Here is a 113422-nt window from a genome sequence, read left to right on the forward strand (position 1 = left end):
GGAGGATGTTCCGGTCGACCGCCGGCATCCGGTCCAGCGTCCAGCCGACCGAGTGCGTCTCCAGCAGGTCGTCGATCTGCTCAGCGTGCTTCGCGACTCCCTCGACCAGCGCCACGGTGAACTCGTTCACCGGCGGGTCGTTGTCGGCCACCCGGTCGGCCAGGGTGCCACCGACCGGCAGCCCCCTGACCTCCGACTCGAACAACACGTCGAGCGCGCGCTTGCGCGCCTTGCTCCGGGCAGACATCTGCTGTTGTCCTGTCTTTTCCTAGTACTGCGCGGTCAGGAGGTGACGCGGCCGAGGTAGTCCCCGGTCCGGGTGTCCACCTTGACCTTCTCGCCGGTCGTCAGGAACAGCGGCACCTGGATGTCGTACCCGGTCTCCAGGCGGGCCGGCTTGGTGCCGCCGCTGGACCGGTCGCCCTGCAGGCCCGGCTCGGTGTACTCGACGACGAGCTCGACCGAGGCCGGCAGCTCGACGTACAGCGGCAGGTCGTCGTGGACCGCGACGATCGCGTCCTGGTTCTCCAGCAGGAAGTGCGAGGCGTCGCCGACGACCTCGGGCTGGATCTGGAGCTGGTCATAGGTCGACTTGTCCATGAAGACGTAGGCCGTACCGTCGTTGTACAGGTAGGTCATGTCACGCTTGTCGACCGTGGCGATCTCGACCTTCACGTCGGCGTTGAAGGTCTTGTCCACCACCTTGCCGGACAGCACGTTCTTCAGCTTGGTCCGGACGACGGCGCCGCCCTTGCCCGGCTTGTGATGCTGGAACCACACGACGGACCAGAGCTGGCCGTCCAGGTCGAGCACCATGCCGTTCTTGAGGTCGTTCGTCGTTGCCACGCGGGTATACCCTTCGGGATCGATCAGCGGTAACACGTGATTGTAGCGGTCACTGTCGTTTCCTCCGATTCCCGCATCGGCCCAGGAGCCCGGCCCTAGACCTCGGTGGCCTTAGGCTGGACATCCAGATCGCCCACCGAGGTGCCAGGAGGCCGGCGATGACGCAGTTCGTGATCTTCGTCGTGGTGATGATCGTGGTCAGCCTGATCACCAAGGCCAGGCAGCAGTCCACCCGCCGCGACGGCAAGCCGAACCCGCGGATGCAGGCGCTGATCGAGAAGATCCAGGCCCAGCAGGGCGGCAACCAGCCGGTCCAGTTCCAGGGCCAGTTCACCCAGGCCGCCGGCCAGGGCGGGCCCCCGGCGGTCCCCTACCAACCGGCCCCGTACAACTACCAGCCGCAATACAACCCGCAGTACAGCCAACCGCAGTACAGCCAACCGCAGTACAACCAGCCGCCGGCGCATCGGCCGCAGCAGAACAACCTGCCGACGCCGACCCCGGACCTGGACGCCAAGGTGCGCGAGCTGATGAACGCGAACAACGAGGTCGCCGCGATCCGGCTGCTCGGCGAGCAGCGGGAGCTGGGGATCCTCGAAGCGCAGGCGTACGCCCGCGGTCTGATGCCGTCGAAGGCGCCACAGGCCGGCGCTCCCGAGCAGTCCGACGACGCGGTCGAGTCCGGCGAGGACGACGAGCGGTACGTCGGTTCGGCCGCCTTCGCGGAGTCGATCTTCAACCTCGACGACCGCGAGGAGAACGTCTGGGCCAGTGGCTGGGTGGACACGCCCGAGCCGGACGACCGGTCCGACATCGACGAACTCTGGCAGACGGTCAGCAACCCGCCGCGGCCTGGGACTACTCCGCCCACGTCACAGTGATGTAGCTGTCTCTCCGGACGATGTGGAAGCCCGCCGGGAGCTCATCGGCCCGCGCATGAACCTGGAACGACGGCCCGGGCCCGTTCCGGTGCCGCGCATCCCACGTCCGCAGTTGGTCGAGCATGCGGTCGATCAGCTCAGGTGCTCTCGGTCCGTGCCCGGCGCACCCCAGTTCGACATATGACCCGTCCGACGCGGGCCGCGTCGACAGGTAGGCCAGACTGTCCGCGGTCGCGACCGCTGCGACCCACGACCACTCCCCGCTCGACATCACGCAGTACCCGGGCAAGGTCCCGGCCAGCCACAGGTAGAGGTCGAGCAACGGTTCCTCGCGATCCACCTGCACTCCGGACCACATCTGCAGTCGCGGCAACGCCAGTACGTCGGCCCGCGGGTGCGGCTCGCCCGCCTGGTCCTCGTCGAACGTCAACTCCAGCTCGCCGAGCGGGACAAGACGCTCGTAGTTCGCCCCGGCCCCTTGCATGCTGACGAACCCACACAGCGTGGTGGACCGGCTCTCCAGATGATCTCCGACCCGATCGAACGCGACGGACCGCGTCTGCCCCCGCATCCGCAGTGGTACGACGATCCGCCCGCGCGGCCGCAGTTGCCGCAGCCAAGCACTCGCGATCTCCCATGCGGTGACTGTCACCACGATCCGGTCGTACGGCGCCCGCTCCGGAGCACCGAACGCGCCGTCCGCCTGCACGACGGCGACATCGCCGTACCCGGACTCGTCCAGCAACAGCCGTGCCCGGTCGGTCACCTCCGGGTCGATGTCGACCGTGGTCACCGAGCCGGTCGGTCCAGCCAGCTCTCGCATCAGTGCGGCGTTGTAGCCGCCCGAACCGATCTCGAGCACCCGGTCCCCCGGCTGGATCGCCGCCTGCTCCAGCATCAACGCGATGATGCTCGGCTGCGACACCGAGCTCGTCACCACACCGGACCCGTCGCGTTTCATCAGTACGACGTCATCGGCGTACGCGACGTCGAGCGGCGCCTGCGGGACGAACACGTGCCGCGGCACCGCCTGGAACGCGGCGGCGACGCGCTGGTCGTGGATCGTCCCTTCGGTGACCAGATGCCTGATGAGGGCCGCGCGCAACGACTCCGTCTCCACCGAGTCGTTCCCGAGGTCCGCCATAGGGCTTCAGTCTCGCTTGTCCCCGAGGGATTCCAACAGGGCTCGTAGCAGACCGGCCAACCGGTCACGATCGGCGGGCGGGAGACCGGCGAGCAGACGCTCCTCGGTGTCGACGTGGGTCGGCAGCACCTTGTCGATCAGGTCCAGGCCGTCCTGCGTCAGCGTCACCTGGACCCCACGCCGGTCGGTCTCGCTGGGCGTGCGGGTCACCAGACCGCGGGCCTCCAGCCGGTCCAGCCGCTGGCTGATCGCTCCCGAGGTGACCATCGACGAGTGCATCAGCCCGGCCGGGGTGAGGCTGTGCTCGTCGTTGCTGCGCCGCAGCGTCGCCAGCACGTCGAACGACGCGCGGTCCAGGTCGTGCTTGCTGAAGTTCCGCCGGAGCTCGGCGTCGAACATCGCTCCGAGCCGGCTCATCCGCCCGATGATCCCCATCGGCGACGTGTCCAGGTCGGGCCGCCGCTCCCGCCACTGCTCGAGCACCAGGTCGACGTGATCTGCCATCTGCCCAGCCTACCGCCGGATTGCTTAGCGGTGAGAGATTTGCATATTGCTTAGCGCTGAGATACTTTGTCTTAGTGCTAAGCAATCGACGGTTCTCACTCCTCTTGGTCACGGCGATCGCGCCGATGCTCTGGGGCACCACCTACCTGGTGACCACCGAGCTCCTCCCGGCGCACCGTCCGTTGCTGGCCGCGCTCCTGCGCGCATTGCCGGCGGGCCTGCTGCTGATCGCGATCACCCGGGTGCTGCCACGCGGCAGCTGGTGGTGGCGCTCACTCGTTCTCGGCACGCTCAACATCGGCGCCTTCAACGCATTGCTGTTCGTCGGCGCGTACCGGCTGCCCGGTGGCGTCGCGGCGACCGTCGGCGCGATCCAGCCGCTGCTGGTCGCGTTGCTGTCAGCCGGTCTGCTCCGCCAGCGCCTGTCCCTTCGCACTGTCCTCACAGCGATGGCAGGCGTCTTCGGCGTCGGCCTGCTGGTACTGCGAGCCACCGCACACCTGGACGCAGTGGGTGTTCTCGCAGCCGTCGGCGGCGCGGTCGTGATGGCGTTCGGCGTCGTCCTCAGCAAGCGCTGGACATCGCCGGCTCCCCTGCTGGCGACCACCGGTTGGCAGCTGGCCGCTGGTGGGCTGGTACTGCTCCCTGTCGCCTTCCTCGTCGAGGGTGCACTCCCCGCTCTGACGCTGCGGAACCTCGCGGGCTATTCGTACCTGTCCCTCTTCGGCTCGGCAGTCGCCTACGCACTCTGGTTCCGTGGGCTCCGGGCACTCGCTCCGACCGAGGTGACGTTCCTGGGACTGCTGAGCCCAGTTGTCGCCACCACACTCGGATGGTTGGTCCTCGACCAGCATCTGACCGTGCTGCAAGCGATCGGTGGCTTCATCGTGCTGGCAGCGCTGGTCAGCGCACAGGTCCGCTGGTCAACATGGTCAACGTGGTCGGCGCCACGCAGGCGCTCACGGACCGTCTTGGTGCAGCCGTCAGATCAGGCCTTCGCGGAGTGCGTACGCGACGGCGTGTGAGCGGTTCCGCAACTGCAGCCGGCTGGTCACGTCGTGCAGAACGTTCTTCACGGTCCGCTCCGAGTAGGACAGCTCCCGCGCGATCTCCTGCGTATCCTTGCCGTCGGCCACCAAACGCAGTACTTGCGTCTCGCGGTCGGACAGGCCGGTGTGCGACAGCCCGCGCGCCGCGAGCACGGGCCGCTGCGTCCGCGACACCTGACCGAGCAGGCGGCCGAGAAGGTCCGGAGGCAGGTTGCCGTCACCCACGGCGGCAGCCTGCACCAGGTGCACGATCCGATCGGCGGTCGCTTCGGTACGCCGCAGTACGCCGGAAACTCCCAGCTCGACCGCGGTCATCAGCGCATCGTCGTCGATGGCACTGCCGATCACCACGATCCGGCGGCAGCCTCGTTGCGTCGCGGCGCGCATTACCTGGACCGCTGCTGGGTCCAGTGAGTCGACGGCAACCAGTGCGATCACTGACGACTCGGAGCGCTGATCGAACGACCGCGCGGCCAGATCGGCGTCGCTGATCAGGCAGATCTCGGATCGCTGCCCGAGCGCGTACATCAGCCCGAACTGCGACAGCGGGTCCAGCGCCTTCACCCACACCGGAATGCACTGCTGCGTCGTCATCCTCGCCACTCCCCTGAGCATCGTCGAACGGACCGCTGACTGGCCCGACAACTACTCGATGCCCGAAAGGGCAGGTTGGTTACGAGTCGAGGCCGGTGAGTGCGCGGAGGGCGAGCCGGTACGAGTCGAGGCCGAAACCGGCGATGGTCCCGGTCGCCACACCGGCGACCACGCTGGTGTGCCGGAAGTCCTCGCGGGTGGCCGGATTGGTCAGGTGGATCTCGATCAACGGGGCGGTCCGCTGGGCGATCGCGTCGCGCAGCGCGTAGGAGTAGTGGGTGAACGCGGCCGGGTTCAGCACGACCGGGATGCGGCCGTCGGCCGCCTCGTGCAGCCAGCCGACCAGTTCGGCCTCGTCGTCGGTCTGCCGCACCTCGACCGCGAACCCGAGCTCGGTGCCGGCCTTCTCGCAGACGCCGACGAGCTCGGCGAAGGTCGTCGTACCGTATTTCTCCGGTTCGCGGGACCCGAGGCGCCCGAGGTTCGGTCCGTTCAGCACCAGCACTCGCTCTGTCACAGCACTCACCCTAGTGGTCGCGCCCGGGCGAACGCGGCGTCGACCGGCTCGAACTGCCTGCGGAACTAGGCTGACCAGGGTGCGCCGGGGCCGCCCATGCGTTCGGCGTACGGCGAGCCGTGGGCCAGCTCGCCGCGGCGGATCGGCTTGTCGGTGAAGGCGGACGCGTAGATCGCGGCGGCGAGCTCGATCGTGTTGCGGGCCTCGGTCAACGGGACCGGAACCGGTCGGCCGGCATCCTTCGCGTCGAGGATCGCGGTGAGCTGGGCGGTGTGGCCGCTCGCGACATCGGGCAGATCGGTCGACCACGCCTCCGCGACCGCTTCGTGGCCGGGCGCCGGGGTGACGGTCCAGTCCGGGTTCTTGTAGCCGTACAGGTGTTCCAGCTCGACGGTCGCGTTCTCGCAGTCGAAGCGGAGCTGGGAGGTCTGGCGGGCCGACACCAGCGAGTTCACGACCGACGCGACCGCGCCGTTCTCGAACGTCACCAGCGCCATCGACACGTCCTCGGTCTGCGTCGGGCGAGCCTGCCGGGCCGCGAGCGCGGTCACCTTCTCCCACGGGCCGAGGACCGAGAGCAGCAGGTCGTACTGATGGATGCCGTGCCCCATCGTCGGGCCGCCGCCCTCGACGTCGAACGTGCCGCGCCACGGCACCGCGAAGTACGCGTCGTCGCGATACCAGACGGTGTTGCACAGGGCAACCAACGGCCGGCCGAGGACACCGTCAGCGAGCAGTTCGCGCAGCCGCACCGCGCCGGACCCGAAGCGGTGCTGGAACACGCACGCGACCTGCGCCGAGGACTTGTCCTCCGCGGCCAGCAGCGTGTCGAACTCGTCCAGCGACAGCGTCGGCGGCTTCTCCATGTAGACGTCGACATTCGCCGCGAGACATTCGGCGGCCAACGGCACGTGCGAGTTCGGCGGGGTGCACAGGTGGACCAGGTCCAGCTGCTCGGTCGCCAGCAGGTCAGTCAGGCTCGGGTAGGTCGCCGGGATGTCCCACTTGGCGGCGAACCCCTTGGCCCGGTCCAGATCGACGTCGACGGCGGCGACCAGCTCGGCCCGCTCCGCCAGCGCCGTCACGGCCCGGGCGTGCGAGCCGGCGATCCCACCGGTTCCGACGATCGCGATCCGGTGCTTGCGCTCAGTCATACGGAAAGCCCTTTCCGAGGCGTTTCCAGAACCCTAACCGATCGCGCCGTACGCCGCGACCCGACCAACTCCCGGGTCTGTGCACAGGAACTGGTGCGATTGCCCAGCAATAACCTGTGCTACGCCTCGACAAGCTGTGCAAAGCCACGCCTGCGGGCTGATTGCGAGGGGTGGGTCAGGAAATTTCGCCGTACGCCGCGACCAGGAGACTCGGGTCGGGCGCTTCCAGGATCGTCGGCTTGGCGAGCGCGTCGAGGATGACGAACCGCAGGCGGTCGGCGCGGGTCTTCTTGTCGAGCTTCATCGCGTCCTGCAGGTGCGGCCAGGCGTCGGCGCGGTAGCTGACCGGCAGACCGAGCGACTCCAGGACCGCGCGGTGCCGGTCGGCGGTCGCGTCGTCGAGGCGGCCGGCGGCGCGGGCGAGCTCGGCGACGAACACCATCCCGATGCTGATCGCCGCGCCGTGCCGCCACTTGTACCGCTCGACGCGCTCGATCGCGTGGCCGAGCGTGTGCCCGTAGTTCAGCGCCTCGCGGCCGATCCGCCCGCCGGCGGTCGTGGTCCGCTCCCGCAGGTCCGCGCCGACGGTGTCCGCCTTCACCTGGATGGACCGTGCGATCAGTTCCCCGGTCGCGCCGTACGACGGGCTGGTGGCGCCGGCCGGATCCTTCTCGACCAGGTCGAGGATCACCGGGTCGGCGATGAAACCGCACTTCACGACCTCGGCGAGACCGCTCACGTAGTCGTTCGTCGGCAGGCTCTCCAGCGCGGCCAGGTCGCAGAGCACGCCGGCCGGCTCCCAGAAGGCGCCGACCAGGTTCTTGCCCTCGGCGGTGTTGATGCCGGTCTTGCCACCGACCGCCGCGTCGACCATGCCGAGCAGGGTGGTCGGGATGTGCACGACCTTCACCCCGCGCAGCCAGGTCGCCGCGACGAACCCGGCGAGATCGGTCGTCGTCCCGCCGCCCACGCTGACGATCGCGTCCGAGCGGGTGAAACCGGCCTGGCCGAGGACCGACCAGCAGTACGCCAGCACCTCGGCGGTCTTCGCGTCCTCGGCGTCCGGGATCTCGATCGCGTGCGCGGTGAACCCGGACGCGGTCAGGTCGTCGCGGATCGCGTCACCGGTCTCCCGCAGCGCCCGCGGGTGCACGACCGCGACCCGCTGCACACCGTCGCCGAGCAGCGCCGGCAGCTCCCCGAGCAGGTTGTTGCCGATGACAACGTCGTACGGCGCGGCCGCCTCGACCCGGATCCTGGTCACGCGAGCTGCTCCTGGATCTCGTCGGCGATCTGGTCCGGCGTCTTGTCGTCGGTCACCACAGTCTGTTTGGCGACCTCGGCGTACAGCGGGCGGCGGGCCTCCATCAGGTTCCGCAGCTGGGTGCGGACGTTGCCGAGCAGCAGCGGGCGGGCGACGCCGAGACCGACGCGCTTCACCGCCTCCCCCAGGCTCACGTCCAGGAAGACCACGTGCTGACCGGCGAGGTCGGCGCGGGTGCCGGCGTCGAGGATCGCGCCGCCGCCGAGCGACAGCACCTCGCCGTCGGCCTGCAGCGCGGTCACGATCGCGGACCGCTCGAGCTTACGGAAGTGCGGCTCGCCCTCGTCGACGAAGATGTCCGAGATCGGCTTGCCCGCCTCGGCCTCGATGTCGGTGTCGGTGTCGCGGTGCCGTACCCCGAGCCGCTCGGACAGCAGCGCAGCGACGGTGGACTTACCCGATCCGGGCGGGCCGACCAGGACGACGACCGGGCTCACTCCCACTCCCGCGGCGTGATCGTCGTCGGCAGGTTCGCCAGGTAGGACTGGTGGTTGCGCGCGGTCTCGGTGACCGAGTCGCCGCCGAACTTCTCCAGCGACACCTCGGCCAGTACCAGCGCGACCATCGCCTCGGCGACGATCCCGGCCGCCGGTACGGCGCAGACGTCCGAGCGCTGGTGATGCGCGGACGCGGCCTCGCCGGTCGCGGTGTCGATCGTGCGGAGCGCCCGCGGCACGGTCGCGATCGGCTTCATCGCGGCGCGCACCCGGAGCGTCTCGCCGGTGCTCATGCCGCCCTCGGTGCCGCCCGAGCGACCGCTGGTGCGACGGACCGAACCGTCCTCGGCCACGATCTCGTCGTGCGCCTGCGAACCCGGTGTCCGGGCCAGCTCGAAGCCGTCACCGAGCTCGACGCCCTTGATCGCCTGGATGCCCATCAGGGCGCCGGCCAGCTTGGAGTCCAGACGCCGGTCCCAGTGCACGTAGCTGCCGAGGCCCGGCGGGAGCCCGTCGACGACGACCTCGACGACACCGCCGAGGGTGTCGCCGGCCTTCTGCGCGGCGTCGATCTCCGCGACCATCTGCTTGCTCGCGTCGGCGTCCAGGCAGCGCACCGGGTCCGCGTCCAGCTTCGCGACGTCGGAGGACGCCGGGATCACGCCGTACGGCGCCTTGACGGTGCCGAGCTCGACGACGTGGCTGACGATCGTCACGCCGTACGCCTGGCGGAGGAAGCGGGCCGCGACCTCGCCGAGCGCGACCCGGGCCGCGGTCTCCCGGGCACTGGCGCGCTCGAGCACCGGGCGGGCCTCGTCGAAGCCGTACTTCTGCATGCCGGCCAGGTCGGCGTGACCGGGGCGTGGGCGAGTCAGCGGCGCGTTCCGGGCCAGGCCGGCGAGCGTGTCGGCGTCGACCGGGTCGGCGCTCATCACCTGCTCCCACTTCGGCCACTCGGTGTTCCCGACCTGGATCGCGACCGGGCTGCCGAGGGTGAGCCCGTGGCGGAAGCCGCCGAGGAACGTCACCTCGTCCCGCTCGAACTTCATCCGGGCGCCTCGGCCGTAGCCGAGCCGCCGACGGGCCAGGGCGTCGGCCACGTCGTCAGTGGTGACCTGAACCCCGGCAGGGAGACCTTCGAGTACGGCGACGAGCGCTTGTCCGTGCGACTCGCCGGCGGTGAGCCAGCGCAGCATGCCAGGATTCTTTCACGGGCGGCCTGTCCCGCGGACAGCGGTCTCAGCTACCGAAGGGATTGAAGACTCGTACGCCGGTCCGCTCGACATCGGGGCAGTTCCGGGTGACGAAGGTCCAGTCGTGCACCAGCGCGGTGGCAGCCATCAAGCCATCGACCAGTGGGAGCGGACCTGCCGCATTCAGGCGGCCCCAGGTTTGGGCAACCTCCAACGACACCGGGACGATGCGGTCCGCGTACCCGCGCACGAGCCGCTGCATCCAGTCCTCGATCGCGGCCGCCTGTTTCGGGTCTCGGGCCGCAAGCCGGTCGACACCCTGCCTGAGCTCTCCGACCACCAGAACACTCAGATACAACTGGCTCGACCGGACGGAGTCGAGCCAGTTCGACGCATCGGCATCGGGCGCCTTCTTGCGGAACTCCGACACGACGTTCGTGTCGAGGAGAAAGCTCATTCGAAGTCGACCTGCCGCACCGGTTCGGTCGAGCGCTCGATCTCGAGACCGCTCAGGTCCGGGGCCGAGGCCAGGAAGCTCTTGAAGTCCACCAGCTCCACTCCCGTCATCCGTCGGTAGTCAACGATGTCCAGCACGACAGCGACCTGCTGCCCGTGCTTCGTCACGAACTGCGGCCCGTCGGTTTGGACGGCCCGAATCAACTCGCTGAAATGCTGTTTCGCTTCCTGCAACTGCCACTGCCCCGCCGTAACCGTCATCGCCATCACCTCGAAGATCAGTCTAGACAGACTGGACAGAACAGCCAACTCAGCGGCAGGTCTGGCTCTCCTGGGTGTTCAGGCCGTGACGGACCGAGAGGACCATGTCGAAGGTCTTGATGATCGGCGAGTCGGCGCAGCTGGTGCTGGCACTGGCCGCCTGACCGCCGGCGATCGCGGCGCCCGTGAGCGCGGTGGTGGCGAGGGCCGCCATGGCCAGGCGCCCTGCGGTACGACGGAATCGGGTGGTCATCGTGCACTCCTCCGGGGAACTGGTTGCCTTGTACCAACGACACTAGAAGCCGGAAGCTCCGCGCGAACTGGCCTCAGATCCCGTCCTGGGGTAGCGCTGGCACCACCACCGATAGGGTCCTGGGGTGAACCGTGAGGCGGAGGAGACGTGGCGCGGGCGCGTGCGCGGGTGCCTGCTGGGTGGGGCGATCGGGGACGCGCTGGGTGGACCGGTGGAGTTCCAGGACGGTCGCGCGATCGTCGCGAAGTACCCGGACGGAGTGCGGGAGTTCGTCGACGGTGGGCCGGGGTGGCCGCCGGGGACGATCACCGACGACACCCAGATGACGCTGTTCACGGTCGAGGGGCTGATCCGCGCGAGCGTGCGGAGCGACCGCGGCACCGGGTTCACGGTGGCGGTCGTCCAGCACGCGTACGACCGATGGCTGGACACGCAGACGCTGCCCGGCCCGAGCGGCGAGCGGGACGGCTGGTTGCAGGGAGAGCAGTGGTTGTACGCACGGCGCGCACCGGGCAACACCTGCCTGACCGCACTCACCGAGGCCCGCAAGGGCGAGTCGCGGATCCCCCAGTTCGGTGAGTTGGCGGTGAACGACTCGAAGGGCTGCGGCGGGGTGATGCGGGTCGCCCCGTTCGGGCTGCTCCCCCGGTTCCCGGCCGCCTGGTTGTTCGACTCGGCCGTGGACGCGGCCGGGTACACGCACGGCCACCCGAGCGGCCGGCTCGCGTCCGGCGCCCTCGCCGCGATCATCCACGAACTGTGCCAGAACGCCACGCTGGACGAGGCGCTCGACAGAGCCACCGCCCTGCTGGTCCAGCACGAAGGGCATGGGGAGACGAGTACGGCGCTCGCACTCGCCCGGGATCTCGCCGCGACCGCACCGGCCGGGCCGGTCACCGTCGAACGGCTCGGCGGTGGCTGGGTCGCCGAGGAAGCGCTCGCGATCGCCGTCTTCGCCGCGCTCGCGTACCCCGAGCCGGATCAGGTCCTCGACGCGCTCGCGCTGGCCGTCACGCATTCGGGCGACAGCGACTCCACCGGCGCGATCTGCGGGAACATCCTCGGCGCGCTGCACGGCGAGACGGCTCTCCCCGCGGAGCTCGTCTTCGCCGTCGAGGGCCGCTCGGTCATCACCACACTGGCCGACGACTTCGCGCTCGAGTTCACCCAGGGCAAGCGACTGCACGGCGACTACGGCCCACACACCGCCTGGCGCAGCCGCTACCCCGGTTGGTGACTACAGCGGTTCGATCGACAGCTTGTGGTGGAACGTGTTGCGCGGGTCCCACTTCGACTTGATCTGCTGCAGCCGCGGGTAGTTCCCCAGGTAGTACAGGTCGTGCCACGGCACCCCTGACTTGTTGTACGCCGGGTCCGCGAGGTCGGTGTCCGGGTAGTTGATGTACGAGCCGGCGTTGGTCGCGTTCGGCGCCGGCGCACCACCTGTGTCGCGGTAGATGTCGCCGTACACCGTGCGCAGCCAGGCGAGGTGCTTCGCATCGTCAGCGGCACTGTCCCACTCCGCCGCGAGGACCATCTTGCAGACCACGTCGCGCTGCGCGGAGGCGGTCGCGTTCGACGGGACGGTGTTGACCTTGCCGCCGTACGGGACGAGCAGCAGGGACGAGCCTGGGCCCTTGTACTCCGCGTCGGTCAGACCCCGGTACATCGCGAGGATCTGCGTGTCGGAGTAGCCCTTGCGTAGGTAGCCGGCCTTGTACTTCCCGCGGTTCGGCGACGGCGTCTCGGCGATCGACCGCTGCATCGTGGTGTGCAGGAACGGCCCGACGCCGGTGTCGATCACCTGCGGCTTGTTCTGTACGCCGGCCACCATCGCGGCGTTGAACGCGTTCATCAGGTCGGCCGAGTTCGGCGCGGCGGCGTCGAGCTGCGTCGACAGCAGGAACTGGCCCGCGCTGTTGTGCGACAGGATGAACGGCGCGTACAGCGTCTCGTACGGCGTGTTCGGCGTGTTGTGCTGCTCGAAGAACGAGAACCAGTTCCGCACCGTGCGGGTGAAATCGGCCTGGGTGGTCTTCGTCCAGTCGTACAGCAACAGACTGGACCGCAGCGCCGCCGGTGCCTTGGGCAACGATTCGGCGGGGGTGCGGCCCGCCGTACCGTTCGACCGCATCAGGTACCGCGTGACGACCCCGAAGTTCCCGCCACCGCCGCCGGTGTGCGCCCACCACAGGTCGCGGTGCGCGTTGTCGCGGGTCGCCACCACCGAACGGGCGCGGCCGCGGGCGTCGACGACCACGACCTCCACGCCGTACAGGTGGTCGACGACCGAGCCGTACTTGCGGGACAGCGGCCCGTACCCACCGCCGCTGAAGTGACCGCCGACGCCGACCCCGAGGCAACCACCGGCCGGGAGCGTCAGGCCCCAGCCGTAGAACAGTTCCTTGTAGACGGTTTCGAGGATCGCGCCGGCACCGATCGAGAAGGCCCCGTACCGCGGGTCCCACGTCACGGCGTCGTACGTCGACAGGTCCAGCAGCACCTCGATGTCGTCGGAGTCCACGAAGTCCTCGAAGCAGTGCCCACCGCCACGGACCGCGATCCGTTTGCCGCCGCGGACCGCTTCCTGCACGGCCGCGACGGCGTCCTCGGTGGACCGGATCACCCGCGCGTACTCCGGCGTACCGACGAAACGCCGGTTCTGCCCGCGCTGGACGAGGTCCTGGTACCGCGCGTCGTTCGGGCGGATCTGCTCACTGGAACCGGCGGACGGCGGAGCGGCCGCGTTCGCCGTCCCCGGTACGGCGAGTGCGGCGCCGGCGCCGGCGGTGCCGGCCAACAGACCACGACGACTGACTGGCATGGAGATTCCCCTCCCGAGAGTTCGAATGCCTCGACCCTAGGAAGACCGGCAGCGCCCGCACATCAACCATCCGGTGGAGTTCGGGACTCCCCTATCCGGCGTACAACCGCTCCAACGGTGCACCGAGCAGGACGCCGGCCAGCGCCCCGACGAGCATGAACGGGCCGAACGGGACCATCTGTTTGCGGGTCATCACCTTGGCGGCGATCAGCACGATCCCGACCACGGCACCGAGGAAGAACCCGCCGTACAGACCGGAGACGAACTGTCCCCAGCCCAGCCAGCCGAGCGCCAGCCCGAGCAGGCCGGACAGCCGGACGTCGCCGAATCCGACGCCGCGCGGGAACGCGAACCACAGCACGTAGAACACCGCGAACCCGATCGCGCCGGCGATCGCTGCCCGGCGCAACGAAGTCCACTCCCCGGTCGCCACCGCCGCGCCGAGCAACGCGACACCGATCACGGCGTACGCCGGCCAGATGATCACCGAGGGCAGGAACCGCGTCCGCGCGTCGATGTACCCGAGCACCGCGCCGGCCACCGCGAGCAGCAGCCAGGCCGGTAGGACGGCGTCCAGACCGAGCATCCAGCCCAGCACTGCCCCGGCCACGGCCGCGAGCCCACCACACCAGTACGCCGCGTGCTTGCCGGCCAGCGACGCGTACGGGACCTTGGTCTCGCCCTCCTCCAGCACGGGCTCCGGGATGCGGCGCATCAGCCACGGGCCGAGGACAGCCGCCGCGGGTCCGCAGGCGACGACCCCGATCCCCGCAGCGAGCAACGCGTTGTCGGCCGGCACGATCCAGGAGCCTAGACGATGCGTCCGGCGGAGCGCCGTACCTGTGTCCGCGCGATCACCGCAGCGCCGCCGCCGATGATCAGCAGCCCGGCGAAGGTCACGCCGACGGTGCTCCAGAACCCGTCGTTCGTGGTGATCACCTCGACCCGCTGGAAGTCGTCGTCGTTGGCGGCGGGCGCGAACGTGAAGTCGTCGGTGATCCGGCTGGGCTCCTTGTAGGTGACGGTGTACGCGGTCAGGAAGTCGGCGGGCTTCACCAGCGTCTCGTCGTCCTCGACGTGGCCGGCGAACAGCAGCTCGGGTCGCACGTTCGCGTCCGGGAGCTCGGTGGCGTCGACCCGGTGCTCGGCCGCGACGTAGACCGTCACGGTCTGGGACGTGGTCGCACCCTTGCTCAGCCGCATCGGGTACACGATCCGGTCCGACGCGAACGTCAGCGCGAGCGGCGGAGTCGAGCCGGTCAGCGACTCACCGTCGCGTTTCGGCGCGAGCTTGACCGCCACGATCTCCCACTTCTCCGACAGGTACGGCGTGAGGTTCGCCGCCAGCGTCGCGGGAACGACGTACCCGTTGGTGTGCAGCCAGTCGGTCACGGCCGTGCCGCTCGAGCCGGTCAGCCGGGCGACCGCGAACGGTCCGAGCACCATCTGCTGCTGGACGTTCACCCCGCCGGCGGCCGGGGCGCCCGCGGAGTCGCCACGGCCGCCCATGATCCCGAGACCGCGGAAGGGCCAGTAGGTCGTCCTCGACACGATCTTCGGCCGGGTGATCCGGTCCAGCCGGTTGAACACCGTGTCGTCGCCGAGCTCCACCTTCGCGGCCGACGGCACCGGCATGATCCACGCGGCCTTCTTCGACGAGCCGTTGATGTGCATCGACAGCGTGATCTTCTCGGTCCCGCCGGAGTACTGAACGAGCGCGTTCTCGCCGTACGAGCGGGCCCGGGACTGCATGTCGGGCAGGAAGCCGCCGCAGGCGCAGGCCCAGGCGGGCGTCACCCCAGCTGCGACGAAACCGAACGCCAGCACACCCGCGACCACCCGCCAAAGTCTCACGGGCGAAGACTAGCTAAGCGAAGGTGTACGGCGTGTGGAAGAAGTTGCCCGGGTCGTACTTGCGCTTCGCGGACTGCAGTTTCGCCACGCTGCCGCCGTAATACGAGGCCACCGCCCGACCGGTCTCGAGGTAGTTCACGTAACCACCCGCGGAGGCCGAGCGCACGGCCCGGTGACCGTTGGAGATGAAGGTCTGCGCGCTCTTGCCCTGCGACGACGAGTACCACTGGATCACTGCCAGCGCACCGCGCCACGGCCACACCGAGCCACCCGCCGGCTGCTTCGCGGCCTGACCTCCGAGCGGGTCGAGGATCGCCGACGCCGGCGTACCGGCCCGCGCCGCGGCCTTCACCGCGCCGAGCAGCGCGGTGATCGTTGCCGCGTCCATCGGTCCCTTGAGTACGTCGGAACCGGCCTGGAACCCCTGACGCGGACTCGTCGACCCACCGCCGAGGTACTTCACCGCTTCCATGTGCGACTTCACGGAGATCGACCGGTTCGACGCCTTCGCGCCGACGAACGACTCCAGCTGCGCGGCCGCCGCGTTCGCGTTGCCGGTGGTGGAGATGCCGAGCACGTGGACCGACAGCGTGCCGTTGCTCTTGGCATCGATGTGCAGGTTGCCCCAGGATGTCGTCGGCGCGGACTGCGCGAACTTCTGCCAGCCGCGGACGACGGCCGCCGCCTGCGACTCCGGCCAGGTCAGCCGGAAGAAGCCGAGCTTGGTCCCCGGGATCGTCGCGAACTGGAACGACGTCACGACGCCGAGATTGCCACCGCCACCGCCCCGCAGCGCCGCGAACAGCTCCGGCTCGGCGGACGCGCTGACCGTGTGCGCCTTCCCGTCCGCGGTGACGACCCCCATCGACACGACCCGGTCACACGTCAGCCCGAAGGTGCGGGTGTGGATCCCCATCCCGCCGCCGAGCGTGAGGCCCGCGACGCCGACGGTCGGGCAGGTCCCGGTCGGCAGTGAGCGGCCGTAGCGGTCGAGGAACGCGTGGACGTCGTACAGGTGGGCGCCCGCGCCGACGGTGACGACGCCGTTCGAGTAGCTGATGCCCTTCAGCGCGCCGACATCGACCTGCATCCCGTTGGCGATCGTCGACGCACCGACGTACGAGTGCCCGCCGCTCTTCGGGACCAGCACGAGCTTGTTGGTGCGGGCGAAGTTGATCGCCTTCTGGACGTCGGCGGGGTTCGCGGCCTTGACCACGGCGGTCGGGCGGACGCTGTCCCAGCGCGGGTTGAAGAGCTGATGCGCGGCGGCGTACCCGGACGAGGACGGCAGGTAGAGCCGGCCGTCGAGCGAGCGCGCGAGGCTGTTCCAGTTCGGCGCGGTGGACGTCAGCGTCGGGTCCGACGTACTGGGGGTACTGCTGGGTGTCGCCGACGGTGGAGTCGTGGTGCTCGGGGCTGATGTCGTCGGCTTTGTCGGCTCTGTCGGTGTGGCATTCGTCGGCGTCGGCGACGGGCTCGCCGACCCGCCGGCGTCCTTCGAGTCCCCACAACCGGCCAGCGTCACCGCGGCGGCAGCGCCACCGCCCACTCTCAGTACCGTACGGCGGTCAAGCAGGCTCACGATCCCCCAACTCCTCACGAGCAGCCGTTCTCATGGCCGCCAGAGGAGCCGGCGACCTACCCGTCATCATCTCGACCTGGAGGGTCGCCTGATGCACGAGTAGGTCAAGTCCGTTCAACAGCTCGGTACCGATCCGGTGCGCCGCGATCGCGAGCTTGGTCGGCCACGGGTGGTACGCGACGTCGAACACCACCGGCGCGACGCCGGCGAAATGCTCTGCCCACGGGTCGATCGCGCCGCCGGGCAGCGTCGACACACACAGGTCGAAGCCACCGATCTGCTCGACCTGCGTGAAGTCGGCGACCGACGTCCGCAGCTCCAGCTCCGCGGCCAGATCCCGCAACCGTTCGGCCTTCGCGATGTCCCGGACGACGACGGTGACCTCGCTGACCCGCAGCCCACGCAGCGCTGCCAGCGTCGACGCCGCGGTCGCCCCGCCACCGATCACGACCGTCGTCTCGGCTGCGGTGATGCCCCGCTCGGCGAACGCGTTCACCAGCCCGGGTACGTCGGTGTTGTGCGCGGATCGCGATCCGTCCGGCTCGAACAGCATCGTGTTCGCCGCGCCGATCAGCTCCGCCACCGGATCGACGGTGTCGACCAGGTCGAGCGCCACCCGCTTCAACGGCATCGTCAGCGACAGCCCGCGGACGTCGTCACCGAGCGACGCGACGAACCCGCGCAGCTCGTCCTCCTCGACCTCGTACGCGTCGTAGGCCCAGTCCAGCCCGAGTGCGGCGTACGCCGCCCGGTGCATCGCCGGCGACAACGAGTGCGCGATCGGTGATCCCAGGACGGCGCAACGCGTCACTAGCAGCGCCCCTTGTGGGCCTGGCACCAGGTCTGGAACTTCTTCACGTTGACCTGGTGTTCCTCGTACGTGGTGGCGAACGCGGTCTCGCCGGTGTCCAGGTTCACCAGCGTGAAGTACTTCCACGGTCCCGGTGCCGGGTTGATCGCGGCGCTGAGCTCCTCGCGGGTCGGCGAGTTGATCGGCGTCGGCGGCAGCCCCTTGTGGTTGTACGTGTTGTACGGCGAGGGGTTCTTCCGCTGCTCCGGCGTCGTGTACACGCCGCCGTCCTTGCCGACCACGTAGTGCACCGTCGAGTCCATGCCCAGGTACATCCCGGCGGCGAGCCGGTTGTAGATCACCCGCGCGACCTTCGGGTAGTCCTGCGCCTTGTTGGTCTCGGCACCGATGATGCTGGCAACGATCACCGCCTGGTACGGATCCAGGCCCTTGCGGGACGCGCTGTTCGCCAGGTCCAGCGACGCCGCGGCCTTGGCGTAGTTCGCGGTCATCAACTTCAGCATCGTGTACGCCGTCGCGCCCTTCGGCACGTCGTACGTCCCCGGGAACAAGAAGCCCTCGGCGTTGCCGTGCGCGTACGACGGGAGGCCGAGCGAGGCCGGCTTCGCCAACGCACCCGCGGCCGCGCCGGCGGGCAGCTTGAGCTTGGAGTTCTGCAGGAGCACCGCGACCTCGGCCTTGGTCTTCCCGGCCGGGATACTGATCCGGGCCACCCGGACCGACTGCGCGGTGTTCAGCATCAGCTCGAGCGCGGCCTTGGCGGACATGTGCTTGCGCAGCGTGTACGTCGCGGCCTGGATCTGCAGCGACCGCGGATCGTCGCGGGCCACCCGCTCGAAGGCGCGGGCGCTCTTGACGACTTCCTTCTTCTCCAGCGTGTCCGCGATCGAGCTGGACCCCTGGCCGTTGGAGATCTCGACGATCACCGTGCCGGTGCCCTGCCCCTCGTAGTCGGGGGCGGAGAACACGTTGGCGAGAGCGTCCTTGCCCTTGCCGAAGCCGACCACGGCACCGGCCACGATCGCCCCGACGACGAGCAGCGAGATCAGTCCGGCGAAGCAGCCGAACGCGCGGCGGCCGCGGGCCCGGCGCCGGTTGGCGCGGCGCTCCACCCGCGTCTCGGCCCGCAGGCCGAGCCCGCTGCCGAGATCGTCGCGTTGCTCCTCGCCCTCGTCGACATCTTGGTCCACCGATGGTCCGTTCACAGGGGCCTCCCGGGTGGGTTGCCGGTCTCGCGCTCGAGGTCGAGCGCATGTTGCAGAATCACGACCGCCGCGGCCTGGTCGACCACCGCGCGCCGTTTGGAGCCCTTCTTTCCCCGTTCCCGCAGCATCCGTTCGGCGGTGACGGTGGTGAACCGCTCGTCCACCAGCCGCACCGTCGTCCCCGAGTTGTTCACGTGCACCTTGTCCCGCACCTGCTCCGCCGTCTCCCGGATCTTCACCGCGGCCGGCCCCTCGCCCCCGGACAGGGAACGCGGCAGTCCGACCACGATCTCGAACGCCTCCAGTTCGGCGGCGAGTGCGGCGATCCTATCCAGATCTCCGGGCCCACGGCGGACAGTCTCCACAGGCGTGGCGAGGATCCCGTGCGGATCGCTGCTCGCGACCCCGATCCGGGCGTCACCGATGTCCAGTGCGATCCGCACTCCGGTTCTCATCTGCACTGTCTCATCGGTCGCACTGTCTCATCGTTCGCACTGTCTCGTCGGAGGCGGGCCGTCGGTCAACCCGTCACCTGGTGCCCGATCGCGTGCTCGACGGCGCTCAGCGCGTCGTCGGCACCGGCCGGATCCGTACCGCCACCCTGCGCGACGTCGTCCTTGCCGCCGCCCCGGCCGCCGAGCTTCTCGGCCGCGATCCGGACCAGGTCGCCGGCCTTCAGCCGCCACTCGCGGGCGGTGTCGTTGAGCGCGACCACCACGCCGGGCTTGCCGTCGTTGACGCTAAGCACCGCGACCACGCCCGGCTTGTCGTTGCCCATCCGGCCGCGGACGTCCAGCGCGAGCTTGCGCAGGTCGCCGCCGTTCACGCCGTCGGGAGCGCGGTGACCGACGTACTGGACACCGAAGACGTCCTTCGGGTTGGCCGCCAGCTCACCCGCGGCCTGCAGCACCGCCGCGGCGCGGACCTTCTCGAGCTCCTTCTCCGCGGCGCGCAGCCGCTCCGACAGGTCGGCGACCTTGGCGGGCAGCTCCTCCGGCCGGGTCTTCAGGTTCTCGCTGAGCAGCCGGACCAGCGCCCGCTCGCGGCCGAGGTAGTGCAGCGCCTCCATACCGACGAACGCCTCGATCCGCCGCACACCCGCACCGACCGACGACTCTCCGGTGACGGTCACCGCGCCGACCTGCGACGAGTGCTTCACGTGCGTGCCACCACACAGCTCACGCGACCACGGACCACCGATCTCGACCACGCGCACCTGCTCGTCGTACGTTTCGCCGAACAGCGCCAGCGCACCCCACTCCCGGGCCTCCGGGAGAGTCATGTACTGCGCCGACACCGGCAGGTCTTTCCGTACGGCGAGGTTCGCGACCTCTTCGATCTCGGACCGGGTGGCGGGGTCGAGCGCCGACGACCAGGCGAAGTCGAGGCGCAGATAACCGGGCTTGTTGTACGAACCGCTCTGCAGCGCGTTCGGACCGAGCACCTGGCGCAGCGCGGCGTGCACGACGTGCGTACCGGAGTGCGCCTGGCAGGCCGAGACCCGCCACTCGTGGTCGACCGCGGCGTGCACGTCGGTCCCCGGACGCAGGACGCCCTCGAGGATCTCGACCTTGTGCACGATCAGGCCCTTGACCGGCCGCTGCACGTCGAGCACGTTCAGCTTCAGGCCGTCGCCCAGGATCAGGCCCTCGTCGGCGATCTGGCCACCGGACTCGGCGTAGAACGGGGTCTTCTCCAGCACGACCTCGACGGTCTCGCCCTGTTCGGCGAACTGGGCGACCGCACCGTCGCGGAGCAGACCGCGGACCTGCGAGTCCGTCGACAGCTCCTGGTAGCCGGTGAACTCGGTGACGCCCTTCTCCCGCAGCTCCCGGTACCCCGAGGTGTCCGCGTGCCCGGCCTTCTTGGCACGGGCGTCCGCCTTGGCGCGCTCGCGCTGCTCCTTCATCAGGGCGCGGAAGCCCTCGGTGTCGACGTTCAGGCCCTGCTCGGCCGCCATCTCGACGGTCAGGTCGATCGGGAAACCGTAGGTGTCGTGCAGCTGGAACGCCTTCGCGCCCTCGAGCTGGTGCGCGCCGCCGGCCTTGGTCTCCTTGACCGCGACGTCGAAGATGCTCGTCCCGGCCGTGAGGGTCCGGCGGAACGCCTCCTCCTCGGCGTACGCGACCTGGCTGATCCGGCCGAAGTCGGACTCCAGCTCCGGGTACGACTTCTTCATCTGCTCGAGGCTCACCGGGAGCAGCTCGACCAGACTCGGGTCCTCGTAGCCGAGCAGCCGCATCGAGCGGATCGCGCGGCGCAGCAGCCGGCGCAGGACATACCCGCCCTGCTCGTTGCCCGGGGTGACACCGTCACCGATCAGCATCAGCGCGCTGCGGACGTGGTCCGCGACGACGCGGAACCGGACGTCGTCGACGTGCTCGGCGCCGTACTTGCGGCCGCTCAGCTCCGACGCGCGCTCGATCACCGGGTAGATCTCGTCGATCTCGTACATGTTGTCGACGCCCTGCAGCAGGTAGGCCACCCGCTCCAGGCCGAGACCGGTGTCGATGTTCTTCTTCGGCAGCTCGCCGAGGATCGGGTAGCCGTCCTTGCCGCCACCCTCGCCGCGGATGTTCTGCATGAAGACCAGGTTCCAGAACTCCAGGTAGCGGTCGCCCGCCTCCCAGTCCCGGTCGGCGCCGAACTCCGGGCCGCGGTCGATCAGGATCTCCGAGCACGGGCCACACGGGCCCGGGATGCCCATCGACCAGAAGTTGTCCTTCATCCCGAGCCGGACGATCCGGTCGTCCGGCAGGCCGGCGACCCGCTTCCAGATCTCGATCGCTTCGTCGTCCTCGTAGTACACCGAGGCGTACAGGACGGACTCGTCGAAGCCGTAACCGCCTTCGTTCTGGGGCTTGGTGACCAGCTCCCAGGCGTACTCGATGGCCTTCTCCTTGAAATAGTCGCCGAAGGAGAAGTTGCCGTTCATCTGGAAGAACGTGCCGTGCCGGGTGGTCTTGCCGACCTCGTCGATGTCGAGCGTCCGCACGCATTTCTGCACGCTCGTCGCCCGCGGGTACGGCGGGGTCTGCTGGCCGACGAAGTACGGCACGAACTGGGCCATGCCGGCGACGTTGAAGAGCAGGTTCGGGTCCGGCGACGGCAGCGGCGCGCTCGGCACCACGGTGTGGCCCCGGTCCTCGAAGTACTGCAGGAACCGCCGCCTGATCTCACTGGTTTCCATGGGTGTTACCGGTAGTCCTCACGATCGTTGGTGTTCTCGATGCCCAGCGCGTCGCGCAGCTCGGTCTCCCGCTCGGCCATGCCCTCCCGGACCTGGTCGCCGAAGTGCCGGACCGCGGCGGCCAGCTTGGCCGCGGACTCCTGGACACTCTCCGGAGCGAGGATCTGCGCCCGCTTCTTCAGCCGGGTCACGGCGTACACGCCGACGGCGATCCCGATGATCAGCCAGAAGATCCGCTTCACCGCTTCCGCGCCTTCCGCTCGGCCTTCATCTCTTCCTTGACGCGCCTCGACACGTCCTTGCGCTGCTGCTCACCGAGCGCCCGGCGGACGCCGTAGGTGAAGGCGGCCGCCTTCACCAGCGGGCCGCCGGCGGTCGCCGAGAACAGCGACATCAAGGCGGCCGCGTTGGTGGTCACGGTGGTCGCGTTGTCCGTGATGGTGTCCACCTTCGCCAGCTGGGCGTTGGTGGTGGCCACTGTCGTGGTCACCTCGCCGAGCAACGGGACACTGGAGTCGGAGACGCCCTTGACCATGATCCGGGTCTCGTCGAACACCTTGCCGAGCTTCAGGATCGGATAGGCCAGCAGGCCTACCAGGATGAGCAGCGCGCAGGCAGCTATCAGCCCCGCGACTTCACCGACGCTCATGGAAAACGATCCACCTTCCCGTAGCGACACCGTGCGACCTTGTGGACCGCCCGACCTTATCGCGGGCCCATAGCGCACTCCGCTTCAGGACACCATCCCGCACATCACAGTCGCTCACCAAACCGGGTCGATCGCTGGGTGACTACTCCGTCGCGATGGGTTCGGTGAGGAGGAGGACGGCGGGGTTCGCGGGGCCGGGAACGGCGGGCTTCTTCGGGTGCGGCGGCTTCGGCTTCCCCGGCTGCGCGGTGGTCGTGGGGGTGTCCGAGGCCGGTGGGGTCGCGGGGGTGGTCGGGGTCGCGGGCGGTGCCGGAGTCGTCGGCGTTGCCGTTGCGGGAGTCGTGGGCGTGGTGGGCGTGGTGGGCGTGGTCGGGGTCGCGGGGGTGGTCGGCTTTGTCGGGGTGGTCGTCGGCGGCTTGGTGGTGGTTGTCGGCGGCTTGGACGTACTGGGCTTGGACGTGCTGGGCCCGGACGTGCTGGGCCCGGACGTGCTGGGCTTCGACGTCGTCGGGGTCGGCGCCGACGGCTTGCCGGTCGTCCCGCTCGTCGTCCGCGAGGTCGGCCCGGCGGTCGGCGCCGACGTCGTACCCGGTGCCGTCGAGGATGCCGGCGACGAGCCGGAGGAGGATTCCTGGGAGGTCGATCCGGTCGGCTCGGAGGACGGTGCCGCCGTCCACGGCGGAGCGGGATCGGTACCGGTCGCCGATGGTTTTCCCGGGGTGAGCGGGACGAGCGGCTTACCGACCGGGACGCCCGGCCGGGTGCTCGATCTCGACGGACTCTCGCCCCATTGCGCCGTCTGGCTGGCCTTGGCCGCCGGCGTCTGGCTGTTCGCCGGATCGCCGGACCCGAACGGGACGAAGTACGCGAATCCGGCCAGCGTGACCAGGGACGCGGCGCCGATGCCCAACTTCACCATCGGGGGACGCCGGCGGATGTGCTTCGGACTGGGGTGACTCACAACAAAACCTTTCGCCCCCAGGCCGTCAGGCAGCCTACCCAGTCGAACGCTTCAGTCGAAGCTCACGATGCGTACCCGAGCGGCGCCGCCCGGTGTGCGTCCCGAACCCGGGTACGCCGCAACCGCCGTCCCACCAGCGCAAACGCGGCAAGCGGTCGCCGTCCGTGAACGGTGACCTGGTCCCGATCGCGTGATTCTGCCGGTCCCCGGCGCCGACGATCGTCCGACCTTCGTACACCGGTGGACCCGGCGTACCACTATTTGCGGTCGCGGAGGATCTTCCGGATGGCCGTGACTCGATCCGCGTACGCCGCTTCGCCGCCGCGCCGGGTCGGCGTGTAGTAGTCGGTGCCGTCGATCACGTCCGGGGCGTACTGCTGCGGGACGATGCCGCGCGGGTCGTTGTGCGAGTACTGGTACGAGGACCCGTGGCCGATCTTCTTGGCGCCGGCGTAGTGCGCGTCGCGCAGGTGCGGCGGGACCGGGCCGACCTTACCCGCCTTCACATCCGCGATCGCCGCGTCGACGGCCATGATCACCGCGTTCGACTTCGGCGCCAGCGCGAGCGCGACGACCGCCTGGGCGAGGTTGATCCGCGCCTCCGGCATGCCGATCAGTTGCACCGCCTCGGCCGCCGCCACCGCGACCCCGAGCGCGGTCGGGTCGCCCATGCCGATGTCCTCGCTCGCCGAGATCACCAACCGGCGGGCGATGAACCGCGGGTCCTCCCCGGCCTCGATCATCCGGGCCAGGTAGTGCATGGCGGCGTCGACGTCCGAGCCGCGGATCGACTTGATCATCGCCGAAGTGACGTCGTAGTGCTGGTCGCCGGCCCGGTCGTACCGCACCGCGGCCCGATCCACCGCCGTCTCCAACGTCACCAGGTCGATGACCGCCGGCGTCGCTGCGTCGTCCTCACCAGCGGACTCGGGGGCCGTGGCCGCCGCGAGTTTCAGCGCCTGTTCGTGCTTGGCGCGCGCTCCGCCGGCTGCTGCTTCGAGGTAGGTGAGGGCGCGGCGGGCGTCTCCGCCGGCCATCCGCAGCAAATGATCGCGCGCATCGGCGGCCAGCTCGAACTCGCCGTTCAGCCCGCGCTCGTCGGTCAGCGCACGGTCGAGCAGCATCGCGATGTCGTCGTCGGTCAGCGACTCCAGCGTGAGCAGCAGACTGCGGGACAGCAGCGGCGAGATGACACTGAAGAAGGGGTTCTCGGTGGTCGCCGCGACCAGAGTGACCCAGCGGTTCTCCACGCCGGGGAGCAGGGCGTCCTGCTGCGCCTTCGTGAAGCGGTGCACCTCGTCGATGAACAGTACGGTCTCGACCGCACCGGTCCCCCGGGAAAGATCGCGCCGCGCGGCGTCGATCACCTGCCGAACGTCCTTCACGCCGGCCGTGACCGCGGACAGCTCCACGAACTTCCGGTTCGTCTGGTGTGAGACCACTGCCGCGATGGTGGTCTTGCCGGTCCCCGGCGGGCCCCACAGCAGCAGCGACATCGGCTGGTCGCCCTCGACCAGCCGACGCAGCGGCGACCCGGGAGCCAGGAGGTGCTGCTGGCCCACCAGCTCGTCGAGACTGCGCGGCCGCATCCGCACGGCCAGCGGAGCCGCCGTGTGATCCACGTCCGCCAAGCTGCCGCCACCGCGAGCCGGCGCGGGAGCACCCGGAAGATCGAACAACCCATCACTCACCCGAAAAGCCTATCCACCCCCACCGACACCGTCCGCACAGCGGCGGTCAACAGCCCGCTGTGCGGAAAGAAACGGTCAGCCGGCGCCACATTGTTTCCGCAAAGGCGGGGAGAGCTCGGGGCGGTCAGCGGCTGGGGGAACTGCCGGGGGCGCGGGGGCGGTTCTTGGCGGCGCCGAGCGCCCTGGTGTCCCGGCGACTGACCGGTGGCTGGTTGTCGACGCTGTTGATGAGGTCCGTGCGGACCGAGCGGAGTTGGGCCTGGGCAGGATCGAGTCCGGTCGCCGCGGCACCCCGGTACGCCGCCCTGTTGCGCCGGGTTTCGGCGGCCATGATGACGCCCGCGGGTACGCCGAGCGCGGCGCCGGCCAACGGCGGTACGCCGCTCACGCCGACGGCGGTGACGTACGTGGCGAACTCCATCACGGCCAGCAGTTGCCGGTTCCTCGCGCCGCGACGGATGGCCGGTGCCGCCCGGTCCGCCGTGAGCCGGTCGTGACCATCGATCAGGCGCTGCCCGTCGCGCACCATCTGTTCGGCAGCATCGCGCAGCGGCCGGCTGACCTGCACCCGGGCACCCTCGGCAACCACGTCCCGCAGTACGGCTGCTCGGGCGAGCCGGGTCAACGACGCGGCCAGCCACTCGTCGTCGTGCGACGGCACGCTCGCCCCGCCGTACGCTTCGTCGAACTCGCGCCGGAAGTCCGCCATGCTCTTCCGCAAAGCCGGACGGCTCTCGAGGCCGGTCTGCAGGTCGGCCTTCTCGGTCGCCTCCTGGAGGGTCAGCCCGAACTCGTTCTCCGGGTCGAGCGACATCTCGGCAGCCTGCAGCAGGATCTGTTCCGCGTCCGTCGCATCCGCGCCGAGCGTCGCGTCGTCCATCTTCAGCCGCCGCCACCAGTGCGCCAGTTCGTCAGCCGTCTTCCGCGGCCCGTCCTTCGCATCGGCCGGGAACGACTGTGCGTACCGATCCAGCGCGAGCAGGGCCTCGGTGGCGAACACGTCCACGACCCGCCGCGCCGCGGCGAGCTCGGCGTCCCGACGCGGTCCGTCCTCGTCCACGGTCATCGGCGGTCGTCCAACTCGGCCTGGACTTCCTCGACCGCCTGCGCCCGGGCCCGCAGCTTGTCGAAGCGCGCTGCGAGCTCCGGCCCGGCCGGCTGGTAGTCCGCGCCCTCCTCGGCATCGGCCGGTACGTACCACCACCGCCCGTCGTACCAGGTCGGACCCACCTCGGTCCCGGCGAGCATCGGTCTCGCCTCGCCGGTCCGAACCAGTTCCCGTACGGCGGCTGCTGACAGGTTTGCGTCCGTCATCTACCCGACTGTAGGCCGCCGAGGGGCGAACACGAGGTGCCAGCTCCCGCTGCGTCGGAGCAACACGATGGTCGGCAGCTGCAGTGCCACGATCGTCGCCACCGTGATCACCGGGTCGGTCGCCGGTACGACGGAGATCGGCAACGTGTACGCGACAACGATCCGGATGATCCCGTCGACGATCGTCGCGACGCCCCACCACACCGTGATCCACTTCCACGCATCCCGGAACCGCGCGTCGGACTCCCACAGGCGATCCATCACATCGGCTCGCCGCGCGAACATCGCCCGCGTCACGACGTACGTGAGCGGTTGTGGGTGCCGCAGCGACCACAACGTGATGCCGGCGAACGGCAGGCTGACCCAGGCGTTCCGCACGAGCAGCAGCCGCGCATCGCCACCCAGTACGGCGACCACGGTGCTCGCCACCATGCTGACCACGACCGCCATCCCGACCAGATCGGTACGCCGTTCGCGCACCAGCGAGACCGCGGAACTGATCAGTCCGGGGATCACGCCGACGACCAGCGCGGTCAGGTCACTCGCACCGAGCGCCTTGAGTCCGTAGAACAGTGCGAGCGGGACACCGATGTCGACGACGAGCAGCCAGGGACCTCTGTGCGTGGGCATGAGGAGAGGGTCGCCCGACCAGCCGCCGGCCGGCATCGAGCCGACGGCTGTGCACCCCTAGACCAAAGTCTCAGTCCTTCTTCTTGCCGGACTCTTCCTCGTCCGCCTCGCGAAGCTCTTCCGGCAGGTCCTCGTCGTCGACGTCGCGGAGTTCCTCCGGCAGGTCGTCCTCGTCGAACTCCTCGTCGAGGATCTCCTCCGGCTCGGCCGCCGACTCGGGCTTGATCGCGTTCCGCAGCCGGCCGAGGATCCGGTCCGCCTCGGTGCCGAACGGGTTGTCGTTGATCAGGTACGTCCAGGTCGCGGTCGGCCGCGGGATCCCGCTGGCTTCCTCGTCCAGCCCGTCGGCCGTGATCTCGGCGTCCCCGAACGTCTCGACGGCGTCCTTCCAGGCGTCCTCGATCAGCGTGTCGAACGACGCGATCGCCGACTTGTTGAACTCGTCGATCGGCTTCAGGTGCACGATGCCGCCGGCCAGCGACCGCAAGTGGATGCCCTCGCGCAGGTCCGCGAGGTACGCCAGGTGGTCGGTCCAGCGCCGGTCCAGATGCCCGAGCGCGATCCGTCGTGCGGCGTTCTTCACCACGTCCTCGCCGACCTCGTCGACCAGTTCCTCGTACCGCTCCTTGGCGCGCTCGGCGAGCTCGGTCGCGGCCAGGTCCTCGGTCAGGACCTTCTCGCGGGTCTCGAGCAGGATCGCGCGCTGCTGGCCGGTGAGCCGATTGTACTGCCAGGTCGTCCGGTGCAGCTCGGCGTTCGCGCCGTCCGCGACCCGCTGCGCGTGCTCCAGCATCCCGATCGACTTGCGGTCGGTCAGCCGCCCGGTCTCGTCCGGGTGCGGGCGCAGGCCCGACGAAACGGAGTACCGCGTGACGAGCTCGTCGGCGAGCGACGCGAAGAACAGCGAACCGCCCGGGTCACCTTGGCGTCCGGCGCGGCCGCGCAGCTGGTCGTCCAGCCGGCGCGACGCGTGCAGCCCGGTGCCGATCACGTACAGGCCGCCGAGCTCGACGGCCTTCTCCTTGTCGTGCGACTCGTCCTTGCCGCCCAGCCGGATGTCGGTACCGCGCCCGGCCATCTGCGTCGAGACGGTCACCGTCCCCGGGACGCCGGCCTCGGCGATGATCGCCGCTTCCTCGGCGTCGTTCTTCGCGTTCAGGACGACGTGCGGGATCCCGGCCGCCTCGAGCTTGTCGCTGAGCTGCTCGGACTCCTCCACACTGTGCGTGCCGATCAGGATCGGGCGCCCGGTCTCGTGCACGACGCCGATGTGCTTCACCAGCGCCGCGTTCTTCTGCTCGACCGTCAGGTACAGCCGGTCCTCGTCGTCCTTACGGATGTTCGGCTTGTTCGGCGGTACGACGGCCACGTCGACCTCGTAGAACTCCTGCAGCGACTCCCCGACGACGACCGCCGTGCCGGTCATACCGCAGAGCGACTTGTAGCGCTTGATCAGCGACTGCACGGTGATGCTGTCCAGCACCTCGCCGGAGTCGCTGACCGGCACCGCTTCCTTCGCCTCGACCGCGGCCTGCAGACCGTCGGGCCAGCGCTGCAGCTTCGCGACGCGGCCGCGGTTGTTGTTGATCAGGCTGACCTTGCCGTCGCGGACCAGGTAGTCGACGTCCTTACGCAGCAGCACCTCGGCGTGCAGCGCGACGTTCACCTGGGTCAGGCGGTCGAGGTTCTCGTCGTCGTAGAGGTTGAACCGCGGACGCTCCGGCTCGGCCACGGCCTCGTCGTCCGCGTCTGTCTTGTCGGCCTCAGTTGCTGCTTGTTCAGCTGCCACCGCCGCCGCACGTGCACCGAGGGCTTCTTCGACCTTGTCCGTGCCCCTGTCGGTCAGACCGACCGTCCGCCCGTCACCGTCGATCTCGTAGTCCACCCCCGCACGCAGCGTCCGGACCAGCTGTACGACGTCGTCGTCCAGCGCCTCGCTCCGGGTCGCGCCGGCCAGCACCATCGGCACCCGCGCCTCGTCGATCAGCACCGAGTCGGCCTCGTCCACGAGCGCGACGTCCGGCTCCACCGTCACCCGGTCCGCGACGTCGGTCACCAGGCGGTCGCGGAGTACGTCGAAGCCGATCTCGTTCACCGGCACGTAGCAGACCTCGGCCTGGTACGCCTCGCGCCGCTCCTCCGGGGTGGACGCCTGACCGACGTGCCCGACCGTGACGCCCAGCAGCTCGTACACCGGGCCCATCCACTCGGCGTCGCGCTGGGCCAGGTAGTCGTTGACCGCCAGCACCTGCACCCTGCGGCCGCCGACGGCGTACCCGGCGGCGGCGATCGCGCCCGCCAGGGTCTTGCCCTCACCGGTGGCCATCTCGACGATCCGGCCCTGCAGCATCGCCAGCGCGCCGACCACCTGGCCGTCGAACGCCCGCTCGCCGATGGCCCGTCGGCCCGCGTCCCGGGCGAGCGCGAGGAACTCGATCTGCTCGTCCTCGTGCAGGCCGCCGGTGGTGCGCAGCTCCGCGACCGCCTCGGTGAGCTCTTCGTCGGTCAGGGACAGGACCGACTCTTCCGCCTCGCCGACCAGCTGCGTGAGCCGTTCGTACGGGCCGAGATCGATCGAGCCGGGGCGCTGCAGCAGCCGGCGGAAGCGGGAAGCGATTTTCAGGGCCATGATGCTGGCAACGTACAGCCTCGACGCGTCGTTCCGCAGCTCAACCCCCGGACCGCCACCACTCACCAACGACCGCGTCCCGGCCCTGCTCACGCTCACCGGTCTCCCGGCCGCTGCGCTACGCGGTGGTTGGTGAGTGGTGGAGGTCCGGCTCCCATTCGTAGGGCGTCGTCACGGTGACCGCGTGCAGGCCGAGCTTCTGCAGGATCGGCCGCGAGTCCTCGGAGGCGTCGACACGGAGGAACTCGTAGCCACGGTCCCTCGCCAGGCGGGCACGGTGCACGAGCAGAGCGGAGTACAGGCCCTGACGCCGCCACTCGGGGAGCGTCCCGCCGCCCCACAGACTGGCGAAGCCGGTGCCGGGGTGGAACCTGATCCACGCGGCGCTCACGGCCGGTCCACCCTTGAGCACGTCCTCGACAAGGAAGACGGACAAGCGGTCCGGGAACATCCGCGCCTCGCCTTGCAGTTGCTCGACGATGCGTGCCAGGCCGTTGTTCCACAGGGTGTTCGTCAGTTCGGCGATCCGGCGGTAGTCGTCCGGCCCGTCTGCCTCGCGCAGCCGCACCTTCGACGGCAGCGCGGACGGCCGGTCGAGGACCCGGTCCACCTCACCGAGGATCAGGGTCTCCGGATCCTGTTTCACGAAGCCGGCCCGGATCAGGCGGTCACCCAGGTCCGCGGGTTCGTCGTACGCGTAGGTCTTCCATTCGAACGGCAGGCCGCGCTGCCGGAAGAACGCCACCTCCTCCGCGATCACCGCGTCCGGGTCGTCGCCCAGTCCACGCGGTGTCTCGACGAAGCCGGCGCCCTCCGGGCCTTCGACGTACGAGCGGTGCACCCTGCCTTCGGGTCCGCAGTGCTCCTGTTTCCACCCGGGGATCGCGTCGGCGTCGGGCAGCCGGATCCGGCGGTGGAACACGTCGAGCAGCTCGTCAGGAGTCATCCGCTCATCGTGCCCCACCGCCGTACCTCGATTACGCCAGCACCCGGTTCAGCAGGTCGTAGAAGCTGTTGGCGAGGACCAGCTCGTACGGGTCGGTGAGGAGCGGGCCGAGTTCGGCCATGTCGGACGGCGTCCACGACCAGGCGCCGATCAGACCCGAGATGAACAGCGGACTCGCACCGTCCCAGCCCGCGATCCGCCGGTCCAGCGCCGCCTTGAACTCGGCCGCCTTACCGGGCGCACCCCACCCGCCGGTGATCGGGATGCCGCCGTGCCGGACGGCCAGCGTGTCGCCGTCCCACGTCTGCATGATCCCCTTCGTCGGCGTGTAGTCGGCGTACCCCTTGGCGATCTCCTCGGACAGTTGCACCCACGTGCCGTTCGCGCGGCCGCTGTACGCGTACACCACGTCCAGCGCCGTACGCCGCATGAACGAGCCGGACATCTTCAGGTACTCCGTGAGCTCGGCCGGCGTCCACGACGCGGGGTACGTGTAGCCGGCGCCGGACGGCCCACAGACCAGCAGGTCGTTCGAGGTGGCGGTCCGCTGGAAGTAGCTGTAGATGTTCGGACCCGTCTCGGCGAGCAGCGGGTCGATCGTCCAGTTGGTCGGTACCTCGCCCCGCTTCGGGTCGTCCCAGATCTCGCGGAGCCGGCGCTGGCAGTACTGGATGTTGTCGCCCTCGCCGAACGTCAGCGTCAGGTAGACCTTGTTCTTCGGCTTGTCGATCCGGCGGATCGGACGGGGTTTGTCGGAGATCGGCGAGGTGCACCCGGCGTGCACCGAGCCGTTCATGTAGAAGTCCGCCGCGACGACGGGCGAGCCGCCCTTCGACGCGAGGTCGACGCCGTCCCACTCGCCGGACACGTCGTTCGCGAACCAGCCCATGTACGGCGCGAGGGTCGGCCACTTGGTGAAGTGCTCGACCAGCAGGTCGCCGGTCTCGCCGCCCGGTGGTAGCCAGCTCACCAGGGCCTTGGTGGCCACCACATAGTCGCGGAAGTACGGGAACGGCTCGACGCGCGTCGGCGACGTGTCCGTGGCGCTGACGAGGTACTGGTTCCACATCTCCACGGTGACGACGAGGGACGTCGTACCCGCCGGTGGTTCGAAGCGGTAGATCCAGTAGTTGCCGCCGTCCGCGAACCTGTTGGCCTCACCACCGATCGAGGAGTGCGAGCCGTCGAACAGGTACGGCGCCTCCTCCGGCGAGTTCGGCTCGAAACGGGCGATCTCGGCGCCGTTCGCGGTCACCACCACGTGCCGCACCGAGGCGCCCCAGCCGTCGTCGGTGAACGAGTCGGCGAACCGGACATACACCGCCTCCTTGCCGAGTGCGGGCGAGACGTCGAGGTTGTAGGTGCCGCGGTTCGACGAGTCGCGGATCTGCTGCGTCTCGCGGGCGATCTCCTTCCAGACAACGCCTTCCACATCCACGACGCGGGTCGGCGGCAGGCCGGCGAGCAGCTGCTTCGTGACCCGCGGGAACAGGTTGTCGAGCTGCCACCGGTAGGTCTTCACCCGGTCGTCGTCGAACATCCCGCGCAGGTCCTTGACGATCTTCAGACCGTGCGCCTTGGCCTGGTCCGCGTCGGCGACGACCGCGTTCTCCAGCCCGGCCAGCGTCGTCGCCACGTTCAGCGAGTCCGGTACGGCGGGGTCGTGCACGATCGCCCCGCGGATCCGGCCGCGGTACTTCGCGACCAGGTCCAGCGGGTTCTTGTAGAGCTTCGTGGGCAGCCGCATGTCGGTCAGCCACTTGGCGTCCGGCACGCTCTCGGTGCCGGTGTCGTAGATGAAGTACAGCTCCGGCTCAGTGCGGTTGACTACGCCTTGCAACGTTGTCAGCAGGGTCTGGTCTCCCCCACTGAGCTTGCTCACGTCGCCGTAGTCCAGGTGTCTCGGGCGGTTGAACACCGGCAGCAGCCGAGCGGGGCTGCCGGACGTCGATGAAACTGCAGCCTGTGCGTTCGATGCGAGCATCGGGACCAACCCGAACCCACCCGCCGTCACCGCACCGCCACCCGCCAGGAACGTTCGTCTCGAAACCATCGTGACCACTCCCTGAGGTTGACATCGATGTCAAATCCTGCCGGAATCTAGCAACCCGAAGACCCCCTGTACATACCTCGTCACAAACTCCTGGAATCGTTTCCGCCCGCACCCTCGCGCAGGCGCCCCGCCGAGTCGTGCGAATCGGCTCGCTCCCCAACCTCCGAGTCGTGAACCGCGGCTCCCGAACCCCAACCACATCCCACGACTCGGCGGGCCGGGGCGAGTGGGGGCCGATGTCAGGTCGGGTCTGAGGGGGGCTTGCGGCGGAGGAAGCGGGAGCGGAAGTTGCGGTCGTATTCGAGGTGGGTGTAGCCGGAGGAGTGGACGCCGACGGCGACGAAGGCTACGAGGACGAAGGTGACGCCGGCCGGGATGGAGATGTGCCAGAAGGCGGCGGCGATTCCGACGAAGGCGGAGCCTTGGGCGACGGCCTTGGCGACGCTGACGAGTCGCGAGCGGGTGACTCGGCGGCGGAAGGCCTCCTGGCGGTTCAGGACCAGCAGGGCCGCGAGCAGCGGGATCGCGACGGCGAAGGCGATCACACAGATCGTCGCGGAGAGGTCGAGCGGCGAGGTCGTCAGGAACGGCTGTACGACGACCAGGCCGGCGGCCGCGAGCCCGCCGTACACCAGGTTGGACTGACGGATCCACTCCTCCTGCGACGCAGGATCGGACGTCGCGTCCTCGACCTCCTGCTGGATCCGCTCAACCTCGGCCTTCGCGTCGTTCTCCTCAGGCATGCGGCGGGTCCTCCTGGAGCAGGGAAATGGGTGGTCAGGCGTGCGACGAGCGAGACATAGTAAGCGTTCGACCACAGGGGAGGTCCGCGTGCGGTACTACCACGCCGAGCACCAAGCGGCGTACCAACGCCTTCAGCGCGAGGGTATGACGCAATGGAACGACCTCTTCGCCGAGGACCGCACTGACGACTTCGACGACTTCCCCACCCGCGCCTTCCTCGAACGAGCCCTCGACCGTCGCGCTCTCCCGCCCGGCGCCGACGTCCTGGAATACGGCTGCGGCACCGGCCCGGCCGCCTGCTACCTCGCCGCCCGCGGCTTCCGCGTCGACGCCATCGACCTCATCCCCGAGGCGATCACCCTCGCGCGACGCTTCGCCCAAGACCGCGGCGTACAGGTCAACTTCGCAGTCCAAGACATCTGCGCAATGCCACCGGAGAGCAAGCAGTACGACGTGGTACTCGACAGCTACTGCCTACAGTCGATCGTCACCGACACAGACCGATCCACCGTGTACGCCGCCATCCGCGCCCGCCTGAAAACCAACGGGTACTACGTCCTCGCAACAGCCACCTACGAACCAGACCGCGTCTACGAACCCCCGTATCGCTACGACGCAACCACCGGCATCTGCTACCGACAAGTCGTGGAAGAATCACCAGACGCAGTACAGCTCGACGGCCACTGGCATCTCCCCCACCGTCGCCACCTGCGACCAGAAGCCCTCAAGGCCGAACTGGAACAAGCCGGCCTGCAGGTGCTTTCCCAAGAAGGCCCCTACGGCGGGGAGCTCATTTGCCGCGCGTCGCCGCCGCGATGACCTTCGTCAGGCGAGCATGCAGGTCCATCAGCTCGCCGACATCCATCCCCAGCCGTTCGACGATCGTGGGCGGCACCTTCAGCGCCTCCTCGCGCAGCGCACGCCCCTCCTCCGTCAGCGAGACCGCCAAGGACCGCTCGTCGGTGCGCGACCGCGCGCGAGTGATCAAGCCGGTGCTCTCCAGCCGCTTGAGCAGCGGTGACAGCGTCGCGGGCTCGAGCTGCAGCATGCCGGACAGGTCCTTCACCGACACCGGCTCGAACTCCCAGAGCGCGAGCATCACGAGGTACTGCGGGTGCGTGAGCCCCATCGGCTCGAGGACCGGCCGGTAGAGGCTGATCACGGTCCGTGAGGCGACCGCGAGCGCGAAGCAGACCTGCTGTTCGAGCGCCAGCGGGTTCTCGATGTCCGTCAGCTTCGTCACTTCCATGTGGTGAGTGTAGCAACTTTATGTAGACTAATGATTAGTACACTAACCATATGTGGAGGGAACGATGGATGCAGCACCGGCACGGCAAGGTCACCGGATGATCCGCCGCCGGACGCCGCGCCCGATGAAGATCGAGACCGTCCAGCGCTGGGTCGCGTCGGCCGTCCTGTTCCACGTCGGCAGCGTCCCCGCGATCACGCTCGCGGTCTACAGCATCGGCGTCGCGGCGGACGACTTCGGCAGGGGCGTCGGCCTGTGGCTGATGTCCGGCGTGATCGGCGCCCTGACGGCGGCCGGCATCCTGGCGATCTTCCAGCGCCGGCTGATCTCCCCCTGGCTGCTGGTCGGAATCCTCCCGACCGCGGTCACCGGCTTCTACATCTTCTGAGCCTCACCACGCTCGGTGCAGCAGCTCGGTCGCCTCGGCAAGGCTCAGCCCGGCCCGATGCGCGGCCCGCGCGAAGACGGTCGCGGCCGCGCGGGACTCCTCGTCGTCCACCCGGCTCCGCGACGCGAGGACGAACGTGCCGTTCCGCCCGCGCGTCTCGACCAACCGCTCGGCCTCCAGCTCCTTGTAGGCCCGGGCGACCGTGTTCACCGCCAGCCCCAGATCGCCGGCCAGCTGCCGAACGGTCGGCAGCCGCGTCCCCTGCGCCAGCTCACCGGCCCTGATCATCCCGTCGATCTGGTCCTTCACCTGCTCGTACGGCGGTTTCGCGCCGGCCGGGTCGACCGCGATGATCATCCGGTGACCCGCCGCACCCGCTGTAGTACCTGCCGGTTTGTACCGACGAAGCTCAAGATCGCCACGAGGATCAGCGAAGCGCTGAACAGGTACTGAGACAAGGGCTCGACGACGTGGGGTACGTCGCTCGGCCAGTCGAACCACTGCGGGACGGACGCGCCCAGGAGCCAGCAGACGCTGAGCATGACCGCGCCGAGGTCGCGCAGCGCCGTACCGCGCAAGGCCTCCTGCCAGCGGAGCTCGTCCTCACCGGCCGCCTGGTGGTTCACCTTCAGCGTCATTTGCTGCAGCGCCAAGCCTCCCGCCCACAGCAGCACGGCGACGGCTCCGCTCAGCACCAGGACCCATGCGCGGCCGCCGGCGACGATGCCGAGCGCGATACCCGCCAGTGGGAACACCACTGCCACCAGGTGGATCGCGACCTCGATCGGGCTCAGGTAGTCCGTCAGGCGACGCTGCCGCAAGGACGCCGTACGGCGACCCTCCTGGCGCGCCGCGCGGACGTTCCGGTAGGCGTGCATGAGAGCTGCGAACCCACCACCCGCGACCGCTAGCGCGGCCGACCACGTGACCACCTGCACGTTCCAGCCGTCGCCGACGACGAACTGCGCGACAGCGGCCACCAAGATGCCGACCCCGAGTCCGATCAGCAGCAACTCCTGACGCCGCCGGTGCCACTCGAGGGCGGCGGCGACGAACTGCGGCGTCGTCGGGAGCCCACCACGCTCGATCAGCCGGTCGACCGACCGCTGCGCGGCCGTTGCCCGCTGCCACCACAACACAACCAGCATCACGGCGAGTCCCACGAACCAGATCGCGGCCAGCACACCAACCATCTCCTCTCAGCCTTTGTACCAAATGTATTGACACAAAGCGCAGGAGTCAAGCCCTTCGGTGACCCTCCGTTGCCGGAAGGTATCCCCATGTCGAACATTCAGCCGCCGTCGAAGCAGCGCGCAGGGATCACGCTGCTGCTGATCGCCGGGCCGATGGTCCTGGTGCTGCTGGCAGTGATCGTGCTCAGCCGGATCGGCGTGATCGACGACGGCCCGTTCGCCCACCGGGTGCCGAAGGTCCCACCGCCGCCGGCGTGGATCGCGGCGGCCGGCGAGTTGAGCCTGGCGGGCAACCAGGTGCCGACGGTGTCGCCGCTGAAGTCGACGGACTGGGACTGGGAGATCAGCGGGCGCTACAGCACCGGCAAGGGCGACGACCTGGTGGAGCACGATGTGCGCCTCTTCGGATCGACCGACCGGGTGAAGGACGTGATCGGCGACTACGACGTCGACGAGATCGGTGGCGGGTACTGCGGCTCGTCGATCCTCGGCCGGTTCCTGACCAGGCAGTGCGGCGTCACCCGGGGCAGCATCGTCGCCGTCGTCGAGAGTCCCCCGACCGGCCCGTCCGACGAGGACCTGATCCGGTACGCCACCAGCCTGGCGGACGTGATGTCGAACGTCAGGTGAAGTCCGCCGCGGCGTAACCCCTACTCCCGTCCAGCGGCCTGGATACTTTCGGTCGCAGCCGAAAGTTTGGCGGGCCGGCGGGGCCGGCGCGACAGTCGAAGGTATGAGAGTCGGACAGGGTGGTACCGGGCCGGGGGCGCACACGCCGGACGGCAGCGCGGTCGAGTTGTACGAGGTCACGCCGCCACACGGCGACGACGAACTGATCGACGCCGCGATCGAGCCGGGCAGCAGCATCCTCGAGCTCGGCTGCGGAACGGGACGGATCACGCGACCACTGCTCGCCCGCGGGCATCAGGTGGTGGCGGTCGACGAGTCCCCGGAGATGATCGCGCGCGTCACCGAGACGGAGACGATCTGCTCGACGATCGGCGAACTGCGGCTGGACCGCCAGTTCGACGTCGTGCTGATGATGTCGTTCCTGATCAACGTCGCCGACGACGAGGAGCGCCTCCGGTTGCTGAAGGCGTGCGCGCACCACGTCCGTCCGGGCGGTTCGGTGCTGCTCCAGCAGGAGGTTCCGGGCACGCGGCTCGCTCCCGCCGAGCTGGAGAACGAGTACCGGAAGATGGTCGTCTCGGACGTCGAGGACTTCCCGGACGGCACCCAGGCAGCGACGCTGACGCACACGATCGGCGGCCGGACCTGGTCACAGCGGATCGTCACCCGGAACCTCTCCGAGGACCAACTCGCCGACGAACTGACCAGGACCGGCCTGCGGCGCACGGAGTACCTCACACCGGACAAGATGTGGGTCCGCGCGCAGCCGGTGTGATCAGCGCGCCAACGCGTCGAACTGCGAACGGGTCAGCCTGCTGGTGTCACCCTTCAGTGCCGCCGGTCGAGTGCAGATCACGCCGGCCGGAACCGAGCCGTTCAAGTAGTTCAGCGCGCTCTTGAACGAGTCGCAGCGCCGCTGGTCCTCGGCGCCGGCCGGGTACCCGATCGCCGCGTTGACACGGCCCATGTCGAGGTTGTCGGCGTACGGATTGATGTCGCGGGCAACGGTCCAGTACCAGCGGGCGATCGGCGCGCTCCACTGCAGCGACAGGGCGAGATCCGGGTTCCCGAGCAGATCGATGCCGAAGTACTGACCGGCCGGGCCGTAGTTGAAGTCGCCGGTGAGCTGGATGTACCCGCGGCCGCCGTACGGGCGGGTGTCGCCGATCTCGCGGATGTTGTACTCCAGCCGCGACTCGTGCACCAGCGTCGCGAGGAACGCGGCCTTCCGGTACGGCGTGTTGATTCCTCCGTCCCGCATCGCCTGGTTCAGCGACGGCAGACCGGTCTCGACGGTCGACGGGTTCGCGATCCGGGAGCCGAACATCGCCTGGACGTCTGCGAGCGTGATGTCACCGGCCGGCGGTTCGGTGGTGCCGCCGCATTCGGCGACCCCAGGCAGCTTGTCCTGCGGAATCGCGACGTACACGACCGTCACGTAACCACCGAGCGCGGGCACGTGGGCCCACCACTCGCTGGTGCCGTCGGCGTTGCTGACCCGGTCGCCGTGCTTCTGGCAGTCGACGTCGATCGATGTCGGGCCGCTCAGCGTCCGGACGACGGCGGCCGACACCGAGGCGTCGGCGCGGACGTTCACACCGCTGCCGTAGGTCTGGAAGACGGTCGCGTACGCCGGTGACGCGGCAACCAGTGCGCCCGAGGTGATCCCGAGGCAGGCGAAAAACGCTAGGAGGAAACGACGCATGGAGCACTCCTGGGGCGGTAGGAGGGGGCGGTCGTCGTGAAAAGCTAACCGAACACTTTCACGACGCCGCCAGTTTCCTCCAAAATCCCAGGGTGCTCAACCCCTACTGCTTGTCCTTCGCCTCCGGCTTGGCGTCGACGCCGGCTTCCTTGCGCTGCTCGGGCGTGATCGGCGCCGGCGCCGCGGTCAGCGGGTCGAAACCGCCACCGGACTTCGGGAACGCGATCACGTCGCGGATCGACTCCGTGCCGGCCAGCAGCGCGGTGATCCGGTCCCAGCCGAACGCGATCCCGCCGTGCGGCGGCGCGCCGAACTTGAACGCCTCCAGGAGGAACCCGAACTTCTCCGAAGCCTCCTCGTCGGTCAGGCCCATCACCTTGAAGACCCGCTTCTGCACGTCCTCGCGGTGGATACGGATCGAGCCACCACCGATCTCGTTGCCGTTGCAGACGATGTCGTACGCGTACGCCAGCGCCGACCCCGGGTCGGTGTCGAACGTCTCCAGTGAGTCCGGCTTCGGCGACGTGAAGGCGTGGTGTACGGCGGTCCACGCACCGGAACCGACCGCGACGTCGCCGGCGGCGGTCGCCTCGTCGGCCGGCTCGAACAGCGGCGCGTCCACGACCCACACGAACGACCAGGCCGACTCGTCGATCAGACCGCCGCGACGGCCGATCTCCAGCCGGGCCGCACCGAGCAGCGCCCGCGACGACTTCACCGGACCGGCGGCGAAGAAGATGCAGTCACCCGGCTTCGCGCCGACGTGGTCGGCGATCCCCGCGCGCTCCTCCTCGGACAGGTTCTTCGCGACCGGACCACCGAGCTCGCCGTCCTGACCGACCAGGACGTACGCGAGACCCTTGGCGCCGCGCTGCTTCGCCCAGTCCTGCCACGCGTCCAGCTGCTTGCGCGGCTGGTCGGCGCCGCCCGGCATCACCACGGCACCGACGTACGGCGCCTGGAAGACCCGGAACGGGGTGTTCTTGAAGTAGTCCGTGCACTCGACGAGCTCCAGGCCCATCCGCAGGTCGGGCTTGTCCGAGCCGAAGCGGGCCATCGCCTCGCCGTACGTCATCCGCGGGATCGGCGTCTGGACGTCGTACCCGACGAGCTTCCAGAGCGCGGTCAGGATCTCCTCGGACAGCGCGATCACGTCGTCCTGGTCGACGAAGCTCATCTCGATGTCGAGCTGGGTGAACTCCGGCTGCCGGTCGGCGCGGAAGTCCTCGTCGCGGTAGCAGCGGGCGATCTGGTAGTACCGCTCCATGCCGGCCACCATCAGCAGCTGCTTGAACAGCTGCGGCGACTGCGGCAGCGCGTACCAGCTGCCCGGCTGCAGTCGCGCCGGGACCAGGAAGTCGCGGGCGCCTTCGGGCGTCGACCGGGTCAGCGTCGGCGTCTCGATCTCGACGAAGTCGTGCTTCGACAGCACCTCGCGCGCGGCCTTGTTGACCTCGCTGCGCAGGCGCAGCGCCGTACCCGGGCCCTGGCGGCGCAGGTCGAGGTAGCGGTACTTGAGGCGGATCTCCTCGTTCACCGGCGTCGCGTGGTGCTCCTCGACCGGGAACGGCAGCGGAGCGGCCTCGTTCAGCACCTCGACCTCGGTCGCGATCACCTCGATCTCGCCGGTCGGCAGGTTCGGGTTCGCGTTGCCCTCCGGGCGCGGCGAGACCTCGCCGACAATCTTCAGGCAGTACTCCGAACGCAGGCCGTGCGCGGCGTCCTCGTCGCGGATCACGACCTGGACGGTGCCGGACGAGTCGCGCAGGTCGATGAACGCCACGCCGCCGTGATCGCGCCGCCGCGCCACCCAGCCCGCCAGGATCACGGTCTCGCCGGCGTCGGAAGCGCGCAGCGAACCTGCGGAACGGTTACGGATCACGAGTTCTCCTCTTGCGTTTCGATACTTGGACGTAGATCGCCGGCCGGCGGCGTCCAGGTGGCCGGGTCGGCGGGCACCTGCTCGCCGCTGCGGATGTCCTTCACCTCAGGGCCGTTCTCGGTGCTGAACCAGACGAACGGGATCCCCCGCCGATCCGCGAACTTGATCTGCTTCCCGAACTTCGCCGCCGCCGGCGCCACCTCGACCGCGATCCCCCGCGCCCGCAGCTCGGCAGCCGTCCGCATCGCGTCCGCCCGGTCCTCCTCGGCGTTCAGCGCGACGAGCACAGCGGTCGGGGTACGGCGGGATCCCGCGAGCAATCCCTGGCTCACCAGGCGGTGCACCAGCCTGGACACGCCGATCGAGATCCCGACCCCCGGGTACGTCGTCTTACCGTCCGACGCGAGGGCGTCGTACCGACCGCCGCCGCCGACGGAGCCGAACGACTCCTGACCGACCAGGTAGATCTCGTAGACGGCGCCGGTGTAGTAGTCCAGGCCGCGGGCGATCCGCAGGTCCGCCATCAGCAGACCGGGGGCGTGTTCGGCGGCCGCGGCCATCACCTGGGTCAGCTGCTCGAGGCCCTCGTCCAGGATCGGGTGCTCGACACCTAGCGCGCGCACCTGGTCGGCGAACGACGTGTCCGTGCTGGAGATGTCGGCCAGCTGCACCGCGAGCCGCGCCTGCTTGTCGGTGGCGCCGGCCTCGATCAGCCGCTCGGTCACCTTCTCCGGGCCGATCTTGTCGATCTTGTCGACGATCCGCAGCACCGTGGTCACGTCGTCCAGGCCGAGGCCGCGGTAGAACCCCTCAGGGATCTTGCGGTTGTTCACCTTGACCACGAACTCCGGGACCGGCAGCTTGCGCAGCGCGTCCGCGATCACCAGCGGGAGCTCGACCTCGTAGTGGTTCGGCAGCTCACCGGCGTCGACGATGTCGATGTCGGCCTGGGTGAATTCGCGGTAGCGGCCTTCCTGTGGGCGTTCGCCGCGCCAGACCTTCTGGATCTGGTAGCGGCGGAACGGGAAGACCAGCTTGCCGCTGTTCTCCAGGACGTAGCGGGCGAACGGCACGGTCAGGTCGAAGTGCAGACCGAGGGCCGCGTCCTCGTCGGCGCCGGCCGCGAGCCGGCGGACGCCGTAGATCTCCTTGTCGGCGTCCTCGCCCTGGTTGGACAGCCGCTCGACCGGCTCGACCGCGCGGGTCTCGATCGACGCGAAACCGTGCAGCTCGAACGTCTCCCGGATCGTGTCGAGGAACTGCAGCTCGACGATCCGGTCACTGGGCAGAAATTCGGGGAACCCACTCAGCGGGGTCACCTTGCTCATTGGTTTGGTATCTCCAGGTCCTGCAAGTAGGGGTTGGTCGCCTTCTCCCGGCCGATCGAGGTCTGGCCACCATGACCCGGCAGGACGACGATCTCGTCGCGCATCGGCAGGATCTTGGTGGCCAAGGTATGCAGCATGGTCGGATGGTCGCCGCCCGGCAGATCCGTCCGGCCGATCGACCCGGCGAACAACACGTCACCGGAGAACAGCAGCGCGGGCACGTCTTCCGGCCCGTCGTACGGCGTGGTGAACGTGACCGACCCCTGTGTGTGACCGGGGGTGTGGTCGACGGTGAAACTCAGTCCCGCGAGCTCCAGGGCCTGTCCGTCCTTCAGTTCGGCGACGTCGTCCGGCTCGGCGAACTCGTGGTTGCCGCCGAGCAGCATCCGCGCCGTCTCCGGGCTGATCCCGGCCATCGGGTCGGCGAGCAGGTGCCGGTCGTCCGGGTGGATCCAGGCGGTCGCGTCGTACGTGCCGCAGACCGGGAGCACCGAGAACATGTGGTCGATGTGACCGTGGGTGAGCAGCACGGCGACAGGTTTGAGCTTGTTCTCCCGGACCACCTGCTCGACACCGGGCGTGGCGTCCATCCCCGGGTCGATCACGAGGCATTCCGCGCCCTGGCCGGTGGCGACGACGTAGCAGTTCGTACCCCACGACCCCGCGGGGAACCCGGCGATGAGCACGACAGACCTTCCTGGAACGGGTTCGGGACCCACCAAGGCTACCGGTCGGGCAGCGGCGAGTTCGAACCGGATTGTGATCCAACCCCGTTGCGCCTGAGCTGGGAGTTTGTGATTGTTCAGGGATAAGCCTTTCATTCTCGTTTCCTGCTGGCGGCGAGGACGAACGGCTGAGCGTCGAGAAGGCAGCTCGACGCGCCCTGCAGGCGTCGCTGTTCGCAGTTTGGACCGGTGACTGACCAGAATGGGCACGAGCGCAGTGCATACCGCCGGAAGGGGCGAGTTGTGGCCGGAGAGAACTGGGGCCGGGTAGCTGAGGACGGAACGGTCTTCGTACGGACGAAGGACGGTGAACGGGCGGTCGGCCAGTGGCCGGACGCGAACCCAGAGGAGGCACTCGCCTTCTACACCCGCCGGTACGACGCGCTGGCGTTCGAGGTGGATCTGCTGGAACAGCGGGTCCAGGCCGGCACGGTGTCCCCGGACGACGCCCGCGCCGCGGTCAAGAAGGTGTCCGGTTCGATCGAAGAGGCCCAGGCGGTCGGCGACCTCGACGGGCTGATGGCCCGGCTCGACGCGCTCACCCCGCTCGTCGCCCAGCAGCGCGAGAAGCGCAAGGCCGAGCGCGCCGCGAAGGTCGAGGAGGCGCGCTCCGCCAAGACCAAGATCGCCACCGAGGCCGAGACCATCGCCGCCGGCACCGACTGGCGGCACGGCGTCACCCGGCTGCGCGAGCTGCTCGACGAATGGAAGGCACTCCCCCGGCTCGACAAGTCCAGCGACGACGAGCTGTGGCACCGGTTCTCCTCCGCGCGGACCACGTACACGCGGCATCGCAAGCAGCACTTCGCCGAGCTGTCCTCCAAGCGTGAAGAGGCGGCAGTGGTGAAGGAGCGCTTGGCCGCGGAGGCGGAGACGCTGGCCAACTCGACCGAGTGGGGGCCGACGTCCGGACGCTTCCGGGACCTGATGCGGCAGTGGAAGGCCGCCGGCCCGGCTCCGCGCGAGCTGGACGACAAGCTGTGGGCCCGGTTCCGCGCCGCGCAGGACCAGTTCTTCGGCGCGCGGGACGCCGTACAGGCCGAGGAGAACGCCGAGCAGGTGGAGAACCTGCAGGCGAAAGAGGCCCTGCTGGTCGAGATCGAGAGCATCCTGCCGGTCGAGGATGCGCGGACGGCCCGCGAGCAGCTCCGCGAGTACCTGGACCGCTGGGACCAGATCGGCAAGGTCCCGCGGGACTCGATGCGCGCGATCGACAGCCGGCTGCGAGCGGTCGAGCAGGCCGTGAAGGCCGCCGAGGACGAGGTCTGGAACCGGAGCAACCCGGAGGCCCGGGCCCGCGCCGAGGCGACGGTGAAGCAACTGCAGTCGCTGATCGCCGACCTGGAGAAGCAGGCCGCGAAGTTCGAGTCGCAGGGCAACACCCGCAAGGCGACGGAGGCCCGCGAGGCCATTGCGGCCCGGCGCGAGTGGCTGACCCAGGCCCAGAACGCCCTCGCGGACTTCAGCTAGTTGTCTGTGGAGTTCTGAGACCGTCGATGATGACGGTCACGAGCTTGTCGGCGCGCTGATCCCATTCGGCTTCCGGAATCCGGGACAGCGCGCCGAGCAGGAGGATGACGTCAGCGGCGTCGACCTCCTCGCGGATCTCGCCGGTGGCTTTGCCCCGGTCCAGCAGCGTGCCCAGCGCCTCGTCCAGCCGGTGGTGCTGGTCCGAGTAGAGGTCCTGCCACGCAGAGAGTTCGATCGCGGCCATCACGCCGCGTTTGACCCGGGCGTAGGCGACGAGGCGCCGTAGCCAGCTGGTCAGCGCCTTCACTGGCGGGTATTCGGCCGACAGCGGTGTCACGGAGTCGACCAGCTGGCCGAGTTCGTACCGGTACACCTCCGCCAGCAGGTGCTCACGCGTCGGGAAGTGCCGATAGAGCGTGCCCTGCCCCACACCGGCCGCCTTCGCGACCCCGTGCAGCTTCAGGTCGTCGGCCGCGCCGTTGGACTTGCTCAGTTCTTCGCGGGCGGCATCGACGATGCGGCGGCGATTGGCGACGGCGTCGGATCGGAGCTCACGAGCAGCCACGACACATCCCTCCGGTGGAAAGTGGACAACTGTCCGGTACCGTGGAGCACGCAAACGGACAACTGTCAGGTTAGTGCCGGAGAGGTCAGGATGAGTGGCAAAGTCGTAGCCATCACTGGAGCGAGCAGCGGTATCGGCGCGGCCACCGCGAGGGAACTCGCGCAGCGTGGAGCCGCCGTAGTACTCGGCGCTCGGCGTACCGATCGGCTTGAAGCGATCGTCGACCAGGTGCGTGCGGACGGTGGTCGCGCGGAGCTGCTGGAGGTCGACGTCACGAGGCGGGCGGACCTCGAGCAGCTGGTCGAGCTGGCCGTGGATCGCTTCGGTCGCCTCGACGTACTGGTGAGCAACGCCGGCGTCGCCCGGATCGCGCCGGTCGCGGATCTGGACGTCGACGACTGGGACGCGATGATCGACGTCAACCTGCGGGGCGTGCTGCACGGCATCGCCGCGGCGCTCCCGGTGTTCCGTCGGCAGGGGCGCGGTCATCTCGTCACGACGGTGTCGACGTCGGGTCTGAAGATCGTGCCGACGCAGGCCGTGTACGCCGGCACGAAGAACGCCGTACGGACATTGCTCGAAGCGCTGCGGCAGGAGTCGACGGACGGCGTACTGCGAACCACTTCGATCTCGCCTGGTTATGTGCGGACCGAGCTCGTGGATTACGTCGAGGATCCCGTCCAGCGTGCGCAGGCGCAGGAGGCGATGGCTGCGCTCGGCATCAGCCCTGACGCGGTCGCCCGGGCGATCGCGTTCGCCATCGAGCAACCGGACGACGTCGAGATCGGCGACATCACCATCCGCCCCACCCGCCAAGGCTGAGCCCTGTGGACAACTTCCGGCACTCACCAGCCGTTTCGGTCATCCTGTCCGGATGCTCCCAGCCGACTTCCCCTACTACTTCTGTGGTCTCCCGTTCCGCGCCCACCAGGTCCCCCGAAAACTCCGCTGGCTCCTTGCCCAGGGCGACATTCGCCCGGTCCTGAAAGGCGTGTACGTCGACGTCCGCGTGCCCGACACGCCTGAGCTGCGGGCGGCCGCGTTGCGTCTCGTCGTACCTCCCGAGGCAACGGTCTGCGGCCCTGCTGCCGCGTGGTTGCACGGTATCGACACGACCGCGCTGAGCGCGGAGCCGATTCAGGCGCTGTGGACGTTCCTCGAGCGACCGACCACGGAGGTGGACGGCTTGAAGGTGACCACGCGGGAGGCCACGGCAGTTGAGCTCGCCAAACATCTGCCGCGGCCGTTCGCGCTCTCGTCGATCGACGCGCTCCTCCACAAAGGCATGCGGATCGACGATCTCAGGACTGCATCAGCCGCGTACTTCGCAGCCGACAGCAACTCACAGGCAGCGCAGATCGTTCGTCTCGCCGACGGTCGCGCGGAGTCGCCCGGCGAATCGTGGCTCCGGCTGCGGCTCTTCGACGCCGGCTTCCCCCGCCCCGACCTCCAAGTACGCGTCGAAGGCGGCAACCGCGTCTACCGCCTGGACCTCGGTTACCCCGATCGCCCCATCGACGGGCGCTGTCTCGGCCTCGAATACGACAGCGACGCCTGGCATTCCTCGACGAAGCAACAGTTGAAGGACGAGACCCGCCGTACCGAACTGGAAGCCCTCGGCTGGCACATCATCTCGGTCCGCCGCACCGACCTCTGGGGCTCCTACCCGGCCCTGGAACTAGCCATCGGCTCCTTCCTGTGCCAACACCCCCGCCTCCCCCGCCGCTGGTGACCTATGTCCAGTTGGTTCGGATGGCCCACTGTTCGGCGTTGGTCATGAGGAGGTCGGTGGCGGGGGCTTTGATCTGGCCGTAGTCGGCCAGGTCGGGGACCGAGGTCGAGCCGATGTGATCGATGGCGAGGGCTCGATCGTCCAGTGCCGCGTGCAGTCGGTCGGCAAGGTCGGCGAACTCGGACGGCCATTCGGGGTTGTACTCGACGACTGCGACGGCGCGACCCATCTCATCCGGAAAGGGCATCCGGCCATGCTCCCAAAGCGGCGGGCGTGCCGCACTTGAGTTAGCCGGCAACCATGCGGTCGCGCTGCCAACGGCGGAGTACGGCGATCAGGATCGCCAGCTCGGCGATTGCCGCGAGTACGACGTACAGCCAGCGGCTCGTCCAGCTCTCGGTGACACCTGCCACTGCGATGCGCTTGGGGTCGTCAGGCGCGTAGCGGATCTGGACCGGCCGGCCCACCGCGGCGTCCTCGACGCGGAACTGCGTGGTGCGGGAGCTGAGCTGACGACCGTCCGGGAGCGTGTACGAGATCTCGATCCAGTTGGTCCCGTTGTTACCGCTCGGGGTGTCGACCTTCACGACCTGACCGCTCGTGGTCGGCGCATCGGCCGGTACGACGGCGTGCCATACCGCGGCCGCCACCAGCCCGGCCAGGACCACCGTCACGACAGCAAGCACGGCGAGCAGCAGGCGGAGATCGAGGGGTGGTCCAGTCCGGTTTACGGCCATGCGCACCATGATGAGGGCCCGGCGGGTCAGCACGCCCTGCTCCGCCGGGCCCTCGGGGTCATCGGGCGGCGGACGTCCGCACGCGCCGCGCGATGACCAGCAGGAGGGCGAGACCGGCGAACGCACCGGCTGCTGCCCCGACCGGGAGGATCGCCTCGTTGTACCAGGCCTTGGGCGTGGCGCCGGTCGGCACGGATTCGTTGTACCGGGCTTCGGCGACACCAGCAGCCGGTACGCCGTCGTTGTACCCGCCGGCCATGCCCTGCTCGTTGTACTGCGAGCCCGGCAGCTTGTCGGAGTACCGGTGCGAGACGAGCTCCTGATAGGCGCCGACGGAGATGGCCTTCGTCCCGATCGACTTGTCGGCGGAGGCGTTGAGCGGACGGACCTGCGTGGCGCTCAGCGCGTACCAGGCGCCGATCTGAGGTTCGGTGAACACGACGGCGCCGCGAGCGGCAGCAGCCATCCGGGCCTCGGTGTTGCCCGAGGCCACGTTCACGGCCTGCCACTCGCCGTGAACGTCCGGCGTGGTGAAGACGGTCAGGGCCTGACCACCTCTCGTCGCGGATGTCGCGGCGTACCAGAACGTTGCCACCGGCGCCGACTTGTCGCGGACGAAGGCGGGGTTGAGCGCGTAGATCGGGTGCGTGTCCTGCGCGACCGACGGTCCGGCCGCCGATTTCGCCGTACCACCGGCCTTGCCGAGCAGGCTCAGGGCGCCGGACGAGTGCGCGGCTGTCGTTGCCTTGGACAACTCGGCAGGCGCCACCGGCTGCGGACCCGCGGCACCGGCGGGACCGGCGGCGGCGAAGGCGAGACCGAGTCCGGCGGCGAGCACGGCGGCGCAGCGGAGCAGGATGTTCTTCGGGGGGCGCATGTCAGGCTCCGATCCGGTACAGGGAGTGGGTCCAGGTGAACTGCGAGTTGGACCGGTACCAGGTGTACGTCGAGTAGTTGTAGCGCTGGTCGTCCGGCCAGGGGTCGTAGTACTCGATCGTCGAGTCGGACGAGTCGTAGCCGATGATGTCCATCATGTGACCACCGCCGGAGGTCCAGCCGATCCGCGTCATCACCGGCCGGCCGGCGGCGATCTCGCTGACCAGCGTGCTGAAGCCGAGCGTTCCCGAGATGTAGCTGCCGGAGCTGATCCCGATCGTGCTGAACGCGCGCTGGTCGTTGGCGAGCGTGGCCTGGTTGTTCGGGCAGGTGGCGTTCGTGCTGTACCCGAACGCCATGTTGCAGAACTGGTTCTGCGAGTAGGAGCGGCCGTAGAAGGCGGCGATGCTGTTACCGCTCGCCGCCCAGCACCAGTTCGTCTTCTGCTGGGCCTGACCGGTGACGTTCAGGTAGTAGCTGGCCGGCGCGGCCGAGGCGACCGGCGCGAGCGGGATCAGGGTGGCCAGTCCGAGAATCGTGGCCAGGAGCAACGACCAGGAGCGGCTGAGGCGGAGCCTGCGCATGTGTCCTCCTTCGAGGGGGTGGGCGGAGTCCATCGTCGGGACGCCGCCGTTGCGCGGCAAGAAGCCGGATCCGAGCCGCCGGCGAGGTGTGAACGACCGATCGCCGTGAACAGCGGGTGACGAGGCGGTGTCAGACGGTGCTGTGAATGTTTACACTGCCCCAAAGGAGCGTGGGGCGATGGTCAAATCGGTCGAGGAATCGGTTCCGGCAGTGGCGCCGGAGGCTCCGTTCGCGGAGGCGCTCCGGCATGCGATCGCGCGCCGCGGGCTCGCGCTGAACCGGATCCGGACCCATCTCGCCGACCGTGGACTGCACGTCGGTGTCGCGACGCTCAGCACCTGGCAGAGCGGCCGGCGGGTTCCGCGGGAGGACTCGCTCGCGACCGTCACGGCGCTCGAAGAGCTGCTGCAGGTGCCGCCGGGCTGGCTCACCGTCCGGATCCCACCGGCGCGGAGCGAACCGAGTACGTCGCCACAGCCGTACGCCGTCGTCGACTACGCGGAGGCTTTGACCCGGTTGCTCGATCGGCTCCGCCGCGACGCCCATGGGAGGCTCCGCAACGTCACCGTGCTCGAAGAGATCCACATCGGCGCGGACCGGAGCGCACAGCGCCGACGGGTGATCCAGAGCGTGGTCGCCGTACAGCCGGTCGATCGGTTGATCATCGCTCACCAGGGCGAGCCGGGATGCGACGCGGAGCTGCTCACACTGCGCGCGCTGAGCGGCTGCCGGGCCGGCCGGGTGGCCCGCTCCCCCGAGGTCGGCGCGATGCTCGGCGAGTTGCTGCTCGACAGGGTGCTGGCGGTGGGTGAAACCGCCGTCGTGCGCTACGAGGTCGAGGACCTGTCGGGACTGCCGTCGACGGACTACCAACGGTTCAGCGAGTGGGGCGGGATGCACTACGTGCTCGAGGTACAGTTCGACCGGGCCGCGTTGCCGGTCCGCGTCAGCGAGTTCCGGCGCCGGCACACCGCCGGCCCCAACCTGGCGCACCGCGAGCTGATGCTCACCCCCGACAGCCGCGTCCACGTGATCGAGCCGTCCGCGGATCCCGGCACGGTCGGGATCGCCTGGGAGTGGGACTAGGCCGTGTCTGGCAATTCCGCGCCGTAGCGAGCAGGTGCTCGGCGCGGTGCCTCGGTGCGCGGGAGCGAAGGTCTCGATGCGGAGCATCGTGGCCTTTGCTCACGTGCAGCGAGGTACCGCGCAGTAGGCGGGGAATTGCCAGACACGGCCTAGGCCGTGAAGCCCGCGTGGACGTGGTCGTGGTGGGTGCGGTCGGAGAAGAACGCCGTACCGGAGAGTTGGTAAGGGCCGCCGACGTTGTACGAGCCGAGGGCTTCGGCGGCGCGCATGTAGGACGTGATCAGCGAGCGCGATGTGGACGGGGAGACGACCGGATGCCCGTTGATCTGCCAGGTGTCGAAGGCGCGGCCGCGCGGGTGGTCGCTCGGCCGGTTCGTGCCGAACACGTCGAGCGGATGGCCGGAGCGGATCACGCTGATGCCGATGCGGTAGGGCTTCGCCAACTCGAGCATCGCGGCCAGGACGCTGTCGTGGACCTGACCCGAGCGGATGTCGGCGGCCGAAGCGGGCGGTAGGGCGATGCGGTCGTTGCTCAGCACTTGCCGGGCCGACGCGGACAGTTGGCGGGTGGGGTGACCGGGTTGTGCCGGGTGGGTGGAGGTGACGCGCCACTTGCCGTTCGACTTGCTCAGGCGTACGTCGACGGTGGTGCCGCCGGTGACCACACGACCGTTGGAGATCGTGTACACGCGGCACGGGACCAGAACGCTGGCGGTATCGGTCAGAATGCCGCCGTACTGCGCGTCGATCACGTCGACGGCCGTCCGGCTGCCCCGCGGTGTCAGCAGGTCCACGACAGCGGCGACCGCCGCACGCTTCGCCCCGGGCTCGATCTCACTCGCGCCCGGCACCCACGGCTGCACCGCCGGAAGCACAACCGACGGCGTCGCCGACGAAGGCGCACTCGGCGACGGCGCCATGGAGGAAGGTGGCGTCGAGGAAGGTGGCGTCGAGGAAGGTGCTGCCGAGGACGGAGCGCTCGACGGCGTGGGACTCGGCGACGTAGCTCCCCCGGCCGTCGACCCGCTGCAGCCGGCCAGCGCACCTACCCCCGCGATCAGCAGCCCCCGACGTCCGAACCCACTCATACCCGCAGTCTGCCCGTCCACGGCAAACGAACGCTCAAGCACACAACCGGCAGTCGCGGTAATCCCCGACGAACAGACCATGCCGCCCGCACCGCTCGAACGCGCTCTCCGCAGGATGCTCGTCCCACATCCGCGCCACCTCGACCGCCTCTCCCGGCGGCGTGTACCCCCGCACCACTTCGCCGTACTGCCGCAGATGCGCCTCGGCGTACGGCGGGTCGTACGACAGCATCCCCCACCGGAATCCACTCGCCGCCAGCTCGATCACCCGCAGCAGGAACCCCCGCTCAGCGATGAACTCCGCCGACCACGGCAGCTCGTCGAGATCGAAGTCGTCGTTGCCCATCCCGATCCGCGAATTGCACAGCAGCAACGCGAAACTGCGTTCGAAGCCGGATCGCGCCAGCTCACACGCCGCCAACGCCAGCACGTCGAGGAACACGTCCGTCCCGCCGTTCGACAGGTACAGCCGGTCGCGATCGTCCCGACCGCGACCGAAGCTGCTACCCACTGTGTCCTACCGGGAGCTACTGCGTCACCCGGTAGACGTCGAACACGCCCTCGACCGACCGGACCGCCTTCAACACATGCCCGAGGTGCGTCGGATCGCCCATCTCGAAGGTGAACCGGGACTTCGCGATCCGGTCGCGCGTCGTGGTCAGCGCCGCGGACAGGATGTTCACGTGGTAATCCGACAGCACCCGGGTGATGTCCGAGAGCAGACGGGCCCGGTCCAGCGCCTCGACCTGGATGGCGACCAGGAAGACGGACTGGGCGGTCGGCGCCCACTCGACCTCGACGATGCGCTCCGGCTGGGTCTTCAGGTTCTCCACGTTGGCGCAGTCCGCCCGGTGCACCGAGACGCCGGCGCCGCGGGTGATCCAGCCGATGATCTCGTCACCGGGAACCGGCGTACAGCACCGGGCCAGCTTCGAGAGCACGTCGGTCGCGCCCTTGACGATGACGCCGGCGTCGCCGCGCGCGGTCCGCTTCCGGCGCTCGCGTGTCGCGGGCAGCCGCAGACCCTCGGCGAGATCCTCAGCCGCGCCTTCCTCACCGCCGTACGTCTCGATGAGACGCCGTACGACGGCTTGCGCGCTGACGTGACTCTCGCCGACCGCGGCGTACAGGCCGGTGACGTCCGGGTAGCGCAGCGAGTTGGCGACCGCGGTCAGGGTCTCGTGCGACAGCAGGCGCTGCAGCGGCAGGCCCTCCTTGCGGAGCTGCTTCGCGATCGCGTCCTTGCCGTGCTCGATCGCCTCGTCGCGGCGCTCCTTGGAGAACCAGTGCTTGATCTTGTTCCGCGCGCGCGGGCTCTTGACGAAGGTCAGCCAGTCCCGCGACGGACCGGCGCCCTGCGCCTTCGAGGTGAAGACCTCGACGACGTCACCGTTCTCGAGCGTGCTCTCCAGTGGCACCAGGCGACCGTTGACCCGGGCACCGATACAGCGATGCCCGACCTCGGTGTGGATCGCGTACGCGAAGTCGACCGGCGACGAACCGGTCGGCAACGACATCACGTCACCCCGCGGGGTGAAGACGTAGACCTCGGAGTTGTTGATCTCGAACCGCAGCGAGTCGAGGAACTCCGACGGGTCGGAGGTCTCCCGCTGCCAGTCGACCAACTGCCGGACCCACGGCATGTCATTGGGTCCGCCGATCTCGGAGCTCGGCGTGGCGGGCGCGGCGGTGGTCGGGTCTTCCTTGTACTTCCAGTGCGCGGCGATGCCGTACTCCGCGCGGCGGTGCATGGCGAACGACCGGATCTGCAGCTCGACCGGCTTGCCCTGCGGACCGATCACCGTGGTGTGCAGCGACTGGTACATGTTGAACTTCGGCATCGCGATGTAGTCCTTGAACCGGCCCGGGACCGGGTTCCAGCGCGCGTGCAGGATGCCGAGCGCCGCGTAGCAGTCGCGGACCGACTCGACCAGGACCCGGATGCCGACCAGGTCGTAGATGTCGCCGAACTCGCGGCCGCGGACGATCATCTTCTGGTAGATCGAGTAGTAGTGCTTCGGCCGGCCGGTGACCGTCGCCTTGATCTTCGAGGCGCGCAGGTCCTCGTGGACCTGGTCGATCACGGACGCCAGGTACTCGTCGCGGGACGGGGCGCGCTCGGCGACCAGCCGGACGATCTCGTCGTACACCTTCGGGTGCAGGGTCGAGAACGACAGGTCCTCGAGCTCCCACTTGATCGTGTTCATACCCAGCCGGTGCGCCAGCGGGGCGTAGATCTCCAGCGTCTCGCGGGCGATCCGCTCCTGCTTCTCCTGGCGCAGCGAACCGAGCGTGCGCATGTTGTGCAGCCGGTCGGACAGCTTGATCACCAGGACCCGGATGTCCTTCGACATCGCGACCACCATCTTGCGGATGGTCTCGGCCTGCGCGGACTCGCCGTACCGCACCTTGTCGAGCTTGGTGACGCCGTCGACGAGCATCGCGATCTCTTCGCCGAAGTCCTTGGTCAGCTCGTCCACCGTGTACGGCGTGTCCTCGACGGTGTCGTGGAGCAGCGCGGCACACAGCGTGGTCGCCGTCATACCAAGCTCGGCCAGGATGGTCGCGACCGCGAGCGGATGCGTGATGTACGCGTCGCCGCTCTTGCGCATCTGACCCGTGTGGTACCGCTCAGCGGTCCGGTAGGCGCGCTCGATCATCCCGAGGTCGGCCTTCGGGTGGGTCGCACGGACCACCCGGAACAGCGGCTCCAGCATCGGCGCCCGGTTCGGATGCCGGGTGCCGCCGAGGCGGGCGAGCCGGGCGCGGACCCGGGCCGGCGCGATCCGCGGCGGTTGGGTCGCGGGCGTCGGCGACACCGGAGCCGGCCGCACCGGTGACGGCGCGCGCGGAGGCTCCTGCGGTACGGCGTCCGGTACCGCAGATGTCATCGCCGGGTCTTCGCCCACGTTTGTGTCCCTCCGCCGCCAGAGCACCAGTCTAGAGGGCCGCGCCCAACGAGGCAGACCCCCCTGTGGACAACACGCCGGGTCACCCGAAGGTCACGGCCTGTACGACGATATTCGGCACCGCGACCGGGATCGGACTCAGACGGTCAGCAGCGAGGCTACGTCCTCGCCCTCGAGGCGCTTGCGCCCCGGCAGGAACGACAGCTCCAGCAGCACCGCCGTACCGGCGACCTCGGCCGCGCAGCGCCGGATCAGCCGCAGGCAGGCCTCGACAGTGCCGCCGGTCGCGAGTACGTCGTCGACGACCAGTACCCGGTCACCTGGCACGAACGCGTCCTGGTGCACCTCGATGGTCGCCTCGCCGTACTCCAGCGCGTACGACTCCTCGTACGTGGCTCCCGGCAGTTTGCCCTTCTTGCGCACCGGCACGAACCCGGCACCGAGCGCGAGCGCGACCGGGGCGGCGAGGATGAACCCGCGCGCCTCGATCCCGACCACCTTGTCGACCACCGGCTTGCCGTCGTCATCCGTCCCGAACGCCGCCAGCGCCTCCACCACCTGGGCGAAGCCGCCGTGGTCCGCCAGCAGCGGGGTGATGTCCTTGAACACCACCCCCGCTTGCGGGTAGTCCGGGATGTCGCGGATGCCGTCGGTGAGGACCTGCTCCAGCGACCGCATCACTTGCCGCGCTTCGACCGCGGCTTGCGTGTCGGCTGCGGACGCCCGGCAGCCGTCGCCTTCATCGGCCGGGACGACGGCGTCGGCGCCGAACCGGTCGCCCGGTCCGCCTTCCGCGGCCGATCCTGGACAGCGGAGTGCGACCCAGCCCCTGCTCCGGCGCCTGCCGTCGACGCGACCGGGACCGGAGCGGCCGCAGCGGCGGCGGCCTGGGCCTTCTTCGCCGCGACCCGCTTGCTCAGCGCCTGCATCCCAGGCTCACGCTCCTTGAAGGTCGCGAGCAGCGCCGGCGCGATGAAGATCGACGAGTACGCACCGACCGCGATACCGACGAACAGGGCCAGCGAGAGGTCCTTCAGCGGGCCGGTCCCGAGCACCACGGTGCCGACGACCAGGATCGCGCCGACCGGGAGCAGTGCGGTGATCGTGGTGTTGATCGACCGGACCACGGTCTGGTTGACAGCCAGGTTGGTCGCGTCCGAGTAGCTGTACCGGTTGGACCCGGTGATGCCCCGGGTGTTCTCCCGCACCTTGTCGAACACCACGACCGTGTCGTACAGCGAGTACCCGAGGATCGTCAGTACGCCGATCACGGTGGCGGGCGTGACGTCGAAACCGACGATCGCGTACACACCGACGGTGATCGTGACGTCGTGGATCAGCGCGATGATGGCGGCCATGGAGGCCTTGGCTTCTCGGAAGTAGAGCCAGATCACCGCGAACACCAGGACCAGGAAGACGATCAGCGCCAGAATCGCCTTGTCGGCGATCTGCCGGCCCCAGGAGGCGCCGATCTGCTGCGAGGTCACCTGCGTGGCCGGGACCCCGGCCTCCTTGGCGATCGCATCCCGGACCCGGCCGATGTCGGTCTGGTCGAGCGGCTTGGTCTGGACCCGGACCTTGTCGCTGTTGATCGTGGTGACGACCGGGTCGCCGAGACCCTTGGCGTTGGTCGCCTTCACCGCGTCGCCGAAGTCCTGGACCGTGCTGTCGGTGACCTTGACCTTCGCCTCGTACTCGACGCCGCCCTTGAACTCGATACCGAGCGCCAGGCCGCGGGCGAACAGGCCGATCAGCGAGACGACGACCAGGGCGAGCGAGAGGCTGAACCAGAACTTCTTGTGGCCGATGAAGTCGTAGGAGACCTCACCGCGGTGCAGCTTGGCACCGATCTGTCCGAGCTTCGACATCAGACCTGCCCTCCCAGCGGCTTGCGCGTCGACGGCGTCTTCCGCGGCCGGGCCGACGGTTTCGTCTGCCCGGGCAACCGTTCGACCCCCAGATGCTCCGGATCCAGGCCGGACAGCTTGTGGCCGTGGCCGAAGAAGTCGGTCCGCGCCAGCAGCGTGACCAGCGGCTTGGTGAACAGGAACACGACCACCAGGTCGATCAGCGTGGTCAGGCCGAGCGTGAACGCGAAGCCACGGACGCTGCCGATCGCCAGCACGTACAGCACGATCGCGGCGAGCAGCGAGATCGAGTCGGCCGCGATGATCGTGTGCTTCGCCCGCGCCCAGCCGGTCTCGACCGAGGACCGCAGACTGCGGCCCTCACGCACTTCGTCACGTAGTCGTTCGAAGTAGATGATGAACGAGTCCGCGGTGATACCGACCGCGACGATCAGACCCGCGATACCGGCCAGCGTCAGCGTGAAGCCGATCGCCTTGCCGAGCAGGATCACCAGCGTCCCGGTGAGCACACCGGCGGCCAGCAGCGACAGCACGACGACGATGCCGAGACCGCGGTAGTAGAGGAAGCAGAACACGACGACCAGGGCCAGACCGGCGACACCGGCCCAGATCCCGGCGGACAACTGGTCGCCACCGAGCTGCGGCGACACCGTCTCGACCGAGGAGATGTCGAACTTGACCGGCAGGGCGCCGTACTTCAGGACGTTCGCCAGGTCGCGGGCCTCGGCCTCGGTGAAGGTACCGGTGATCTGCGCCTGGCCACCCGGGATCGGGTTGTCGACGCTCGGGGTCGAGATGGTCTCGCCGTCGAGGACGATCGCGAACAGGTTGTTGCCCTGACCGCGCTGCGAGATCGCGGTGGTGGCCTTGAGGAACTTGTCGCCGCCCTCACCGGTGAACTTCAGGTTGACCTGCCACTGCAGGCCGTTCTGCGGGATGCCGGCCGAGGCGTCCGACAGGTCGGTGCCCTTCATGATCGCCGGGCCGAGCAGGTACTTGTACTGGCCGTTGCGGTCGCAGGAGAAGATCGGCTTGTTCGGGTCGTCGACCTGCTTGTCACCGCACTTGAACGCCGCGAACGCCGTCTGGGTGGCCGCGTCCGGCGTGTACTTCAGCGGGTCGGTGCTGGTGGTGGCCGGCGTCGACGGCGTCGCCGCCGGGGTGCTCGGCTTCGCGGTCGGCGTCGGGGTCGGCGTCGCGGCCTTCCCGAGCGCGCTGGTCCACGCCCGGCCCTTCGGCGTGTTCGACGGCGTCGGCTTGACGGTGGCGCTCGGCGTCACCTTCGTGCTCGGCGTCGGCGTCGTACCGGGCTTCGGTGTCGACGACGGGGCAGGCGTCGGCGTGGGAGCCGGCGCCGTCGCCTGGGCGTCGTACACGATCCGGAAGTACAGCAGCGCGGTCTGACCGACCTGCTGCACCAGGGATTCCTTCGTGGCACCCGGGACGGCCACGTTGATGTGGTTCGCCCCGGAGGTGGTGATGTCGGACTCGGCGACACCGGCACCGTTGACCCGCTGGCCGATGATGTTCTTCGCCTCGTTCAGCTGGTCGGCGGTGACCTTGCCGCTGCCGTCGATGGTGCTGGCGGTCAGCGTGATGGTGGTGCCACCCCGCAGGTCCAGCCCGAGCTTGGGCTTCCAGGTCTTGGTCAGCGCCATGATCCCGAACAGCAGGACCACGACCACCGCCAAGGCGATCAGGCTCCGCCCGGGGCGGGATGTCGAAGTCGTTGCCACGTCAGATTCAACCTTCGTACTTCTGGGCGCGCCGTACCGTCACTGCATCTTCACAGGGACACCGGACGCCGCGCCGCAGGCCGTTGGGACGGAAATCAGTTCTCGGTGTGCGTCGGCGGCAGCTTCGGCGCGTCCTGCACCTTGCCGTCGGCCTTGTTGTCCTCGGCCTTGCCCGCGTCCGGTACGTCGACCTTCGCGGTCTCGACCGCCTCGTCGGCGGTGGCTGCCTCGACCGGCTCGGTGGCGGTCTCGGTCTCGTCGGCAGCGTCCTCGTCCGGGATCACCCGGCCGATCGCGGCCTTCACGACCTGAACCAGCACGCCCTCGGAGATCTCCAGCGTCACGTAGTCGTCGTCGGTCTCCTCGACGATGCCGACCAGGCCGCTGGTCGTGACGACCTTCGTGCCCGGGGAGAGCGCTGCGACCGTGTCGGCCTGACGCTGGCGCTGCTTCTTCTGCGTGCGGCTCATGAACCAGATCATTCCGACGATCAGGATCAGCGGCAGCAGCAGCGTGATGCCACCGCCCCCGGAGGAGGCCATCGGTACGGCGAGGAGTTGCATCGGGTCTCAGAATCCTTCGTCGGGTCGGTTGTATTGCCTGCGCTGCGCGAACGCGCAGATCACAGCGGAATGACCTGGAGGTCAGGCCACCGGGGAGTCTAACCCTGAGCGGCAACAAGTGCCTCATGACACCGGGTCACGTTTGCGTCACTCACTACGCAGTGTCTACGTTCCGGCGCCCGCGGTGGTTCCCGGGTGACCGTTGTTCAGTTGGCCTTCGTCGTCAGTCGTCGTCTGCGTCGAAGAGCGTGTCCGCGAACGTCGCGCCCTTCGGGACTTTCAGCCCGATGTGCCGCCAGGCCGCGGGCGTGGCGACGCGACCACGCGGCGTACGGGCCAGATAGCCCGACCGGACCAGGAACGGTTCGGCCACTTCCTCCACAGTCTCACGTTCTTCGCCGACCGCAACCGCGAGCGTGGAAAGACCGACCGGTCCACCCCCGAACCGGCGGCACAGAGCGTCCAGGACCGAGCGGTCCAGCCGGTCCAGGCCCATCTTGTCCACTTCGTACAGATCCAGGGCCGCTTTGGACAGCGCGAGCGTGATGATGCCGTCGGCGCGGACCTCGGCGTAGTCGCGGACCCGGCGGAGCAGCCGGTTCGCGATCCGCGGTGTACCGCGGGACCGGGAGGCGATCTCGGTCGCGCCCTCCGGCGTGATGTCGACCTCGAGCAGCGCGGCGGAGCGGTTGACGATCTTCTCCAGCTCGGCCGACTCGTAGAACTCCAGATGACCGGTGAAACCGAAGCGGTCACGCAGCGGCCCCGGCAGCAGACCGGCACGGGTGGTCGCCCCGACCAGCGTGAACGGCGGGATCTCCAGCGGGATCGCGGTCGCGCCCGGCCCCTTGCCGACGATCACGTCGACGCGGAAGTCCTCCATCGCCATGTAGAGCAGCTCTTCCGCGGGCCGCGACATCCGGTGGATCTCGTCCAGGAACAGAACTTCGCCCTCGCTCAGCCCGGACAGGATCGCCGCCAGGTCGCCGGCGTGCTGGATCGCGGGCCCGCTGGTCACCCGCAGCGGTGCGGACATCTCGCTGGCGATGATCATCGCCAGCGTGGTCTTCCCCAGGCCGGGCGGGCCGGACAGCAACACGTGGTCGGGCGCTCGGTTCCGGCCGCGGGCCGCGTGCAGTACCAGCTCGAGCTGCTCGCTGACCCGACGCTGGCCGCCGAACTCGGCCAGCGTGCGCGGCCGGAGCGCCGACTCGATCTTGCGCTCCTCGAGATCCGCCACATCCGCGGAGACCAGCGGGCGCACGTTGTCTTCCATCGGCTAGGCCTTCGAGAGCACGCGCAGCGCGGCACGCAGCAGGTCGGGAACGGACGGGTTCGGGCTGTCGGCGGCGAGCGGCGACACCGCGGTGACGGCATCCTCGGCGTCCCGGGCCGACCAGCCCAGGCCGACCAGGCCGGCGTGCACCTGATCGCGCCACGCCTCCTGCGCCTGCAGCGGACGCCCGGTCACGCTCTTGGACGGCGCACCGATCTTGTCCTTCAGCTCCAGCACGATCCGCTGCGCGCCCTTCTTGCCGATCCCCGGAACCTTCACGAGTACGGCGAGATCCTCGGTCGCGACCGCCTGGCGCAACTGGTCGGGGCTGAGCACCGCGAGCGCGGCCTGGGCCAGCTTCGGGCCCACCCCGGACGCGGTCTGCAGCAGCTCGAACGTGGTCTTCGCGTCGTCGTCCGCGAACCCGTACAGCGTCAGCGAGTCCTCACGGACCACCATCGACGTGGAGATCCGGGCCTCTTGTCCCGGCCGCAATCCGGCCAGCGTGCCCGGGTCGCAGTACACCAGCAGGCCCACTCCCCCGACCTCGACAACGGCACTGTCCACTCCGATGGCCGCCACCGGGCCGCGCACAAAGGCGATCATCGCCAACCTCCAAGCCTGCTCACGTCGTGCTCACCACTTGCTCACCGCTTGCCCTGCTGGGCGGCCACCGCGGCCCGCAGTCGCGCCATCTGCAGCCGCGACTGCGCCTGCGCCGCCGCCTCGAGGTTGGCCCGGCTCGCCGCCGCCTCATGCAACTTGCTCGCCACTCCGCCACGCCAGACGTGGCAGATGGCCAGCGCCAGCGCGTCGGCGGCGTCCGCGGGGGTCGGACGCTCGCTCAGCCTGAGGATCCGGGTGACCATCGTGGTCACCTGCTCCTTGTCCGCCCGGCCGGAGCCGGTGACCGCGGCTTTCACCTCGCTCGGCGTGTGCAGCGCGACCGGCAGCCCGCGGCGCGCGGCGACCACCATCGCCACCCCGGACGCCTGCGCCGTCCCCATCACCGTCCGCACGTTGTGCTGCGCGAACACCCGCTCGACCGCGACGGCGTCCGGCCGGTGCCGCTCGATCCACTCGTCGAGCTCCGCCTCGATCCGGACCAGGCGCTTGGACACGTCCAGCTCGGCCGGCGTCCGGATCACCCCGACGGCGACCAGCGCCGGTGGCTTCCCCGGTGTCCCCTCGACGACGCCGAGGCCGCACCGGGTCAGTCCCGGGTCGACGCCGAGCACCCGCATGGACCACCTCCGAACGTTTGTTCGACAACCCTAGTCGGAGGCCCCGGACAGTCCGAAACCGACACGCCTCAGAAGTAGTCGAGCATGTACGGCGTGGCGCCGCCGAAGACCGCGTCCAGCGCCGAGTCGGCAGTTGCCGCTCCCCCGGCCGCCAGGCCGGCGCCCCGAAGGGCAGTCAGCGGCGTACCGGCGTACAGGGCGGCCAGACCCCGTGGGCCGAGGCGCAGGGCGTCGCTGGACGGTTCGGACGGGGTGAGCCGGCCGACCCCGTCCACGACCGAGAGGTGCCAGTCACCGGTGTTCGTGGGCAGCTCGGGATCGTCGATCCGCAGGTCGGCCTCGAGTACGACGCCCTCGGGGAACCCCCGGCCCGCGATCGCGGTCGGGGCGTCGACGAGCCGGAGCATCCAGCGGTTGATCCGGGCATCGCCCTCCGCCTCGTGCTCGGCCAGGAGGTGGATCGGGTCGAACGGCGGGCAGTACGCGTGCACGGTGCGCGCGATCGAGGCACCCGAGCCGACGGTCGCCCACAGGGCCCGAGCGGTCTCTTCGGAGCCGGCCACGAGCTCGTCCACCGCCAGGTTGCCGTCGGACCAGTTGTAGACCACGAAACCGTCGTCGGCGACGTACGCGAAATTGTCCTCGTCCTCGAGCCAGGACTCGATCTCGCTCGTCGGCCAGATCAGCGGACCGTTCGACCGGCGGGTCTCGTGCGACTTCCCGGCCAGCTGCAGGAACAGCTCGGCGTCGGCACGGCTCGCCTTGCGGACCGCCGTACCTTTGCCGCCCAGCGTGCGCAGATCGGCTGCCTGGAACGAGAACTTGTAGCGCCCGCCGGCGAACTCGTAGCCGAGGTGCCGGTAGAGAACAGTCGTCGCCGGATACAGCGCCGTCAGCGGGTAGCCCTTCTCGACACACCGCTGCAGGACGCCGCGCATCAACAGGCTGCCGACACCCTGACCGCGGTACTCCGGTGCGACCACGACCCCGGCCACTCCGCCCAGCGGCACCCGACGTCCGCCCCACCACTGCTCGAACGGCCAGATCCGCGCCGCCGCGACCAACTGGTCCCCGTCGACGACACCGAGATAGCGGCCGTCCGCGATGAACCGCAGCGCGGTCTTCCGCCACTCGTCGCGATCACCGCCCGGCCCGAACGACCGGATCCGAACCTCCCACACCGAGTCCAACTGCGCCTCGGCGACGTCCACCACCCGCAGATCAGTCACCCCGCGACCCTACGTCGTACGGCGGGCCTCGGGCGGACCTATTTCTTGCCGGTCTGTTGCTCGGTCACCCACAGGTGGATCGTTCCCTCGACGACCACCGTGCCGTCGTCACGCGTCGCCTTCACCCGTACCGGTACGTCGGGCCCCGCGGTCCAGGTGTCGGGGTCGGTCTCGGCCGAGCAGGTCAGGTCCGACGTCGACTTGGCGAGGTACGCGACCTCCATGCCCTTCGGCAGCCACCGCTTGCCCGCCGGAACCGTCGCCTCGGCCAGCGCACCCATCGCGGCCTCCAACCCGTTGCACACGGCAATCGCGTGCACGGTCCCGATGTGGTTCAGCACCGCCCGCCGCTTCGGCAGTGTCAGCGCCGCGTAGTTCGGGCTGACCTGCACGAACCGCGGCCGCACCGAACGGAAGTACGGCGCCTTCCAGGTGAAGCCCCAGGAGAACACCCGCTCCCCGCCGGGCACCGCACGCAACCGCTCCCACAACCCCAGCACCTGGCTCGCCATACCCGAATGTTACCCATGAGTCACATCGCCGTGAAGAGCCCCCCGCGGGATAGCCTGCCTGCCTGCCTGCCTGCCTCGAACCGCGCCACCGGAGGAGTCGATGCCCGCATGATCCCCACCCAGGACGACGTACTCGGGTACTTCGACACGCTGTCGAACTGGGGACGGTGGGGCGACGACGACGAGCTCGGCACGCTGAACCACGTCACCGACGAGGTGCGGCTGGCGGCGGCGCGGGCCGTTCGTCACGGCCGGAGTGTGTCGTGCGCGTGGGATGTCGCCGTACCGGAGGAGATGGAGCGGTCGACGAACGTGTGCCCGTGCGCCGCGGACATGCCGGGCGCCGAGAACATGCCGGCGGCGTTCCACGCGGACCGGCGGTGGGGTTTCTCGAACGAGCGGCTCGGCCTGCTGTTCCACGGCAACACGATCACCCACCTCGATTCGCCGTGCCACATCTTCTGGGACGGCAAGACGTACAACGGACGGTCGCACTCGTTGGTCGACGCCGCCACCGGATCGGCATGGGCAGCCGTCACCGCAGCGTCGAACGGCATCGTCACCCGGGGTGTCCTGCTGGACGTCGCGAAGGTCCGTGACGTGCCGTGGCTCGAACCCGGGCACGGCGTGTTCCCTGAGGACCTCGAGGAGGCCGAGCGTCGCCAGGGCGTGCAGGTGCGCCCCGGCGACGCGGTTCTGCTGCGGACCGGCGGCGGCCGCGCCCGGCACGAAGGCGGTACGGCCGGTGGCCTCACGCAGGCCGGCTGGCACGCGTCCTGCCTGCCGTGGCTGCAGGAGCGAGAGGTCGCGCTGATCGGCGCCGACACCCCTCAGGACGTCCAGCCGTCGGGGTACGACGCCGTGCTGATGCCGGTGCACGCCGTGAGTCTCGTCGCGATGGGTCTGTGGTTGCTCGACAACTGCGACCTGGAGGAATGCGCGGCGACGGCCGCCGAACTCGGCCAGTGGGACTTCCAGCTCGCGGTCGCGCCGGTCCGCTTCGAGGGCACCTCCGGCAGCCCGGTGAACCCGATCGCCACCTTCTGACGGTTTCTGACGGCACGGGCAATTTAGACGATTCAACCCGGGCTCGTTAGACTGCCGGGGACCGAAACTGCTGCTGGACGGGGGACGATGGCGACGCCCAGCATCAAGGAGGTCGCGCAGCGCGCCGGGGTCTCGGTCGGGACGGTCAGCAACTTCCTCAACCGGCCGGGGATCGTCGCGCCGGCGACCCGGAAACGCGTTCAGGACAGCATCGACGCGCTCGGCTTCGTGCGCAACGAAGCGGCGCGGCACCTCCGCGCCGGTCGCAGCCGGACCGTCGGCCTCGTCGTCCTCGACGTCGCCAACCCGTTCTTCACCGCGCTCGCGGAAGGCGCCGAGGCACTCGCCTCCGAGCACGACACGGTCGTGATGCTCTGCAACAGCAAGACCGACCCGGTCCGCGAAGGCCATCACCTCGACCAACTCGAGCAACAACGCGTCCTCGGCATCCTGATCACCCCCTTCGACAGCAACGATCCACGCCTGACGGCCCTGGTCGACCGCGGTACGCCGGTCGTCCTCGTCGACCGTACGGCGGACCGCGGGCTGTGCTCGGTGTCGGTCGACGACCAGCTCGGCGGACGGCTCGCGGGCACCCACCTGATCGAGTCCGGCCATCGCCGGATCGCCTTCGTCGGTGGGCCGTTCACGATGCAGCAGGTGAAGGACCGCAAGGCCGGGATCACCGCGGTCGCGGCCGCGGCGGCCGGCGTCGACCTCCAGCACCACGAGGTCGACGTGATGGGTGTCGTCGAGGGTCGCGCGATCGGCGAACGCATCGCCGCACTGCCGGTCCGGTCGCGCCCGACCGCGGCATTCCTCGCGAACGACCTGCTCGCGCTGGGCTTCCTCCAGGCGATGGCGGTCGCCGGGCTCCGCCTCCCGCAGGACATGGCGATCGTCGGGTACGACGACATCGACTTCGCGCGCGCAGCCGCCGTACCGCTGTCGTCGGTCCGGCAGCCGGCCGATCTGCTCGGACGGTCGGCGATGGAGTTGCTGCAGGAGGAGGTCGAGTCGGCCGAACACCACCGGCATCGTCAGGTGATCTTCCAGCCGGACCTGATCGTCCGCGAGTCCAGCGACTTCACCCGCCGCCGCTGATGGCGACGCTGTACGAGAACGCGCTCGCGACGCCCGCGGATCTGGACGGGTTCAGGGCCGAGGGCGACGCCGCAACCTCTTTCCCGCAAGGGCGTCTGCGCCTCGAGAGCCGCCGTCCGGCCGACGACGGACAGGACGCGAATGTCGTCCTCTGGTGCCCGGAGGACTTCCCGGCCGACCTCACCGTCGAGTGGGACTTCTGGCCGATCCGTGAACCCGGGCTCTGCATCCTGTTCTTCCACGCTCGCGGCCGTCGCGGCGAGGACCTCTTCGAACTCCAGCCGCGCACGGGTCCGTACGAGCAGTACCATCACGGTGACCTCGACACGTACCACGTCTCGTACTTCCGCCGCCGCTGGCCGGCCGAGCGCGCGTTCCACACCTGCAACCTCCGCAAGAGCTACGGCTTCCATCTGGTTGCCCAGGGCGCCGACCCCATCCCCGACGTCGCGGACGCCGACGGCCCGTACCACCTCCGGCTTTCCGTCCAGCACGGCGAGGTGACCTTCGCCATCAACGACCTGGTCACCTTCACCTGGCGCGACCCCGACCCCCTGCCCGGCGGCAAACTCGGCTTCCGCCAAATGGCACCCCTGATCGGCGACTACGCCAACCTCCGCGTCACCACCCCCTAGTGCCACGTCAAGAAACCTTCAGGTTGTCGGCCCCTTGCCGCCCCTGCCAACGATGACCCCAGCCGCCTCTGCACGCGCCGCCGCGGCGCCGTGGCCCCGTGGCGCCGTGGCCCCGTGGCCCCGTGGCCCCGTGGCGCCGAGGCGCCGTGGCCCCGTGGCGCCGAGGCGCCGAGGCGCCGTGGCGCCGAGGCGCCGTTTGGGTGGTTCACCTCAGAAATGGTCCGTTCCCACGCGGCATACCAACTGCTCAGGGACAACATCAGGGGTGAACCGCCCGAATGCCCGGCAGGGGCGCCCGGCAGGGGCGCCCGGCAGGGGTGCCTGGCCGGGGTGCCTGGCCGGGGCGCCTGACCGGGGCGCCTGACCGGGGCGCCTGGCCGGGGTCGGATAACCGGGGAACGCGCTGAGCTGATGGACGACCTCAACGTTTCTTGTCACCGCACTAGCTCCTCCCAGCACTTCCCGCATTGCCCGCGAACTCGCGCCTCCCACGAGGTCACGCGTCAGCAACCGCCAACCACTGGGGGCTGGCACAAGAACTGGTGACTGAACACCTGAAATTGCTTGTTGCCAGTCCCCATCCCGTGTCATCCGACCCACCCAACCGCCTCACCTCACAGCGCACCACACTCCGCGGCCACCCCGTCCACACAAGAGCGGATAACCCCGCATGTTGGGGGTTCTCCCCTTCCACACCGTCAGAGAACCCCCAACTCCAGGGGATAGCCCCTCAACCGCCCGCACGCCAAACCAGCGCGAACCGACTAGCCCCGGAGCCGCCGAGCACCCGGTACGCCGTACCCGTCACCTCACCACGCCGTACCCCGCACCCGTCACCCCACCACGCGGCACCCCGCGCCCCTGAACGCACCGACCGGTACGCGGTGGATCGCGAGGTGCGGCGGGCGCACGGCGCGTCGCGAGGTGGGTGCGCCGCGGGCTTGGTCCTGGTGCTAGTCGCGGCTCCCGCTCTCGCCGCGGCCGCGTGCCGGCGCTTGTGCCGTGCGGCCGAATGCTCGGGTGACCGCTCCCTGACAAACGCTTTCCGAAGTGTTGACATTGAGACGATTCAACCTTACGGTCACATCACTTTTCCGCCGAAAGGAGGCGGGTTCCGATGGGGACCGACGGATGGGCGATCAAGCTGTACGGCGCGGCCGACGAGGTCGTCTGGGTGATCAAGCTGAATGCGTTGTGGGCACTGTGCACGCTGCTCGGCGGCGTCGCGTTCGGTATCGGGCCGGCCACGCTGGCCGCCTATTCACTGGCCAGACGCAGATCCCTCGGTGAATCGTTTCATGCATTGCCCGCCTTCCGGGCCGCGGTCCGCCGCGAGTTCCGCCGCGGCACGCTCGTGGTGCTGCCGTTGGCGGTGATCGCCGTCGTCCTCGCCGGCAACTACCTGTACTTCGCGGCGCTCGGTGCCGCACTCCCCCGGCTGGCCAGTCTCGGAGCGCTCGTGGTGCTCGGGCTGATCGCCGGGTACGCGTTCCCGATGGCCGTGCACTACGACCTCGGTGTCCGCGCATTGTTGCCCAAGGCATCGTTGGTCGCGCTCGCGCGGCCGGCGTCGTCCCTGGTCCTGCTGTTCGTCGCGCTGTCCATCGCCTATGCGTCGGTCAAGTTCCCGGTGCTCGGGATCGTCCTGGCCGGCGGCGCGTGGATCCAGCTCGACACCTGGCTCTGCCTGCGCTTCTTCGCCGAGAACGAAGCGCGTCTGCACCCCAGCGGTAACTGAAAGGGAACTCATGACCATCTTCTCCCGACGGCGTACGGCCGTCACCGCCGCGCTGACGACGGCGTTGCTCGCGGCCTCCGCCTGTTCCGGAGGTGGCGACACCAAGAGCAGCGAGGCGACCAACGAACTCACGGTGATGGCGCCGCTGTTCGGCACCGCACCGGCCGCGAACGGTGAGCTGCAGCAGGCGGTCGAGAAACTGATCGGCAAGAAACTCCAGATCACCTGGGTGCCGAACGCGGAATACGGCGACAAGTCGAACGTCACGCTCGCCTCGGACAAGATCCCGGACGTGATGGTGGCGAACGAGAAGAGCCCGTCGTTCGTCAAGGCGGCCGAGGCCGGCGCGTTCTGGGACCTGACCGGCAAGCTCGACAAGTACCCGAACCTGAAGCCGGCCAACGAGCAGACCGCGAAGAACACGCAGACCAACGGCAAGACGTACGGGATCTACCGGGTCCGGCCGCTGCTGCGCTCCGGGATCGTGATCCGCAAGGACTGGCTGGCCAAGCTCGGCCTGAAGGAACCGCAGACCGTCGAGGACCTGTACACGATCGCCAAGGCGTTCACCGAGAAGGACCCGGACGGCAACGGCAAGAAGGACACCTACGGCCTGATCATCCCGAAGTGGCCCGGCGGCTACGCGAGCGCCAGCCCGTACGACGTGATCGAGACCTGGTTCGGCGCCCCGAACGGCTGGGGCGAACGCGACGGCAAGCTGGTCCCGGGCTTCGACACCCCGGAGTTCCTGAAGGCCAACGAGTGGCTGCGCGGCTGGGTCAGGGAAGGCCTGGTGAACCCGGACTTCGCCACCCTGGACAGCGCGAACTGGAACGACCCGTTCGTGCAGGGCAAGGGCGGCATGATCATCGACGTCAACGTCCGCGCCACCCAGCTCCTCGACCTGTTCAAGGAGAAGAACCCGAAGGACTTCGACAAGGTCACCCTGGTCGGCAACCTGTTGGGCCCGGACGGCGCGAAGCACTCGTACCCGTTCACCGGCTACAACATGGTGATCGCGATCTCCAAGCAGCACATCCGCACCGAGGAACAGCTCGACCAGGTGCTGCAGACGCTGGACAAGCTGGAGTCGAAGGAGGGCTCGATCCTGCTCACGAACGGGATCGAGGGCCGCAACTTCAAGGCCGACGGGCAGTACGCCGTACCCGTCAACCAGGACGACCCGAAGGTCAAGGCGATCCAGAACGACGTCGACAAGGCGTTCATCCAGCTCGGAACCCGGGCGTCGGTCGGGCTCGGCGCGTACGCGCTGCGGCCGAGTGACGAAGCCAGCCGGAAGATGCGGGAGAAGTTCGACGTCCTGATGAACGAGGACCTGAAGACCGCGGTGTTCAACCCGGCGCTGAGCATCATCGCGCCGACGTCGGTGTCGAAGGGCCAGACGCTCGACACGATCATCCCGGACGCCCGGATCAAGTACCTGTCCGGCGCGATCACCGAGGACCAGCTGAAGGCCCAGATCAAGCGCTGGTACGACGGTGGCGGGACCCAGATCGCCAAGGAGGTCAACGACCTCTCCGCCAAGGCCGGCGGCTGATCCATGGCCACCGACCTGGTGCCGGAGGTGGTGCAGCCGGCTGCGGACTCCCCGCGGCCGGCGCCCGCCCCGAAGCGTGCCCGCCGGGCGCGGAACCTGCCGCGGGACCTCATCCGCTACCGCTGGCTGTACCTGTTGCTGCTGCCCGGTCTGGCGTACTTCGTCGTGTTCAAGTACCTGCCGATGTACGGCCTGACGATCGCGTTCAAGGACTATGTACCGTTCCTCGGCTACTCGGGCAGTGAATGGGTCGGGCTGAAGCATTTCCAGGAACTGTTCAGCGGCCCGGACTTCGGGCGGCTGATGTTCAACACGCTGCTGCTCGCGGTGCTGACGATCGTCTTCGTCTTCCCGGCCCCGATCGTGGTCGCGCTGCTGCTGAACGAGCTCCGCGTCAACGTGCTCAAGCGGTCCGTGCAGTCGCTCGTCTACATTCCGCACTTCCTCTCGTGGACGATCGTCGCGTCGCTGACGTACCTGCTGTTCTCGGTGGACTTCGGCGTGATCGCGAACTGGATCCACGGCATCGTCGGCGGCCAGAAGACCGACTACGTGGCACAGGCCGGATGGTTCCGGCCGCTGATCGTGCTGCAGCTGCTGTGGAAGCAGACCGGCTGGGGCACGATCATCTACCTGGCCGCGCTGGCCGGCGTGGACTCGCAGCTGTACGAGGCGGCCCGGGTGGACGGCGCCGGCCGCTGGCGGCAGTTCTGGCACATCACGCTGCCGGCGATCCGGCCGACGATCGTGGTGATGGCGATCCTGACATCCGGGCACCTGATGGACTCCGGGTTCGAGCAGATCTGGCTGATGACCACGTCGCTGAACCGCGACGTCGCCGACGTGTTCGACACGTTCGTGTACTACATCGGCATCACCCAGGGCTCGTTCAGCTACGCGACCGCAGTCGGACTGTTCAAGGGCGTCATCGGCGTCGTACTGATCTTCGGCTCCAACCTGCTGGCCAAGCGGCTCGGCCAGCGCGGGCTGTTCTGAGGGGGACGAATCATGAAACAGAGAGTCAGGTACTACGACTCGGTCGGCAGCCGCGTGTTCGACGTACTGAACGTCGTCGTACTGTCGGCGCTCGCCCTGGTGACGGTGCTGCCGCTGCTGTACGTCCTCGCGGGATCGTTCGCGACCGAGTCCGAGATCAGCTCGCGGCCGTTCTTCCTGTGGCCGCACCGGTTCGTCACCGACACGTACCACTACATCTTCTCGACCGACACGTTCGTCCGGGCGCTGCTGACCACGATCGGGGTGACCGCAGTCGGAACCGTGATCCAGTTGCTGCTGACGCTGACCATGGCGTATCCGCTGGCGAAACGGTTCCTGCCGGGGCGGACGCTGGTGCTGAACCTGGTGATCTTCACGCTGGTGTTCAGCGGCGGCATGATCCCGACCTACCTCGTCGTACGGAACCTGGGGCTGCTGGACAGCTACTGGGCGCTGATCCTGCCGCTGGCGATCAACCCGTTCTACCTGATCGTCGTGAAGAGCTTCTTCCAGGAATTGCCGGAGGCGCTCGAGGAGGCGGCCCGGATCGACGGCTGCAACGAGCTGAACGTGTTCCTGCGGATCGTGCTGCCGTTGTCGAAGCCGATCATCGCGACGTTCTCGCTGTTCTACGCGGTCGGGATCTGGAACGACTACATGTCGCCGTTGCTCTACATCGACGACAACAAGTTGTGGACGTTGCAGATGATCGTCCGCCAGCTCACCGCGGCGAACGCGGACTCCGCGAACGTGCTGCAGCAACTGGAGACGGTGACGTTCCCGGAGCAGGGCCTGAAGTTCGCGGTCGTGGTGGTGGCGACGCTCCCGATCCTGTTCTTCTACCCGTTCCTGCAGAAACACTTCGCGAAGGGCGTGCTGATCGGATCGGTGAAGGAATGACGACGCTGCAATGGCTGGAAACTCCTTGTCGGCAGGGAGTTTCCTGGGGCGTTCCGTGGGCCCGTGGAACGGTTGCCGACGGCACCCGGTTCACGCTCGCCGACGGTACGCCGGTGCAGAGCTGGACGACCGCCACATGGCCGGACGGGTCCGTCAAGTGGTCCGCTCACGCCATCGGTCCGTCCGAGCAACCGGAGTCGTCGTACGAGCTGCTGCCTGGTGAACCGGCGGCGCCGAGTCAGCCGGTGCACGTCGAGCGCTCCGACGGCGAGGTGCGGGTGTCGACGGGTGCCGTCACGTGGGTACTCCGGCGGCCCGGGCTGATTGCCTCGATCGCTTATGACGGTCAGGAGGTGGTGCACGACGTGCGGCTGGTGAGTCTGCGGCAGAGCGTACCGACCGACGACCTGAGCGGGACGCGCGAGCAGACGACCGCCACCGTCGACAGCATCACCGTCGAGCAGGACGGGCCGGTGCGGGCTGTTGTGAAGCTCTCCGGCAAGCACGGCGACTGGTTGCCGTTCTCGGTGCGCCTCTACTTCTACGCGGGCGCAACCGACGTACGGGTCGTGCACAGCTTCGTCTGGGACGGGGATCCGGACCAGGACTTCCTGGCCGGTCTAGGGCTCAGTGCGGATGTAGTGATGCGCGACGAGCCGCACAACCGCCACATCCGGCTGGCAGGCCCGTCCGGCTTCCTGACCGAGGCAGTACGCGGTCTGACGGGTCTGCGTCGTGATCCGGGTGAGGAGGTACGGCGTACCCAGGTCGCGGGTCGCACCGTCGAAGCGATCCCCAACGCCGAGGTGGCCGACCGCCTGCACCTCATCCCGCAGTGGAACGACTACACCCTCGACCAGAGCAGCGCCGACGGCTTCACCCTACGTAAACGCACCGGGCCAGGACTGGGTTGGGTCACCATCCCGGCCGGCACCAGAGCACCCGGCTACGGGTACGTCGGCGGCGTCACCGGCGGACTGGGCTTCGGACTTCGCGACTTCTGGAAACTGCACCCGACTCGCCTCGACATCCGCAATGCCGCCACGGACCTCGCCACAGCGACAGTGTGGATGTGGTCGCCCAGCGCACCGGCGATGGACGTGCGCTACTGGCACGACGGCATGGACCAGGACACGTACGCCGAGCAGCTCGAAGGACTCGAGATCACCTACGAGGACTACGAGCCGGGCTTCGGCAACGCTCACGGCGTCGCACGCACCCATGAGCTCACCCTGCGCGTCCACAACGCCACACCGTCGGCAGAAGAGCTGTCCGAACACGTAGCGCTCCTCAACTCCCCCGGACTCCTCACAGCATCTCCAGCTCGTCTCCTCGAGGCAGGTGTGTTCGGCACGTGGAGTCTGCCCACCGCGGACCACCAGGACATCGAGGCCCGGCTCAACTTCCTCTTCCAGTACTACGTGGGTCAGCGCGAGCAACGCCGCTGGTACGGGTTCTGGGACTACGGCGACGTCATGCACACCTACGACCGCGACCGGCACACGTGGCGGTACGACGTGGGCGGGTACGCGTGGGACAACTCGGAGCTCTCGCCGGATTTGTGGCTCTGGTACCAGTATCTGCGGACCGGCCGCGCGGACGTGTTCCGATTCGCCGAGTCGATGACCCGGCACACCGGTGAGGTCGACGTACATCATCTGGGGCGCTGGAAGGGTCTGGGCTCGCGGCACAACGTGCAGCACTGGGGCTGTAGCTGCAAGCAGGTGCGAATCTCCAGTGCGATCTACCGGCGCTTCTACTACTACCTGACCGCCGACGAGCGGACCGGTGACCTGCTGGACGAGCTCGTGGCCATCGAAGAGGCGTTCCTCGCTGTCGACCCGCAACGCAAGGTGCGGCCGGACGTCTACTCCCCCGACCCGCATGCGTTGTCCATCGAGCTGGGCGTCGACTGGGGCGCGCTGGCCGCCGCGTGGCTCACACGGTGGGAGCGGCACGGTGACGAGCGCGCACGTGCCAGGCTCCTGGGAACGATGTCCGACATCGCCGCACTGCACTACGGCTTCCTCACTGGCAATGCGCGGCTGGACCTGACCACCGGCCGCCTCGACACCAGCCGACGGGGCATCGCGGTGTCCCACCTGTCCTCGCTCTTCGGTCTCCCCGAGATCTGCTCCGAACTCATCGACCTCGATCTCGACGTACCCGGGTTCGAGAAGGCCTGGCTGGACTACTGCCGGCTGTACCTGCTCTCCCCCGAGGAACAGACCGCAGAGGTCGGTCAGCCCCTCCAAGGCATCTCACTGGTCCAGGCGCACAGCCGACTGGCGGCGTACGCCGCTGCTCGCACGGGGAGCCCGGAGCTGGCCCGACTGGCCTGGCGCAAGTTCTTCCTCGACGAAGGCGACCAACTCAACCGCAATGCGATGCAGCGCGAGACGGAGTGGCGAACCACTCCCGTCGACGGCGCCCTGATGCCGGTCGACGAGGCCGCGTTCATCAGCACGAACAGCGCGGCGCAGTACGCGCTCGCAGCGATTCAGAACCTGTCCCTGATCCCCGAACACCGACATGACAGAGGTGGAACGGCATGGAGGTCTCCCGACGCACTGTCCTAGCAGGTATGGCCGCAGTACCTGCGGTGTCCCTGCTCGACAACATCCAGCCGGCCGCCGCGGCGGCAGCCCCGGACGTGAAGCTCAGCTGGCTCGAAGGCAAGCCGAGCACAGCAGCCGTCACGACCTGGGGTACGCCCTGGCCGAAGGGCGCCGTACCGGCGAACCAGTCCTTCGCGCTCAAGGCGGCCGACGGAACCGACGTACCACTGCAGAGCTGGCCGACCGCCTACTGGCCGGACGGCTCCCTCAAGTGGAGCGCGCACTCGACCGCGGTGGAGTCACCCGCCGAGTCCTACACACTCGGCCCCGGTACGGCGACCGCGCCCGCGCGGCCCGTCACGGTCCAGGACGAGAAGCTGTACGTCGACGTCGACACCGGCGTCATCAAGACCCGGATCCGCAAGAGTGGCACCGAGCTGATCAGCCACATCTGGCGGGGCGACGTGCTGATCGCGCACAAGGGTCAGCTGGTCAATCTGAAGCAGGACAAGATCGCGGACGACGAGGACGGCGGCGCGGTCCGCGAGCGGTACGACAGCGACATCACGAGCGTCACCGTGGAGCAGTCCGGTCCGGTGCGCGCCGTCGTACGGATCCAGGGGCGGCACAAGTCGCGGAAAGGCCTGACCTGGTTGCCGTTCTCGGTCCGGCTGTACTTCGTGGCCGGCGCGGAGAACGTGCGGATGGTGCACACGTTCGTCTACGACCGGGACGGTCAGAAGGACTACATCGCGGGACTCGGCGTGCGGTTCTCGGTACCGATGCGCGACGCGGCGTACGACCGGCACGTCCGGTTCGTCGGCGAGGGGCACGGCATGGTGTCCGAGGCGGTGAAGGGCATCACAGGTCTGCGACGTGACCCCGGTGCCACCGTCCGGGCCGCGCAGATCGCCGGGACCAAGCTGGCCGACCCGGCGACGTGGGACCAGCGGGTGACGACGCGACTCAAGTGGATCCCGGAGTGGGGCGACTACTCGCTGAGCCAACTGAATGCCGACGGGTTCACCGTGAAGAAGCGGACCACGAAGGGCCGCGGATGGATCTCCGTCGACCAAGGCAAACGCGCCTCCGGCCTCGGGTACGTCGGTGGCGTCAGCGGCGGATTCGCCTTCGGTCTCAGAGACTTCTGGCAACGGCATCCGACCCAGCTGGACATCCGCAACGCCGCGACCGACGACGCCGAAGTCACCGTGTGGCTGTGGTCGCCCGCGGCCGGTGCGATGGACACGCGGTTCTACCACGACGGCATGGGCGAGGACACCTACCCGGAACAGCTGGACGCGCTGGAGATCACGTACGAGGACTACGAGCCCGGATTCGGTACGCCGTACGGCATCGCCCGTACGTCGGAGCTCACGTTCTGGGCGCTGGCCGCTACGCCGACCGCCGCGCGGCTGGGCGACATGGCGGACCAGGTGCGCACTCCACCGCAACTGATCAACCCCGTGGACCATCTGGTGAGTACACGGGTGTTCGGTGGGCTGTTCACGCCGGTGGACCGATCGGTGCCGGCCAAGAAGCCCATCGAGGACCATCTGGACTTCTTGTTCGACTACTACCGCGGTCAGGTCGAGTCACGGCACTGGTACGGGTTCTGGGACTACGGCGACATCATGCACACGTTCGACGAGGACCGGCAGGTCTGGCGGTACGACGTCGGCGGGTACGCGTGGGACAACTCGGAGCTCTCCCCCGACCTGTGGCTCTGGTACGCGTTCCTGCGGTCCGGACGTGCCGACATCTTCCGGTTCGCCGAGGCGATGACGCGACACACCGGTGAGGTCGACGTCTATCACCTCGGCCAATGGGCCGGCCTGGGCACACGGCACGGCGTACAGCACTGGGCCGACAGCGCGAAACAGCAGCGCATCAGTACGGCGGCGTACCGGCGGTTCTACTACTTCCTGACGGCCGACGAGCGTACGGGCGACCTGCTGTCGGAGCTGGTCGATTCGGACAAGACGTTCCTGGTGCTGGACCCGATCCGGAAGATCAGGACCGAGCCGTACACACCGGACCCGCATGCGCTGTCCATCGGCCTCGGAACGGACTGGAGTGGTCTGGCGGCGGCCTGGCTGACCGAGTGGGAACGCCAGGGGCCGAAAGCGGCCATTGCGAAGGCAAAGCTGCTCGGGACCATGGAGACCATCGGAGCGATGCCGAACGGCTTCGTCACCGGCAGCGGGCTCTACGACCTCGACACCGGTCGTTTCGCTCCGGTGACCGAGAAGACGGTCAGCGTGTCGCACCTGAGCGCCATGTTCGGCGAGGTGGAGATCTGCGCCGAGCTGATCGACCTGGTGGACATGCCGGCGTTCGAGTCCGCCTGGCTGCAGTACTGCCGCCTGTTCAACGCCACCCGGGCCGAGCAGACAGCAGAGTGCGGCGCCTACTTCGGCAATCTCATCCTGCGCCAGGGCCATGCCCGACTGACGGCGTACGCCGCGGTGCGTCTCGACCGCGACGACCTGGCCGCCCGGGCCTGGAAGGAGTTCTACACCGGCGACGGCTACGCCCCGACCCTCCCGTGGAGCGCCGAAGACGTCACGACCACCCTCAACCCGACCAAGGCCGCGAAATGGGTCTCCACCAACACCACGGCCCTCTACGGCCTGGCCGCCATCCAGACCCTAGCCCTGGTCGGCAACCAGATCGTGAACCCGTGATCCCGATCACAACTTTTCGGGTGCCAGCTGCATCTGTCTGATATCTGCACTGGGGAGTGCGGGAGGGGGAACAGATGCTGACACGTCGTAGTGCGGCCGGCGCGCTGGTGGGCGCGCTGGTGGTACTCGTCGCTGGTTGCCAGGGATCCGACCCGGCAACCAGCGACGCGATCGGGACCACACCAACACCGGCACCAACACCGACGAGTTCGTCCACGACACCGCCGGCCGGCAAGCCACCTGGCAGTACGCCGGCGGACAGTATCGCCGGGCTGTCCGTGGGGAAGATCCTCGCCAGGACGCAGGCCGCCGCGAAGGCCGCGAGCAGCGTGCGGATGAAGGGCTCGCTGGCCGACGGCAGCGACCGCATCGTGCTCGACATCCGGCTCGGCAGGACGGGCGGCCAGGGCACGATGAGCATGAACGGGGCTCCGTTCTCGCTGATCGTTCTCGACCGGACGGCGTACCTGAAGCTCAGCGAGAAGTTCTGGCGCGCGCAGATCCCGTCGAAGGCCGACGCGGACGCCGTGATCTCGCGCGTCGGAGGCCGCTGGATCAGGACCTCGCTGAGCGACAAGGATCTCGGTGAGCTCGCCGCCTTCGCGAGCAAGCCGGCGTTCTTCGACACGCTCTTCGAGCCGACCGGTACACCGCGCAAGACCGCACCGCGGACCGTCGACGGCGTACCTGCGATCGGCCTGCGAGACACCGACGGCACGCTCTGGGTCGACGCCGCGACCGCGCGCCCGCTCCGGCTGGAGTCGGGCGGCGCCGACGCGCTGACCTTCAGCGAGTACAACCGGGCCGCAACGCCGAAGGCCCCGCCGGCCGACCAGGTGATCGACGGCAAGGCCCTCGGGATGTGACTGGAGCTCGGCCTGCGACGACTCAGCCGACCTCGGCCATGATCTCGTCGGAGACGTCGAAGTTCGCGTAGACGTTCTGCACGTCGTCGCTGTCCTCGAGGGCGTCGATCAGGCGGAAGATCTTGCCGGCACCGTCGGCGTCCAGCTCGACCGTCATCGACGGGACGAACTGGACGTCGGCGGAGTCGTAGTCGATGCCGGCGTCCTGCAGCGCCGTCCGGGCCGCGACCATGTCGGTGGCCTCGGTGACGATCTCCCAGGAGTCGCCCAGGTCGTTCACCTCGTCGGCGCCGGCCTCGAGCACGGCCTCCATCACGTCGTCCTCGGACAGCGACTTCCCGTCCTGGTCCTTCGCGACGACGATCACGCCCTTGCGGTTGAACAGGTAGGCGACCGAGTTCGGGTCGGCGAGCGAGCCGCCGTTCCGCGACATCGCCGTCCGCACATCGGCGGCAGCCCGGTTCCGGTTGTCGGTCAGGCACTCGACCAGCATCGCCACGCCGTTCGGGCCGTAGCCCTCGTACATGATCGTCTGGTACTCCGCACCGCCGGCCTCGGCCCCCGAACCACGCTTGACCGCGCGGTCGATGTTGTCGTTCGGGACCGACGACTTCTTCGCCTTCTGGATGGCGTCGTACAGCGTCGGGTTCCCGCCAGGGTCGCCACCGCCCATCCGGGCGGCCACCTCGATGTTCTTGATCAGCTTCGCGAAGAGCTTGCCGCGCTTCGCGTCGATGACGGCCTTCTTGTGCTTCGTGGTGGCCCACTTGGAGTGGCCTGACATGGCGAACCCAACCCTTCTACCTACTACAACGACTCAGCGACCCCGGACCAGATCGGCGAAGTACCCGTGCAGCCTCGCGTCCCCGGTCATCTCCGGATGGAACGACGTGGCGAGCAACCGATCGTGGCGGACCGCGACGATCCTACCCGTGGCGGGGCCAGAGCTCACCGTCGACAGTACCTCGACGTCCCTACCGACCCGCTCCACCCACGGTGCCCGGATGAACACGGCGTGGTACGGCGTGTCGAACGCGGCGAACTCCAGATCGGACTCGAACGAGTCCACCTGCCGCCCGAACGCGTTCCGGCGAACCGTCACGTCCAGCCCGCCGAGCGTCTCCTGGCCCGCGATCCCGCCGGTGATCTCGTCCGCGAGCATGATCATCCCGGCGCAGGTGCCGAACACCGGCATCCCGTCCGCGATCCGCTTCTGCAACGGCTCGAACAGCTCGAACGCGCGCGCCAGCTTGTCCATCGTGGACGACTCGCCCCCGGGCAGCACCATCGCGTCGACCTGCGCCAGCTCGGACGGACGGCGGACCGGCCGCGCCTCGACACCGACCTCGGTCAGCATCGCCAGGTGCTCACGCACGTTTCCCTGCAGCGCGAACACACCGATAACCTTCACAGCGTCACTCTCCGTTGCCAGTCGAGGGTTACCTCGATGCGGCCCTCGTCGAACACGGCGGGCAGGTCGTGACGGTGCAGGAGCTCCAGCACGTCGTCCAGCAGCGGGTCGCCGGGCGCGACGTTGGCGGTGTCGGGGTGCCAGAGCTTGAGCTCCAGCATCCCGAAGTCGACCGCGTGCCACACGTCGGTGTCGGTGAAGAACACCAGCCCCCGCGGATTCGCCGCGGCTTCCAGCCATTTCCGCGCGTCGTGGTGGTCCGACGTGTACCGGACCACCACCAGCCCCCGGGACTCCAGCTCCGCGAGTACCGCGTCCAGCCGGTCCGGATCCGTGGTCACGGGCCAGCCGGCGGCCTCGGCGTCGAGGTCCATCACCGCCTCACCGATCAGCAACGGGACCAGGGACGCCGCGTCCATCGACGGGGCGTCCTCCTGGACCGCTTCGGTCAACGCAGCGGTGATCGCTGCGTGGTCGGCGTACCCGGACCGCACCAGGACGCGGGCCAGGCCACGCAGTTCCCGGGCGGTCCGCTCGTCCACATGCATACCGACCAGCGTAGTCGAGCCGGCTACTTCACTCCTCCGGCGGTCGCGGAGACCTGCAGCTGACGCTGGAAGATGATGTAGACGACCAGCACCGGCGCGACGGTGATCACCACGGCCGCGAACAACGCGCCGAAGTCGACCGCGTAACCGGCCTGCGACGCGAACGACGCCATGCCCTGGGAGAGCACGTAGTTCTTCGAGTCGGTGTTCAGGGCGACGGGGAGCAGGAACTGGTTCCACAGGCCGAGGAAGTTGAAGATGGCCACCGACGCCATCCCCGGACGCGCCATCGGCAGCATCACCTGGAAGAACGTGCGCCATTCACCGGCGCCGTCGATCTGCGCCGCCTCGTACACCTCTCCCGGCAGCGCCTTGAAGAACGAGTGCAGGAAGAAGACCGTGAACGGCAGCGCGAACGCGACGTACGTGATGATCAGCCCTGGCAGGGTGTTCAGCAGCGAGAGGTTCTTCAGCACGAAGAACAGCGGCACGATCGCCAGGAACACCGGGAACGTCAGCCCGGCGAGCATCGAGTAGTAGATCAGCCGGTTGCCGGGGAACGTGAACCTGGCCAGCACGTACGCGCACATGGCGCCGAGGATCATCACCAGCACCAGCGCGCAGCCGACGACGACCACCGTGTTCAGGAAGTAGCGGCCGATACCGGCCGTCGTCCAGGCGTTGGCGTAGTTGCTGAAGCGCAGTTTGCTCGGCAGTGCCAGGGGGTTGCCCAGCACCTCCTGCGTGGACTTGAACGAGGACAGCAGCGTCCACAGCAGCGGCAGGATCACCAGCAGCGACCACAGGATCAGCGCGACATGGGCGGTCGCCGCGACCCCCTTGCCCTCCCGGGTTCCGCTGCCGTGCGCACGGGACGCCGGGACCAGTTCGGTCCGGTCGGCGGTGGTTGTCATCGGCGTACCTTTCGCTCACGTCCGCCGGTCAGGCTGTTGACCAGAAAGACTACGAACGCGAACAACATCGTCACGGCGGCCAGGATCACGCCCATCGCGGTCGAGTACCCGAACTGACCCTTGGTGAAGGCCGTGGTGAACAGTTGCTGGGGCATGACGAGGGTCGAGTTCTGCGGACCACCGCCTGGGTTCAGCGCCTGCATGTAGACGAACGCGTCCAGCGCGGCGATCCCCAGATAGATGTACGCCGTCTGCACGTTGTCCCGGATCAGCGGCAGGGTGATCCCGACCGCGGTCCGGAACCGGCCGGCACCGTCGATCCGCGCGGCCTCGAACACCTCGGGGTCGATACCGCGGATGGCCGCGATGAACAGCACCATGTAGAAGCCGACGAAGCCCCAGATCATCACGAACATCGAGGCCGGCATCGCGGTCCGGGCGTCACCGAGCCACGCGTAGTTCTCGAACTGGTGCAGCCCGATCTTCGACAGTACGGCGTCCAGGATGCCCGACGCCGGCGTGAAGACCTGGGCCCAGATCAGGCCGATCACGATCGCCGGGATCACGTACGGGAAGAACGAGACGATCCGGTAGAAGCCCGAGTTGCGCAGGCCGCGGACGGTCCCGGTGCCCGAGCCGCCGATCGTCACCAGCGTGGCCAGCGTCAGCGCCAGCACGATGGTCACCAACGGCACCACGATCGCGAGCTCGATGTTGTTGCGGACGGCCTTCAGGAAGATGTCGTCGTGGAACAGCTTCACGTAGTTGTCGAAGCCGATGAAGTGCATGCCCGAGCTGAACCCGGACCAGTCGGTCAGCGAGTAGTACAGCGCCTGCACGAACGGGGAGACCACGAAGATGACGAAGATCGCCAGCGGCAGGCCGAGGAACACCACCATGAAGCTGACTCGGTCGAAGGTCAGCGGCCGGCGCCGCCGGGTGTCGGACCGCTTCGGTCCGGCACCCGGGGCGACATCTTGCGACACGGTCACTTCGTGACCGGGATCTTCTTGACGGAGCTGTCGTTGCGCACCTTGTCGGTGATCTGCTGCAGGCCCTTCGTCAGGCCGGCCGCGTCCAGCTGGCCGGACAGGAACGAGTTCCAGACCACCAGCTGGTCGGGGTTCGTGCCGTACAGGTTGACGAACTGGTAGTCGAAGACGTTGGTGCCGGCGGCGTCCAGCATCTGGGTCTGCGACTGCAGCGCGGTCGAACCGAAGCCGTCGGCGGGCACCAGACCCTTGACGATCGTCGGCGCCAGCCGGGTCTTGGCGAAGTTGGTCGCCGCGTCCTTGGACAGCATGGCCCGCAGGACTTCCTTGCCTCCGGCCACGTTCTTGCCCTTGGACGGGACGATGAACGGCTCACCGGCCGCGCTGCGCAGCGTCTCGTACGGCAGCTTGGAGTTGGCGGTCAGCGTCGGCTCCGGGATGCCCTTCATCTCGAAGCCGGCCTTGGTGGCCTTCTTCATCTCGTTCTCGATCCAGGAACCCGACGGGTACAGGATCGCGAGCTGGTCGTTGCTCCACTTCGCCTGCGCGGCGGTGAACTGGGTGCCGGCGCCACCGGGGACGAAGTACCCGTTCTTGACCATCGTCTCCATGGCCTTGAAGACGCCCTGGATCTGCGGCTTCGACCAGCAGTCGCCCTCGAGGTTGCCGAGCGACAGCCGGACGTCGTCGCCACCTTCCTTGATCGCCGAGTCGACGGCCAGGGTCTGGTAGTACGTCGCGGCTTCCTTGCCCCAGACGAACAGGTACTTGCCCTTGGCCTTGGCCTTGGCGCCGAGGTCGAGCAGCTCGTCGTACGTCTTCGGCGGGGTCCAGCCGTTGGCCTTGAACAGGCTGTCGGAGTACCACAGGCCGTACAGGGTGAGCACGTAGTTGATCGCGACGAACTTGTCGCCGAAGGTGCCCGGCTCCTTGACGCCCGCGTACAGCGTGTCGGAGATCTTCTTGCCCTCGTAGTTGTTGGCCTCGAAGACGTCGTCCAGCGTCTCCAGCTGGTCCAGGATCGTGTTGAAGCCGATCTGGTTCGCGCCGGAGTTGTCGATCAGGTCCGGCGGGTTTCCGCCGACGAAGCGCGGCTGCAGCTGCTGGGCGATCTGCGTGGACGGCGAAACCTTGACCGTCGAGCCCGACTGCTTCTGCTGCACGATGTTGGCCGCGAAGGTGACGTAGTCGTAGCCGTACCCACCGTTGAAGATCACGGCGTCGACGGTCGACTTGTCCGCCATACCGAACGGGTTGTCCGAGCTCTTCGTCCCGCTCTGCTGGGAGTTGTCGTTGCCGCCACTGGTCGCGCAGCTGGCCAGTGCACCGCTGAGGGGAAGCACCGCGGCCGCCGCCAGGCTCCCCCGCAGGAGACTCCGACGTCCGATCTTGCTGGTCTCGCTCATCTGGTCCTGCCTCTTTCCCTTAGATTCCCGACGGTGCTGATGACACCTACCCCTTGTGGTGAGCGTCCCCCGGTCCGCAGCCGGCCGGCCCTCGTCGCGGCTGTTTGCTCACCTTTCAGCGCACGATATTGCACGATATTGGCAGTAAAGCGCACTTCAGCGCATTGCTGCGCTCTGAGATGATTACGCATTGTCTTTGCCAAAGTCGTGCGCCGTCAAGCCTTGGGACGGCGAGTCCCGGGACCCGGCGATCATCGGCGAACCAGCCCGAACGACGTCTGCGCAGCACGCCCCCACGGTCGCCGTCCTGCCCCAGCACCGCGACAGACGCGCCGAATCCGATCCCAATTCGTGACCTCGGAGTGACCTGCGCGAGAGGCTCGGTTCAGCGGCGCGGTTTCACGCGCATGGTCGGAACGGCGGTCAGCGGATCCTCCGGCCACGGATGGCGGGGATAGCGGGCTCGCAACTCGGCGCGGACCTGTGGATAGCCCTGCTTCCAGAACGAGGCGAGATCACTCGTGATCGCGACCGGCCGCCGTGCGGGCGACAGCAGGTGCAGAACAACCGGGACGCGGCCGTCCGCGACGGTCGGAGTGGCGGTCCAGCCGAAGACCTCCTGGAGCTTCACCGCGAGGAGCGGCGGCTCCGCACCGTCGTACGTGAGCCGAACCTCGGAGCCTGAGGGGACTTCGAGGCGTTCCGGTGCCAGTTCGTCGAACCGGGTTGCCGCGGGCCACGGCAGTAGTCGCCGGAGCGCCGAAGTCACGTCGATACGGGCCAGATCGCCCGCGCCGCTTACCGAGGCGAGCTCAGTACCCAGCCAGTCGTCGAGATCGGCCAGGAGGGTGTCGTCGTCGACCGCGGGCCACGGGGCTCCGAGGTGGGCGTGGCAGAAGGCGAGCCGCTCGCGTAAGGCGAGTGCGCTTTCGGACCAACGCAGTACGGACAGGCCGCTCTGCCGGATGCCGTCGCGGACGGCGGCCTGGACGAGCAATCGGTCGGGCTTCGCCAGCGGTACGTCGTTGAGCACGATCGCGCCGAGTGCCTCGACGCGACGGGTCACGATGCGGCCGTCGTCCCAGCGGATCTGGTCGCTGGTCGAGACGAGGTCGCCGGCGATGTCGCGCGCGGTCTGCTCGTCGATCGGCGCCGCGGAACGGATCCTGGCGTCGGCCCGACCGGGTGCGCGGTCGGCAACCGCGATCGCCAGCCAGGTGGTGGAACGCAACGGTGACTGCGGATCCAGCGCAGCGCCCGTACCGCCGGACATCTGGTACGTCGCCGAGTCCGCCCCACGCACCCGCGCAATCCGATCCGGGTAAGCCAGCCCCACCACAATCCCGGCCGCAAGATCATCGGGTACTGCGCGCCGCCCGCCGTCCCCACCCGACGACTCGCCACGTCCGACGCGCTTCGTTTCCTCGCGCGGCCACCCGCCCGACCGATCGCCCCGGTCGAGGCGCTTGGTCTCTTCTCGCCAGCGGGTGGTGGCGGCGCGGTCCGTGCCGCGGCGGAGGGCTCGCCAGCGGGCCGGTAGATCGTCGCCGAAGTCGCGGCCGGAGTCCTCGGAGAGCATCGCGACAACCTCGCGTGCCCGCTCGGCCCCGACCCTCGGCGTCCCGTCCAGCAACGCGCGAGCCAAGCGCGGATGCACCCCGATCGCCGCCATCCGCCGACCCCGCTCGGTGATCCGCCCACGGTCGTCGACGGCTGCGAGCCGGCGCAGCAAGTCGGTGGCCGCAGTCATCGCCACCACCGGCGGCGCGTCCAGCAAGGTCAGACCCTCACCACCTGGCGCACCCCACGCCGCGAGATCGAGAGCGAAGGCCGCCAGATCGGCGATCGCGATCTCCGGCGCCGGATGATCATCGAGATGCGTGTGATCGACGGCGGACCAGCACCGATAGACCCGGCCGGGCGCCTCCCGCCCCGCGCGACCCGCCCGCTGATCCGCCGACGACTTCGACACCCGGCACGTGACCAACGCACCAAGCCCACGAGACTGATCGGTCCGCGGCTCCCGGGACAGACCGGAATCGACCACGGCCCGGACCCCCGGCACCGTCAGCGAACTCTCCGCGACCGACGTTGTCACCACGATCCGGCGAGTGGCCGACGGCGCCAGCGCGCGATCCTGTTCCGCCCGCGACTGACGACCGTACAAAGGCAGGACGTTCTGACCGGCCAACCGCCGGGTCACACCGTTGATCTCGGCCTCCCCCGGCACGAACACGAGGATGTCGCCGTCGTTCTCAGCCAAGGCCCGCTCAACGACGGCCGCCACGTGATCCAGCAGGCGCGGGTCAACCCGCCCGCCAGGAAGCAGCGGCACCGGAACCGGCGGTGGAGCCCACTCGACCGCCACGTCGTACAGGGCCGCGGACGCGGTGATCACCGGCGCCGGAACCTCGCTGCCCAATGCGCGACCGAGCCTGGCCGTATCCGCCGTCGCCGAAGTCGCGACGATCGCCAGGTCTTCCCGAAGATTCGTCCGGATGTCGACGCACAGCGCGAGCAACAGATCCGCATCGAGGTGCCGCTCGTGGCATTCGTCGATCACGATCGCCGCGACACCTGGCAATTCGGGGTCCTGCTGCAGTCGCCGTACCAGGAGACCGGTCGTGACCACCTCGACCCGGAGTGCCCGACCGCCGCTGCGTTCACCACGCATCGCGTAGCCGATCCGCTGCCCGAGCGGTTCGCCGACCAGCGTCGCCAGCCGGGACGCGGCTGCGCGCGTTGCCATCCGGCGCGGCTCGGCAACGACGATCGTGCCGTCGAGCGCATCGCCCAACGCGAGCGGGAGCAGCGAGGTCTTCCCCGAGCCAGGCGGTGCGACCAAGACCGCGGTACCGCGTGAATGCACCGCGTCGACCGTTGCGGGCAGGACCTCCCGGACAGGCAGGCCCGCCCCCGGCACGGACGACTCAGGCAGCAACACGCCCCGACGCTAACCGACCCGGACCACCAAGTCGGTGGCCCGGGTCGGCGTGTGGAGTCTTACCAGCCGCGCTCGGCGAGTCGGTGCGGCTGCGGGATCTCGTCGACGTTGATGCCGACCATCGCCTCGCCCAGGCCGCGGGAGACCTTGGCGATCACGTCGGGGTCGTCGTGGAAGGTGGTGGCCTTGACGATCGCCTCGGCGCGCTGCGCCGGGTTGCCGGACTTGAAGATGCCCGAGCCGACGAACACGCCCTCGGCGCCGAGCTGCATCATCATCGCGGCGTCGGCCGGGGTGGCGATCCCGCCGGCGGTGAACAGCACCACCGGCAGCTTGCCGGCCTGTGCGACCTCCTTCACCAGCTCGTACGGCGCCTGCAGTTCCTTCGCGGCGACGTACAGCTCGTCCTCGGGCAGGCTCTGCAGCTTGCGGAGCTCCTGGCGGATCTGGCGCATGTGGGTGGTGGCGTTCGAGACGTCACCGGTGCCGGCCTCGCCCTTGGAGCGGATCATCGCCGCGCCCTCGGTGATCCGCCGGAGCGCCTCGCCGAGGTTGGTCGCGCCGCAGACGAACGGCACGGTGAACTGCCACTTGTCGATGTGGTTCGCGTAGTCGGCCGGGGTGAGCACCTCGGACTCGTCGATGTAGTCCACCCCGAGGCTCTGCAGCACCTGCGCCTCGACGAAGTGACCGATCCGGGCCTTGGCCATCACCGGGATCGAGACCGCGTTGATGATGCTGTCGATCATGTCCGGGTCGCTCATCCGGGAGACGCCGCCCTGGGCGCGGATGTCGGCCGGGACCCGCTCCAGCGCCATCACCGCGACCGCACCGGCGTCCTCGGCGATCTTGGCCTGCTCGGCGGTGACGACGTCCATGATCACGCCGCCCTTGAGCATCTCCGCCATGCCGCGCTTCACCTTGGCGGTGCCGGTCTCCGGCGCGGGCTGCGGGGTCTGGTTCTCGGTCACTGCACTCCTCCTGGTGGTGGGACTCGTTCACCAGATTAGGAGCCGATGGACCCTGGCAATCAGTCCACTCCGGATCAAGTGGACTGAGTCAATGCGTCCCCCAGCCGGCCGACCACCAGCCGGAGCGTGGCCGGCGGTGCGGTGAACGGAATCCGGATGTGCCGCCGGTCGCTGCCCTCCGGTGTGAACAGGTCGCCGGCACCGAGCAGCAGGCCCTGTTCCCGGGCCGCTTCCAGGACGCGCCGCGCTCTGGTCTCGGTCAGCTCGAGCCAGAGCGTCATACCGCCCGTCGGCGTGGCCCATGCCACACCGTTGAGCGACTTCAGTCCGGCCTCCAGAGCCGCCAGGTTGGCACGCAGCCGGGTACGCCGTCTGCTGATCACCTTGTCGAGCTTCGGGACGATCGCCCGCGCCAGCAGGTCGTCCAGCGCACTCGGTGAGGCCACGCTGAGCTGTGCGGCCGTGTTGATGCGTCTGCGGAGCTGCTTGCCGGTGCGGACCCATCCGACGCGCAGACCGCCCCAGACTGTCTTGGAGAGCGAGCCGACGCTCACCGTGCGCGGGTAGCGACTCAGTGGTTCGGCCTGGTCCCCACTGGCCAGCCAAAGCGGTCGCATCGTTTCGTCGCTGATCAGCGCAGCGCCGTACCGGCGGGCGATCTCGACTACGGCCTGGCGTCGATCGGCCGGGATGCTCAGGCCGGTCGGGTTGTGGTTGTCGGCCTGGAGGTAGATGACCTTCGGGCGGTGTCGCCGGCAGAGGTGTGCGAGCTGGTCGGTGTCCCAGACGCCGGCAGGCCAGCCTGCGACGTCCAGGCGGTGCTTCCGCAGCAGATCGAAGGCAGCCGGGTACGTCGGGGTCTCGGTGATCGCTACGCCCGGACCGACGTCCAGACCGGCTAGCGCGGCGTTCAGACCGGCCGCTGCGCCGACTGTGAGGGTCAACTGGTCCGGCTCGGTCGGCACGCCCTCTTTGGTGAGCCGCTCCGCCAGCGCTGCCCTGAGCTCTGCTGAGCCGCCAGGTGGTGGGCCATCGCCGCCCATTGCTTGCGGCAGCCCGTCCTGCACGATCTGCGCCGCCGCCTCGGCCACGTCGTGTGGCGCAGCGGTCGTCGCGAACCGGAGGTCCAGCACCGGCTGGTCCCCCGCAGTCACCGTGGACGCGGGCGCGACTGGGTCCAGCAACCGGTCGAGCGGCCGCACGACCGTCCCAGAGCCCCGCTTGGTCTCCAGTACGCCGTCCCGCCGCAGGTTCTCCAACGCGCGGACGACGGTCACGCGACTCACCCCGAGCCGTTCCGCGAGCACCCGCTCCGACGGCAACCGCGAGCCGATCGAGAGGTCACCCCGCTCGATCCGCCGCAGTACCAGCCCCTCGACCTGCTCGGTCTTCGTCCCGTCCGCCGAGTCCAGATCCCCCACCCGCCACATAAGTCCAGCTTCCCACAACTGGCCTCATCATTCGCCCAGTGTCGGTGGCGGATGTGAGGATCTCGACATGGACGAGCGGTGGGCGATCGCCCCGGAGGACGGCGGTGGGGCGACCCTTGTCGCGCTGCATCCGGACGGGCAGCCGGCCGGCGAGATTCGGCACGAGCCCGATCTGGTCACCGCCGTCGCCTCCCGGCCGCAGGTCACCCGCTGGGTCTGGCGCTCGTCCGCGGAGATCTACCCGCGGCTGCTCACCGCCGGCGTCCGCGTCGAGCGCTGCTACGACATCGAGAACACCGAGGGCCTCCTGCTCGGCCACGAAGGCAGGCTCGGCGAGCCACGGTCCGCGGCCGCGGCGTGGGCCCGGCTGAGCGGGGCCCCGGTCCCGCCCGATCCGCCGTTGCGCGCCGTCGTACCGGGTGAGCAGTCGTCGCTGTTCGACATCCCGGCGGAGCCGATCCCGTTCCAGGCCCTCCTGCGGGTGTACGCCGACCAGCTCCGCCGGCATGGCCTCGCGGAGTACCCGGAGCGCATGCGGTTGCTCACGGCATCGGAATCCTCGGCGATGCTGATCGCGGCCGAGATGGACCGCGCAGGACTCCCGTGGAGCGCGGACGCGCATCGTGAGCTGCTGAGCGAGCTGCTCGGCGAACGGTTCGGCGGGACCGGTGAGCCGCGGCGGTTGACTGAGCTCGCCGACGAGATCTCCGCGGCGTTCGGGCACCGGGTCCGGCCCGAGCTGCCGGCCGATGTACTGAAGGCGTTCAAGCAGGCCGGGTACCAGGTGAAGACGACGCGGCGGTGGGAGCTCGAGCACATCGACCATCCGGCGGTGCCGCCGCTGATCGAGTACAAGAAGCTCTACCGGATCTACACGGCGAACGGCTGGAGCTGGTTGCACGACTGGGTGCACGACGGGCGCTTCCGTCCCGGGTTCGTGCCGGGTGGGACGGTGTCGGGGCGGTGGATCACCAACGGTGGTGGGGGTCTGCAGATCCCGAAGGTGATCCGGCGCGCGGTGGTCGCCGATCCGGGCTGGCGGTTGGTGGTTGCCGACGCGTCACAGCTCGAGCCGCGGATCCTCGCCGCGATCTCGCGTGATCCCGCGCTGATGGAGGTCGCGAGCGACGCCGGCGATCTGTACAAGGCGGTGTCGGACCGCGCGTTCTCCGGTGACCGCGCGCAGGCGAAGATCGCCGTACTCGGGGCGATCTACGGGCAGACGTCGGGCGACGGGTTGAAGAATCTCGCGATGCTGCGCAAACGATTCCCGCGAGCGGTCGCGTACGTCGACGACGCCGCGCGCCTCGGCGAAGAGGGCCGGCTCGTCCGCACGTACCTCGGCCGCACGTGTCCGCCGGCCGGTCACGCGCTCGATGCGGCGCTCCTCGAGGGACCGCCCGCGGACGTGCCCGAGACGGACCCGCGGCATGCCCGCGCCCGTGGACGCTTCACGCGCAACTTCGTCGTACAGGGGTCGGCCGCCGACTGGGCGTTGCTGATGCTCGCCGCCTTGCGTCAGGCGCTCACGCCGCTCAAGGCCGAGCTCGTGTTCTTCCAGCACGACGAGGTCATCGTGCACTGCCCCGCCGACGAGGCCGCCACGGTCACCGAGGCCATCCAGTCCGCGAGCGACCGGGCCGGCACGCTCACCTTCGGTCCGACCCCCACGAACTTCGCCTTCACCACGGCGACCGTGCAGACGTACGCCGACGCCAAGTAGCCCTCGATGGAGGTAGGCGTCAGAGCGTTTCCGGGAGGTTGTAGTGCTGGGGGTCGGGGGTTTCGAAGGCGGTGATTTCGGCTATGCGGCCGGACTCGATGCGGAAGATGTCGAGGGCGAAGAGGTGGTAAGTGGTGGCGGCGTGGGGTTTGAGGTAGGCGGCCAGGGTCGGTTGGCGGTTGGTGGTGGTGGGGAGGAAGCGCCAGTGGCCGCGGTACGTCGGGGTCAGGTTGGGGGTCAGCGATCGGACGGCGTCGGTGCGGCCTTCGAACCAGAAGGGGTACGGCGGCATCGTGATGCGGATGTCCTCGTGCATCAGCGCGGCCAAGGCGGACGGGTCGGCCGCTTCCCACGCGGTCATGTAGCGCTGCAGTAGGTTGCGTTCGTCCTCGGAGGTGTCGTGCGCCGACCACTCCGTGCGGTGCGCGGGGAGATGCTCGCGGAGGACCGGGCGGGCGCGTTGGAGCGCCGAGTTGACGGCTGCTACGGACAAGTCGACAGCAGCGGCGGTTTCGCGCGCGGACCAGCCCAGGACGTCACGGAAGATCAGCACCGCGCGCTGCCGCGCCGGCAAGTGCTGGATGGCGATCAGGAACGCGAGTTCGATCGTCTCCCGCCGGATCGCCACCGCGTCCGGCTCCTCGGCACGATCCAGCAGTACGTCGGGAAACGGCTGCAGCCACGGCACGTCCTCCCGGGCCGGCAACGCGGTCGCCGGAAACGACGCGGGCTCCAACTGGTACGGCAGCACCCGCCGAGGCCGCCGTACGTCGATGCACGCGTTGGTCGCGATCCGGTACAGCCAGGCCCGCACCGACGACCGCCCCTCGAAATCTTCCAGCCCGCGCCACGCCCGCAGGAACGTCTCCTGGACCAGGTCCTCCGCCTCGTCGTACGACCCGAGCATCCGGTAGCAGTGCACCCGCAACTCGTGCCGGTACCGCTCGACGTCCGCCTCGAAGTTACTCACTCAACTACCGTCCTCGAGTTCGATGGTGGTCGGCAGGGGGGCTCGGCCGGCGAGCCGGAACCAGCGCACGAGGCGGCGCTGCCGCAGGTCCCGGGTCGAGACGACGACATCATTGTGGAAGCGCCGGGCGAGTTGCACACGGCGCATCGCGAGGTTCAGTTCGCCCGCCCACGGCTCGACATCGGTGCCGGTGGCATGGACCGCACGGGTGAGCGCGGACTCTGCCTGCTCGCGATTCTCCATCGGCTCCGGCGAAGCGGCCCGGGCCCGGTGCGCGGCGTCGAGCAGCAACAGCGACGACGCCGGATCGAGGACGCCGGCGCCGGCCAGCTCGGCGACCAGTGCCGAGCGCTGGGCCAGTTCCTTCTCCAGCGAGGCCCGGGCCAGGTCGACCCGGGTGTGCAGCCGATCGATCCGTCCGGCCGTCCAGCTCGCGTAGGCGCCGAACAGCAGCAGCACGACGCCGACCGCGAGCAGCCCCCAGGAGATCTCCACGCCCCCATTCGATCACCCCTTACGGAGCGCTGACGGTCCAGCCGGATCGAGTAGTCGCGGCGCGGAACGGCACTAGCGTCGTCGGCATGGCTGATATCGGCGTGATCGGCGGCTCCGGTTTCTACACGTTCCTCTCCGACAGCGAGACCGTCCCGGTCGACACCCCGTTCGGCGCGCCCAGCGCGGCGCCCGTGGTCGGGGACCTCGACGGGCGGCAGGTCGCCTTCATCCCGCGGCACGGGACCGACCACCAGTTCCCGCCGCACCGGGTCAACTACCGCGCGAACCTGTGGGCGCTCCGCGAGCTCGGCGTCCGCCAGGTCCTCGGCCCGTGCGCGGTCGGCTCGCTGAAACCCGAGCTCGTCCCCGGCACGTTCGTCGTCCCCGACCAGTACGTCGACCGCACCTGGGGCCGCGAGCACACGGTGTACGACGAGGCGCCGGTCGTCCACACCTCGGTGGCCGACCCCTACTGCCCGGTCGGCCGCGCCACGGTGATTGCCACCGGCAACGTCGTACCCGAGGGCACGATGGTGGTGATCAACGGCCCGCGGTTCTCGACCCGGGCCGAGTCGCAGTGGCACGCCGCGCAGGGCTGGTCGGTGGTCGGGATGACCGGTGCCCCCGAGGCGGCGATCGCCCGCGAGCTCGGCCTGTGTTACACGTCGATCGCGGTGGTCACCGACCACGACGCCGGCGTCGAGAGCGGGAGTGGCGTGACCGAGGCCGAGGTGTTCGCGGCGTTCGAGCAGAGTATCGAGCGCCTGCGACGGCTGCTGCGGGACGTGATCGGCCAGCTCCCGAAACCCGAGGCGGACTGCAGCTGCCGGGGCGCGCGATGAGGGTCCTGCTCACCGGCGGCGCCGGCTTCATCGGCACCCACGTCCACGCCCAGCTCCTTGCCGAGGGCCACGAGGTCACCGTCCTCGACTCGTTCCGCCCGGACGTCCACGCGAATCGCCCGGAGCCCCGCCCCGGCCTGATCGTCGGCGACGTCCGCGACCCACGGACCTTCGACGGCATCGATACCGTCGTCCATCTGGCCGCGAAGGTCGGCCTCGGCGTCCATCTCGACGACATCGACGACTACGTCTCCAGCAACAGCCTCGGTACGGCGGTCCTCCTGAAGTCCCTCGGCACCATCCGGAACCTCGTCTACGCGAGCTCGATGGTCGTGTACGGCGAAGGTCGCTACGACTGCCCCACCCACGGACAGGTCGCGCCCGGGCCACGCCGTACCGACGACCTCGACAACGGCCGCTTCGAACCACCCTGCCCGTACTGCGGTGCGCCGCTGGAACCCGGACTCGTGACCGAGGACGCCGCACCGGACCCGCGGAACGCCTACGCGGCCAGCAAGCTGAACGGCGAGCACCTCGCCGCCACCTGGGCCCGCGAGACGGGCGGGCGGGTCACGGCGCTGCGCTTCCACAATGTCTACGGACCGGGCATGCCGCGCAACACGCCGTACGCCGGGGTCGCCGCGATCTTCCGCTCCGCCCTCGAACGCGGGGAGACGCCACGGGTCTTCGAGGACGGCGGCCAGCGCCGCGACTTCGTCCACGTCCGTGACATCGCGACCGCCGTCACGCTGTCGGCCGCCGCGCTGCCGGATCAGCCCGCGTTCACGGCGTACAACGTCGGGAGCGGGACGGTGACCACGATCGGTGAGGTCGCGGCGGAGCTGTCCCAGGCGTACGGCGGCGCGCCGCCGATCGTCACCGGCGAGTACCGTCTCGGCGACGTCCGGCACATCACCGCGTCGTCGGACCGTCTCAAGCACGCATTGGGCTGGAAGCCGGCGTACGACCTGTCCGCCGGTCTGACGGACCTACTCGGCTCGGCTGCCGGCTGAGGCCGGAAGGTCGATCTGGAACGCGCAGCCGCCGTCGACGTTGCTGACGGCGATCTTCCCCTCGTGGGACTCGACGACACCCCGCGCGATCGCCAGCCCGAGGCCGCCGCCGCCGCTGGACCGGCCGTCCGCGGCCTCCGGGGTCCGCTGCTCGTCGCCGCGCCAGCCGACGTCGAACACTCGCTCCAGGTCGGCTGCCGGAATCCCGCCGCACCCGTCGGTCACCGCCAGCTTGACCCGTCCGTCGGGCTCGCGATCGACCGACAGCGTGACCGTGCCGCCCGCGGCGGTGTGCCGGATCGCGTTGCCCACCAGGTTCGTCACCGCGCGGGTCAACTCGTCCGGATCGCCTTGGACGGCGAGCCGATCGTCGTCCCCCGGCGTCGACACCGCCAGCCGGACACCCTCGGCCCGCGCGTGCTCGTTGTTCTCCCCCGCGACGTCCTCCGCGAGCTCCCGCAGGCTGACCGCCGACCGCCTCCTGGGCAACGGGTCCGCCGACAACCGGGACAGCTCGAACAGGTCGTCCACCAGCCCGGTCATCCGATCCACCGTCGACCGCATCTGCCGCAACGCCCCCGGTACGTCGTCGATCACGCCGTCCTCGAGTCCCTCGGACACCGCCCGCAGCCCGGCCAGCGGCGTCCGCAGGTCGTGGGACATGAACGCCACCAGCTCCCGCCGGCTCGCCTCCAGCGCCCGTTCCCGCTCATGCGACGCCGCGAGCTTCTTCCGGGTCATCTCCAGCTCGTCCGTCAGCTCGGCGAGCTCGGCCGGTACCGCCCCGGCCGTCGCCTCGGCCGGCTCGTACGACGTCCCGAGCTGCCGCAACCGCCGCCCGACGTCTCGCGACCCGGTGCTGATCCACTGCCCGAGCAGCACCGACATCACCAGACCGAGCAGGGCCGCGAAGGCCAGCGTCCACAGCACCACCCACGAGTCGTGCTCGGAGATGAACATCGCCCGGACGCTCTGCAGCACCGCGGCCAGCGCGGCTGCCATCGGCGCCAGCCCCGCGACGATCACCGTGACCCGCAACGAGCGCCGCCGGAACTGCCACAGCACCGCCGCCCCGATCGCCGCGACCACCAGCGTCCACAGCGTGGTGAGCGCCAGGATCGTGGCCATGTCCTTGTTCATCTGGCGTCACCGGCGAACAGGTACCCGGTCCGCGGCACGGTGAGCACCAGCTTCGGATCCGACGGATCGACCTCGATCTTCTCGCGCAGCCGCCGGACGTGCACCGTGACGGTCGAGGAGTCGCCGAAGTCCCAGCCCCAGACGCGGCGCAGCAGCTCGGCCTTGGTGTAGGCCTTGCCGGCGTGCGCGACCAGGTACGCGAGCAGGTCGAACTCGCGGTGCGTCAGCGACAGTTCGTCGTCGTTCAAGAACGCCCGCCGCGCCGCGGTGTCGACCACCACCGGCCCGGCGCTCAGCTTGGTCGGCGTCAGGTCGAGCCCGGCCAGCCGCTCCTCGCGCCGCACCATCGCCTGCACCCGCAAGGTCAGCTCGCGCGGACTGAACGGCTTCACCACGTAGTCGTCCGCGCCGACCTCGAGCCCGACCAGCCGGTCCTCCTCTTCGCCGCGCGCGGACAGCATGATCACCGCCGCACTGTCGTCGGCGGCGCGCATCCGGCGCAGCACCTCGAGACCGGACAGCCCGGGCAGCATCACGTCCAGTACGACCACGGACGGCTTCCACTGCTGCCAGACCTCGACCGCCGACACGCCGTCCGCCACTACACGGGCGTCGTACCCCGCCTTGGTCAGGTACGCCGAGACGACATTGGACACGGTCGGGTCGTCATCGACGACGAGCACACGAGTAGCCACGCTCAGAGCGTAGATCCTCGACTCGGTCGCGAGCCTCATCAGCCCCGCTCCGCAGTACGCCGTAAGCAACCCGTAGCCGGGAACCGGCGCCGCGAGCACGCCCGCGTCCTTACCGTCGAAGAATGCCCGTCGATCTCGTCCTGCCGTGCCTGAACGAGGCGGCCGCCCTGCCCTGGATCCTCGAACGTCTCCCGCCCGGCGTTCGCGCCGTCGTCGTCGACAACGGCTCGACCGACGGCTCCGCCGAGCTCGCGACAGCCCTCGGCGCGACCGTCGTACGGTGCACGGTCAAGGGGTACGGCGCAGCGTGTCACGCCGGCCTGGAGGCCGCCGAGGCCGACGTGGTCGCTGTGATGGACGCCGACGCGTCGCTCGATCCGCGGCAGCTCGTCCGGGTCACGGCGCCGGTCGTCGGCGGTCACGCGGACCTCGTCCTCGGGCGCCGGCGTCCGGTCTCGCGGCAGGTCTGGCCGTGGCATCTCCGGCTCGCGAACGCGGAACTGTCCCGCCGCATCCGGCGCCGTACCGGTGTCGCGCTGCACGATCTCGGTCCGATGCGCGCGGCCCGCCGTACGGCGCTACTCGAGCTCGGCCTCGTCGACCGCCGCTCCGGGTACCCGCTGGAGACCGTGGTGCGCGCAGCCGACGCAGGCTGGCGGATCGCCGAGGTCGACGTCGACTACCTGCCGCGCTCGGGTCGCTCGAAGGTCACCGGTACCCCGCTCGGCGCGGCGCGGGCGGTGCTCGACATGTCGAAGGTGCTGGTCCGATGACGCGCGGCACGCTGATCGTCATCGCGAAGGAACCCGTGCCGGGGCGGGTGAAGACCCGGCTGCAGACCGAGTTCACCGCACCCGAGGCGGCCGCGCTGGCCCGGGCGTCGCTCGTCGACACGCTCAGCGCGGTCCGGGTGGCGCCGGCGTCGCGCCGGGTTCTCGCGCTGGAAGGTGATCCAGGTCCCTGGCTGCCGGCCGGGTTCGACGTCGTCGGCCAGCGCGGCGCAGGGCTGGACGAACGACTCGCCGCCGCGTTCGAGGACGCGTACGACGGCTCGCCGATGCTGCTCGTCGGGATGGACACCCCACAGCTGCGGCCCGAGCTGCTCGACTTCCATTGGTCCGGGTACGACGCGGTGCTCGGACTGACCGAGGACGGCGGGTACTGGTGCCTCGGGCTCCGTGTCCCGGATCCACGCGCGCTGGTCGGCGTACCGATGTCGACCGATCACACCGGGCTCGATCAGCTCCGGCGACTCGAGTCGCTCGGACTGCGGGTGCTGATGCTGCCGACGCTGCGGGACATGGACACGCCACGGGACGCGGCGTACCTCGCGGCCGAGTTCCCCGCGTTGCGGGTCTCGCGCCTCTACCGGCGGCTGCAGCATGCGGCGCATCCGGGCCTGCTGTTCGAGCAGGCGCTGAGCGGTACGGCGCGGGTGGTTGCCACTGGCATCGACGGGCGGACCGTGCCGTCGTTGTCGGAGCTGGACCGCTGGCAGGCGCCCGCCGACGAGGTCGACCGGCTGGCGTTGAGCCGGTGCGAAGGTCCGGTGCTCGACATCGGGTGCGGCCCGGGGCGGATCGTGACTGCTCTCGCGGAGCGTGGGATTCCTGCCCTCGGAGTCGATGTATCGCCACGGGCGGTCTCGTTGACGACCTCCCGCGGGGCGGCCGCCTTGCATCGCCCGGTGCAGGACCGGCTGCCGGGTGAAGGGCGTTGGGGCAGCGTGCTGCTGATGGACGGGAACATCGGGATCGGCGGCGCGCCGGTCGACCTGCTCCGCCGCTGCGCCGAGCTGGTCCGACCCGACGGGATCGTCCTCGTCGAGGTGGATCCCGACGACGAACTCGACGACAGCGCGCCGATCGTGCTGCGCAGCTCCACCGGCCGCCATTCGTCACCGTTGCCCTGGGCAAGAGTAGGGGCACGCGCCCTGATCGCCCACGCCCGGACCGCCCGCCTGCACCCCACCGAGGACTGGCGGGCCGGCCACCGGGCCTTCCTCACCCTCCGCCGGACCGCCTGATGACCACGCCACCCCACCACTCCCCACAAGAACCATTTGAGGGGTCAACCCGTCGGAGCGCCGGTTCCTCCCCCCGCATGCGATGGGCGAACCGGCACGCTTCGGGGTTAACCCCTGAAACCGCGCGGGGGCGGATCGGCTGGCGGGGGTTGGTGGCGGGCGGGGTCGGGGCGGTCGGCATCTGCGCGGTGGTGATCGCGTCGTCGGCGCGGCAGTTCTGGCCGAACGCCGTGCTTGTGCTCGGGAGCCTGCTGGTGCTCGGGATCGTGTGGCGGTTCGGGCGTGGATTGAGTGTGGCGGCGGTGGTGATCGTCGCGGGGTTGTGTCAGGTTCCGGGGTTGCTGCACGCGCCGATCACCAGCACGGATGCCTATCGCTACGTCTGGGACGGCCGTGTGCAGTTGTCCGGGCACTCGCCGTACGCGCACGTGCCCTTGGACGACTCACTGGCGCAACTGCGGGACCCGAAGCTCTTCCCGGGGCTGTCCCCGGCCGATCGCTCGGGGATCACCGGGATCCCCGCGAATGCGGCCCAGCAGCCCGTCGACGACGTGCGGACGCGGATCAACCGGCCGGCGGTGCCGACGATCTATCCGCCGGTCGCCGAGGCGTATTTCACCGTGGTCGCGCTTGTCACCCCGTGGTCCGCGGGGACGCTGGGACTCCAGATCGCGGCAGCCCTGCTCGCGATCGCACTCACCTGGCTACTCGCCGTACAGAACCCGCGCTGGGCAGCCTTGTGGGGTTGGTCACCGATCGTCGCTCTGGAGGCGGGCAACGCCGCCCACATCGACGTCCTCGCCGCCCTGCTGATCGCGGCCGCCGTCGTCGTCACGGCACGCCGCCCGAAACTCGCCGCGGTCCTGCTCGGGGCGGCCGGCAGCGTCAAGCTCCTCCCCCTGTTGTTGCTCCCCGCGTTCCGCACGCGCCGGCCGATCGTTGCCATTGGCACCTTCATCGCGTCGTACCTTCCGCACGTCCTTGCCGTCGGCACCTTGGTGCTCGGCTTCCTGCCCGGCTACCTGGACCAGGAAGGGTTCGAGGACGGCAGCTCGCGATCCGCGATTCTCGCGCTCCTGCTGCCTCCTGGGCCCCGCCAGCTCGCCGCCGCGGTCCTCGCCCTGGCCCTCGCCGCGCTCGCCTTCCACCGCACCCGACGGGACCCGATCGCGCTCACCTGCTGCTGGCTGTACGGCGCTGCGCTGCTGATCGCCACGCCGACGTACCCGTGGTACGGCCTGCCGTTGATCGCCCTCGCCGCGCTCGCCCGCCGCCCCGAGTGGCTCGCCGTCCCGCTGGCGTCGTACGTCGCCTACGCCGGCTTCGGCCACGACACCCGCCAGGGCCTCAGCTACCTCGGCGCCGCTGTCATCGTTGTCATCACCATCACGATCCGTCACCGAATGGTTGCGAAATCAGGTTTGACCGCAGCGCCCCTCCGCGCCAACACTGTCGGGCGTGACAAAACGCATCGCCCTCGCGACGTCGGCCGAACACGCTGAGTTGCACCCGCATGAACGCCCGCTCCTGGACGCCCTCCGCGCCGCGGGCCTCGACCCGGTGGTCGAGGTCTGGACCGACCCCTCGGTCGCCTGGTCCGCGTACGACGCCGTCCTGCTGCGCACGGTCTGGGACTACTTCCTGCGCTACGACGAGTTCACCGAGTGGCTCGCGCTGCTCGACAAGTCCGGCGTACCGGTGCTGAACGACTCGGGCCAGGTCCGCTGGAACAGCGACAAGCAGTACCTGCTGGCGCTGCGCGAGCGTGGCGTGTCGATCGTTCCGTCCCAGGTCGCGGCGGGCGCCTGCCTGCGCGAGGTCGTGGCTGGGCTGGCCGGCCAGGAGATCGTCGTCAAGCCGACCGTGAGCGGCAACGCGCTGCACACCGTCCGCGGTGTCGCGGGCTCCCCCGAGCTGGAGCAGGCGCTCACCGAGCTGCCCGAGATCGTCTACCTCGTGCAGCCGTTCCTGCCGGAGATCCAGTCCGCCGGCGAGTGGTCGCTGTTGTTCTTCGACGGCGAATTCAGCCACGCCGTGGTCAAGACGCCGGCGGCCGACGACTACCGGGTCCAGGAGTTCTACGGCGGCCAGGTGACCTTGACGGATCCGCCGGCCGCCGTGCTGGACAGCGCCCGCGCGGCGCTCACGGCCGCGGGCCCGACGCCGACCTATGCGCGGGTCGACGGCGTCGTCGTCAACGACCGCTTCCTGCTGATGGAGATCGAGCTCATCGAGCCGTACCTGTTCCTCCCGCAGTTCCCCGCCGCGGCCGACAAGCTGGCCGCAGCGGTCGCGGACCGGGTCGCTTAGGGCGCGGGATTGGGAGACACGCCCTAACTCGCTGCCGACTCCGGATGGCCGCGGCGACGCCCGTACAACAGGGTCTCGCCGGCGGCCGTCCCGGTGAACTTCGTCCGGCGCGCCCAGTCCTGCACTCGGCCAGCACCGGGCACTCCCTCAGGCACAGCTCGCGGGCCTTCCGCTGCTCGCAATATGATCGACTTACTAGACTTTTAAGGTCTGGTGTATGCCGACACTCGACGACATCCGCCACGCCGCCCGGGACCTCGAGGGACGGATCCACCGCACCCCGATGCTGACCTCGTCGGCGCTCGACGAGCACTTCGGCGCCGACCTGGTCCTGAAGGCCGAACTGTTCCAGAAGACCGGCAGTTTCAAGGTTCGCGGCCTGCTCACCAAGCTGCTCCGGCTGCCCGCCGCGGAGCGGGAGCGCGGGGTGATCACCGTCTCGGCCGGGAACGCCGCCGGCGCGCTCGCCTGGGCCGCCCGCGACGCCGGGGTCCCGGCGACGGTCGTGATGGCGAAGACCGCCGTACCGGCGAAGATCGACGCGGCCCGCGGGTACGGCGCCACTGTCGAACTCGTCGAGGGCGACCTGATGGCGGAGTACGCGCGGATCCGGGACGAACGAGGCCTGACCGGCGTGCACCCGTTCGACGATGACGACGTGATCACGGGGCACGGCAGCCTCGGCCTGGAACTGCTGGCGGACCGCCCGGACCTCGGCACGGTGATGGTCCCGGTCGGTGGTGGCGGGCTGATCTCGGGCGTCGCGACCGCCGTGAAGCTCCTGAAGCCGTCGATCCGGGTGATCGGGATCGAGCCGGAGCAGGCCGACGTGGTCAGCCGCAGTCTCGAGACCGGCGAACCACAGCAACTCCTGACCGCCCGCTCGATCGCCGACGGCCTCGCCGCCCCGGTCTGCGGCACCCGGAACTTCCCCCTCGTCCAGCAGTACGTCGACGAGGTGGTCCGCGTCAGCGAACAAGCCCTCCTGGAGGCGACCCGCCTGGTCATGTCGCGCACCAAACTCGCCCTCGAACCCGCCGCGGCCGCACCCTTCGCGGCCCTGCTTCAGGGCAGCGTCCAGCCGACCGGCGTCACCGCCGCGGTCGTGAGCGGCGGCAACCTGGACGTGTCGAAGCTGCAGCTCTAGGCGGGTGCGAGGCGCGCCCGCGCGGCGGACCGGACACCGTCGGACGGGTCGTCCACGAGGTCGCCCCGGCGGACCGGATCCTTCTCCGGCAGCAGGATGTCGCGGGCGACCACCAGCATCAGCCACAGCGTGCCGGCCATCCGCAGGATCACCGACAGCCAGTAGATCCGGTCGGGCACCTGCGGATCACCCGGCGCCAGGAACTGCGCGAGATGCATCCACACGAGCATCCAGTAGAAGCATTCGCAGGCCTGCCAGATCAGCCAGTCCCGCAGCCGCGGCCGGGCCAGCGCGACCAGGGGCAGCAGCCACAGCACGTACTGTGGTGAATAGACCTTGTTGATCAGCAGGAACGCCGCGACCACCAGGAACGCGAGCTGGGCGAATCTCGGCGGCCGGGGCGCCATCAACCCGAGGATCGCGATCGACAGGCACAGGCCGGCGAAGATCACGATGTTCAACTGGTTGACGTCCGCGACCTCGTGCTTGGCGAGTTTCAGGACGTACCAGATCGAGCCGTAGTCACTCTCGCGCTGGTCGTTGAACTGCCAGAACGACAGCCATTCGTTCTTCGCGAGCAAGTAGATCGGCGCGTTCACCAGGCCCCACGCGACCACCGCCGCGATCACCGCCTGGAACCACGGCCAGAGTTTGCGGCCGCGCAGACAGACGATCAGCAAGGGTCCGAGGAGCAGGAACGGATAGAACTTCGCCGCCGTACCGAGGCCGAGCAGGATGCCGAACCACACAGGTCTCCCCCGCGACCAGGCGAACATGGCCCCGGCGGTCAACGCGACCGCGAACAGGTCCCAGTTGATCGTCGAGGTCAAGGCGAGCGCCGGTGCGGCCGCGACGTACAGGGCGTCGAGTGGCTGCCCGCGGGCCGCGCCCGGGCGCGATGCCACCCCGCGGGCGGTCGCGGCGGTCAGGCCGACGATCAACAGCGCGCAGAGGAAGAGCATCACGGTGTTGACCACGAAGAAGACGCCGGCCGTGTCGCGCTTCTGCTCGACGGTCAGGTCCTGCTTCGGGTCTCCGGTGATCAGCCAGGTGATCTGCGCGGCGACCTCCATGAAGCCACCCGTGAGCACCGGGTACTCGAGCACCGGGTAGTTGCCGGTGTCCAGGAACGGCCGGTTACCCTCCGCGAAACCACGCTCCTGGTACAGGAACCCGATGTCGGAGTAACAGAGCGCCTTGAACGGCCGCCAGCTCTGCCGATCCCAGCCCGCCTCCATGCACGGTGCCTTCTGCAGGACGCCGAGCCCGAAGGTGATCGTGCACACCGCGAGCACGATCCGCAGCGGCGTCCACCACGACGAGCTCAGCCGGGCGAACCGCCCGGTCGGCCCGCCGAGCCCGACGGTCAGGCCGGCGACCGCCGGCTCGATGTCCGACGGCGCCTGCGCAAGCTCGCGTTGTGGTGCAGTCACGGTCGGCATCATCTCCTATCGGCCCCCTGGCGTCAGCCCCGGCCTTGGGTGAGGTTACCCATCCGACACCAGCCAGACCCGCAAGCGTGACCCGCGCGCCGCATCAGCTCGGCGGTTCGAGCTTGCCGAGCCACTTGGTGAGCAGCGTTTCCAGCTGAGTGGTCTCGTCCGGTGTGAGCGCTTCGAGCAGCCGCCGCTCGTTCGCCATGTGCGCCGTGAACGCCTTGTCGATCAACCGTCGCCCCGCCGGCGTCAGGCGCACCACGCGCCCACGGCCGTCGGCGTCACTGCGCCGGCGCTGGACCAGCCCCGCTTCCTCGAGCCGATCGACCCGCTTGGTGACCGCTCCCGTCGTCACCATCGTGTGCAGCGCCAACTCCCCCGGAGCCCGCTCGTACGGCGCTCCCGCGCGCCGCAACGCCGCGAGGACGTCGAACTCCCCCTCGGTCAGCCCGTACTTCCCGTACAGCAGCGTCAACTCGCCCGTGAGCTGGTTCGCGATCCGGTGCAACCGGCCGATCACACCCTGCGGACCGGTGTCGACGTCCGGCCGCTCGAGCCGCCACTCCGCCTGGATCCGCGCCACATGATCGGTCACCCCTCCACTATATCTTCCTGGGAAGATATAGTGTTTTCCATGGAAGATACTTTCCGCTGGTCCCTCGTCACCGCGATCGCCCCGATCGCCTGGGGCACCAACTACTTCGTCACCCACGAGTACCTCCCGGCCGGACATCCCTTGTACGGCGCGGTTCTGCGCGCCCTGCCCGCCGGTCTCCTGCTCCTCGCTCTGGCCCGCCGGCTCCCCCGCGGCGCCTGGTGGTGGCGCTCACCGGTGCTCGGGATCTGCACCATGGGCGCGTTCTTCGCACTGATCTACCTCGCGTCCCAACTGCTCCCCGTCAGCCTCGCGTCGACGATCATGTCCGCCTCGCCGTTCACCATGGCCCTCTTCGCCTGGGGCCTGCTTGCCGAACGACCGACCGCTCTGGTGCTGACCGGAGCGGCCGCCGGAATCGCCGGCGTCGTCCTGCTGCTCGGCACCGGCGCGACCGCCGTCGACCTCCGCGGCGTCGCGGCCTCGGCCGCGGCGCTGACGATGTCGTCCTGCGGCTACGTCCTGGCGAAGAAATGGGGCCGCGCCGACGAGGGACCACTTGCCACGACCTCGTGGCAGCTGGTCGCCGGCGGGCTCGTCCTGATCCCGGTCGCGATCGCCGTGGAGGGCGCGCCACCGCGCCTCGACCTCCCCGCCGTCGCCGGTTTCGCGTACGTCGGACTCGTCGCCACCGCACTCGCCTTCACCGCCTGGTTCGCGGGCCTGCGCCGACTGCCCGCCGCCACCGTCGGCCTGATCGGACTGCTGAACCCGGTCACCGGCGTCCTGCTCGGCGTGCTGCTGTCCGGCGACGTCCTGACCGCGCGCCAGTTCCTCGGACTCGGACTCGTCCTCCTCGGGATCGCTGTCAGTCAACTCCGGCCCGGCGCCGTGTCGAAGCGCTTCGACTGGGGTAGAACTGGTGCAAGTACACGAGAGGGGCACCATGGTCACGATCGCCGACGTCGCGCGGCACGCCGGGGTGGCGACCAGCACGGTGTCCTACGTGCTCAGCGGCAAGCGGACGATCTCACCTGACACCCGCGACCGGGTCCAGCGCAGTGTTCGCGCCCTCGGTTACCGGCCGAACGCGAGCGCCCGCGCACTGGCCAGCCAGCGGTCCAACGTGCTGGCGTTGGTGATCCCGCTGCGGACCGGCATGCATGTCCCGGTGATGATGCAGTTCGCCACCGCTGTGGTGACCACGGCCCGCCGGTTCGACCACGACGTACTGCTGCTGACCGCCGACGAGGGGCCCGACGGGCTGGAGCGGGTGGCACAGAGTTCGCTGGTCGACGCGCTCGTGGTGATGGACGTCGAACTGCACGACGAGCGGGTGCCGGTACTGCGTGGACTGCCGATGCCATCGGTGCTGATCGGATATCCGGAGCAGGCCGACGGGCTGACGTGTGTCGACCTGGACTTCGTTGCCGCGGGCGCGCAATGCGTGAACCACCTGGCCGACCTCGGTCACCAGGAGCTCGCGCTCCTCGGTACGCCGTCGGCGGTGTACGAGCGGCAGACCGGGTTCGCCCAGCGCACCCTGACCGGCTTCGCCGAGGCCGCGGCGCGGCGCGGGGTGCTCGGGGTGGAGACGCCGTGCGAGCACACGTTCGACGCGATCCTGCACACGGTCGAGCAGCTACTGAACGAGCATCCGGGGATCACCGGACTCGTGGTCCAGAACGAGCCGATCATCGGCCCGCTGCTGGACGTGCTGCGGCGGCTCGGGCGGCGGGTACCCGAGGACATGTCGCTGGTGGCGATCTGCGCGGACGACGTCGCGGAACGACAGGTCCCGCAACTGTCGTCCGTGACGATCCCCGCGGACCAGATCGGCGTCCAGGCGGTCGAGTCGCTGATCACGAAGCTCGAGGGCGGGACCGTCCCCGAGCTCACCTTGCTGCCGCCGGCGCTCACCGCCCGCGGCAGCTCAGCCCCTCACTCCGACCGCAGCACCGCATAACCTCCGGCCGGCACCACAGCACTGCCGGCCACCAGCTCGACTCCCGCCACAGGCACGGCAACCTCCTGAGATCCGTGGTTGATGAAGAACGTCCACGTGACGTCGCCCGCCTGACGGCGCACCACTTCGAGGAGCTCGCTAGTGCCCGTCGTCCCTGTCAGCCTCGTGACCAGCGCCGCCGCGGTCTCGTCGTCCAGTTCGGTCGACACGTACCACGCCGTACCGGCGCCGAGCTGGTGCCGCGTGATCGCGGGTTTCCCGTCGAGGACTCCCCCGGCGTACCGATCGACCACCTCCGCCGACACCGACCGCACGTCCTCGCTCCACAGTCGTCCGCGCCCGCCCGAGGCCAACTCGACCGCGTCCTCGACCGGGTGGAACTCCTCCACGCGCACCCCGAGCAACTCGGTGAACGCTCCCGGATACCCGCCGAGCCGCACCCGCAGATCCGGGTCCACGATTCCGCTGAAGTACCCGACCACGAGCTGCCCACCACCCTCGACGTACGCCGTCAGGTTCGCCGCGGCCTCGTCGGAGACCAGGTAGAGCGACGGCACCACCACCAGCCGGTACGACGACAAGTCAGCGTCCGGTGACGCGAAGTCGACCGTCACGCCGGCCCGCCAGAAGTGCCGATGCGCGGACCGCACCGCGGCGAGGTAGTCCAGCGACGAGGACGGCAGATGCGTGCCTTGCATCGCCCACCAGGACTCGACGTCCCACAGGATCGCCACGTCGGCCTGAACGTTGCTATCAGCAACCTCGGCCAATCGCGGCAGCACCGCACCGAGCTCCTCGATCTCGGAGAAGATCCGGCTGTCCGGACCGGCGTGCGGAACCATCGCCGAGTGGTACATCTCCGAACCGCCCCGCGACGCCCGCCACTGGAAGAACAGTGCGCCGCGCGAACCGCGAGCGATGTGCGACAGGCTGTGCCGCGCCATCCGCCCCGGCTCCTTCGTGTGCAGCCGGTGACCGGCGTTGACCGTCCCCGCGGCCTGCTCCATCAGCAACCACGGCTTCCCACCGGCCCAGGCCCGCGCGAGGTCGGCCCCGAACGCGGTCTGCTCCTCGGCGCCGATCCCCGCCTGGTCCGGGTAGTGGTCAATGGCAACGACATCGACCGCGTCCGCCCACCGCGCGTGGTTCACCGGCACCCATCCGCCGAACACGAAGTTCGTCGTGACCGGCAGCTCCGACTTCGCCCGGATCTCGGTCTTCTGCTCGAGATACGCGGCCAGCAACTCGTCCGACCAGAACCTGCGATAGTCCAGGTACTGCGTCGGATTCACCAGGTACTGCGTTTTCCGCGGCGGCTCGATCTCCGCCCACTCGCCGTACCCCTGGCTCCAGAAGGCCGTCGTCCACGCCTCGTTCAACCGTTCGAGCGACCCGTACCGCTCCCGCAGCCACTCGCGGAACCGCACCGCCGCGAGCGGGCAGTAACACGTCGTCCCGTACTCGTTGTGCACATGCCACATCGCGAGCGCCGGATGCTCGGCGTACCGCTCGGCCAACGCTCTTGCGATGCCACGCGCCGCCTCGCGGTATGCCGGCGCGCAGGCGCAGTACGTGTCCCGACTGCCGTGCGTCAGCCGTACGCCGTCCGCGGTGACCGGAAGCGCCTCGGGGTGCAGCCGGCTGAACCAGGGCGGGGGCGACGCGGTCGGGGTGGCGAGGTCCACGCTCACCCCACCCGCGTGCAACAGGTCGAGCACCTGATCCAGCCAGCCGAACTCGTACGTGCCCGGTGCCGGTTCCAGACTGGACCACGAGAAGACGCCGACCGTCACCAGGTTGACGCCGGCCCGGCGCATCAGGTCGACGTCCTCCTTCCAGACACTCGGGTCCCACTGCTCGGGGTTGTAGTCACCGCCGTACCAAAGACTCATGTGCTCAGCCTTTCACTGCGCCGATGATGACGCCCTTCTGGAAGTGGCGCTGGATGAACGGGTACACCAGCAGGACCGGCACGATCGCGATCACCACGATCGCCATCTTGATCGCCAGCCCCGGTGCCGGCTGCAGCCCCAGGCCGACGCCCGTCGCCACTCCGCCGGCGCCGGTCGGCAGCGGCTGCTGCTGCACGATGTACGTTCGCAGCACCATCTGCAGCGGCCACTTGGTGTTGTCGTTGATGTAGAGCAATGCGTTGAAGAACGCGTTCCAATATCCGACCGCGTAGAACAGGCCGACCACCGCGACGACCGCCTTCGACAGCGGCAACACGATCCGGCGCAGGATGGACAGCTCGCCCGCGCCGTCGATCCGGGCGCTGTCGATCAGCTCGGCCGGGATGCCCATGAAGAACGACCGCATCACGATCAGGTTGAACGCCGAGATCGCGGCCGGCAGGATCAGCGAGGCGTAGTGGTCGATCAGCCCCAACGCGTTCACCACGAGATAGCTCGGGATGATGCCCGGCCCGAACAGGAACGTCAGCAGCACCACGAACAACAGCGGCCGATGGAACAACGACCCCGGCCGCGACAGTCCGTACGCCGCCAGCACGGTGATCCCGAGACTGAACGCCGTACCGATCGCGGTGATCACCACGCTGATCAGCAGCGCCCGAGTCACCACACCACCCGACAGCAGCTGTACGTACGCCGCCAGGGTCAGCTCCCGCGGTACGACGACCAACCCGCCGGCCCGCGTCACGGCCTCGGTCGTCGACAGGCTGGTGACAACCACGACGTACAACGGGAACGCGACCGCCAACGCGATCAGCGTCAGGACGACCGGCTTCCCGATCCGGTCGGCGACCGTCGGTTCTTCCTCCCAGACAGCTCGTGCGGTCATGAGCGCGAATACACCCCCTGCTCGCCCACCAGGTGAGCGAATCGGTTGGCCACCAGGACGAGGACGAGGCCGACGACACCCTTGAACAGGCCGGCGGCCGCGCCGTACCCGAAGTCGCCGACGAGCAGGCCCTGGTAGTAGACGTACGTGTCGAGAACCTCCGCGGCGCCGCCGCCGACGGCGCTGCGTTGCAGGATGAACTGCTCGAAGCCGACCGTCAGCGCGTCGCCGAGCCGCAGGATCAGCAGCAGGACGATCACCGGGCGCAGGCCGGGCAGCGTGATGTGCCAAAGGCGGCGCCAGCGGTTCGCGCCGTCGGCCGCGGCGGCCTCGTACAGCGCGGGGTTGATGGTGGACAGCGCCGCGAGGAACACGATCATGCCCCAGCCGGCGTCCTTCCAGACCGCCTGCGCGGTGACCAGCAGGATGAACGTGTCCGGCTTGGTCATCAGGTCGATCGCCTGGTGCCCGTGGTCGCGCAGCGTCTGCGAGAGCAGGCCGGCGCCGCCGATCATCTGCTGGAACAGCGAGACGACCAGGACCCAGGAGAAGAAGTGCGGCAGGTACACGACGCCCTGCACGAGGTTGCGGAGCTTGGCCGACAGGACGCTGTTCAACAGCAGGGCGAGGGCGATCGGGACCGGGAAGAAGAAGGTCAGCTGGACGGCGGTGATCGACAGGGTGTTCGCGACCGCTTTCCAGAACGCCGGCTCCGAGAACATCCGCTGGAAGTTGGCCAACCCCACGAAATCGCTTCCCCGGATCCCGGCGTACGGCGAGTAGTCCTGGAACGCGATCACGTTGCCGAGCGTCGGCAGGTAATGGAATAGACCCAGCAACACCGTCACCGGCAACACCATCACCAGCAACGGCCAGTCCCGCCGCAACCGGTGCCGGAACCCCATGCCACCCTTCGCGACCCGGCGTTGTGCACGAGATCCGTACGCAGAGCGCCGAGCCGTACGGACCCGGTGCACAAAGTCGCCGGTCGACTGCTTAGCGCCCGTTGTCACTGAGGACCTTCGCGTAGAAGTCACGGCCTTCGTTGCCGCCGTTGTCCTGCCACTGCTTGATGGCGGTCTTCAGGTAACTGACCGGCTTGCGGCCCCGGTAGATGTCCTGCAACGCGTCGTCGAACGGCTGGTTCAGCGCGGCCATCCTGGCCGGCTGCTCGACCCGGATCCCCTCGAACAGGTTCTTCTCCCGGACCTTCGCTGCCGCGTTCTGCCAGGCACACATCGACTGGACGTACCCCGGATACTCGCTCTCGGTGACAGCGACCGGACGCCCACCGAGGAAGATGTAGGTCTGCGAAACCTCCTTCTGCCCGAGTGCGGTCAACTTCGGCGCTCCGGACGGCTGCTTGGTGTAGTGCTTGCCCTGGAGCCCGTAGTTGTACAGCTGGTACTCCTCGGTGCCGAACGGCGCGGCGGTGTAGTTGAGCACTCCGAGCAACTCCTTCACCCGGTCCGGGCCGACGCCCTTCTTCACGAACGTGAAGATTCCGGCCGGATCACCGGGCCAGACGATCGGCTTCCCGCCGTCGTGGGCAAACGGAAGCACCGGCTGCGGGTTGAACTTCGGGTTGATCGACTGCTGGCGCTGCAACGACTCGCGCCAGCCGCCCAGGCCGTTCTGCCGGATCACGAACTTGCCGCCCTCGAACAACGCGTTCTCGTCCGCGCCGGTGCCGGCCACGACCTCCGGGTGCACGTACCCCGACTGGAAGAGCTGCCGGACGAACGCGACGGCTGCTTCGAACTCCGGCGTCTCGATCTTGTTCACCAGCTTGCCGTTGGAGTCCTTCCGCCAGCCTCCCGGCGCACCGAACGCTCGGTGCACCTCGTCGGCGACGCTGCCGAACGCCCAGCGACCGGCCTTCGAGTCGGTCAGCTCCTTGCCCAGCGCCAGCAGGTCGCCGGAGGTCTTCGGCGGTTCCGCACCGAGCTGGTCGAAGATGTCCTTGCGGTACATCATCATCCACGGGAAGCCGTCGGACGGGAACGGAACCGCCTTCAGCTGCGAGTTCCATACGCCGTACGCCCAGGCGCGCGTCGGCAGGTTCGCCAGCATCGGGTACGCCGACACCTTGTCGCCGGCCAGGTGCGGCGTGAGGTCCTCGAACAGCTTGTCGGCGGCCTGGCCGAACCGGGTCAGGCTGGAGATGTTCCAGCCGGGGATGCAGAGCAGCTCCGGAACGTTGCCAGAAGCAAGGATCGGACCGAGCTTGTCGCCGTAGTCATTGCCGTTCAGGATGTTGAACTTGACCGGGGCGCCGATCCGCTCGTCGTTCGCCTCGAAGTACGAGTTGCCGGCCAGCGGCGGGATCGGGCTCCACAGCGGGGTCATCGCCGACACCGCCTTGCCGCTCGGCACCATCTTGTCCGGCACCGCCCGCTTGAACTCGCTCGGGTAGTGCGTGAAGCCCGGCGAGGCACCGTTCTCGCCCGGCAGATCCGGCGTCAGCGGTTCGTACCGGGTGTACTTCGGCAACAGGCCCGCCAGTTTGTCCTCGGTCTCGGCACGCCCCGACGTACCGGAGCCCGAGCTGCCCTTCGAGCAGCTGGTCAGCGTGGCCCCGCCGGTGGCAGCCGCCGCTCCGGCGCCGAGCAGGGAGATGAAGGTCCGGCGGCTGGGTCCGCCGATCGCTGGTCCGGTCACGTCGCATCCCCTAGACTTAGTTGGGCTGGTAGCCAAACAAATTAACGCAGAGCCGACAACCCGACAAGGTGTAGAACTGACCCAGCACTTCTTTCGACGGGACGGACCTTGAGCACACAGACCGCGGACCACACCGACATCCGCGCCACCAACCTGGCCGCGGTGCTGGGCTACCTGCGCCGCGAGGCGCCCTGCTCACGGGCGGCGATCGCGTCCGGGACCGGGCTGAACAAGGCGACCGTGACGAGCATCGTCGGGGAGCTGCTGGACCGCCGGCTGGTCCGCGAGACGCAGCAGACGCAGAACCACGTCGGCCGCCCCGCGACCTTGCTGGTGCTCGACGGGTCGGCGTACGCGACGATCGGGCTCGAGGTGAGCGCACAGGGGCTGACCGCGCTGAGCTGCGACGCGGCCGGCGAGCAGGTACTGCGCTGGCACCGCTCGGGGCCCGGTGTCGATGCGGGGCCCGCGAAGACGACGGCCGCGCTGGCCGCACTGGCTCGCCGGGCGATCACGACGGTGCAGGCGTCCGGGCGACGGGTGCTCGGCATCACGGTCGGCGTCCCCGGACTGGTGAACCGCGAAGGAACCGTCGTACTCGCGGCCGGGCTCGGGTGGCGCGACGTACCGCTGAAGGCCGAGCTGGCGGCGGCGCTCGGGCGTCCGGACATCCCGGTGCAGGTCGACAACGACGCGTCCCTGGGAGTGCTCGCCGAGCACCTGTACGGGCCGCTCGCCGGGACCGCGAACCTCATCCACATCACCGGCGACACCAGCGTCGGCGCCGGCATCATCGCCGACGGCCGCCCACTCGCCGGCCACCTCGGGTACGTCGGGGAGATCGGGCACCTCCGCCTGATCCCGGACGGACCCCTCTGCGGCTGCGGCCGGCGCGGCTGCCTCGAGGCCCTGGCGAGCCTGCCGGCGATCCTCGCGCGAGTCGACGGGACGAGCGACGACGACCCCCAGCACCAGCTCGAGAGCCTGATCCGGCGCGCCACCGCCGAGGAGACCGCGGTCACCGAAGTACTCGCCGAAGCCGGCACCCACCTCGGCCACGGCATCGCCGCGCTGGTCAACATCCTCAACCCCGAGGTCGTCGTCCTCGGCGGCGCCTACGCCCTACTCGCCGACCACCTCACCCCGGCCATCGACAAGGCCCTCCGCGAAGCCACCACCGCCCCCGACGCCGGCGGCTGCACCGTCGTCCCGTCCTCCAACCCCCACACCGCCACTCCCCTAGGCGCCACCGCCCAAGCCCTAACCCCCCTAACCCAAGGCCGCCTCCCCACCCCCTGACCAACCAACCCCAACCCGCCTCCCGATCCTCACCCCCCGCCCCGCACATCCCGCCCCGCCCCGCACATCCCGCCCCGCCCCGCACATCCCGCCTCGCCCCGCACACCCCGCCCCGCCCCGCACCCCACCCCGCCCGCCTCACGCCTTGCCCCGCCCGCCTCGCACCCCGTCTGGCATGCGCTCGACCCAGCCGTCGTCGTCCCGCGTCACTTCAGGGGGCGCCCCCTCACCGGGTGGGTTGCCCCCTCAGAATCCAAGCGGGCAACCCCCCAGCTCAAGGGGCAACCCCCGAAACGCGCACCCCCGGCCCGCCCGCGGCTCAGCTACCGCACACCACGACCCAGCCGACCTCGACCAGGCATCGCCTCAGGCGCCGCCCCCTCACCGGGTGGGTTGCCCCCTCAGAATCCAAGCGGGCACCCCCCAGCTCAAGGGGCAACCCCCCGAAACGCGCACCCCCGGCCCGCCCGCGGCTCAGCTACCGCACGCCCCGACCCAGCCGACCTCGGACCAGGCATCGCCTGAGGGGCCGCCCCCTCACCGGGTGGGTTGCCCCCTCGGAATCCGAGGGGGCAAGCCTCCAACTCAGGGGGCACCCCCTGAAATGCTCAGGCGCGGGGCGGGCGGTGGGATGCGGGTCGGTGGGGTGCGGGTCGGTGGGATGCGGGTCGGTGGGATGCGGGTCGGTCGGGTGCGGGTCGGTCGGGTGCGGGTCGGTCGGGTGCGGGTCGGTCGGGTGCGGGTCGGTCGGGTGCGGGGCGGTCGGGTGCGGGGCGGTCGGGTGCGGCGCGGGGTGGGGTGGAAAGCGTGTGCTGGGGTGGTTCGTGAAGGGTTGACCGCGGGCGTGCGGGATGCAACCCTCTGTTCACGCCCGATCTGTCGAAGCGCTTCGATGCAGTTCTTCCGGCCTTGTCGAAGCGCTTCGACTCAGAGTTCACGGAGTCGATCGCCGATGAGTACTCCAGCCGCGCCGTACCCGTTCCGCGACCCGTCCCGGCCACTCGCCGCCCGCATCGACGACCTGCTCGCCCGGCTCACCCCGGACGAGCGGATCGCGATGCTGCACCAGTACCAGCCGCCCGTCGCGCGGCTCGCGGTGGAACCGTTCCGGACCGGGACCGAGGCCCTGCACGGCGTCGCCTGGCATGGTCCCGCGACCGTCTTCCCGCAGGCGATCGGCCTGGCGACGAGCTGGAGCCCGGAGCTGGTGCGCGCGGTCGGCGCGGCGGTCGGCGACGAGGTCCGCGTGTTTCACCGCAAGGACCCGGCCGGTGTCGGGCTGAACGTCTGGGCGCCGGTGGTCAACCCGCTGCGCGACCCGCGCTGGGGCCGCAACGAGGAGGGGTACGCCGAGGATCCCTGGCTGACCGGGGTGATCGCGACCGCGTACGCGGGCGGATTGGCCGGCGACGACCCGACGTACCTGAAGACGGCTCCGACGCTCAAGCACTTCCTTGCCTACAACAACGAAACCGACCGCTGTACGACGTCCAGCAGCCTCCCGCCGCGGGTGCTGCACGACTACGAACTGCCGGCGTTCCGCGCCCCGATCGAGGCCGGCGTCGCGGTCGCGGTGATGCCGTCGTACAACCTGGTGAACGGACGGCCCGCCCACCTCAGTCCGCTGATCAACGACGTACTCCGGACCTGGACGACCGACGACGTGCTGGTCGTCAGCGATGCTTACGCGCCGGGGAACCTCTACGGCCTGCAGCAGTACCTGCCCGACGCACCGACCGCGTACGCCGCGGCGGTCCGAGCCGGGGTGGACAGCTTCACGCAGGACGACACCAACGCGGGCCCGACCATCGAGCGACTCACCGCAGCCTTGGACCGCGAGCTGATCACGCCCGCCGACATCGACACCGCCGTACGCCGAACCCTCGCGCTCCGGTTCCGGTTGGGCGAGTTCGACCCGCCCGAGCTCGACCCGTATCGCGGGCTCGAACCCGAGTTGGTGAACTGCCCCGCACACCGCCGCCTCGCGCAGGACGCGGCGCGCCAGGCGATCGTGCTGCTGAAACACGAGCGCCAGGTGCTGCCGCTCACCACGTCGACCCGCGTCGCAGTCGTCGGTCCACTCGCCGGCACGTTGTCGGAGGACTGGTACGCCGGCACGCTGCCGTACCAGGTCACGGCGCTCGACGGCCTCGCGGAACGCCTGGACCAGGTCGAGTACTGCGAGGGCGTCGACCGGATCACCCTGCGGGTCGCGGGCGCAGCGTCGTACCTCGCCATCGACGCGGACGCCGTACTGCGGGCCGGTAGTGATCCTGGTGAGTTCGATTTGTTCGATTGGGGTGGAGACGCGTTCGCGTTGCGGTCGGTGCGGAACGGACAGCACCTCACCGTCACGGACGACGGCGAGCTCGTCGCGGACCAGCCCGGCCCGAACGGGTGGGAGGTGAAGCAGACCTTCGGCCTGGTGCGGTCGGCCGACGGCCTGCTCATCCAGCACCTGCACAGCGGTCGCTATGTCCATGTCCAGCCCGATGGCACAGTCGGTCTCGCCATTGAGGCGACCGCTTTCGAGCTCGACGTGACGGTCGACGGCGCGGCCGCGGCGGCCGAGCTCGCCGCTCGCGCCGACGTGGCGATTGTTGTTGTGGGCAACCACCCGCTGGTGAACGGACGCGAGACCGAGGACCGCGCGAGCCTCGATCTCCCGGCTGCTCAGGATCGCCTGATCCGCCAGGTGCACGCGGCGAACCCGCGTACCGTGCTCGTGTTGAGCAGCAGCTACCCGTTCGCGATCGGCTGGGCGCAGCGGCACCTGCCCGCGATCCTCTGGTCGGCGCACGGCGGGCAGGAGTATGGTCGCGCGCTGGCCGACGTATTGTTCGGCGACCACGACCCGTCCGGCCGGCTCACCCAGACGTGGTACCACTCGGCCGCGGATCTCCCGGGACTGCTGGACTACGACATCATCGCGACCGACGCGACGTACCTCTACTACCGCGGCACTCCCCTCTACCCCTTCGGCCACGGCCTCAGCTTCACCACCTTCGGGTACGGCGACCTTCGGGTCAGCGAGCCCTCGGACGGGAAGGTCACCGTGACCTTCACCGTCACGAACACCGGCGACCGCACAGGGACCGAACTCGCTCAGCTCTACACCCGCCAGCAACGCTCGCGGGTCAAGCAACCGCTCCGCCAACTGCGTGCCTTCCGCCAGGTCTCGCTGCAGCCTGGCGAAACCGCGGAGGTCGCGCTGACAATCGCCATCAACGACCTCGGCTTCTGGGATGTCACCCGCGACCGGCACTGCGTCGAAACCGCTCGCCACAGCATCATGGTCGGCCGCTCGAGCACCGACCTCCGCCTC

General features: G+C 69.2%; 109 protein-coding genes (2 of these 109 only partly in view). 35 read left to right on the plus strand and 74 right to left on the minus strand.

Annotated elements, in window-relative coordinates; translation table 11 throughout:
• Both nusB and efp read right to left on the minus strand, forming a co-directional pair.
• A protein-coding gene (nusB, locus tag ACFYRH_RS38145) for a transcription antitermination factor NusB (protein ID WP_387785197.1) crosses the window boundary here: on the minus strand, nucleotides 1–247 show its 5' portion. Its footprint begins 164 nt before the window's first position; 247 of the gene's 411 nt are visible here — the first part of the coding sequence; the start codon lies at nucleotides 245–247; its stop codon lies beyond the left edge, outside the window.
• 35 nt (nucleotides 248–282) lie between these two features.
• Nucleotides 283–846 carry an elongation factor P gene (gene efp, locus ACFYRH_RS38150; protein ID WP_387785198.1) on the minus strand — a complete coding sequence of 188 codons (564 nt, stop codon included), beginning with the start codon at nucleotides 844–846 and terminating at the stop codon, nucleotides 283–285.
• A gap of 158 nt (nucleotides 847–1004) precedes the next feature.
• Here efp and ACFYRH_RS38155 point away from each other — a divergent pair, with 158 nt between their 5' ends.
• On the plus strand, nucleotides 1005–1727 hold the full coding sequence (locus ACFYRH_RS38155) for a hypothetical protein (protein WP_387785199.1): 723 nt from the start codon (nucleotides 1005–1007) through the stop codon (nucleotides 1725–1727).
• On the opposite strand, the gene fxlM is transcribed toward ACFYRH_RS38155, so the two are convergent.
• Together fxlM and ACFYRH_RS38165 are read right to left on the minus strand one after the other, a co-directional pair.
• Nucleotides 1705–2871: a methyltransferase, FxLD system gene (fxlM, locus tag ACFYRH_RS38160; RefSeq protein ID WP_387785200.1), complete on the minus strand. Its 1167-nt coding sequence runs from the start codon at nucleotides 2869–2871 to the stop codon at nucleotides 1705–1707. The two genes, ACFYRH_RS38155 and fxlM, sit on opposite strands and share 23 nt — an antisense overlap.
• A gap of 6 nt (nucleotides 2872–2877) precedes the next feature.
• Nucleotides 2878–3375 (minus strand): MarR family winged helix-turn-helix transcriptional regulator, encoded by a 498-nt coding sequence (locus ACFYRH_RS38165; protein WP_387785202.1) that lies wholly within the window; start codon nucleotides 3373–3375, stop codon nucleotides 2878–2880.
• Nucleotides 3376–3479: 104 nt separating this feature from the next.
• Between ACFYRH_RS38165 and ACFYRH_RS38170 the strand changes: the two genes are divergently transcribed.
• Nucleotides 3480–4400 carry an EamA family transporter gene (locus ACFYRH_RS38170; RefSeq protein WP_387785204.1) on the plus strand — a complete coding sequence of 307 codons (921 nt, stop codon included), beginning with the start codon at nucleotides 3480–3482 and terminating at the stop codon, nucleotides 4398–4400.
• On the opposite strand, the gene ACFYRH_RS38175 is transcribed toward ACFYRH_RS38170, so the two are convergent.
• The 9 genes from ACFYRH_RS38175 to ACFYRH_RS38215 form a co-directional block, all read right to left on the minus strand.
• The gene (locus tag ACFYRH_RS38175; protein ID WP_387785206.1) at nucleotides 4359–5018 is read right to left on the minus strand and encodes a LuxR C-terminal-related transcriptional regulator; all 660 of its coding nucleotides are present in this window, start codon (nucleotides 5016–5018) and stop codon (nucleotides 4359–4361) included. The two genes, ACFYRH_RS38170 and ACFYRH_RS38175, sit on opposite strands and share 42 nt — an antisense overlap.
• Before the next feature lie 79 nt (nucleotides 5019–5097).
• A complete protein-coding gene (gene aroQ, locus ACFYRH_RS38180; RefSeq protein WP_387785208.1) occupies nucleotides 5098–5535 on the minus strand; it encodes a type II 3-dehydroquinate dehydratase in 438 nt (145 codons plus the stop codon).
• Nucleotides 5536–5600: 65 nt separating this feature from the next.
• A complete protein-coding gene (locus ACFYRH_RS38185) occupies nucleotides 5601–6689 on the minus strand; it encodes a Gfo/Idh/MocA family protein (RefSeq protein WP_387785210.1) in 1089 nt (362 codons plus the stop codon).
• A gap of 175 nt (nucleotides 6690–6864) precedes the next feature.
• Complete coding sequence (gene aroB / locus ACFYRH_RS38190) at nucleotides 6865–7953, minus strand: 3-dehydroquinate synthase (RefSeq protein ID WP_387785212.1); 1089 nt, start codon at nucleotides 7951–7953, stop codon at nucleotides 6865–6867.
• Nucleotides 7950–8450 (minus strand): shikimate kinase, encoded by a 501-nt coding sequence (locus ACFYRH_RS38195; protein WP_387785214.1) that lies wholly within the window; start codon nucleotides 8448–8450, stop codon nucleotides 7950–7952. The genes aroB and ACFYRH_RS38195 overlap by 4 nt, the downstream gene beginning before the upstream one ends.
• Entirely contained in the window at nucleotides 8447–9646 is a 1200-nt protein-coding gene (gene aroC, locus ACFYRH_RS38200) for a chorismate synthase (protein ID WP_387785217.1), read from the minus strand. Before aroC ends, ACFYRH_RS38195 begins: the two co-directional genes overlap by 4 nt.
• Nucleotides 9647–9689: 43 nt before the next feature.
• Complete coding sequence (locus tag ACFYRH_RS38205) at nucleotides 9690–10100, minus strand: type II toxin-antitoxin system VapC family toxin (RefSeq protein WP_387785218.1); 411 nt, start codon at nucleotides 10098–10100, stop codon at nucleotides 9690–9692.
• Nucleotides 10097–10360 carry a type II toxin-antitoxin system Phd/YefM family antitoxin gene (locus ACFYRH_RS38210; RefSeq protein WP_387785220.1) on the minus strand — a complete coding sequence of 88 codons (264 nt, stop codon included), beginning with the start codon at nucleotides 10358–10360 and terminating at the stop codon, nucleotides 10097–10099. The genes ACFYRH_RS38205 and ACFYRH_RS38210 overlap by 4 nt, the downstream gene beginning before the upstream one ends.
• 49 nt (nucleotides 10361–10409) lie before the next feature.
• Nucleotides 10410–10613 carry a hypothetical protein gene (locus ACFYRH_RS38215; RefSeq protein WP_387785222.1) on the minus strand — a complete coding sequence of 68 codons (204 nt, stop codon included), beginning with the start codon at nucleotides 10611–10613 and terminating at the stop codon, nucleotides 10410–10412.
• Nucleotides 10614–10737: 124 nt separating this feature from the next.
• On the opposite strand from ACFYRH_RS38215, the gene ACFYRH_RS38220 reads away from it, so the two are divergent.
• Complete coding sequence (locus ACFYRH_RS38220; protein ID WP_387785224.1) at nucleotides 10738–11850, plus strand: ADP-ribosylglycohydrolase family protein; 1113 nt, start codon at nucleotides 10738–10740, stop codon at nucleotides 11848–11850.
• Here ACFYRH_RS38220 and ACFYRH_RS38225 read toward each other — a convergent pair whose 3' ends face one another.
• From ACFYRH_RS38225 to ACFYRH_RS38270, 10 genes are all read right to left on the minus strand, one after another.
• A complete protein-coding gene (locus tag ACFYRH_RS38225) occupies nucleotides 11851–13437 on the minus strand; it encodes an FAD-dependent oxidoreductase (RefSeq protein WP_387785227.1) in 1587 nt (528 codons plus the stop codon). It abuts the gene before it with no gap.
• Between the two features lie 91 nt (nucleotides 13438–13528).
• Nucleotides 13529–14236: a prepilin peptidase gene (locus tag ACFYRH_RS38230; RefSeq protein ID WP_387785228.1), complete on the minus strand. Its 708-nt coding sequence runs from the start codon at nucleotides 14234–14236 to the stop codon at nucleotides 13529–13531.
• An 11-nt stretch (nucleotides 14237–14247) separates the two neighbouring features.
• Nucleotides 14248–15291: a DUF2330 domain-containing protein gene (locus ACFYRH_RS38235; RefSeq protein WP_387785230.1), complete on the minus strand. Its 1044-nt coding sequence runs from the start codon at nucleotides 15289–15291 to the stop codon at nucleotides 14248–14250.
• Between the two features lie 13 nt (nucleotides 15292–15304).
• A complete protein-coding gene (locus ACFYRH_RS38240; RefSeq protein WP_387785232.1) occupies nucleotides 15305–16873 on the minus strand; it encodes an FAD-binding protein in 1569 nt (522 codons plus the stop codon).
• On the minus strand, nucleotides 16860–17684 hold the full coding sequence (locus ACFYRH_RS38245; protein ID WP_387785235.1) for a shikimate dehydrogenase: 825 nt from the start codon (nucleotides 17682–17684) through the stop codon (nucleotides 16860–16862). Before ACFYRH_RS38245 ends, ACFYRH_RS38240 begins: the two co-directional genes overlap by 14 nt.
• Nucleotides 17684–18874 (minus strand): endolytic transglycosylase MltG, encoded by a 1191-nt coding sequence (gene mltG / locus ACFYRH_RS38250; RefSeq protein ID WP_387785236.1) that lies wholly within the window; start codon nucleotides 18872–18874, stop codon nucleotides 17684–17686. Before mltG ends, ACFYRH_RS38245 begins: the two co-directional genes overlap by 1 nt.
• An 11-nt stretch (nucleotides 18875–18885) precedes the next feature.
• Complete coding sequence (gene ruvX / locus ACFYRH_RS38255; protein ID WP_387785239.1) at nucleotides 18886–19344, minus strand: Holliday junction resolvase RuvX; 459 nt, start codon at nucleotides 19342–19344, stop codon at nucleotides 18886–18888.
• A gap of 65 nt (nucleotides 19345–19409) precedes the next feature.
• A complete protein-coding gene (gene alaS / locus ACFYRH_RS38260) occupies nucleotides 19410–22079 on the minus strand; it encodes an alanine--tRNA ligase (protein ID WP_387785241.1) in 2670 nt (889 codons plus the stop codon).
• Between the two features lie 5 nt (nucleotides 22080–22084).
• On the minus strand, nucleotides 22085–22321 hold the full coding sequence (locus ACFYRH_RS38265; protein ID WP_350275246.1) for a DUF6167 family protein: 237 nt from the start codon (nucleotides 22319–22321) through the stop codon (nucleotides 22085–22087).
• The gene (locus ACFYRH_RS38270) at nucleotides 22318–22728 is read right to left on the minus strand and encodes a DUF948 domain-containing protein (RefSeq protein WP_130388436.1); all 411 of its coding nucleotides are present in this window, start codon (nucleotides 22726–22728) and stop codon (nucleotides 22318–22320) included. Before ACFYRH_RS38270 ends, ACFYRH_RS38265 begins: the two co-directional genes overlap by 4 nt.
• 164 nt (nucleotides 22729–22892) lie before the next feature.
• Here ACFYRH_RS38270 and ACFYRH_RS38275 point away from each other — a divergent pair, with 164 nt between their 5' ends.
• Nucleotides 22893–23684: a hypothetical protein gene (locus ACFYRH_RS38275; RefSeq protein ID WP_387785245.1), complete on the plus strand. Its 792-nt coding sequence runs from the start codon at nucleotides 22893–22895 to the stop codon at nucleotides 23682–23684.
• A 262-nt stretch (nucleotides 23685–23946) separates the two neighbouring features.
• Here ACFYRH_RS38275 and ACFYRH_RS38280 read toward each other — a convergent pair whose 3' ends face one another.
• From ACFYRH_RS38280 to ACFYRH_RS38300, 5 genes are all read right to left on the minus strand, one after another.
• A complete protein-coding gene (locus tag ACFYRH_RS38280) occupies nucleotides 23947–25380 on the minus strand; it encodes a replication-associated recombination protein A (protein WP_387785247.1) in 1434 nt (477 codons plus the stop codon).
• A gap of 124 nt (nucleotides 25381–25504) precedes the next feature.
• Nucleotides 25505–26446, minus strand: coding sequence for a hypothetical protein (locus tag ACFYRH_RS38285; protein WP_387785250.1), 942 nt, complete (start codon nucleotides 26444–26446; stop codon nucleotides 25505–25507).
• Nucleotides 26443–26694 (minus strand): hypothetical protein, encoded by a 252-nt coding sequence (locus ACFYRH_RS38290; RefSeq protein ID WP_387785252.1) that lies wholly within the window; start codon nucleotides 26692–26694, stop codon nucleotides 26443–26445. The genes ACFYRH_RS38285 and ACFYRH_RS38290 overlap by 4 nt, the downstream gene beginning before the upstream one ends.
• Complete coding sequence (locus tag ACFYRH_RS38295) at nucleotides 26695–27324, minus strand: VC0807 family protein (protein ID WP_387785254.1); 630 nt, start codon at nucleotides 27322–27324, stop codon at nucleotides 26695–26697.
• A 70-nt stretch (nucleotides 27325–27394) separates the two neighbouring features.
• The gene (locus ACFYRH_RS38300; RefSeq protein ID WP_387785257.1) at nucleotides 27395–29953 is read right to left on the minus strand and encodes an accessory Sec system translocase SecA2; all 2559 of its coding nucleotides are present in this window, start codon (nucleotides 29951–29953) and stop codon (nucleotides 27395–27397) included.
• Between ACFYRH_RS38300 and ACFYRH_RS38305 the strand changes: the two genes are divergently transcribed.
• Nucleotides 29952–30089, plus strand: coding sequence for a hypothetical protein (locus ACFYRH_RS38305; protein WP_387785260.1), 138 nt, complete (start codon nucleotides 29952–29954; stop codon nucleotides 30087–30089). The genes ACFYRH_RS38300 and ACFYRH_RS38305 overlap by 2 nt on opposite strands.
• On the opposite strand, the gene ACFYRH_RS38310 is transcribed toward ACFYRH_RS38305, so the two are convergent.
• The 3 genes from ACFYRH_RS38310 to ACFYRH_RS38320 form a co-directional block, all read right to left on the minus strand.
• The gene (locus tag ACFYRH_RS38310) at nucleotides 30072–30899 is read right to left on the minus strand and encodes a GNAT family N-acetyltransferase (RefSeq protein WP_387785262.1); all 828 of its coding nucleotides are present in this window, start codon (nucleotides 30897–30899) and stop codon (nucleotides 30072–30074) included. The two genes, ACFYRH_RS38305 and ACFYRH_RS38310, sit on opposite strands and share 18 nt — an antisense overlap.
• 31 nt (nucleotides 30900–30930) lie before the next feature.
• Nucleotides 30931–32952, minus strand: a complete 2022-nt coding sequence (locus ACFYRH_RS38315) for a GxGYxYP domain-containing protein (RefSeq protein WP_387785264.1) — start codon at nucleotides 32950–32952, stop codon at nucleotides 30931–30933.
• Between the two features lie 239 nt (nucleotides 32953–33191).
• Entirely contained in the window at nucleotides 33192–33695 is a 504-nt protein-coding gene (locus tag ACFYRH_RS38320) for a hypothetical protein (RefSeq protein WP_387785266.1), read from the minus strand.
• Between the two features lie 145 nt (nucleotides 33696–33840).
• On the opposite strand from ACFYRH_RS38320, the gene ACFYRH_RS38325 reads away from it, so the two are divergent.
• Nucleotides 33841–34515, plus strand: coding sequence for a class I SAM-dependent methyltransferase (locus ACFYRH_RS38325; protein WP_387785269.1), 675 nt, complete (start codon nucleotides 33841–33843; stop codon nucleotides 34513–34515).
• Here the strand turns inward: ACFYRH_RS38325 and ACFYRH_RS38330 are convergent.
• On the minus strand, nucleotides 34487–34945 hold the full coding sequence (locus ACFYRH_RS38330; RefSeq protein ID WP_387785270.1) for a MarR family winged helix-turn-helix transcriptional regulator: 459 nt from the start codon (nucleotides 34943–34945) through the stop codon (nucleotides 34487–34489). The genes ACFYRH_RS38325 and ACFYRH_RS38330 overlap by 29 nt on opposite strands.
• Before the next feature lie 64 nt (nucleotides 34946–35009).
• Between ACFYRH_RS38330 and ACFYRH_RS38335 the strand changes: the two genes are divergently transcribed.
• Nucleotides 35010–35333, plus strand: a complete 324-nt coding sequence (locus ACFYRH_RS38335) for a hypothetical protein (RefSeq protein WP_387785272.1) — start codon at nucleotides 35010–35012, stop codon at nucleotides 35331–35333.
• A gap of 3 nt (nucleotides 35334–35336) precedes the next feature.
• Here ACFYRH_RS38335 and ACFYRH_RS38340 read toward each other — a convergent pair whose 3' ends face one another.
• Together ACFYRH_RS38340 and ACFYRH_RS38345 are read right to left on the minus strand one after the other, a co-directional pair.
• Nucleotides 35337–35690 carry a GntR family transcriptional regulator gene (locus ACFYRH_RS38340; protein WP_387785275.1) on the minus strand — a complete coding sequence of 118 codons (354 nt, stop codon included), beginning with the start codon at nucleotides 35688–35690 and terminating at the stop codon, nucleotides 35337–35339.
• On the minus strand, nucleotides 35687–36526 hold the full coding sequence (locus tag ACFYRH_RS38345) for a hypothetical protein (RefSeq protein WP_387785276.1): 840 nt from the start codon (nucleotides 36524–36526) through the stop codon (nucleotides 35687–35689). The genes ACFYRH_RS38340 and ACFYRH_RS38345 overlap by 4 nt, the downstream gene beginning before the upstream one ends.
• An 87-nt stretch (nucleotides 36527–36613) precedes the next feature.
• Between ACFYRH_RS38345 and ACFYRH_RS38350 the strand changes: the two genes are divergently transcribed.
• The gene (locus ACFYRH_RS38350) at nucleotides 36614–37156 is read left to right on the plus strand and encodes a hypothetical protein (RefSeq protein WP_387785278.1); all 543 of its coding nucleotides are present in this window, start codon (nucleotides 36614–36616) and stop codon (nucleotides 37154–37156) included.
• A gap of 103 nt (nucleotides 37157–37259) precedes the next feature.
• Nucleotides 37260–37931 (plus strand): class I SAM-dependent methyltransferase, encoded by a 672-nt coding sequence (locus ACFYRH_RS38355; protein WP_387785280.1) that lies wholly within the window; start codon nucleotides 37260–37262, stop codon nucleotides 37929–37931.
• Here the strand turns inward: ACFYRH_RS38355 and ACFYRH_RS38360 are convergent, their stop codons facing one another.
• The 4 genes from ACFYRH_RS38360 to ACFYRH_RS38375 all read right to left on the minus strand — a co-directional run bounded on the left by ACFYRH_RS38360 (nucleotide 37932) and on the right by ACFYRH_RS38375 (nucleotide 42757).
• On the minus strand, nucleotides 37932–38861 hold the full coding sequence (locus tag ACFYRH_RS38360) for a glycoside hydrolase family 19 protein (protein ID WP_387785282.1): 930 nt from the start codon (nucleotides 38859–38861) through the stop codon (nucleotides 37932–37934). It lies immediately after the preceding gene.
• A 103-nt stretch (nucleotides 38862–38964) separates the two neighbouring features.
• Nucleotides 38965–40743: an aspartate--tRNA ligase gene (aspS, locus tag ACFYRH_RS38365; protein WP_387785285.1), complete on the minus strand. Its 1779-nt coding sequence runs from the start codon at nucleotides 40741–40743 to the stop codon at nucleotides 38965–38967.
• The gene (gene hisS / locus ACFYRH_RS38370; protein ID WP_387785286.1) at nucleotides 40740–42071 is read right to left on the minus strand and encodes a histidine--tRNA ligase; all 1332 of its coding nucleotides are present in this window, start codon (nucleotides 42069–42071) and stop codon (nucleotides 40740–40742) included. Before hisS ends, aspS begins: the two co-directional genes overlap by 4 nt.
• Nucleotides 42068–42757: an MBL fold metallo-hydrolase gene (locus tag ACFYRH_RS38375; protein ID WP_387785288.1), complete on the minus strand. Its 690-nt coding sequence runs from the start codon at nucleotides 42755–42757 to the stop codon at nucleotides 42068–42070. The genes hisS and ACFYRH_RS38375 overlap by 4 nt, the downstream gene beginning before the upstream one ends.
• Nucleotides 42758–42985: 228 nt before the next feature.
• Between ACFYRH_RS38375 and ACFYRH_RS38380 the strand changes: the two genes are divergently transcribed.
• Nucleotides 42986–44266 (plus strand): DUF349 domain-containing protein, encoded by a 1281-nt coding sequence (locus ACFYRH_RS38380; RefSeq protein WP_387785291.1) that lies wholly within the window; start codon nucleotides 42986–42988, stop codon nucleotides 44264–44266.
• On the opposite strand, the gene ACFYRH_RS38385 is transcribed toward ACFYRH_RS38380, so the two are convergent.
• On the minus strand, nucleotides 44259–44831 hold the full coding sequence (locus ACFYRH_RS38385; protein WP_387785294.1) for a TetR/AcrR family transcriptional regulator: 573 nt from the start codon (nucleotides 44829–44831) through the stop codon (nucleotides 44259–44261). The two genes, ACFYRH_RS38380 and ACFYRH_RS38385, sit on opposite strands and share 8 nt — an antisense overlap.
• Before the next feature lie 90 nt (nucleotides 44832–44921).
• On the opposite strand from ACFYRH_RS38385, the gene ACFYRH_RS38390 reads away from it, so the two are divergent.
• Both ACFYRH_RS38390 and ACFYRH_RS38395 read left to right on the plus strand, forming a co-directional pair.
• A complete protein-coding gene (locus ACFYRH_RS38390; protein WP_387785296.1) occupies nucleotides 44922–45653 on the plus strand; it encodes an SDR family oxidoreductase in 732 nt (243 codons plus the stop codon).
• A 52-nt stretch (nucleotides 45654–45705) separates the two neighbouring features.
• A complete protein-coding gene (locus ACFYRH_RS38395) occupies nucleotides 45706–46563 on the plus strand; it encodes a hypothetical protein (protein WP_387785298.1) in 858 nt (285 codons plus the stop codon).
• Between the two features lies 1 nt (nucleotide 46564).
• On the opposite strand, the gene ACFYRH_RS38400 is transcribed toward ACFYRH_RS38395, so the two are convergent.
• From ACFYRH_RS38400 to ACFYRH_RS38415, 4 genes are read right to left on the minus strand one after another with little or no spacing between them, the layout of a single operon-like run.
• Nucleotides 46565–46810: a GrpB family protein gene (locus ACFYRH_RS38400; protein ID WP_387785301.1), complete on the minus strand. Its 246-nt coding sequence runs from the start codon at nucleotides 46808–46810 to the stop codon at nucleotides 46565–46567.
• A 40-nt stretch (nucleotides 46811–46850) separates the two neighbouring features.
• Nucleotides 46851–47300, minus strand: coding sequence for a DUF3592 domain-containing protein (locus ACFYRH_RS38405; protein WP_387785304.1), 450 nt, complete (start codon nucleotides 47298–47300; stop codon nucleotides 46851–46853).
• A 58-nt stretch (nucleotides 47301–47358) separates the two neighbouring features.
• Entirely contained in the window at nucleotides 47359–48177 is an 819-nt protein-coding gene (locus ACFYRH_RS38410; protein ID WP_387785305.1) for a hypothetical protein, read from the minus strand.
• 1 nt (nucleotide 48178) lies between these two features.
• A complete protein-coding gene (locus ACFYRH_RS38415) occupies nucleotides 48179–48760 on the minus strand; it encodes a papain-like cysteine protease family protein (protein WP_387785308.1) in 582 nt (193 codons plus the stop codon).
• Nucleotides 48761–48938: 178 nt separating this feature from the next.
• Here ACFYRH_RS38415 and ACFYRH_RS38420 point away from each other — a divergent pair, with 178 nt between their 5' ends.
• Complete coding sequence (locus ACFYRH_RS38420; protein ID WP_387785312.1) at nucleotides 48939–49847, plus strand: hypothetical protein; 909 nt, start codon at nucleotides 48939–48941, stop codon at nucleotides 49845–49847.
• Between the two features lie 149 nt (nucleotides 49848–49996).
• On the opposite strand, the gene ACFYRH_RS38425 is transcribed toward ACFYRH_RS38420, so the two are convergent.
• The 12 genes from ACFYRH_RS38425 to ACFYRH_RS38480 all read right to left on the minus strand — a co-directional run bounded on the left by ACFYRH_RS38425 (nucleotide 49997) and on the right by ACFYRH_RS38480 (nucleotide 62272).
• Nucleotides 49997–50710: a hypothetical protein gene (locus tag ACFYRH_RS38425; RefSeq protein ID WP_387785314.1), complete on the minus strand. Its 714-nt coding sequence runs from the start codon at nucleotides 50708–50710 to the stop codon at nucleotides 49997–49999.
• A 259-nt stretch (nucleotides 50711–50969) separates the two neighbouring features.
• Nucleotides 50970–51446, minus strand: coding sequence for a hypothetical protein (locus ACFYRH_RS38430; RefSeq protein WP_387785316.1), 477 nt, complete (start codon nucleotides 51444–51446; stop codon nucleotides 50970–50972).
• A 16-nt stretch (nucleotides 51447–51462) separates the two neighbouring features.
• Nucleotides 51463–53826, minus strand: a complete 2364-nt coding sequence (locus tag ACFYRH_RS38435; RefSeq protein ID WP_387785319.1) for a RelA/SpoT family protein — start codon at nucleotides 53824–53826, stop codon at nucleotides 51463–51465.
• A 156-nt stretch (nucleotides 53827–53982) separates the two neighbouring features.
• Complete coding sequence (locus tag ACFYRH_RS38440) at nucleotides 53983–54522, minus strand: adenine phosphoribosyltransferase (protein WP_387785557.1); 540 nt, start codon at nucleotides 54520–54522, stop codon at nucleotides 53983–53985.
• A complete protein-coding gene (secF, locus tag ACFYRH_RS38445; RefSeq protein ID WP_387785320.1) occupies nucleotides 54522–55712 on the minus strand; it encodes a protein translocase subunit SecF in 1191 nt (396 codons plus the stop codon). Before secF ends, ACFYRH_RS38440 begins: the two co-directional genes overlap by 1 nt.
• Complete coding sequence (gene secD / locus ACFYRH_RS38450; protein WP_387785323.1) at nucleotides 55712–57448, minus strand: protein translocase subunit SecD; 1737 nt, start codon at nucleotides 57446–57448, stop codon at nucleotides 55712–55714. Before secD ends, secF begins: the two co-directional genes overlap by 1 nt.
• A 95-nt stretch (nucleotides 57449–57543) precedes the next feature.
• Nucleotides 57544–58011, minus strand: a complete 468-nt coding sequence (gene yajC / locus ACFYRH_RS38455) for a preprotein translocase subunit YajC (protein WP_387785325.1) — start codon at nucleotides 58009–58011, stop codon at nucleotides 57544–57546.
• 223 nt (nucleotides 58012–58234) lie between these two features.
• Nucleotides 58235–59287 carry a Holliday junction branch migration DNA helicase RuvB gene (ruvB, locus tag ACFYRH_RS38460; RefSeq protein WP_387785327.1) on the minus strand — a complete coding sequence of 351 codons (1053 nt, stop codon included), beginning with the start codon at nucleotides 59285–59287 and terminating at the stop codon, nucleotides 58235–58237.
• Nucleotides 59288–59290: 3 nt separating this feature from the next.
• Nucleotides 59291–59893, minus strand: coding sequence for a Holliday junction branch migration protein RuvA (gene ruvA, locus ACFYRH_RS38465; RefSeq protein WP_387785329.1), 603 nt, complete (start codon nucleotides 59891–59893; stop codon nucleotides 59291–59293).
• A 41-nt stretch (nucleotides 59894–59934) separates the two neighbouring features.
• Nucleotides 59935–60531 carry a crossover junction endodeoxyribonuclease RuvC gene (ruvC, locus tag ACFYRH_RS38470; protein ID WP_387785330.1) on the minus strand — a complete coding sequence of 199 codons (597 nt, stop codon included), beginning with the start codon at nucleotides 60529–60531 and terminating at the stop codon, nucleotides 59935–59937.
• Nucleotides 60532–60599: 68 nt separating this feature from the next.
• Nucleotides 60600–61760: an enhanced intracellular survival protein Eis gene (gene eis / locus ACFYRH_RS38475; protein WP_387785332.1), complete on the minus strand. Its 1161-nt coding sequence runs from the start codon at nucleotides 61758–61760 to the stop codon at nucleotides 60600–60602.
• Nucleotides 61761–61798: 38 nt separating this feature from the next.
• A complete protein-coding gene (locus tag ACFYRH_RS38480; RefSeq protein ID WP_387785334.1) occupies nucleotides 61799–62272 on the minus strand; it encodes a hotdog fold domain-containing protein in 474 nt (157 codons plus the stop codon).
• Nucleotides 62273–62380: 108 nt separating this feature from the next.
• Here ACFYRH_RS38480 and ACFYRH_RS38485 point away from each other — a divergent pair, with 108 nt between their 5' ends.
• The 10 genes from ACFYRH_RS38485 to ACFYRH_RS38530 all read left to right on the plus strand — a co-directional run bounded on the left by ACFYRH_RS38485 (nucleotide 62381) and on the right by ACFYRH_RS38530 (nucleotide 76361).
• The gene (locus ACFYRH_RS38485; protein ID WP_387785336.1) at nucleotides 62381–63319 is read left to right on the plus strand and encodes a cyclase family protein; all 939 of its coding nucleotides are present in this window, start codon (nucleotides 62381–62383) and stop codon (nucleotides 63317–63319) included.
• 87 nt (nucleotides 63320–63406) lie between these two features.
• Nucleotides 63407–64423: a LacI family DNA-binding transcriptional regulator gene (locus ACFYRH_RS38490; RefSeq protein ID WP_387785339.1), complete on the plus strand. Its 1017-nt coding sequence runs from the start codon at nucleotides 63407–63409 to the stop codon at nucleotides 64421–64423.
• Nucleotides 64423–65058, plus strand: a complete 636-nt coding sequence (locus ACFYRH_RS38495; RefSeq protein ID WP_387785342.1) for a DUF1961 family protein — start codon at nucleotides 64423–64425, stop codon at nucleotides 65056–65058. Before ACFYRH_RS38490 ends, ACFYRH_RS38495 begins: the two co-directional genes overlap by 1 nt.
• Nucleotides 65059–66175: 1117 nt before the next feature.
• Nucleotides 66176–66796: a YesL family protein gene (locus tag ACFYRH_RS38500; protein WP_387785345.1), complete on the plus strand. Its 621-nt coding sequence runs from the start codon at nucleotides 66176–66178 to the stop codon at nucleotides 66794–66796.
• A 10-nt stretch (nucleotides 66797–66806) separates the two neighbouring features.
• Nucleotides 66807–68354 carry an extracellular solute-binding protein gene (locus tag ACFYRH_RS38505; protein WP_387785348.1) on the plus strand — a complete coding sequence of 516 codons (1548 nt, stop codon included), beginning with the start codon at nucleotides 66807–66809 and terminating at the stop codon, nucleotides 68352–68354.
• A gap of 3 nt (nucleotides 68355–68357) precedes the next feature.
• On the plus strand, nucleotides 68358–69350 hold the full coding sequence (locus ACFYRH_RS38510) for an ABC transporter permease (protein ID WP_387785351.1): 993 nt from the start codon (nucleotides 68358–68360) through the stop codon (nucleotides 69348–69350).
• A gap of 12 nt (nucleotides 69351–69362) precedes the next feature.
• Nucleotides 69363–70250, plus strand: a complete 888-nt coding sequence (locus tag ACFYRH_RS38515; RefSeq protein WP_387785354.1) for a carbohydrate ABC transporter permease — start codon at nucleotides 69363–69365, stop codon at nucleotides 70248–70250.
• On the plus strand, nucleotides 70247–72829 hold the full coding sequence (locus ACFYRH_RS38520; protein WP_387785357.1) for a Tat pathway signal sequence domain protein: 2583 nt from the start codon (nucleotides 70247–70249) through the stop codon (nucleotides 72827–72829). The genes ACFYRH_RS38515 and ACFYRH_RS38520 overlap by 4 nt, the downstream gene beginning before the upstream one ends.
• 5 nt (nucleotides 72830–72834) lie before the next feature.
• Nucleotides 72835–75495, plus strand: a complete 2661-nt coding sequence (locus ACFYRH_RS38525; protein ID WP_387785359.1) for a Tat pathway signal sequence domain protein — start codon at nucleotides 72835–72837, stop codon at nucleotides 75493–75495.
• A gap of 74 nt (nucleotides 75496–75569) precedes the next feature.
• Nucleotides 75570–76361 carry a hypothetical protein gene (locus ACFYRH_RS38530; RefSeq protein WP_387785361.1) on the plus strand — a complete coding sequence of 264 codons (792 nt, stop codon included), beginning with the start codon at nucleotides 75570–75572 and terminating at the stop codon, nucleotides 76359–76361.
• A 22-nt stretch (nucleotides 76362–76383) separates the two neighbouring features.
• Here ACFYRH_RS38530 and ACFYRH_RS38535 read toward each other — a convergent pair whose 3' ends face one another.
• From ACFYRH_RS38535 to ACFYRH_RS38575, 9 genes are all read right to left on the minus strand, one after another.
• Nucleotides 76384–77145 (minus strand): YebC/PmpR family DNA-binding transcriptional regulator, encoded by a 762-nt coding sequence (locus ACFYRH_RS38535; RefSeq protein WP_387785364.1) that lies wholly within the window; start codon nucleotides 77143–77145, stop codon nucleotides 76384–76386.
• A 33-nt stretch (nucleotides 77146–77178) separates the two neighbouring features.
• Complete coding sequence (gene pdxT, locus ACFYRH_RS38540; protein ID WP_387785366.1) at nucleotides 77179–77772, minus strand: pyridoxal 5'-phosphate synthase glutaminase subunit PdxT; 594 nt, start codon at nucleotides 77770–77772, stop codon at nucleotides 77179–77181.
• Entirely contained in the window at nucleotides 77769–78320 is a 552-nt protein-coding gene (locus ACFYRH_RS38545) for a DUF6891 domain-containing protein (RefSeq protein WP_387785368.1), read from the minus strand. The genes pdxT and ACFYRH_RS38545 overlap by 4 nt, the downstream gene beginning before the upstream one ends.
• A gap of 23 nt (nucleotides 78321–78343) precedes the next feature.
• The gene (locus ACFYRH_RS38550) at nucleotides 78344–79234 is read right to left on the minus strand and encodes a carbohydrate ABC transporter permease (RefSeq protein ID WP_387785371.1); all 891 of its coding nucleotides are present in this window, start codon (nucleotides 79232–79234) and stop codon (nucleotides 78344–78346) included.
• Nucleotides 79231–80220, minus strand: a complete 990-nt coding sequence (locus tag ACFYRH_RS38555) for a carbohydrate ABC transporter permease (RefSeq protein WP_387785372.1) — start codon at nucleotides 80218–80220, stop codon at nucleotides 79231–79233. Before ACFYRH_RS38555 ends, ACFYRH_RS38550 begins: the two co-directional genes overlap by 4 nt.
• A 2-nt stretch (nucleotides 80221–80222) precedes the next feature.
• Nucleotides 80223–81632 (minus strand): N-acetylglucosamine/diacetylchitobiose ABC transporter substrate-binding protein, encoded by a 1410-nt coding sequence (gene ngcE, locus ACFYRH_RS38560; protein WP_387785375.1) that lies wholly within the window; start codon nucleotides 81630–81632, stop codon nucleotides 80223–80225.
• A 385-nt stretch (nucleotides 81633–82017) separates the two neighbouring features.
• Nucleotides 82018–84576 (minus strand): ATP-dependent helicase HrpB, encoded by a 2559-nt coding sequence (hrpB, locus tag ACFYRH_RS38565; protein WP_387785377.1) that lies wholly within the window; start codon nucleotides 84574–84576, stop codon nucleotides 82018–82020.
• A gap of 59 nt (nucleotides 84577–84635) precedes the next feature.
• Nucleotides 84636–85547: a pyridoxal 5'-phosphate synthase lyase subunit PdxS gene (gene pdxS, locus ACFYRH_RS38570; protein WP_387785380.1), complete on the minus strand. Its 912-nt coding sequence runs from the start codon at nucleotides 85545–85547 to the stop codon at nucleotides 84636–84638.
• A gap of 74 nt (nucleotides 85548–85621) precedes the next feature.
• Nucleotides 85622–86977, minus strand: a complete 1356-nt coding sequence (locus ACFYRH_RS38575; protein ID WP_387785382.1) for a PLP-dependent aminotransferase family protein — start codon at nucleotides 86975–86977, stop codon at nucleotides 85622–85624.
• A 67-nt stretch (nucleotides 86978–87044) separates the two neighbouring features.
• Here ACFYRH_RS38575 and ACFYRH_RS38580 point away from each other — a divergent pair, with 67 nt between their 5' ends.
• Nucleotides 87045–88700 carry a bifunctional 3'-5' exonuclease/DNA polymerase gene (locus ACFYRH_RS38580; RefSeq protein WP_387785384.1) on the plus strand — a complete coding sequence of 552 codons (1656 nt, stop codon included), beginning with the start codon at nucleotides 87045–87047 and terminating at the stop codon, nucleotides 88698–88700.
• Between the two features lie 19 nt (nucleotides 88701–88719).
• On the opposite strand, the gene ACFYRH_RS38585 is transcribed toward ACFYRH_RS38580, so the two are convergent.
• Both ACFYRH_RS38585 and ACFYRH_RS38590 read right to left on the minus strand, forming a co-directional pair.
• Nucleotides 88720–89670 (minus strand): RNA polymerase subunit sigma-70, encoded by a 951-nt coding sequence (locus tag ACFYRH_RS38585; RefSeq protein ID WP_387785385.1) that lies wholly within the window; start codon nucleotides 89668–89670, stop codon nucleotides 88720–88722.
• On the minus strand, nucleotides 89671–90165 hold the full coding sequence (locus ACFYRH_RS38590) for a hypothetical protein (protein ID WP_387785388.1): 495 nt from the start codon (nucleotides 90163–90165) through the stop codon (nucleotides 89671–89673).
• An 86-nt stretch (nucleotides 90166–90251) separates the two neighbouring features.
• Between ACFYRH_RS38590 and ACFYRH_RS38595 the strand changes: the two genes are divergently transcribed.
• The gene (locus tag ACFYRH_RS38595; RefSeq protein WP_387785390.1) at nucleotides 90252–91007 is read left to right on the plus strand and encodes an S-methyl-5'-thioadenosine phosphorylase; all 756 of its coding nucleotides are present in this window, start codon (nucleotides 90252–90254) and stop codon (nucleotides 91005–91007) included.
• On the plus strand, nucleotides 91004–92020 hold the full coding sequence (locus ACFYRH_RS38600) for an NAD-dependent epimerase/dehydratase family protein (RefSeq protein WP_387785393.1): 1017 nt from the start codon (nucleotides 91004–91006) through the stop codon (nucleotides 92018–92020). Before ACFYRH_RS38595 ends, ACFYRH_RS38600 begins: the two co-directional genes overlap by 4 nt.
• Here ACFYRH_RS38600 and ACFYRH_RS38605 read toward each other — a convergent pair.
• Entirely contained in the window at nucleotides 91997–93160 is a 1164-nt protein-coding gene (locus ACFYRH_RS38605; RefSeq protein WP_387785395.1) for a sensor histidine kinase, read from the minus strand. The genes ACFYRH_RS38600 and ACFYRH_RS38605 overlap by 24 nt on opposite strands.
• The gene (locus ACFYRH_RS38610) at nucleotides 93157–93855 is read right to left on the minus strand and encodes a response regulator transcription factor (protein ID WP_387785397.1); all 699 of its coding nucleotides are present in this window, start codon (nucleotides 93853–93855) and stop codon (nucleotides 93157–93159) included. The genes ACFYRH_RS38605 and ACFYRH_RS38610 overlap by 4 nt, the downstream gene beginning before the upstream one ends.
• A gap of 122 nt (nucleotides 93856–93977) precedes the next feature.
• On the opposite strand from ACFYRH_RS38610, the gene ACFYRH_RS38615 reads away from it, so the two are divergent.
• The 5 genes from ACFYRH_RS38615 (at nucleotide 93978) to ACFYRH_RS38635 (ending at nucleotide 99338) form a co-directional block, all read left to right on the plus strand.
• A complete protein-coding gene (locus tag ACFYRH_RS38615) occupies nucleotides 93978–94628 on the plus strand; it encodes a glycosyltransferase family 2 protein (protein ID WP_387785400.1) in 651 nt (216 codons plus the stop codon).
• On the plus strand, nucleotides 94625–95881 hold the full coding sequence (locus ACFYRH_RS38620) for a DUF2064 domain-containing protein (RefSeq protein ID WP_387785401.1): 1257 nt from the start codon (nucleotides 94625–94627) through the stop codon (nucleotides 95879–95881). The genes ACFYRH_RS38615 and ACFYRH_RS38620 overlap by 4 nt, the downstream gene beginning before the upstream one ends.
• Before the next feature lie 152 nt (nucleotides 95882–96033).
• Entirely contained in the window at nucleotides 96034–97383 is a 1350-nt protein-coding gene (locus ACFYRH_RS38625) for a glycosyltransferase 87 family protein (RefSeq protein ID WP_387785404.1), read from the plus strand.
• A complete protein-coding gene (locus ACFYRH_RS38630) occupies nucleotides 97340–98191 on the plus strand; it encodes a RimK family alpha-L-glutamate ligase (RefSeq protein WP_387785407.1) in 852 nt (283 codons plus the stop codon). The genes ACFYRH_RS38625 and ACFYRH_RS38630 overlap by 44 nt, the downstream gene beginning before the upstream one ends.
• Before the next feature lie 217 nt (nucleotides 98192–98408).
• Nucleotides 98409–99338 carry a threonine/serine dehydratase gene (locus tag ACFYRH_RS38635; protein ID WP_387785409.1) on the plus strand — a complete coding sequence of 310 codons (930 nt, stop codon included), beginning with the start codon at nucleotides 98409–98411 and terminating at the stop codon, nucleotides 99336–99338.
• Here the strand turns inward: ACFYRH_RS38635 and ACFYRH_RS38640 are convergent.
• Nucleotides 99335–100780 carry a glycosyltransferase family 87 protein gene (locus ACFYRH_RS38640; protein ID WP_387785558.1) on the minus strand — a complete coding sequence of 482 codons (1446 nt, stop codon included), beginning with the start codon at nucleotides 100778–100780 and terminating at the stop codon, nucleotides 99335–99337. The two genes, ACFYRH_RS38635 and ACFYRH_RS38640, sit on opposite strands and share 4 nt — an antisense overlap.
• Before the next feature lie 94 nt (nucleotides 100781–100874).
• Nucleotides 100875–101369 carry a MarR family winged helix-turn-helix transcriptional regulator gene (locus tag ACFYRH_RS38645; protein ID WP_387785410.1) on the minus strand — a complete coding sequence of 165 codons (495 nt, stop codon included), beginning with the start codon at nucleotides 101367–101369 and terminating at the stop codon, nucleotides 100875–100877.
• A 39-nt stretch (nucleotides 101370–101408) separates the two neighbouring features.
• On the opposite strand from ACFYRH_RS38645, the gene ACFYRH_RS38650 reads away from it, so the two are divergent.
• Entirely contained in the window at nucleotides 101409–102407 is a 999-nt protein-coding gene (locus ACFYRH_RS38650; RefSeq protein WP_387785413.1) for a DMT family transporter, read from the plus strand.
• Nucleotides 102316–103335 (plus strand): LacI family DNA-binding transcriptional regulator, encoded by a 1020-nt coding sequence (locus ACFYRH_RS38655; protein ID WP_387785415.1) that lies wholly within the window; start codon nucleotides 102316–102318, stop codon nucleotides 103333–103335. Before ACFYRH_RS38650 ends, ACFYRH_RS38655 begins: the two co-directional genes overlap by 92 nt.
• Here ACFYRH_RS38655 and ACFYRH_RS38660 read toward each other — a convergent pair.
• The 4 genes from ACFYRH_RS38660 to ACFYRH_RS38675 form a co-directional block, all read right to left on the minus strand.
• Nucleotides 103311–105227: a beta-galactosidase gene (locus ACFYRH_RS38660; protein WP_387785418.1), complete on the minus strand. Its 1917-nt coding sequence runs from the start codon at nucleotides 105225–105227 to the stop codon at nucleotides 103311–103313. The genes ACFYRH_RS38655 and ACFYRH_RS38660 overlap by 25 nt on opposite strands.
• 4 nt (nucleotides 105228–105231) lie before the next feature.
• Nucleotides 105232–106137: a carbohydrate ABC transporter permease gene (locus ACFYRH_RS38665; RefSeq protein ID WP_387785421.1), complete on the minus strand. Its 906-nt coding sequence runs from the start codon at nucleotides 106135–106137 to the stop codon at nucleotides 105232–105234.
• On the minus strand, nucleotides 106134–107042 hold the full coding sequence (locus ACFYRH_RS38670) for an ABC transporter permease (protein WP_387785424.1): 909 nt from the start codon (nucleotides 107040–107042) through the stop codon (nucleotides 106134–106136). The genes ACFYRH_RS38665 and ACFYRH_RS38670 overlap by 4 nt, the downstream gene beginning before the upstream one ends.
• Before the next feature lie 91 nt (nucleotides 107043–107133).
• Nucleotides 107134–108798 carry an extracellular solute-binding protein gene (locus tag ACFYRH_RS38675; protein WP_387785427.1) on the minus strand — a complete coding sequence of 555 codons (1665 nt, stop codon included), beginning with the start codon at nucleotides 108796–108798 and terminating at the stop codon, nucleotides 107134–107136.
• A 108-nt stretch (nucleotides 108799–108906) separates the two neighbouring features.
• Between ACFYRH_RS38675 and ACFYRH_RS38680 the strand changes: the two genes are divergently transcribed.
• Nucleotides 108907–110097: an ROK family protein gene (locus ACFYRH_RS38680; RefSeq protein ID WP_387785429.1), complete on the plus strand. Its 1191-nt coding sequence runs from the start codon at nucleotides 108907–108909 to the stop codon at nucleotides 110095–110097.
• Nucleotides 110098–111049: 952 nt separating this feature from the next.
• Nucleotides 111050–113422: the 5' portion of a glycoside hydrolase family 3 C-terminal domain-containing protein gene (locus ACFYRH_RS38685; RefSeq protein WP_387785430.1), read on the plus strand. The gene runs 528 nt beyond the window's last position; only the first 2373 of its 2901 coding nucleotides appear in the window; its start codon is at nucleotides 111050–111052; its stop codon lies off the right edge, out of view.

Source organism: Kribbella sp. NPDC004875, from assembly GCF_042873375.1.
Taxonomy (GTDB): Bacteria; Actinomycetota; Actinomycetes; order Propionibacteriales; family Kribbellaceae; genus Kribbella.

Excerpts from the sequence above, each read along its gene's own strand:
- ACFYRH_RS38330 (WP_387785270.1), bottom strand. The coding sequence starts at position 34,945 with ATGGAAGTGACGAAGCTGACGGACATCGAGAACCCGCTGGCGCTCGAA.
- ACFYRH_RS38495 (WP_387785342.1), top strand. The coding sequence starts at position 64,423 with ATGGCGACGCTGTACGAGAACGCGCTCGCGACGCCCGCGGATCTGGAC.
- ACFYRH_RS38550 (WP_387785371.1), bottom strand. The coding sequence starts at position 79,234 with ATGACAACCACCGCCGACCGGACCGAACTGGTCCCGGCGTCCCGTGCG.
- ACFYRH_RS38325 (WP_387785269.1), top strand. The coding sequence starts at position 33,841 with ATGACGCAATGGAACGACCTCTTCGCCGAGGACCGCACTGACGACTTC.
- ACFYRH_RS38665 (WP_387785421.1), bottom strand. The coding sequence starts at position 106,137 with ATGACCGCACGAGCTGTCTGGGAGGAAGAACCGACGGTCGCCGACCGG.
- ACFYRH_RS38635 (WP_387785409.1), top strand. The coding sequence starts at position 98,409 with ATGCCGACACTCGACGACATCCGCCACGCCGCCCGGGACCTCGAGGGA.
- ACFYRH_RS38270 (WP_130388436.1), bottom strand. The coding sequence starts at position 22,728 with ATGAGCGTCGGTGAAGTCGCGGGGCTGATAGCTGCCTGCGCGCTGCTC.
- ACFYRH_RS38225 (WP_387785227.1), bottom strand. The coding sequence starts at position 13,437 with ATGCCAGTCAGTCGTCGTGGTCTGTTGGCCGGCACCGCCGGCGCCGGC.
- ACFYRH_RS38620 (WP_387785401.1), top strand. The coding sequence starts at position 94,625 with ATGACGCGCGGCACGCTGATCGTCATCGCGAAGGAACCCGTGCCGGGG.
- ACFYRH_RS38535 (WP_387785364.1), bottom strand. The coding sequence starts at position 77,145 with ATGTCAGGCCACTCCAAGTGGGCCACCACGAAGCACAAGAAGGCCGTC.
- ACFYRH_RS38490 (WP_387785339.1), top strand. The coding sequence starts at position 63,407 with ATGGCGACGCCCAGCATCAAGGAGGTCGCGCAGCGCGCCGGGGTCTCG.
- ACFYRH_RS38175 (WP_387785206.1), bottom strand. The coding sequence starts at position 5,018 with ATGACGACGCAGCAGTGCATTCCGGTGTGGGTGAAGGCGCTGGACCCG.
- ACFYRH_RS38315 (WP_387785264.1), bottom strand. The coding sequence starts at position 32,952 with ATGGTTTCGAGACGAACGTTCCTGGCGGGTGGCGGTGCGGTGACGGCG.
- ACFYRH_RS38530 (WP_387785361.1), top strand. The coding sequence starts at position 75,570 with ATGCTGACACGTCGTAGTGCGGCCGGCGCGCTGGTGGGCGCGCTGGTG.
- ACFYRH_RS38525 (WP_387785359.1), top strand. The coding sequence starts at position 72,835 with ATGGCCGCAGTACCTGCGGTGTCCCTGCTCGACAACATCCAGCCGGCC.
- ACFYRH_RS38435 (WP_387785319.1), bottom strand. The coding sequence starts at position 53,826 with ATGACATCTGCGGTACCGGACGCCGTACCGCAGGAGCCTCCGCGCGCG.
- ACFYRH_RS38210 (WP_387785220.1), bottom strand. The coding sequence starts at position 10,360 with ATGACGGTTACGGCGGGGCAGTGGCAGTTGCAGGAAGCGAAACAGCAT.
- ACFYRH_RS38350 (WP_387785278.1), top strand. The coding sequence starts at position 36,614 with ATGTCGAACATTCAGCCGCCGTCGAAGCAGCGCGCAGGGATCACGCTG.
- ACFYRH_RS38345 (WP_387785276.1), bottom strand. The coding sequence starts at position 36,526 with ATGGTTGGTGTGCTGGCCGCGATCTGGTTCGTGGGACTCGCCGTGATG.
- ACFYRH_RS38580 (WP_387785384.1), top strand. The coding sequence starts at position 87,045 with ATGGACGAGCGGTGGGCGATCGCCCCGGAGGACGGCGGTGGGGCGACC.
- hisS (WP_387785286.1), bottom strand. The coding sequence starts at position 42,071 with ATGAGCAAGGTGACCCCGCTGAGTGGGTTCCCCGAATTTCTGCCCAGT.
- ACFYRH_RS38340 (WP_387785275.1), bottom strand. The coding sequence starts at position 35,690 with ATGATCATCGCGGTCGACCCGGCCGGCGCGAAACCGCCGTACGAGCAG.
- ACFYRH_RS38605 (WP_387785395.1), bottom strand. The coding sequence starts at position 93,160 with ATGAACAAGGACATGGCCACGATCCTGGCGCTCACCACGCTGTGGACG.
- ACFYRH_RS38360 (WP_387785282.1), bottom strand. The coding sequence starts at position 38,861 with ATGCGTCGTTTCCTCCTAGCGTTTTTCGCCTGCCTCGGGATCACCTCG.
- ngcE (WP_387785375.1), bottom strand. The coding sequence starts at position 81,632 with ATGAGCGAGACCAGCAAGATCGGACGTCGGAGTCTCCTGCGGGGGAGC.
- ACFYRH_RS38600 (WP_387785393.1), top strand. The coding sequence starts at position 91,004 with ATGAGGGTCCTGCTCACCGGCGGCGCCGGCTTCATCGGCACCCACGTC.
- ACFYRH_RS38405 (WP_387785304.1), bottom strand. The coding sequence starts at position 47,300 with ATGGCCGTAAACCGGACTGGACCACCCCTCGATCTCCGCCTGCTGCTC.
- ACFYRH_RS38300 (WP_387785257.1), bottom strand. The coding sequence starts at position 29,953 with ATGGCCCTGAAAATCGCTTCCCGCTTCCGCCGGCTGCTGCAGCGCCCC.
- ACFYRH_RS38400 (WP_387785301.1), bottom strand. The coding sequence starts at position 46,810 with ATGCCCTTTCCGGATGAGATGGGTCGCGCCGTCGCAGTCGTCGAGTAC.
- ACFYRH_RS38520 (WP_387785357.1), top strand. The coding sequence starts at position 70,247 with ATGACGACGCTGCAATGGCTGGAAACTCCTTGTCGGCAGGGAGTTTCC.
- ACFYRH_RS38545 (WP_387785368.1), bottom strand. The coding sequence starts at position 78,320 with ATGCATGTGGACGAGCGGACCGCCCGGGAACTGCGTGGCCTGGCCCGC.
- fxlM (WP_387785200.1), bottom strand. The coding sequence starts at position 2,871 with ATGGCGGACCTCGGGAACGACTCGGTGGAGACGGAGTCGTTGCGCGCG.
- ACFYRH_RS38185 (WP_387785210.1), bottom strand. The coding sequence starts at position 6,689 with ATGACTGAGCGCAAGCACCGGATCGCGATCGTCGGAACCGGTGGGATC.
- ACFYRH_RS38155 (WP_387785199.1), top strand. The coding sequence starts at position 1,005 with ATGACGCAGTTCGTGATCTTCGTCGTGGTGATGATCGTGGTCAGCCTG.
- ACFYRH_RS38655 (WP_387785415.1), top strand. The coding sequence starts at position 102,316 with ATGGTCACGATCGCCGACGTCGCGCGGCACGCCGGGGTGGCGACCAGC.
- yajC (WP_387785325.1), bottom strand. The coding sequence starts at position 58,011 with ATGCAACTCCTCGCCGTACCGATGGCCTCCTCCGGGGGCGGTGGCATC.
- ACFYRH_RS38335 (WP_387785272.1), top strand. The coding sequence starts at position 35,010 with ATGGATGCAGCACCGGCACGGCAAGGTCACCGGATGATCCGCCGCCGG.
- aroC (WP_387785217.1), bottom strand. The coding sequence starts at position 9,646 with ATGCTGCGCTGGCTCACCGCCGGCGAGTCGCACGGACAAGCGCTCGTC.
- ACFYRH_RS38420 (WP_387785312.1), top strand. The coding sequence starts at position 48,939 with ATGGTCAAATCGGTCGAGGAATCGGTTCCGGCAGTGGCGCCGGAGGCT.
- ACFYRH_RS38500 (WP_387785345.1), top strand. The coding sequence starts at position 66,176 with ATGGGGACCGACGGATGGGCGATCAAGCTGTACGGCGCGGCCGACGAG.
- ACFYRH_RS38290 (WP_387785252.1), bottom strand. The coding sequence starts at position 26,694 with ATGACGGACGCAAACCTGTCAGCAGCCGCCGTACGGGAACTGGTTCGG.
- ACFYRH_RS38295 (WP_387785254.1), bottom strand. The coding sequence starts at position 27,324 with ATGCCCACGCACAGAGGTCCCTGGCTGCTCGTCGTCGACATCGGTGTC.
- ACFYRH_RS38615 (WP_387785400.1), top strand. The coding sequence starts at position 93,978 with ATGCCCGTCGATCTCGTCCTGCCGTGCCTGAACGAGGCGGCCGCCCTG.
- alaS (WP_387785241.1), bottom strand. The coding sequence starts at position 22,079 with ATGGAAACCAGTGAGATCAGGCGGCGGTTCCTGCAGTACTTCGAGGAC.
- ACFYRH_RS38670 (WP_387785424.1), bottom strand. The coding sequence starts at position 107,042 with ATGGGGTTCCGGCACCGGTTGCGGCGGGACTGGCCGTTGCTGGTGATG.
- ACFYRH_RS38310 (WP_387785262.1), bottom strand. The coding sequence starts at position 30,899 with ATGACTCCTGACGAGCTGCTCGACGTGTTCCACCGCCGGATCCGGCTG.
- ACFYRH_RS38575 (WP_387785382.1), bottom strand. The coding sequence starts at position 86,977 with ATGTGGCGGGTGGGGGATCTGGACTCGGCGGACGGGACGAAGACCGAG.
- ACFYRH_RS38660 (WP_387785418.1), bottom strand. The coding sequence starts at position 105,227 with ATGAGTCTTTGGTACGGCGGTGACTACAACCCCGAGCAGTGGGACCCG.
- ACFYRH_RS38650 (WP_387785413.1), top strand. The coding sequence starts at position 101,409 with ATGGAAGATACTTTCCGCTGGTCCCTCGTCACCGCGATCGCCCCGATC.
- ACFYRH_RS38640 (WP_387785558.1), bottom strand. The coding sequence starts at position 100,780 with ATGCCGACCGTGACTGCACCACAACGCGAGCTTGCGCAGGCGCCGTCG.
- ACFYRH_RS38390 (WP_387785296.1), top strand. The coding sequence starts at position 44,922 with ATGAGTGGCAAAGTCGTAGCCATCACTGGAGCGAGCAGCGGTATCGGC.
- ACFYRH_RS38215 (WP_387785222.1), bottom strand. The coding sequence starts at position 10,613 with ATGACCACCCGATTCCGTCGTACCGCAGGGCGCCTGGCCATGGCGGCC.
- ACFYRH_RS38320 (WP_387785266.1), bottom strand. The coding sequence starts at position 33,695 with ATGCCTGAGGAGAACGACGCGAAGGCCGAGGTTGAGCGGATCCAGCAG.
- ruvX (WP_387785239.1), bottom strand. The coding sequence starts at position 19,344 with ATGAGAACCGGAGTGCGGATCGCACTGGACATCGGTGACGCCCGGATC.
- ACFYRH_RS38165 (WP_387785202.1), bottom strand. The coding sequence starts at position 3,375 with ATGGCAGATCACGTCGACCTGGTGCTCGAGCAGTGGCGGGAGCGGCGG.
- ACFYRH_RS38480 (WP_387785334.1), bottom strand. The coding sequence starts at position 62,272 with ATGGCGAGCCAGGTGCTGGGGTTGTGGGAGCGGTTGCGTGCGGTGCCC.
- ACFYRH_RS38510 (WP_387785351.1), top strand. The coding sequence starts at position 68,358 with ATGGCCACCGACCTGGTGCCGGAGGTGGTGCAGCCGGCTGCGGACTCC.
- ACFYRH_RS38305 (WP_387785260.1), top strand. The coding sequence starts at position 29,952 with ATGATGCTGGCAACGTACAGCCTCGACGCGTCGTTCCGCAGCTCAACC.
- ACFYRH_RS38505 (WP_387785348.1), top strand. The coding sequence starts at position 66,807 with ATGACCATCTTCTCCCGACGGCGTACGGCCGTCACCGCCGCGCTGACG.
- ACFYRH_RS38395 (WP_387785298.1), top strand. The coding sequence starts at position 45,706 with ATGCTCCCAGCCGACTTCCCCTACTACTTCTGTGGTCTCCCGTTCCGC.
- ruvA (WP_387785329.1), bottom strand. The coding sequence starts at position 59,893 with ATGATCGCCTTTGTGCGCGGCCCGGTGGCGGCCATCGGAGTGGACAGT.
- ACFYRH_RS38355 (WP_387785280.1), top strand. The coding sequence starts at position 37,260 with ATGAGAGTCGGACAGGGTGGTACCGGGCCGGGGGCGCACACGCCGGAC.
- secF (WP_387785320.1), bottom strand. The coding sequence starts at position 55,712 with ATGTCGAAGCTCGGACAGATCGGTGCCAAGCTGCACCGCGGTGAGGTC.
- ACFYRH_RS38440 (WP_387785557.1), bottom strand. The coding sequence starts at position 54,522 with ATGCGGTCGCTGGAGCAGGTCCTCACCGACGGCATCCGCGACATCCCG.
- ruvC (WP_387785330.1), bottom strand. The coding sequence starts at position 60,531 with ATGCGGGTGCTCGGCGTCGACCCGGGACTGACCCGGTGCGGCCTCGGC.
- ACFYRH_RS38410 (WP_387785305.1), bottom strand. The coding sequence starts at position 48,177 with ATGCGCCCCCCGAAGAACATCCTGCTCCGCTGCGCCGCCGTGCTCGCC.
- ACFYRH_RS38205 (WP_387785218.1), bottom strand. The coding sequence starts at position 10,100 with ATGAGCTTTCTCCTCGACACGAACGTCGTGTCGGAGTTCCGCAAGAAG.
- ACFYRH_RS38595 (WP_387785390.1), top strand. The coding sequence starts at position 90,252 with ATGGCTGATATCGGCGTGATCGGCGGCTCCGGTTTCTACACGTTCCTC.
- ACFYRH_RS38485 (WP_387785336.1), top strand. The coding sequence starts at position 62,381 with ATGATCCCCACCCAGGACGACGTACTCGGGTACTTCGACACGCTGTCG.
- ruvB (WP_387785327.1), bottom strand. The coding sequence starts at position 59,287 with ATGGAAGACAACGTGCGCCCGCTGGTCTCCGCGGATGTGGCGGATCTC.
- ACFYRH_RS38415 (WP_387785308.1), bottom strand. The coding sequence starts at position 48,760 with ATGCGCAGGCTCCGCCTCAGCCGCTCCTGGTCGTTGCTCCTGGCCACG.
- ACFYRH_RS38515 (WP_387785354.1), top strand. The coding sequence starts at position 69,363 with ATGAAACAGAGAGTCAGGTACTACGACTCGGTCGGCAGCCGCGTGTTC.
- ACFYRH_RS38285 (WP_387785250.1), bottom strand. The coding sequence starts at position 26,446 with ATGACCGTGGACGAGGACGGACCGCGTCGGGACGCCGAGCTCGCCGCG.